Genomic DNA, 115343 nt, shown 5'->3' on the forward strand with positions numbered 1-115343 from the left:
GTGGCGAGGTCCTTCTTGGCCTGTTCCGACTGGATCTCACCGGTGCGCCGGACCGTTCATCCAGCTCTACTGGACGAACGGTCCGTTCACTCAGTGCGCGCGGTGGGCCAGGACGTCGGCGTGGCACTGCTCCGGGGCGCACCAGCAGCCCAGCGCGCGGCCGTTCAGCTCGCCCTCGTGCAGGCGCTGGAGCAGCTCCGGTTGCTCATCGAGCCACTGCTCGTAGTGCTGCACCATCGCCGCCCGGTCGTGCTTGGCCTCCTTGACGAACGGGCTGGCGAAGTCGGACGCCGGCCACGAGTGGCGCGGACCGGAATGGCCCACGTACGTCAGCAGGCCCTCCCGCTCCAGCCACGGCAGCAGGTGCCGGTGCGGCCCGCTCTTGCGGACGTTGACGACGGTGGCGCGGCCGTCGAGCAGCTGGCTCGCCCGCTCCCGCTCGTCATCGGTCCAGTTCGCCGCCTCCGACGGCAGCTGGGCCGGTTGCTCCGCCATCGCCGCTCACCCCCTGCGCACCGGGTTGCCGCGCGGTCCGCCGCTCACACGTCGGTGATGCGGAGCCCGGCGTGCGCCTTGTAGCGGCGGTTGATCGCGATGAGGTTCGCGGTCAGCGCCTCCACCTGGTGGGCGTTGCGCAACCGGCCGCCGAAGAGACCGCGCACCCCGGGGATCACGTCGGCGAGCCCGCGCACCACGTCGGTGGCCTCCCGGTCATCGCCGAGCACCAGCACGTCCAGGTCGACGTGGTCCACCGACAGGTCCGCCAGGGTCACCGCCGAGACGTGGTGGAACGCGGCGGTCACCCGCGAATCCGGCAGCAGCGCGGCGGCCTGCTGCGCGGCGCTGCCCTCCGGCACGTCCAGCGCGAACGGCCCCTGCTTGTCAAAGCCGAGCGGGTTCACGCAATCGACGACGATCTTGCCGGCGAGGGGTTCGCGCAACGCGGCCAAGGTGTCGGCGTGCGCGTCCCACGGCAGCGCGGCCAGCACGATGTCGGCGGCCGCGGCGCAGGCCGCGTTGTCGGCACCGTCGACGCGGCCGCCGGAGATCTCGGCGATCTCGCGCGCGGCGTCCTGGGCCCGCTCGGCCTTGCGCGAACCGATCACCACGTGCAGGCCCGCCGCGGCCCACCTGATCGCCAGCCCCCTGCCCTGGGCGCCGGTGCCCCCGAGCACACCGACGGTCATCTCGCGCACCTCAGCCACGACGGGCCTCCTCGTTGTCACCTTGCGACGCTGCCCTTCCACGATCCGCATCCGGCGGACCCGGCGCTAGACGGACCCGCTGTGCTCATGCCCACTGAACGAGTCCACCCTCTCGAACCCGATCTCACCCGTTCGCACTACCCCCGGGAAGTGGATCTAGGTGCGGCCGTCTCCTCCCCCAGTACCCGAGCAGCACCGGCCGCACGCGAAGGGATGGGGAGGACCGACCGATCAGGCGGTGGTGAAGGTGACCTCGCGCCGATGCGGATCGGCCTCGGTGAGGCGGACCCGGATGCGCTGGCCCTCGGTGAGGTCCTCGCCCGCGCAGCGCGCGATCACCGGCGGCTCGGGGATGAACACCTCGCCGTCGCCGGACCCGGTCCGCAGCACCGTCGCCGGGAACACCGACCCCACCCGGCCGGCCAGCGACCACGCCTGCGCCTGCGCGAGGCACGCCCGCTCCACCTGCGTCGCCACCCGGTCCGAGGAGCCCATCGCCGAGGGCAGCGCGGGCAGCGCCTCCCGCACCCACTCCGGCACCGGCGAACCCGAACTCACCGCCAGGCACACCTCCGCGCCGTAGCGGTCCACCAGTCGCCGCAGCGGCGCCGTCACGTGCGCGTAGGCCGCACCGATCCCCGCGTGCCGCGGTTTCGGCGGCGGCCCCGCGTCGAACGACGTGTACCCGGCGCCGCGCAGCAACCGCGTGGCCGCCACGTGCACCGCCAACGCCTCCGGCCGCACCGGGTCCAGCCCGGCCAGCGCCTCGGCGGGCGGCAGGTCCTCCGGCCACTCCACGCCCAGCCGGGCCGCGGACCGGCGCAGCGCCGCCACCGTCGGCGGCTCCGGATCGGGCACCGTGCGCAAGATCCCGACCCCGGCGTCCAGCATCATCTCCGCCGCGCACATGCCGGTGAGCAGGGAGATCTCCGCGTTCCACTCCTCCACGACCAGCCGCGGCCGCAACGCGACCCGCCAGCCGCCCGCGCCGTCCGACTCCACCTGCTGCTCCGGCAACCCCAGTTCGATGGCACCGCGCCGCACCGCCTGCTCGCGGCGCAACCGGCCCACCACCGGCAGCAGCTCGATCGCCGGGTGCGCGACCCCGGCCCGCAGCGACCGCTGCACCGCCTCGTAGTCCAGCTGCGCGACCGACCGCACCCAGGCCCGCCGGACCTGCGCGGAGGTCGCCACCCCGTCGGCATCCAGGTCGATCGTCCACAGCACCGCCGCCCGCACCTGGTCGGGCAGCAGGCTCGCCGCGCCCTCCGATAACAGCGTCGGGTGCAGCGGCACGTTCCCGTCCGGCAGGTACAGCGTCTGGCCGCGGCGGCGCACCTCCGCGTCCAGCGCCCCGCCGGGGCGGACGAAGGCGGCCACGTCGGCGATCGCGTACTGCACGCGGAAACCGGTGCCGCGGCGGGCCAGCAGCACCGCTTGGTCCAGGTCCTTGGCGCCCACCGGATCCACCGTGACCAGCGGGAGCTCGGTGGCGTCGACCCGGTCGGCCTCGAACAGGGGTTGCGCGACGCTCTGCTCCACCTCGCCGAGCGCGGCGGTGGGGAACTCGGTGGGCAGGCCGAAATCGGTGCGGACGGCGGAGAAATCACATCCGTCGGCGGAACGGCGCGGCCGCGGGGTGCGGCCGGAACCGCGGTCGGGGGCTGCGTCGGCATCGGTACCACCACGTGGTGCCCGCGCCGCCGTCGCCATCGGAGTTCAGTCCCCCTCGGACCAGCGGCGATCGGCTTCGTCGGCGGCCTCGGTGCGCTCCTGCGCCAGCTCGAGCGCGTGCTCGGCGGCGGCACGGTCCGCGTACGGCCCCAGCCGGTCGGCGGCGCGGCATCCCGCGGCGGGCTCGACCTGCTGATGCTTCAGGCAGAAGTACCAACCATCTCGGGCCATGCGTCGAGCCTCGCACGCGGGACCGCTCCGTGTCACGCCTCCGGACGGCGCACCCGCCGCGCTCACCACGCAGGAGGCGGTGGAGCGCCCGGCGCGGGCGGCGGGCCGGGCGGCCGTCCGGGCGGCGGGCCGCCCGGGTGCTGCCGCGGCGGGATCGGGTCCAGGCAGGACACCAGGACCTGCCTGCTCTCGGGGTTCTCGATGCGGCGGCCGTCGCGCAGCCGGTACTCCAGCTCACCGCTGTCGCCGACCTCCACGGTGCAGCCGACCTCGGCGAGCTGGTCGTCGTCCAGGTCCACCAGCCGCTCGTACCGCGACGGCACCACCCGGTACACCGGCCATTGCAGGTGCCCGAAGGCCTGGTGGAACTCGGCGAGCAGGTGGCGCATGTGCTGCTGCCACGGCAGCGGCATCGATTCCGCCAGCGAGCGCGGCAGCACCGCGTACCCGGCGTCGACCCCGTGCCCCGCGCGGGAGAGGTAGTCGCCCAGCGGCGTGCTGGACGCCGGAGGTGCCGAACGCCTCGGAATGGGGTCTGGGGTGAACATGCTTCCTCCCGGAGTAGGACACACCGCGGGACTCGCACCGCTCGGCGGTGCTCGTCCCGCACGCGGCGGAGCGGGCCGCGGACCCGCGCGCCGCCGGAGCGGGCCGACGAACGGCCCGCGACCAAGATTGCCACAGCGGACCGCCACGATCAGCGGTCCGAACCATCCCGGAGATCGTGTCGCAGCGCGAGCGAACCGTCACCGCGCGTGCTGCTGACCCGGATGCTCCGGGGCCGCTACACCGGCTGCCGCACCGGGGTCTGGCCCGGTTGCCCGCCGGGTCCCGTCTCCGGGACCGCGGGCTGCTCGCCGCCCGGAGCGGGCTGGATCGTGGGCTGCGCGGCCGGAGCCGGTTCGTCCGCGGCCGGGCGCACCACCATCGGCAGCAGCTCCCCGCCGTCCCACAGCTCGGTGCGCTCCACCGACTCGCCCGGCTGCGGCGCGTGCAGCACCTGGTCGTCGCCCAGGTACAGCGCCACGTGGTGGATCGCCCCCGGTTCCCGGCCCGCGCCCCAGAACACGAGGTCACCGGGCTGGGCCTGGTTCAGCGGGATGTGCGCGCCGCCCTCCGCGTACTGCGAGCGGGAGTACTTCGGGATGGTCACCCCGGACTCCTTCCAGGCCATCTGCGTCAGCCCGGAGCAGTCGAACGAGTCCGGACCCGCCGCGCCCCACACGTACGGCTTGCCGACCTGCTGGTCGGCGAAGCTGATCGCCTTGGTGGCCAGCACCCCGGCCGCCGGCAGGTTCTCGCAGCCGCTGAACCCGGCCACGTTGCCCTCGACGCTGACCAGGTGCGCCGCCATCGGCTCCCACTCGTGGTAGCGCAGCGGGTAGGCGGAGCGCTCCACGCGCTGCGCCGCGGTGCCCGGCTGCAGCTGCTCCCAGCCCGGCACCTCCAGCAGCACGTCGTAGAACTTGTTGATCTGGTACTCGACGTTCGTGACCTGCGCGACGCTGCCCCAGCCCATCGACGGCCGCATCTGGAAGATGCCCAGCGAGTCCCGGTCGCCGTGGGTCAGGTTCGACAGGTTCGACTCGGTCTTGCCCGCCTGGATCGCGATCTGCCAGGCCCGCGGCGGCAGCTTCCGCTGCTGGCCGACCTTGATGATCTCCTTGGCGATCAGCACCGACTCCTGGTCGAGGCCGCCCGCGTCGCGCTCCCCGCGGCCCGCGCCGTCCCCGGACGGGCCGAGCCCCGAACTGCACTCCGACCAGCTCTGACCGCCCTGCATGCCGGAGAGCACGACCACGAACGCGCCCAGCCCGACCAGCCCGGCGAAGCCGGACAGCACCACGACGAGGACCAAGAACTTCCGCATGTCAGCTCACCTTGTTGTAGCCGGAAACGCGCCATCCCTGTTCGGTTCGCATCACGTCGACCTCGATGTCCCCGGCGTCGGTGGGCAGCCGGGCCGCGATCGAGTTCGCGGTGGAGCTCAACGACACCGCGGGCCCGGTGATCCGGGTCGACGGCACGTTCGCCGGATCCACCGAGGTCATCACCGTGATGAACTCGTCGGTCGTGTAGGGCCGCAGCGACTCCACCCACTTCCCGGCGGGCGTGCCCGGCGGGTGCGTCGCCCACTTGGCGCCCCACGCCTCCACCACGCGCAGCCCCGCCGGATCGGGCGGGACCGGCGCGGGCGGCGTGTTCGGCACCGAGATCCGCGGCGGCGCGGGCGTCGGGCTCGGGGGCGCCGGGGCGGCCTGCTGCTCGGTGCCGTCCGGCTGGTAGCGGTAGTTCCGCGCCAGCGGCGGCTCCGGCAGCATGAGCCCGACCGCGGTGGCGACGGCCGCCAGCACGATCACCGCGGTCACCAGGTGCTTGGGCGAGCGCAGCGGCCAGCCCCACAGCCTCCGGTAGACCGCGGCGCGTCCCCGATGCGTCCGGATCGGCATGGCCCGTACCCCTTCACCCGGCCGGTCGGGTTCGCGCCCGCCCGGCCCGCTGCAGCTGTCGAATCACCGGTCGCGGCCGATCATCAATCCCCATCGGCCACCTCCAAGCCCCGGGACGGCCGGTACACCACGTACACCGGCTTGCCCGCGACCACTTCCATGTCGGCGCGGCGCGGCGCGGTCGGCTCCGCCTGCGCCGGGATCGGGGAGCTGTCCGCGCGGGACGGCACCAGCACCGGCTCCTCCCGCCGGTCCCAGGAGGCGTCCGCGACGGGCGCGGTGTCCACGACGCGGCTCGGCCTGCCCTCCGGCAGCGCCGCCGCCGGGCCGCCGGGGCGCCGGGACTCGGCGGGACCGGACGCGGGCAGCGCGGGCGACACCGCGCCGCCACCGGTCGGGGAACCGCTGCCGGGCAGCGCCGCCCACGGGCCGCCCTGCCGGTCCAGCCGCTGCGCGGTCACGGACATCGTCTGGTGGTCGGCCTCCGGACGGGTCTGGCGCCTGCCGCGCTGCCCGGCCGGGTCCGGCGGCGGCGCGTCCGGATCGGACTCGCGCACCTGCTCCCAGAAGTCGCCGCTCGGATCGTCGGCGGGCCTGCGGCCGCGGAACCGGCCGAACACGCCGCGGGGCTGCGCCACGCCGCCGGAACCGCCGATCGAGAGCTGCACCATCTGCCCCATCCGGCGGACCGGTTTGCCGAGCATGATGAACACGATCGTCACCAGCCCGGCCAGCAGGATCTGCGTCAACACCGGGAAACCGCGCAGCGGGTTGAAGATCCACGCCAGCACCCAGGTGTGCAGCCCGGCCATCGCCGAGATCACCAGCACGTTCAACATCGCCGCGCCGCCCACGCGGCCCACGGCGCGCAGGATCTGGTGGTTCAGCAGCGCCACCAGGCCGATCAGCGGCCCGGCCAGGATCAGCACCCGCAGCAGGACCTGCGCCAGCAGGATCGCGGCCTTCGCCATCAGCTGGAACGAGGCGAACGAGAGGCTCTGCACCACCGACAGCATCGCCGCGCCGACGCGGCTGCCGTCCTTGCCCTGGAAGTAGCCGTAGGCGCTGGTCGAGCTGAGCTGCCCGGCGACGTTGGTGAACGCCGTCTCCTTCGGCGTCGACGGGCCCGCGTCCGCGCCGGCCGCCACTTCCTGCTTCGTCCACGCCTGGGCCCGCAGCAGCTCGCGGCCGTACCGCTCGGCCTGCGGGGTGTCCGGCGAGCCGAACTCGCCGCGCAGCCAGTTCCGGTAGATCACCTGGTGGTGCAGCACCGTCGGCAGCGTGTTCGCCTCGTCCACCCCGACCTGCTGGAGGAACCCGGCCTGCACCGCCGACGTGCCGGTGATCACCACTTCGTCCAGCGCGTGCGTGTAGATCATCGGGGTGAGGTAGGTGGCGGAGGCGAACCACAACCCGGCCAGCGCCCACATGGTGCGCTTGCCGATCGAAGCCAGGTCGCCCTGCCAGATGTAGCGGAACAGCAGCACCGCCAGCACGAGCGCCGCCACCCCGAACCACGGCGTGAACACGCTGTCGTACAGCGCGACCGTGCCGGTGGCGATCAGGTCGTCCAGCGGGCCCATCAGCTCGCCGTTGAGCAGCGCGTAGTGCAGCCCGTTGGTCGCGCCCACCAGGTTCTTCGAGATGTTGAACAGCTCGTTGCCCAGCCAGGTGTCGACCAGCGCGTTCGGGTTCATCACGCCCTGCGGGCCGCAGCCGAGCCCGTAGGTGTGCCACACCAGGCCCGCGTAGCCGACCTCGTCGTAGGCGGTGCCCGGCTGACCGGAGCCCAGCGGAGCCGGGTCGATCGCGCCGACCATGCCGGAACCGGGCCGCTCCGGGCTCGGCGGCTCCGAGCAGTCCAGGCTCTGCGCCGAGGCCGGGGCCCCGATCAGCGCCTGGATCGCCACGAGCGCGCCCACCAGCAGCACCGCCGAGCGGCGGCCGCGGGCGCGCTCCGCCGGGCGCCGCCGGGACAGCACTCGTTTCGCGGCCCACACCACCGCCACGATCACCGCCGCCATGATCGTGGGCGCGGCCAGCGCGCTCACCGCACTTCGTCTCCGCCTTGACCGGGCCGCTGCTGCGCGCGCTCGGTGCCGTCGATGCGTTCCTCGCCCGATCCGATGCCGACCGATTCGAGCTCGAACTCGTCGAAGCCCTCGATGTCGTCGGCGTAGTCGTCCTCGGGCACGTGCGGTGGCGACGGCAGCGGCGGGGTGTCCGAGTTCGCCGCGCTCTCCGCTCCGGGCAGCGCCCGCAGGTCCTGTTCGGACTCCGCGCTCGCCGGGGTGGTGTCCAGCGCCTCGCGCAGGTGCTCCAGGTGCGGGCCGCCGAAGTCGATGCGGATGCGCTCCACGCCGCCCGCGCCGTCGCCGAAGATGAACTGCCGCGGCGCTCGGTCCCGCTCGGTGCTGTTGCGCGCCGGGCCGGGCTTGCGGCCCAGCGCCGAGACGACCTGCTCGTAGCCGGCGCCCACCGGGACCTTCAGCAGCCGCAGCGCGTCCGACTGGGCCTGATCGTCGTCGAGCCTGCCGACGAACACCGAGTCCAGCAGCGACACGAAGCCCTGGATGCGCAGGAAGTCCGCCGGGATCTGGCTGGACAGCAGCACCCGGACGTTCCACTTCCGGGAGTCGCGGGCGAACCGGTTCATCAGCACCCGGCCCGTCGGCACCTCGGACAGGAAGAACGCCTCGTCGATCCAGACGCCCTTGCGCTCGTTCTTCGGCCGCTCGTAGACGGAGCGCTGGGTCAGCCACGCGGCCAGGTTCAGCATCTCCACGCCGAGCGCCTCGGCGTCGGTCCAGTGCTCGCGGCCGACGCCGTCCTTCGGCAGCGTCAGCCCGGCCATGGTGAGCACCGTCAGCCGGTCCTCGCGGGTCTCCGAGTACGGGTCGGCGTCGGCCTCGGGGATCAGCAGCGACATGCGCTCCCGGATCTCGTCGAGGAAGTCGGCGACGACCACCGCGTGCTCGTGGTGCTCGGAGGCGTCGCGGCGCAGCGCCTCGAACACCATGCCCGGGTGCGCGTCCGGGCGGCCGCCGACGGCGCGCACCGCGCGCAGCAGCACGATCCGGGTCTGCGGCAGCCGCGCCACCTCGTAGGGCAGCAGGCCGGTGAGCACGTCCAGCACCAGCCGGCGGCGGGTCGCGGCCGACAGGGCGCGTTCGCGCCGCCAGCTGCGCTCCGGGTCGTCCTCGTCGACGAAGTGCTCCAGCTGCGGCTCCGCCACCACCCGGTACGGGTTGAGGATGCCGGGCTGGGCGTTGAGCAGGTTGATCGGCCGCGCGTACGGCCGCAGCTCCGGCAGCTTGCACAGCTCCGCCAGCGGACCCGACGGGTCCAGCAACGTCCAGTGCGCCCCGGCCCGCAACGTCTTGTAGACGGTGCCGCCGCCGAGGAACGACTTGCCGCCACCGAGCCCGGCGACCATCGCGGTCAGGCCCGAGGCGTCGCGGACCTCCTGCGCCATCCACGGATCCCAGGCCACCGGGCGCCGCGTCGCGGTGCAGGTCTCGCCGAGCAGGACGCCGCGGCGGTCCCCGACCTCCGCGGTCGCCTGCGGCACCGAGGACGCCGCCCAGACCACCGAACCGCGCCGCATGTAGGCGCCGGAGGCCAGCTGCTCGCCGGGGATGAACTCGCGGGCCATCGCGTACTGCGCCTCGGGGTGCTCGATGGCGACCTTCGGCTTGTACAGGTCCAGGATCTGCTGGGCGAGCCGCAGCGCGTCCCGCTCCGTCGGCCCGGACACCGCCAGCCGCCACCACGAGCGGACCCGGGTGGCCAGCGCGGTGAAGCCGGTGCTCATCTCGTCGTCGATCTCCAGCACCCGGCCCGCCTGGCGGGACAGCGAGGTCGGCGGCTCCAGGCCGTGCTCCTCGGTGTAGTGCCGGACCTGCGAGCGCACCTTGTTCATCTGGCGCTGCAGCTCACCGCCCACGTCCTCCGGACGGCGGACGTAGATCCGCGCCGACCACTCCACGGGTGCGGGGAGCCGGTCGGAGTGCTGGATCCACGGGTCGTCGATCTCCGGGATCTGCAGGCCGTGCGTCTGCCCCACCGTCAGCACGGCGACGTGCCGGGTGATGCCCGCGTTGGAACCGGTGCGGCCGCGCACGGTGGCGGTCGGCGAGTACGGCTCCTGGTACATGTCGGCGGCGTCGGTGAACGACGCCAGGTCCTCCGGCTCCCACTCGGCGCCCGGCACCGCGGGCAGGTTCCGCGGCGCGGGCAGGCCCAGCGAGCAGGACCGGTGCATCAGCCAGGAGATCTCCTCCGCGGTCACCGGGCGGCCGTCCAGACCCGCGGAACCGATCACCTGGTCCAGGTGCTCGATCTCGCTGTCCAGCGCGACCAGCTCGGCGTCCACCGCTTCCGGGAACACCCGGCGCAGCAGCGGAGCGGCGCGCTCCACGGCGCGGTCCACCACGTTCCGGGTCTGCACCTGGACGCCGAGGTAGACCTCCTTCTCCGCCATCGAGCGGCCCATCAGCTGCTGCTGCTCGCCGACCATGTAGTCGTCGAAGCTCAGCGCACCGGGCACGTCCGGCAGGGCGCCGCGCGCGTTGTGCACGTGCGCCTCCGCCCACATCCGGATCGGGTACGGGCGGCTGGTGACGCGCAGGTGCATCCAGCGGCCCTGCAGCTCGGCGTACTGGCCCGCGATGGCGGCGATCAGGTCCTGGCGCTGCGAGTCGGAGCGGAACGACCAGCGCTGCGGGGACAGCCGGTACCAGGCGAACACGTCCTGGCCGGTGCGCAGCAGGTGCCCGTCGATGGACCGGGCGGCGATGGAGGGCGTGTAGCTCGGCAACGACTGCTCGTCGGGGAGCCTGCGGTCCTGCCGCTTCGCCTTGCCCCGCGCCCCGCTCCTGCCCTGCGGGGCGCGCTGGGGTGCGCCGGGCCCTGCGGCCTGGCGCTCACCGCCTCGACGGCGACCGAACACCGCGAACCTCCTTGCTACGCGCGCGCCCGCCTGCGGACCGGGTCCGTTCCGCGGACTTCCTGGGGCGGCGGACCTGCCGGTTAGCACCGCCGGTGGGCTGGGTTCCCTGCTGGCCCCGGCTGGTGCGCCGGGTCCGCCGGGTGGGGGCCGCCCGGCCTCGCCGGGTGGACTTCTTCGCTCGTCCGGACTGCTTCTGCTTGGGGCGTGGCCGCTCGGCGCGCACCTTGAGCCGGGCGGCGCCTGCCGCGCCGCCGCTGCCGGTGGTGCGTTCCCGCGGCGCGGTGAGCTCACGCAACCACATCACCATCACCGCTCCCAGCGGCCGTTCGTGGGTGATCCTGGAACACACGATCCGCGTAACCAGGATGGTGATGACGGCCGCCCAGCCGGTGGAGAACAGGCCGAAGCCGATGTTCATCCGGCGTTCGACCGCGAGCACCAGCAGGAACACGACGGTCCCCACGCCCCAGGCCACGTAGCGCGCCCGCCACGGGAACGTCGCCTTGGGCGGGCCGAGCCACACGGCGTCGACGCGGTAGACCTCGTCATCGGTGCGGATCCGCACGGCTGATCACCCGTTGGTGCTGAACAGGCCGGCGATGAACGTGCCGATGTCCACGCCCGCACCGGTGACCGCGAATCCGATCAGCGCCAGCGCCACGAACACGCCCATCACGCGGCGCATGACGCCGGCGTTGTCACCCTTGCCGCCACCGAGCCACAGCAGCAGCAGGGCGACCGCGAGCAGCAGGAGTGGCAGCAGGTTGTTCAGGATCCAGCCGCGGATGCCTTCGGTCCCGAGACCAGTCTGCTGCGCCAACGGGTCGAGCGCGGCGAGCACGTGCACGTGCGCCAACGTTTCCAGCGACATGGCGGTCATCTTGTTACCCCTGAGTGCGTGAAGGGTCGTCGGGCGGGTACGTCGGCCGGCCGGATCTTCCCGGCGGGACGGTACGAGTAGAACATGTCATGGTCACCAGCAGTAGTGGTCGATCGAGCACCACAGATGACGTCGGCACACCGGCTCAGTCACCGAATGGGCCGATCGGGCTCGACTCGGATGGAGCAGTGCGCGCGGTGGTGCGGGAAGCGAGCACGCGCCGGATCGGGAACCGCGGATCGTTCACCCTGTTGCGAGCCCCTTCCTCACGGACCGTGCACGAAACGGCCGGTCAGTGGAATTCGGCACACCCTGCTGCGGTGCACCGGAACCCGATCACCGGACATCGGTCGACGAGACCGTCGCCCGCCACCCGGACGTGATCTTGACTGCATCCAGCGTAGCGGCTCCACCGGTCACGGCCGCGATCAGGTCGGTCCACGGGCAGTGACCAGCGACCCGGTTCCGCGGCGCCGGAAATGCCCGGGTTCCCGCAGGCCGGGCGCCGTCGGGCCCGTACCCGCGATCGCTAGACTGGAACCGGTGGATGAGTCGGCCGGGCGGCCGCGTCGCGGGCAACCGCGTCGAGGAAAGTCCGGACTCCACAGGGCAGGGTGGTTGCTAACGGCAACCCGGGGAGACCCGCGGGACAGTGCCACAGAGAACAGACCGCCCGACCGGTTCGCCGGACGGGTAAGGGTGAAACGGTGGTGTAAGAGACCACCAGCGCCTCGGGTGACCGGGGCGGCTAGGTAAACCCCACCCGGAGCAAGGCCAAGAGGACGCCACGGCGTCTGCGCAGGTGATCGAGGGCTGCCCGCCCGAGCCTGCGGGTAGGCCGCTGGAGCCTGCCGGCGACGGCAGGCCGAGATGGATGGTCGCCGACCGGACGATCGCGAGATCGCCGGGAACAGGATCCGGCTTACAGGCCGACTCCTCCACCCCTTCTTCCCCGCCCGTGCGGGCTTCCCGTCCGGTGGAACCGGATTGACCGGATTCGCGGGCGTTGCTCTACTTCTCGCATGACCGGTGCCCGGCTGATCCGCCGCCGCTACGTGGACTTCGCCCGCGTCGGCACCGCGCGCTGTTCCGCCTGCTGAACGATCGCCGCCACGCCCGTTCCGGCCGGACTCCCGGCCGCACGCAGGAAGAACTCCCGATGCGCACCGTCGTCACCGTCGCCGCCAGCCCCCATTCCCGTTCGCGCGCAGCGGAACTGCACCGCGCCACCGCGGAGGTGCTGCGCGGCGCCGGGCTGCGGGTGCGGCGGCTGCCGCTGGAACTGCTGCCGGAATCGGCGCTGCTGGCCGGGCGTGCGGACGCCCCGGCGCTGCGCTGGTCGCGGCGGCTGCTGGACCGCGCGGACGGGATCGCGCTGATCACCCCGACCTACGAGGTGTCCGGGAGCCCGCTGCTGCGGGCCTGGCTGGACGTGATGCCGCCCGCGGGCGAGCGGCCGGTGCAGCCGGTGTGCCTCGGGTCCACGCAGGCCCAGTCGGGGGCCGCGGACTACGCGGTGCGGCGGCTGCTCACCGACCACGGGGCGCTGCGGGTGGCACCGGCGTGCTTCCTGTTCGACAAGTGGCTCGCGGGCACCGGCGACGGCTGGGACTGGGACGCCCGCGCCGCGAGCCGCCTCACCGGCGCCCTCACCGGCTTCGCCGCGGATCTCGCGACCGTCCCGGCCGCGGCCTGAGCCCGAGCGGTCCGGCCGCGGTCCGAGGTCAGGCGGTCCGAGGGCAGGCGGCCCGGCCGCGGTCTGCGGTGGGGCCCGGCCACCGGGCCGGGGCTCAGAGGTGTGAGATGTCGTTGACCAGGCGGACCGAGGCGTTGTCGTCCGGGTAGAACTCCACGATCGACAGCGAAGCCAGGTCCAGGTGCAGCCGGTAGTACAGCGACGGCCCCACGTCCAGCCCGAGCCGCAGCATCGCCTTGATCGGGGTGACGTGGCTGACCACCACGACGGTGCGCCCCGCGTAGCGGTCCAGGATCTCGTGGAGCACCACGCCGACCCGTTCGAAGACGGCTTCGAGGCTCTCCCCGCCGGGCGGTTCGACGGTGGAATCGCCCAGCCAGCTGCGGTGCAGCTCCGGGAACTCCGCGGCGGCCTCGGTGAAGGTGAGGCCCTCCCAGCCGCCGAAGTCGGTTTCGAGCAGCCCCTCGTGGAAGCTGAGCTCGGAACCGGTGGCGGCGACGACGGCCTCGGCGGTCTGCCGGGTGCGGCCGAGCGGGGACGCGAGCACCGGAGCCCCGGGGACGCCGTCCATGCCCGCGAGCCGGGCGGCGACGGCCTGCGCCTGCCGCTCCCCCAGCTCGGTCAGCGGCACGTCGCCGCGGCCCGAGTAGCGGCGGTCCACCGACATCGCGGTCTGGCCGTGCCGCACCAGCAGGATCTTGGTGGGCGAGCCGACGGCGCCGTTCCAGCCGGACGGGCGGGTGCGGTCCTGCGTGGTGGTGCCGGAGTCCTCGGCGGGCTGCCGGGTGGTGCCGGGTTCCTGGGTGGCACCGGATTGCTCGGTGGTGCCGGGCTCCTGGGTGGCACCGGGCTCCCCCGCGGCACCGGACTCCGCGTCGCCGCCCGCCTGTGGCGCGTCGGAGCCCCCGTCCGCGCGGTCGTCCATCGCCGCGTTCGCCAGCCGGTCCGCGTGCGCGTTCTCCGCCCGCGGGATCCAGTCGAAGGTGACCGAGGTGAACCCGGCGACGAGCCCCTTCGCCTCCTCGGCCAGGGCCCGCAGCGCTGCGTGCTTGATCTTCCACCGGCCGGAGAGCTGCTCGACGACCAGCTTCGAGTCCATCCGCACCGCGACGTCGTCGGCGCCGAGCTCGGCGGCGGCGCGCAGCCCGGCGAGCAGGCCCTGGTACTCGGCGACGTTGTTGGTGGCGACGCCGAGCCACTTCGACCGCTCGGCGAGCACCGACCCACCGGTGTCGCGCACCACCGCTCCGCTACCGGCGGGCCCCGGGTTGCCCCGGGAACCGCCGTCGGCTTCGACGACGACGCGCATCAGGAGTCCTTGGTGCGCACCAGGATGGCGCCGCACTCCTCGCAGCGGACCACGTCGTCGGCGGCGGTGTCGCGCAGCTCGGCGAGCTTGGAGCGGTCGAGCTCGATGCGGCAGGCCCCGCAGCGGTTGCCCTGCAGCGGCCCGACGCCGACGCCCTTGGACTCGCGGATCCGGTCGTAGAGGGCCAGCAGCGGTTCCGGCAGCGTCCCGGCCACGGACTGGCGCTCGACGGTGCGCTTGGCCTCGGCGGTGTCCAGGTCCGTCATCGCCTCGTCGCGGCGGTGCTGCACGTCGGCGAGGCGCTGCTCGGCCTCCTCGACCCCGGTGCGGGCGCGCGCCACGTCGGATTCGAGCGCTTCGCGCTGCTCCATGACCTCAAGGAGCTCGTCCTCCAGGTTGCCCTGGCGGCGGGCGAGGGTCTGCAGCTCGTGCTGGAGGTCCTCCAGCTGCTTGGCGCTGCCGCCGGACTCCATCAGCTTGCGGTCGCGGTCCTCGCGCTTGCGCACCTGGTCGACTTCGCCTTCGAGGCGCTTGGCGTCCCGGTCGATGTCTCCGAACGAGGTCTGCGCGGCCACCAGCGAGTCCCGCTGGGCTTGCAGTTCGCGTTCGCGCTGGCCGATCTCCTCGAGTTCGGGCAGCGTGCGGCGGCGGTGGTTGACGCGGTTGAGCTCGGCGTCCACCTCCGCCAAGTCGAGCAACCTGCGCTGCACGGCGGGGTCGGCTTTCACGCGGGAGTCCTCCCAGAGTCGGGGGCCGGACCGGCGGCGTGAGCGGTCCACGGGTCGGTCCGGCGTGTGGAGACGAGAACCTCGACAGTATCCGGTAGGGCCGCGCCGACGACGTCGGCAGCCTGCTGGCACCACGGCCACTCGCTCGCCCAGTGCGCCACGTCCACCAGGGCGGGCACCTGGGCGCCCGGCAGGCCGCCGCGCGCCAGGTGCTCCCCGGCGGGGTGATGCCGCAGGTCGGCGGTCACGTAGGCGTCGACCCCGGCGTCCTGGGCGGTGCCGAGCTGCGAGTCCCCGGCGCCGCCGCACACCGCGACGGTGCGGATCTCCCGGTCCGGGTCGCCCGCGCCGCGCACGCCCCACGCGGTGGTGGGCAGGTTCTCGGCGACGCGCCGCACGAAGCGGCTGAACGGTTCCGGTTCGGGCAGCGTGCCGATGCGGCCGAGCCCGGTCGCGGAGCCCGCGGCGTGCGGGGCGAGCGGGCCGGTGACGTGGAGGCCGATCGCCTCGGCCAGCGCGTCGGAGACGCCGATGGTGGCGGTGTCGGCGTTGGTGTGCGCGCAGTACAGCCCGATGCCCGCGCGGATCAGCCGGTGCACCAGCCGCCCCTTCGGGTCGTCGGCGGGAACCCCGTGCACGCCGCGCAGCAGCAGCGGGTGGTGCGAGACGAGCAGCTGCGCACCGAAGTCCACCGCCTCGTCCACAGTGGACTCGACGGGGTCGACGCAGAACAACACCCGCTGCACCACCGACTGCGGGTCCCCGCACACCAGCCCGACCGCGTCCCAGCTCTCGGCGAGCTCCGGCGGGTACGCGGCCTCCAACGACTCCACGACGTCCTGAATCCGCACGGTCATCCGAATCGCACCCCTTGGTTCGGTCTTCGCACTATCCGAGAAGTTCGCGCAGCGCCCGGACCAGCACCGCGTTGCGCGCCGCATCGCGCACCGCCACCCGCAGGTGGTCCGGCCCCAGACCGGGGAAGGTGTCGCCGCGCCGCACCGCGATGCCGCGCTCGCGCAACGCGGCGCGCACCTTCTCGCCATTGTGGACTTCCAGCAGCAGGAACGGCCCGCGGGCCGGTCCGGCGACCGCGACGCCCGGCACCTCGGCCAGGTCGGCGGCGAACCGGTCCCTGGTCTCGGCGATCTCCACGGCGGCGCGCTCGGCCTCCGCGACGGCCTGCGGGGCGCAGCAGGCGGTGATCGCCGCCAGCGCGAGGGTGCCCAGCGGCCAGTGCGGGCGCGGGGCGGCCAGCCGCGCCAGCAGCTCCGGTTCGCCCAGCGCGTACCCGGCGCGCAGGCCCGGCAGCGCCCACGTCTTGGTCAGGCTGCGCACCACCAGCACGCCCGGAACCCGGTGCGCCGCAAGGGATTCCGGTTCGCCCGGCACCGCATCGCAGAACGCCTCGTCGACCACGACCAGCCGGCCGGGGCGGGCCAGCGCCCGGATCGTCGCGGCCGGGTGCAGCACCGAGGTGGGGTTCGTCGGGTTGCCCAGCACCACCAGGTCCGCCTCCTCCGGCACCAGCGCCGGGTCCAGCCGGTGGTCCTCCAGCAGCACCCGCCGCACCGGCACGTCCGCGGCGCGCAGCGCGAACTCCGGTTCGGTGAACGACGGGTGCACCACCGCGGCCAGCGCCGGGCGCAGCCCGGGCAGCAGCGCGAAGAGCTCCGCGGCGCCCGACAACAGCAGCACCTCGGCCGGATCCCGGCGGTGCCGCTGCGCGACGGCGGTGCGGGCCGCGAGGTCGTCGGCGGCGGACGGGTAGCGGCCCAGGTCGTCCAGCGCGGCGGTCAGGTGCTCGCGCAGCCAGCGCGGCGGGCGTTCCAGCCGGACGTTCACCGCGAAGTCGAGCAATCCCGGTTCGGCGTCCACATCGCCGTGGTGGCGCAGCAGCGCCCGCTCGTCCCCGCTCGTCATCGGCAGCAGTCTAACGACCGGTAGATGATCACCGGCGCCGATTCCCGCGGTCGCCGCGGCGCCCCGTACGGTCGTTGGCCGGGCGGGTCGACGCCCGGTAGTCGCGCAAGGAGCCGCACGTGCACATCTCGTTCATCTGCACCGGGAACATCTGCCGATCGCCGATGGCGGCGGTGGTCTTCCGCGAGCACGCCCGCCGCGCGGGCCTCGAAGACCAGGTCGAGGTCAGCAGCGCCGGAACCGGGCCGTGGCACGTCGGCGAGGGCGCCGACCCGCGGACGCTCAAGGTCCTCGCCGACCACGGCTACCCCACCGAGCACGTCGCCGCGCAGCTCGGCGACGAGCACCTGGACGCCGACCTGCTGCTCGCGATGGACGCCGGGCACCTGCGCGTGCTGCGGGACTCGCTGGACGATCCGGAGCGGGCCCGGCTGCTGCGCTCCTTCGACCCGGCCGCCGCCGACGGCGCCGAAGTGCCCGACCCGTACTTCGGCGGCGACCGCGGCTTCGAGGACGTGCTCGCCATGATCGAGGCCGCGATGCCCGAGCTGCTCGACTGGACCCGCGAGAACGCCTGATCCGGTCGTCGGAGTTGCGCGGCGGGTCCGGCACCGCTCCCGTAGCGGTGGCGGAGCGGTCCCGCAGCCGGGGAACACGGCTGACTGCCCGTCGCTGAAACCTGCCCGGCGGGCCGGTTTCCTGTCAGCGGCGAAGCCGCTGAGCAGAAACCACGCACGCAGCAGGACCACCCGCGGGTTCTCAGCGGCTTCCTCGCGAGGACAGCGATCTCTCCTGTGGCGGAGCCACCGGTGAAATCGATCCCGCAGCGAGGAAGCCGCTGAGGTTCCGCCACCCGAGCACTACGCAACACGAGTTCGAAGGGCAGGTCCCATGGGCGAGATCGAGGATGTGGTGTTCCGCTGCACCGGTGCCGAGGCGGTGTCGGTGCGGGCGCTCGGCGGCGGGGACGCGGGCGACGCGCGATCGGTCCGGCTCGCCGACGGCCGCGAGGTGTTCGTGAAGACCAACCCGGACGGGATGCCGGGAGCGGTCGCCGCGGAGGCCGCCTCGCTGGCGTGGCTCGCCGAACCCGGGATGGTGCCGGTGCCCGCCGTGCTCGGCAGCACCGAGCGGCACCTGGTCACCGAGCACCTCGGCTCCGGATCTCCGACGGCCGCCGCCGCGGAGGAGCTCGGCCGCGGCCTGGCCGGGCTGCACGCCGCCGGCGCCGCCGCACACGGCGCCCCGCCGCCCGGCGGACCCGCCGACGCCTGGATCGGGCTCGCGCCGATGCGCGACGAGCCGCGTCCGGACTGGCCCGAGTTCTACGCCGACCTGCGGGTGCGTCCGTACCTGCGCGGTGCCGTGGACGCCGGGCTGCTCGGCGGCGAGGCGGCCGCGCTGGTCGACCGCGTCTGCGAGCGGCTGCCCGGGCTGGAGGGCGCCGACGAGCCGCCGTCACGGCTGCACGGCGATCTGTGGGCGGGCAACGTGCACTGGGACGGGCACCGCGCCTGGCTGATCGACCCGGCCGGGCACGGCGGGCACCGGGAGACCGACCTGGCGATGCTGGCGCTGTTCGGCTGCCCGCACCTGGAGCGGGTGCTGGCCGCCTACCAGGAGGTGCGGCCGCTGGCCGAGGGCTGGCGGGAGCGGGTGGGCGTGCACCAGCTGTTCCCGCTGCTGGTGCACGCGGTGCTCTTCGGCGGCGGCTACGCGCGGCAGGCGGTCGCCGCGGCCCGCGCCGCCCTCTCCTGATCGGCACCCGGGGACGGCTCCCGCCCCGGCGCGTTGACCTGGTGTGCCGTGGCGCACTGTGACGGGGGCGGGCGGCACGCGCCCGGCCGCGCGGCCTACCGTGGTGGGGTGCGCCTGAAGTTCCTGCTCCGCCCCGGCTGGATCGGGTTGATCCTGCTGGTCGTGCTGTTCGCGACGTTGTGCTTCACGCTCCTCGCGCCCTGGCAGTTCGGCCGCGACGACGAGACCCAGGCGCGCAACGCGGCCATCACCCACTCGTTCACGGCCGATCCGGAACCGCTGGACGAGGTGCTGCCGGGCGGCGCCGCGCCCGGGCCGGACACCGAGTGGACCAAGATCACCGCCACCGGCTCGTACCTGCCGGAGGCGGAGACGCTGGCCTGGCTGCGGTCCGTGCAGGGCGAGCCCGCGATCGAGGTGCTCACCCCGTTCCGCACCACCACCGGCGAGACGCTGCTGGTCGACCGCGGCTTCCTGCGCCCGGTCGGCACCGACGCGCCGGACTACGACCCGGCGCCCACCGGGCAGGTCACGATCACCGCGCGGGTCCGGATGGACGAGCGGGACCAGGAGCACCGGCCGCTGTTCGACCGGCAGGGGCACCGCTGGACCTACTCGGTGGACTCGCACGTCGTCGGCGCGGGCACCGGGGTGGCGCTGCGCCCCGGCTACTTCGCGCTGGTGGAGGACCAGCCGGGGACGCTGGGCGCGCTGCCGCTGCCGCAGCTGTCGGCGGGCCCGTACTTCTCGTACGCGCTGCAGTGGATCTCGTTCGGTGTGATGGCGCTGGCCGCCATCGGCTACCTGATCTACGCGGAGCTGCGGCCGCCCGAGGACGCCGCCGTGGGCGGGGCGCGGAAGCCGCGGAAGATGTCCGTCGCCGAGGCCGTCGCCGAGGACGAGCGCCGCGAACGCGAGCGGGCCGGCACCGGCGAGTGATCAGCCGCGGCGGACGCCGAACGCGACGACCGCGACCGCGGCCAGCGCGCCGGTGACCGAGCCGATCACCCGGGACAGCTCCACGCTGCGCCGCACGTCGCCCGCGTCGGCGGTGCGGCCCTCCCCCATGATCGGCCGCTGCTCGGTGGTGTGGCCGTAGACGGTGCGCCCGCCGAGGCGGATCTGCAGCGCGCCCGCGAACGCGGCCTCGATCTGCCCGGCGTTCGGGCTCGGGTGCGCGGAGGCGTCCCGCCGCCAGGTGCGCCAGGCCCCACCGGCGGAACCGCCGACGACGGGCGCGCACAGCGCGGTCAGCACCGCGGCCAGCCGCGCGGGCCCCAGGTTCAGCGCGTCGTCCAGCCGCGCCGAGGCCCAGCCGAACCGCAGGTAGTGCGGGCTGCGGTGGCCCACCATCGCGTCCAGGGTGTTCGCCGCGCGGTAGCCGAGCAGGCCGGGAACCCCGAAGACCGCGCCCCACACCAGCGGGGCGACCACGGCGTCGGAGGTGTTCTCCGCGAGCGATTCGACGGTCGCCCTGGCGAGGCCCTGCTCGTCGAGGTGCGCCGCTTCCCGCCCGCACAGGTGCGCGAGGCGCCCGCGGGCGCCGTCCAGGTCACCGGCGTCGAGCAGCCTGCCCATCGCGGTGCCCTCGTCGGCCAGCGAGGCGCCGCCGAGCACCGCCCAGGTCGCCAGCGCCGTCACCGCGGCTTCCGCGGCCGGGCCGCCGCGGCGCGCGGCGCGGTCGGCGAGCACGCCCAGCGCGGCGGTCCCGCCGACGAGCAGGCCGCTGTAGAGCACGCCCGCGGCGCGCTCGTCGCGGTGCAGCACCCGCTCCGCGGTCTGCGCGAGGCGACCGAACCCGGCGACGGGATGACCCCGCCGTGGGTCACCGAGTGCAGCGTCCGCCGCGACTCCGAGTAGCAATCCGACCGCTCGTCCCGCTCTCACCGCCGAGTCTCCCCCTTCGTTCCCCCGACCGGCGCTTCGTCCGCCCGCCCGGGCAGCACAGAACGCTACAGCCGATGCGGGCCGCCGCGGCGGGCGGCACGCACGCAGGGTGAGCGGTTCACCGGGCTCTTGACCGGGAGTACCGGTGCCACGGGTTATCGTGGCCGACCGTGACGGCCCCGGATCACGAAGCTGACGTGCTGCGCGCGGGGGTGGCGGGCACCGAAGCCGAGTCCCCCGCCCCCGCGCAGGCACCGGACGACGTTCGGGCGGACCAGCAGCGGTTGCGGCTGTTCGCCTACCTGAGCGCGCGCGAGCACCGCACCTACCTGGCGATCATGCGGTTGTTCACCTCGACGCTGCTCGCCGACCTGTCGATCGGCGAGGTGACCGCCGCGCTGGCCGCCGCCGAGCGCGAGGGCCGCATCGACCCCGGCGAGTCCGATGTGGACACCGTGGTGGAGCGGCTCAAGCAGCTGCGCAGCTGGGGGAACCTGGTGCTGGGCCGCCGGGAGACGATCGCGGCCAGCATCGCCGAGTTCCAGCACGGCAGCGTCCGCTACCAGGTCAGCAAGCTCGCCGTCCGGGTGCAGCGGGACATCGACGCGCTACTGCGCGTCCCCGAAGGCGCCCGCGAGGTGTCCCGCGAACTGCTGCCCGCCATCGAGCGCGGCCTCGGCGAGATCGGCTCGGCGCTGTCCGCCGCGCTCACCGCCGAGCACCGCGAACCCGGTTCGAAGCGCGCCCGGCAGACCAGGGAACGGCTCGCCGAGCACGTCACCACCGTGTTCCTGCAGCACGCCGAGCTCGCCGCCACCGTCCGCGACTTCTACGCCTACCTCGGCGAGATCGTCACCCGCCACCACCTGGCGCCGGACGAGATCTCCGGGTTCCGCAACCTGCTGGTCGAGTACATCCAGATGGTCGTGGAGGACGTGCTGCGGCACACCGAGACCATCGCGGGCTCGCTGGCCGGGCTGGCCGGGCCGCGCACCGAGCTGCTGCGGCTGCTGGGACCGGCCGACCAGCTGGGCACCGACGTGGAGCGGGCGCGCGGGCGGACCGCCGCGGACTGGCAGGAGCTCACCGACTGGTTCGTGGACGCCCCCGGCAGGCCCAGCCAGGTCGCGGCGCTGCGCGAGGCGACGGCGCGCGCCATCGGCTCGCTGCTGGCGAGCGTGAAGCGGGCGACCTCCGGCGGCGGGCTGCTGCCGGGGCGTCGCGGGGAGCTGCTGAAGCTGGCCCGCTGGTTCGACGAGGCCGAACCGCACGAGGCGCACCGGCTGTACGCGGCCGCGTTCGGGCTGCACTCGGCACGGCACCTGCTGCCCGCGCCGGACTACGACAGCGACAACCACGACGTGCCGTGGCGGGACGGCCCGGTGCAGGACGTGGTGGTGAGCGTGCGCAGCCGCGGTGATCGCGGGGCGCGCGGCCGCACCTCGCGGGTGCTGGACGATCCGATGACCGAGGAGACGCTGCTCGCCGAAGCCCGCGCGGAGGACGCGCGGCGCGGCCGGGCCGTGGCCGAACTCGCCGCCGCGGGCGGGTCGCTCGCCGAGACCCGGCTGTCCGGGGAGGCGCTGGACGTGCTGTGCGAGCTGCTGACGCTGGCGATGGCGCAGCGCGACAGCGCCGACGACCCGGGCACCGCCCTCGACCCGGTGCACCGGCTCCGGGTCACGGTGCGGCCCGAACCGGGCACGCACACCCGCATCCGCAGCAGCGCGGGCGCGCTGACCCTCAACGACGCGGTGCTCGACGTGCACGGCGACGGCGCGATCCCGGCGGAGGCGACCCGATGACGGCGGCGACGAAGACCTTCGACGAGCTGTCGTCCATCGACGCCTCGAACGTGGTGCGCTGCGCGCGGGCGCTGCTGCGCCGCCCGCTGCTGCGGGAGGGCACGCCGGACGGCGACCTGCTGCCGATGATCTACCGGCAGCGGGCGGCGCTGCACGAGGTGTTCTCGGCGCTGCTGGGCTACCGGCTGGTGGTGGAGCGCCGGTTCGCGCGGCTGTACAAGTCCGGGCCGGGCGCGGACGCCACCCGCGGCGAGCCCTCGCTGACGCCGCGCGGCTACGCCTACCTGGCGCTGACGCTGGCCACCCTCACCGGCATCGGGCGGCAGGTGCTGCTGTCCCGGCTGGTCACCGACGTGCGCGGCGCCGCGGTGGAGGCGGGCGTGCCGGTGGTGGACGATCCGGCGGACCGGCGGGCGCTGACCGCGGCGCTGCGGCACCTGGTGGCGCTCGGCGTGATCAGCGAGACCGAGGGCACCGTCACCGCCACCGACTCCACCGCCGAAGCGCTGATCACCATCGACACCGACCTGCTCGGCCAGCTGCCCGCGGGCCCGATCGGTGCCGCGGACGGCCCGGACGAGCTGGTGGCGGCCGCGGCGCAGGCCGGGCCGCGCAGCGTCGAGCACGTGGTGCGGCGGCGGCTGGTGGAGGACCCGGTGGTGCTCTACGCCGACCTGCCCGCCGAGCAGCGCGAGTGGCTGCTGAAGAACTTCGGCGTGGAATCCCGCCTGCTGGAGCGGTTCTTCGGCCTGGTCACCGAGGTCCGCTCCGAGGGCGTCGTGGTCAGCGACCCGGAGGACTACCTGACCGACACGCCGTTCCCCGGTACCGGCACGGTGGCCCGGGTGGCGCTGCTGGCGCTGCCGCGGCTGCTGGAGCTCGGCGAGCCCCGCGAGTCCGACGGCAGGCACCCGGTGACCGAGGAGCAGCTCGCCGAGGTGTGCGCGGAGCTGGTCGAGTCCTACCCGGCCGCGTGGTCCCGGCAGGCCACCGAGGAACCGGCGGAGCTGGTCCGCTCGGTCGCCGACCTGCTGCGCCGCCTCGGGGTGCTGCGCGGCGAGGCCGCTGACGGCACCGCCACCACCGGGGAGGATCATGGCGGGCTCACCTGGTGGCTGAGCCCGGCCGCACACCGGTGGCTGCCGGAGCCCGACGCGACGCCCGCGCCCGGCCGGGAACCGGAACCCCCGCCGGCCCCGGAACCGCCGGGCCTGTCCCTGTTCGACGACCTGGAAGAGGACGGTGCACGGTGAGCCCCGACGACGCGACCGCAGCGGTGGACGCCACCGCCCCCCACCCGGGTGACGCGACGCTCTCCGCGGGTCCGGTGCACCGCTGGCGGCTGCACCGCGGCGGCATCGTGAACATCTGGCAGTACGCCGAGCACACCTTCGACCTCTCCGGCGGGCGGGCGATCTTCCAGGGCACCAACGGTTCCGGGAAGTCCCGGACGCTGGAGCTGCTGCTGCCGCTGTGCCTGGACGGGGATCTGCGGCAGCTGGGTTCGAAGGGCTTCGACACGGTCAGCATCCGGCGGCTGATGCTGGACGAGTACCCGGGCGGGCCGAACCGGATCGGCTACGCGTGGGTGGAGCTGCGCCGCGAGTCCCCCGACGGCGGCGAGGAATTCCTCACCTGCGGGGTCGGGGTGAAGGCGTCGAAGACCTCGCAGGCGGTCAGCGACTCGTGGCGGTTCGTCACTTCGCGGCGGGTGGGGATCAACCTGCACCTGGTGGGCCCGGAGCGGGTGCCGCTGGGGCCCGCGCAGCTGCGGGACCTGCTGGGCGCGGACTGCGTGCTCGACGACCAGGGCTTCCGCGCGAAGGTCGCGGCGCAGGTCTACGGGGTGCCCGCGGCGCGCTACGGCGACCTGCTGCACCTGCAGCGCACGCTGCGGAACCCGGACGTGGGCCTGAAGGTGCTGGAGGGGCAGCTGGAGCAGATCCTCTCCGACGCGCTGCCGCCGCTGGAACCGGCGCTGATCGAGCGGCTGGCGAGCTCGTTCGACGACCTGGAGTCGATCCGGGAGAACATCGTCCGGCTGACCGGCGCGGACAAGGCGCTGGGCGCGTTCCTGTCGACCTACTCGGGTTACGCGCTGGGGGCGCTGCGGGAGCGGGCCGAGTCGATGCGCTCGGCGCAGGACCGGCTGGCGGTGCTGCGCAAGGAGCTCGCCAAGCTGGACCGGCAGGTCACCGCGCACCGCGAGGAGCGGGACACCGCGCAGCGCACCGTCGCCGAACTGGAGCAGCGCGAGGGCACGCTGGAGTCGAGCATCGAGGCGCTGCGCTCGCACCCGGCGTACGCGGAGCTGCAGAACCTGCGGGACCGCGAACGCGTCGTGGAGGGCGCGCGATCGGCGGCCGTGGCGGCGCTGGAGACCGCGGCCCGGCACCGCGCGCAGGAGGAGCGGTCGGCGGAGTCGGTGCTGGGCACGCTGCGCAGGCTGGTGGGCGACGCGGAATCCGCGGAGCAGGCGGCGCAGCGCGCGAACCGGCAGCTGGCCGCGGCGGGCCTGGACGGGAACCTGGTGCCGCGCCCGCCGGAGGTGCCGAAGGCGGAGCCGGTCAGCGTCCCGGAACGGGTGCGGGCCGCGCCGGAACCGGATGCGGAACTGCTGGAGGTGGACCGGCGCAGCGCCCCCGAAGTGGACACCGACGACCTGGCGCGCCGGTTCCGCACCGTCGCCGACCGGGCCGCGCAGGCGAGCGCGGAGGCGCAGCGCCGCGGCGCGTGGACGTTGACGCTGCACCAGCAGGCGGTGGAGCTGGACCGGCAGCGCGAGCAGGTCGGCAAGCTGCAGCAGCAGGCGCGGCAGGCGCAGCTGATCGCCACCGAGTCCGTGGGCAGGCGCAACCAGGCGCAGCAGCGGTTGCAGGAGGCCGCTGCGGAGTGGCGGCAGCGGGCGCAGCGCTGGGGTTCCGAGCACCCGGAGTCCATCGTGGACGATCCGGTGCCGGAGCCGCCCGCGGCCGAGCGGCTGCTGGCGGACCGGTCCGCGGCGCGCGCCGCGCAGGAACGCGCGCGGCAGTGGGCGCGGCCGCGGCTCCAGGAGGCGCGGCAGCGGATCTCCGCGGTGGAGCAGGAGCTCGGCGAGGTGCGCGCCCAGGTCCGCACCGGTGAGCAGGAGCTCACCGAGCTGCGGTCCGGCGTCGAGCGCACCCCGGCCCGCCCGGACTGGGCGACCGCGGAGCGCACCGAGCAGGACGGGCGCGCGTTCTACCGGCTGGTGGACTTCCAGCCGTCCCTGGACGACGCGCAGCGGGCCGGGCTGGAGGCCGCGCTGCAGGCGAGCGGGCTGCTCAACGCGTGGGTGTCCGCGCAGGGCACCGTCGCCGGTTTCGAGGACGTGCTGGCGGCGCCGGGCGAGGCGGGGTCGGCGGGGACGCTGGCGGAGTTGCTGGTGCCCGCGCCGGAGCCGGGCTGCCCGGTGCCCGCGGAGCACGTCGCCGCCCTGCTCGCCTCAGTGTCCACAGTGGGCTCCCAGGGCCTGTCGGTGGACACCGCGGGCCGCTGGCGCGCCGGCGTGCTCGCCGGGACGTGGCACAAGGACTCCGCCGAGTACGTGGGCGCGGGTGCCCGCGAGGAGTCCCGCGCCCGGCGCATCGCCGAGCTGGAGGAGCAGCTCGCCGCGCTGCGCGAGCAGATCGGCGACGTGGAGAAGCGGCACCGCGAGGCCACCGAGCACGGCGATGCGCTCGAACGGCACCTCGAGTCCTTCCCCGACGACGCCGACCTGGTGACCGCGCACGCCCAGGTCGCCACCGCCACCGACGCCGCCGAGGACGCCGACCGGCACGCCAAGCAGGCCCGCGGCGAGCTCGACGAGACCGACCAGCGCTGGCAGGCGACCCGCGCCGAACTGGTGCGCGCCGCGGGCGAAGCGGACCTGCCGCCGGAGACGCAGGCGCTGGAGCAGGCCAACCGGGCCGCGACCGACGCCCGCAACGCCATCGACGCGCTGCACGAGGTGCTCGAAACGCGGTGCCTGGCGACGCTGGCCGACCTGCGCGACATCGCGCTGCACCACGACGCCGCGGTCGCCGACCGGATGGAAGCCGAAGCGCAGGCCGAACAGCGCTGCACCGCGCACACCGAGCAGGCCGCCGGGCTCACCGAGCTCAACGACGCCGTCGGCGGGCAGGCGCAGGAGATCTCCGGGAAGGTCGGCGAACTGGAGCGGGAACGCGCCCGGCTGCGCGAGGACCTGCCCGCCGCGCGCGAACGGATCAGCACCGCCCGCGAGCAGGTGGTGCGGCTGGAGACCCAGCAGGAGACCAAGCACGCCCAGCTCGCCGGTCGCGAATCCGACGCCGAGACCGCGTCCACCGCGTTCACCGCCGCGCTGCGGGTGCCCGGCGTATGGGCCGCGGCCGAAGTGGTGCCCGCCGAGGCCGACGGAGATGCCGAGGCCGCCAGGGACCCCGAGGCCGCCAGGGACGTGGCCCCGCCCGAGGACCCGGCCGAGGCCGCGGAGCTGCTCGCCGCCGCGGGCGACCGCAAGACCGCGGGCGAAACGGCCGTGCTCAACCGGTTCCAGGCGTTGCAGCAGTCGCTCAGCGGCGGCTACGACATCGCCGCGGGCGACCAGCAGGGCCTGCTCACCGTCACCGTCACCGGCGAAGAAGGCCCGCAGCCGGTCGCCGACGCCGCCCGCCGCGTCGCCGAACGCCTCGCCGAGCAGCGCGGATTCCTCAACGAGCGCTACCGGTCGATCTTCGCCGACTACCTGATCCGCGACCTCGCCGAACGGCTCCGCGGCCAGGTGACGGTGGCCGAAGACCTGTGCAAGCGGATGAACGAGGTCCTCGACGGCGCCCGCTCCAGCCAGGGCGTGCACGTCCAGCTGGAGTGGGAACCGGCGCCGTCGCTGGGCGACGACATCAAGCAGGCCGTCGACCTGGTGCGCACCCCGTTCGCCGACCGCAGCGACGACCAGGACTCGTTGCTGCGCAAGGTGTTCACCGACCTCATCGAGGCCGAGCGGGACAGCGCCTCCGGCGGCTACGCGGAGATCCTGTCCCGGGCGCTGGACTACCGCTCCTGGTTCGCGTTCACCGTGCGCGTCCGCGACACCGGCCCCGAGGGCAAACCGCGGGTGCGCCGGCTGCGGCAGCTGTCCTCCGGCGAGACGCGGCTGATCTCCTACGTGACGCTGTTCGCCGCGGCCGCCGCGTTCTACGACGCGGTGAGCGTGTCCTCCGGCGGGCGCGGACCGCTGCGGCTGGTGCTGCTGGACGAGGCGTTCGAGCGGCTCGACGACCCGACGATCGCGCGGATGCTCGGGCTGCTGGTGGACCTGGACATGGACTGGCTGATCACCTGGCCCAGCGGGTGGGGCGTGTCACCGAAGATCCCCAAGATGCACATCTACGACGTGCTGCGGCCGCGCAGCGGGCACGGCATCGCCTGCACCCACACCACGTGGGACGGCCGGGACATGGAGCGCACCGATGGCTGAGGTGTCCGCGCAGGTCCGCGAGCAGGTCCGCGCCGAATGGGGCGGCGAGGTGCTGCGCGAGTTCTGGGCGCAGGCCCGGGAGGCGCTGGAATCGGCGAAGCGGCCGGACCGGTTCTCCGTGGCGTTGCCCGACGAGACGACCCGCGCCGCGGTCAGCGAGATCTACGGCCGGGAGCTGTACCTCGGGCACTCCCGGATCATGGTGGCGAAGCTGGACCAGGTGCTGCGCGCCGATGGCCGCTTCGGGCTCGGGCTCGCGCAGGTGCTGGAAGTGCTGCACGGCGAACCCGTCGACACCGCCGGAACCGGTGCGCCGCAACGGGAATCCACCGCGGTCGTGCAGGCCCGCACGGCGCTCGCCGAGCACGGCCTGGGCCGCGCCCCGTGGGCGGAGGCGTGGGTGCGCTGGCTGCACCGGTACGGCCGCGTCGCCGACGCCGAACTGCCGCGCATCGCCGGGCGGGCCGGTGCGGTGCTGTCCGCGCTCACCCTCGTCCCGGGCGCGACCCCGGCGTCGTGGGTGTCGCGCGCCGACCTCGCCGCGCCCGACGAGCCGAGCGAGCTCGACGACGGCGGGACGCTGAGCCGCATCGTGCTGCGCGCCGCCGCGCTCGCCCACCACGTCGAACCGCCCGGCGGCGAACGGGACCGGCGGTCGCTGTGGGAGCGCTGCGGGGTGACCCTCGACGACGTGGCGGGCACGGTGCTGAGCTGGGCGCTGCCGCTGCGCGGCGAGGACGCCTGGTCCCGCTCGATCACCGGCCGCACCGAGCTCGGCCTGCCCACCCACCTCACGCACCGCGACCTGGCCGCCGCCCCCGACCGGCTCGTCGAACCCGGCGCGGTGGTGGCCGTCTGCGAACGGCCGCGGCTGGTGGAAGCCGCCGTGCGCGCCGACGTGCGGCACCCGCTGGTCTGCCTCGCGGGAACCCCGTCGACCGTGGGGCTCGCGCTGCTGGACCGGTTGCGGGCCGACGGCGCGCTGCTGCACCTGCACGGGGACTTCGACTGGCCCGGCATCGCCGTCGCCCGTTCGCTGTGGGCCGAGCGCGACATCGGCCTGTGGCGGATGTCGGCGGCCGACTACCGGGACGCGGTGGACCGGGCCGCGCGGGAACGGCTGGACCTGCCGAACCTCGTCGGCAGCCCCGTCGACACGCCCTGGGACCCGCAGCTCGCCGAACTCATGTCGACCGCTTCCCGCGCGGTGGAAGAGGAAGCGGTGCTGCCGCAACTCCTGGACGACCTCCGCACCGGGACGCTCTCCTGATCGGTCGTCCTCCTGCTGTTGCGGAGTGCGGCGGGTGGCGGAGCCGCACCGCCCGCCGTCGAACCTGTCCGGCCGGTCATGGCTCTTTCCTGCCGCTGAGCTGACGACCACCTGATCAACCGGCACCGCGGCGGGTTCTCAGCGGTTCCCTCGCGAGGACGGCTTTTTCCCTCGTCGCGGAGCCACTCGGGAAGAAGATCCCGCAGCGAGAATCCCGCTGAGGTTCCGCCACCCCGCTCCCGAGAAACGGGAGCGGAGGAATCTCACGTGGGTTCGATGAGGGTCCGGTGGTGGGCGACGACCTTCCGGAAGGCTCGGACGTAGCCCTCGGCGAGGGCCGGGTCGTCGTGCGGGACCGTGACGGTGAGGGTGTTGCGGTGCCTGCGCTCGGCCCGCGGGTACTGCCCGGCGCGGTAGCGCGGCCAGCCCTCCGGCAGGTGCGGGAACAGCCGGTTCGGGGCGTCGAACAGCGGATGCTCGTTCAACGGCCGCGGCGCCCGCGGATGGTCCACCTCCAGGCAGCCCTCGGCGCGCAGCGCGGCGACCAGCGCATCCACCGGCAGCCCGCCCAGCTCCTCCGGCCGGTGCACCAGCGCCAGCGCGTACCAGGCGGGCGCCACCCGCGCGGGCACCTCCGGCACGCCGATCCCGGGCAGCCCGCGCAACTCGGCGATCATGTGCGCGGCCAGCTGCCGCCGTCCGCCGAGCCTGCGGTCCAGCTCGTCCAGCTGCCCCAGCGCCAGCGCCGCCGCCAACGGGTGGATCCGGTGCGCCGCCCCGGACCCCGTCACCACGTAGCGGCGCAGCGGGTGGTCGATCGGGATCTCGCCCCGGCACCGGCCGCCGTCCTGGCCGTGCAGCAGCACCCGGTAGTGCAGGTCGTCGTCATCGGTGAGCACGAACCCGCCCTCACCCGCCGACAGCGGCTTCGACCCGCCCATGCTGAACGCCGCCACGTCCCCGAACGTCCCCACCCGACGCCCGCCCACCGCGGCGCCGTGCGCGTGCGACCCGTCCTCCACCAGCCGCAGGCCGCGCCGGTCCGCGATCTCCGCGAGCGCCTCGACCCGGGCGGGCACCCCCCACAGGTGGGTGGCCACGATCGCCTTGGTGAACGGCGTGATCGCCGCCTCCACCTGCAACGGATCGATGTTGCCCAGTTCGTCGCAGTCCACCAGCACCGGCTTGACCCGCAGGTGGAACAGCGGCGTCGCGGTCGGGTGCGCCGTGTAGGCCGGCACGATCACCTCGTCGCCCTCCGCCAGCCCCAGCGCGGAGTACGCGGCGTGCAGCGCGGCCGTCCCGGACGACGTCACCATCGCGTGCCGCACGCCGAAGAACTCCGCCAGCTTCCCCTCCAGCTCGGCGATGATCCCGGTGCGGCCGGGCAACGACACCGCGCTGTAGAGCTGCGCGGTGACCGCGACCGCGGTGTTGATGTCCACCGGCGGCCAGGAGATCTGCGGGCTCGCGGTCCGCACCACCGGCGGGCCGCCGTGGATCGCCAGGGGACTGCTCACGTGATCAGATCCTTCGGGTCCGCGCCGCGGGAACGGGGCCGGAAGGCGCGAGATTGTTGTGCGTGCGAAGACTTCTGGGGACATTTTTCGCTCAGCTACCCGCCATCTGTGTGAAACGTGCCGTCACCGTCGGAGAACCTCGACTCAAGGGGACCGCACGCCCCGGGTGTGTGCGTAGGCTGAGCGCTCGCTCACGGTGAGCTCACGCACACGCACGCCGGACACGATGGGGATGGTGACCATGACCGGCCAGGCGAAAGCGGACCTGGACACCGCAGCCGAACAAGACGCGTTCGTCGCCGAATTCCGGCGCTGGCGCGACGTTCGCGGCCTGTCCAGATCCGCGCTGGCCCGGGAGATGGGCTACAGCCGGTCGTACGTGTCGAAGGTCGAGAGCGGCGGCGAGCACGCCTCCCGCGAGTTCGCGCAAGCCGCCGACGGCGCGCTCAACGCGGGCGGCTCGCTGCGGCGCGCGTGGCGCGAGCAGAACGCGGTTCCCGCGCCGCGCAAACCCAGCCCGCCCCAGCACGCCGCCCCGGCCATCGAACCCGCGGGCGGGCTGGTGGTCGAGCACGATCACGCGGAACTGTTCTACGTCAACGGTTCCTACCGCGCCACCATGCGGCGACATCTGGTCAACAACGGCACCGAACCGATCACCCGCTACCTGATCAGGATCTCCGTCGACCGGTTCCCCGGTGACCCGGAACGCTCCAACCGCCTCTACCGGGACAACCCGCTCACCTGGGAGGAGATCGACCTCGAAGCCTGGCACGGGGAGAAGCGCCAGGAACCGATGCGGTGGAGCGTGCAGCACGACCGGGACGCGTTCAAGGAGGTGTGGCTGCTGTTCGCCAACGACTCCGGCCGATTCCCCTTGTACCCCGGGGAAAGCGCGTGGATCGAGTACACCTACACCGTCAGCGACGACAAGTGGGGGCACTGGTTCCGGCGCGCCGTGCGGCTGCCCACCACCCGGTTATCGGTGACGCTGAACTTCCCGACCGAGCTCGATCCCGCGGTGTGGGGCCTGCACACCTCGATGACCGCGGAATCCATGCCGTTCCACACCGCCATCGACACCCGGCACGAGCACGACCGCACCATCTACGCGTGGTCCACCGAAGATCCGCCGCTGCACGCGCGGTACCGGCTGGAATGGCACTTCCGCAACGACTCCCCCACCGCGCCGTCCGGGCCGCCCACGCCCAGCGAGACCATGACCGCGCTCGGCATCGTGCAGGACGGCGACCCGATGCTGCGCCGCTCCGCCCGGCCGTTCACGCTGCCCGTCGAGGCCGAGGACGCCCGGCGGGTGATCAACGAGCTGCACTCGGCGACGCAGCGCATCTCCAAGGCGCACACCTTCGGCAAGGGCATGGGGATCGCGGCGCCGCAGATCGGCATCGAGCGGGCCGCGGCCATCGTGCGCCCGCCCGGCAGCGACGACCTGATCACCCTGCTCAACCCGCGCATCATCGAATCCAGCGAGCAGGGCGACGAGCAGTACGAGGGATGCCTCAGCTTCTTCGACGTCCGCTGCCTGGTCCCGCGGCCGGCCGTGGTGCACGTGGAACACCAGGACATCACCGGCGAACGCCGCATCACGATCTTCGAGCGCGGCGTGGCGCGGCTGGTGGCGCACGAGGTCGACCACCTCTACGGGGTGCTGTGCAGCGACCACCTGCCACCGGACGTGGCGCCCATTCCCGTGGAGCAGTACCGCGGCACCGGCTCGAACTGGCACTACCCGGAAGGCTGATTCCGCCTTCTGCTGCTTGCTGAGCGGGTGGCGGAACCTCAGCGGCCTCCTCGCTGCGGGATCTTTTTCACCGGTGGCTCCGCCACAGGGGAAAAAGCTGTCCTCGCGAGGAGGCCGCTGAGAACCCGCGGGTGGTCCCGTTGCTCGGGTGGTCGCTGCTCAGCGGCTTCGCCGCTGACAGGAGAAAGATGCCGGGGTCGGTGATCGGCTTCGCGGTGTTCACGTAACGTTGCGTAATCGATTCTTGAGCGCGGAAGAAGCTCTCGAACGGGGGAGGGCGCGCGGGTTCTCAAGATCGACGCACGTTCGCGCACGTTCTTTCGGGTAGTGTGCGGCCGCGGTGCTTGGACGGTCCCACCTGGTGCGGGACCATCAGGACAAGGCTCGCGGCACCGGTCCACCCACCCTCCTGGACCGGACAAGCCCACCCGGAGCCGACGGAGGCGGCCATGTTCACCTTTCCCGCAGAACCAGCGGAACTGTTCACCGAGCGTGCACGGCACTTCCGGAGCTGGGGCGTGCCGCCGGTGGTCATCGCCCGGGTCCGGGACCGCGTCGACGACATGTGGGGGCACGGCCGCACCGGCTGGGTCCCCGTGTGGGCGGAGGAGGCCCGGCGCGCCGAAGCGGACCGGGACTGGGCGCGCGCCGCCGCCTGCTGGGGCGCCGCCCGGTTCCCCTGCCTCGCCACCGCCGACCGGCGGGAGGCCTACGGGCGCCAGCTGGACTGCTTCCGGCACGCCACCGCCGACCTGCCCGTCGCGTTCCGCCGCTACCGGCTCGACGTGCCGTACCGGCAGCAGACCACCCGCGTCACCGCGCACGTCTACCGGCGGCACCGCGGCGTCAGCGACCAGCTGCTGCTGCTCTGCGGCGGCGTCGACACCTGGAAGGTCGAACTGCACCGGATGGCGCTGCGCATCTCGCTGGTCAGCGGGCTCACCGTCGCCGCCGTCGACATGCCCGGCACCGGCGAGTCCCGGGTGCCGCTGGCCGCCGACGCCGACCTGCTGCTCGCGGGCACCGCGCGGCAGCTCGCCGGCCGCACCCGGTGTGCGAAGACCGCGGTGCTGGGGCTCGGCTTCGGCGGGCACTGGGCGGCGAAGCTCGCGCTCACCGGCAGGGTGGACGCGGCCATCGACCTCGGCGGACCGATCGGCGCCTGCGGGTCCGCGATCGACGTGCTCGGGCTGCCGCACGGCATGGCCGGGGCGATCGGCAACGCGCTGCACCTGGCCGAGCTGCCCGGGCGGGCCGAGGCCGACCGGTTCTCGCTGGAGTTCTCGCTGCGCCGGCAAGGGCTGCTGAGCACCCGGTCCGCCGCGCCGCTGCTCGCGATCAACGGCACCGGCGACCCGTACGTGCCGCTGCGGGACACCATCGCCCTCGCCGACCGGCCGGAGGCGGAGGTGTGGCTGGTGCCCGGCACCGGGCACTGCGCGCGGGAACGGCTCCCCCGGGTGCTGCCACCCGCCGTCGGCTGGCTGCTCGCCGAGCTGTCGCCGCGCTCGGTGCGCAGGCAGCTCGCGGCGCGGGCGCTGCGCACCTCGCTCGGCGACGTCGTCACCGGACCCGCGCACGTCACCGGCGCGGACGGGCACGTCGAGACCATCAGCGCCCGCACCCGCCGCCCGCACCGCGCGACCGGCCCCGGCGCCGCCTGAGCCGCCGTCCGGGCCGCGGGCGAACGGCTGCTCCGCCCGGTGCGGACGTCCTGTCGGCGCTCTCCCGGGCACTCGTCGATCGGAGAGCCGGGCGGGCGTTCGACGTCGCGCGGAAGGCGAGTCGGGGGTCGAGCGGCGATCGCGCGGCGGCGCGAAGTGGGACGAGCGGCGGACGGGCCGCTCGTGGCCCGCGCCCGAGCCGACGCACCGCGGCCGCGCGACGCCGGCGCCGCGGGCTCACGCCGTGGCGGGCTCCGGATCCGGATCGCGGGTGAGCGCCTCGGCGATCTCCTCCGCCGCGGGCGGAGCATCCCGGTACCAGGCGCCGATCGCCACGAACAGCAGCAACGACACGAGCACCGGGGAGACCACCGTGATCGCCTCGGACAGCCCCAGCACGTACTTCGCGAGCGCGAAGGTGAGCAGTCCGCCCGCCCAGGAGATCAGCGCGGCGGTGGGCCCGACGTGCCGGAACGGCCGCAGCATCCCCAGCATCATCGGGATCGAGATCGGCCCGATCAGCGCGCCCACCCAGGCGACGATGATGCCCAGCACGCCGCCGAGGTTCTCCGCGTTCAGCGCCAGCACCACGCTGAGGAACACGAACACCACCGTGAGCACCCGGCCCGCCCGCAGGAACTGCTCGTCGGTGAACTCCCCGGCACGGCGCCACACCCGCGGCAGCACGTCGCGGGTCATCACCGCCGAGATCGCGGTGGCGTCGGACGCGGCCATCGCCATCGTGTGCGAGAAGACGCCGACCAGCACCAGCCCCAGCAGCCCCGCGGGCAGGAACCGCAAGGCCATCTCGGCGTAGACGTCCTCGGAGTTCTCCACCCGCACCAGCAGCGGTGCCGCGAACATCGGCAACATCAGCACGACGGGCCACACCAGGTAGAGCGCGCTGGACAGCAGCGCCGTGCGCCGCGCCGCCGCCGAGGTGGGAGTGGCGATGTAGCGCTGCGCCAGGTTCCACATGCCGCCGTTGTACTCGAAGGTCTTCACCAGCACGTACACCAGCAGGAAGTACGCGGGATAGCTGCTCGTCGTCGGCGCGGTGTGCCCGTCGGGTAACGCGGACCAGAAGTTCGCGTAGTTGAACCCCCGGTCCGCCAAGGCGATGCCGACCGCACCGATCATCGCGAACGCCGCGACTCCCTGGATCACGAACTGCCCCAGCTCGGTGAGCGCGTCGGCCCACAACCCGCCCGCGGTGCAGTACACCAGCGTCACCGCCGCGGTGATCACGATGCCCCAGCCGAGCGGGATGCCGACGAACTTGTTGAGCAGCAACGCGATCGCCGACCACTTGGCCGCCACGTCGAACACCTTCAGCAGCGAACCGCTCCACGCCAGCACCTGCTGGGTGGGCACGTTGAACCGCCGGGCGAGGTACTCCAGCGGGGAGGCGATGCGGTAGTGCGTGCGCAGCCGGTTCCACTTGGGGGCGAACAGGAAGGCCCCGATCCCGGTGGCGACGGCCAGCGGGAACATGAACACGACGTAGGACACGATGCCCTGGTCGTAGGCGACTCCGGCGTAGGCGACGAACACGACGGCGCTGTAGCCGGACATGTGGTGCGAGATCCCGGCCAGCCACCACGGCATCCGGCCGCCCGCCGTGAAGAAGTCCGCGGTGTCGGCGACCTGGCGATGCGCCCAGACACCGATCGCCAGCATGATCAGCAGATAGCCTGCGATGATCACCCAGTCCAACGGGTGCATGTGGTGTCCCTTCCCTGGCCGGAGGAATCCGGCTCTCACGTCGTTGTGGGGGTTCGCCGCCGGCGCGGCTCTCGGGCGGTGCGGAGTGCGTTCAAGCTAGGGAGGTGGGACATCCGCGGCAATCAGTTGCCACTACTTGCCACGGGGTCGCGGGCGACGGTCCGCCGGCGCGCACGCCGCTAGGGCTCGTCGCCTGCATTGCTCGGGACCTCGGTGTCGATCGCCGCGATCAGCTCGTCGTCCGAGACCAGGTCCGCGTCGAGGGCCGCGAGCACCGCGCGGGCGCCGGAACGCGCGGCCGGTACGAGGTCCGCGGACCTCGGATCGCGGACGTCGCCGCCTCGGAGGTGGGCGATCCACGCGGCGAGCACCACCACCGCGGCCTCCGGCAGCCGACCGGCGCCGCGTTCGCGGTGCAGCACCGGCAGCACGCGCGCCGGGATCTTCTGCGAACCGTCCACCGCGATCTGCCGCAACCGGTGCTCGACGCCCGGTGCCGCGAAGCGCCGCCGCAGCGCGGCCCGGTACTCGTCGAGTTCCGCGGCGGGCAGCGGCAGGTGCCGCGCGGCGGTGTCCCACCACGACTCGGCCAGCCCGGCGAGCACCGGATCGTCCATCGCCTCCCGCACCGTGCCCCGGCCGCGCCCGAGCCCGGCGTAGGCGAGCAGGCTGTGCGCGCCGTTGAGCAGCCACAACTTCCGCCGCTGGTAGTCGTCGACGGAGTCGACCAGCCGCGCGCCCGCCCGCTCCCAGCGCGGCCGCCCGCCGGGGAAGTCGCCCGCCAGCAGCCATTCCGCGTACGGCTCGGTCACCACCGGCACCGCGTCGCGCACCCCGCTCAGCTCGTGCACGGCCCGCACGTCGGCGGGTGTGGTGGCGGGCGTGATCCGGTCGACCACGGTGCTCACGACCGACACCCCGGCTTCCAGCCACGCCGTGAACGCCGCGTCGCCACCCGCCGCCGCCTCCCGCAGCACCGAACGCAGCACCGCACCGTTGTCCGGCACGTTGTCGCAGGGCACCAGGGTGATCGGTGCGGCGGACGCGCGGAACCGCGCCCGCAATCCCGCCACCAGCCGGGAGATCGCGGAGTCCCGCCCCGGCGGTGGCACCCGGTAGGCCGCCTCCGTCACGGTGAGCGTCACCACCGCCACCTCGGGCGCGGTGAGGTCGGCGAGCCACTGCTCCGCCTCCGCTCCCGCGTGCGCGCGGCTGATCGAGCCGACGGTGCGCACCGGATCGTCCGCACCACGCACCAGCAGCGAGTACATCCCGCCCTGCGCGGTGAGCTCCGCGGGCAGCGCGGTGCTGCGGAACGTGTAGGCGGCGATGCCCCACTCCGGATCGGCGGCGGTGCAGACGGCCTGGTGCGCCCGGTGGAAACCGCCGAGTCCCAGGTGCACGGCGCGGACGGGGGCGGGCTCGGCATCCCGGCTCAGTCGCATGATCACAACCGGAAGGCGGTTCGGGGCTGGCGGTCGTTGAGGTCGCGCAGGACCTGCGCGGCGTCGTCCTCGCCGAGCACGTGCTCCGCGACGAGCGAGGCCAGGTGCCCGGCGTCCACCCGGCGCGCGGTGTCGTGCCGGGCGGGGATGGAGCAGAAACCCCGGGTGTCGTCGATGAATCCGGCGGTGCGGTGGAAACCGGCCGTCTCGGTGACGGCGTCCCGGAACCGCCGCATCGCGCGCGGCGCGTCCAGGAACCACCACGGCGCGCCCAGGTACACCGACGGGTAGAACCCGGCGATCGGCGCGAGCTCGCGGGAGAACACCGTCTCGTCCAGCGTGCACAGCACGGTCCGGAACCGCGGATCGGTGCCGAACCGCCGCAGCATCGGGCGCAGCGACTCGGTGAACTCGGCGCGGGTGGGGATGTCGTGGCCGGTGTCGGGGCCGTAGCGCGCGAAGGTCTCCGGGTGGTGGTTGCGCAGGCTGCCGGTGTGCAGCGCCAGCACCAGGCCGTCCTCGCTGGACATCCGGGCCATCTCGCCGAGCAGCTGGCGCGACAGCAGCGCCGCGTCGCCGCGGCCGGCGCGCACCTCGCCGAACAGCCGGGAGGCCTCGTGCTCCGGCAGGAACTCCATGCGCGGGTCCGGAGCTCCGTGGTCGGTCGCGGTGGCGCCGTGCGCGCGGAAGAACTCGCGCCGCGCCTCCAGCGCCCGGACCAGGCCGCGGTAGTCGCCGGTGTCGATGCCGCTGACCTCGGCCAGCCGGTCCAGCGCAGCGGGCCAGTCCGGGCGGGTCGCGTCGAGGTAGCGGTCCGGGCGGAACGTCGGCACCACCCGGCCCTGCCAGCTCGGGTCCTCGGCGAGCGCGCGGTGGTGGCGCAGGTCGTCGGCCGGATCGTCGGTGGTGGCCAGCACCTCGATCCCGAAGGAGCGGTACAGCGCGCGCGGCCGCAGCTCGGGTCGGGCCAGTCGTTCGGTGAGCTCGTCGAACAGCGCGTCGGCGGTCTCCGCCGCGGGCTGGACCGCCACGCCCAGCACGTCGTGCAGCTCCGCTTCCAGCCACTGCCGGGACGCGGTGCCGAGGAACAGGTGCCAGTGCGAGCAGAACACCCGCCACACCTCGCGCGGTGGCGCCGGTTCCGCCGGACCGCCGGGAAGCCCGCACTCGTGCAGCGGGACGCCATGGGCGTGCAGCAGCCGCGTCACGTAGTGATCGGGCGTGACCAGCAGCGCCGCCGGATCGGCGAACGGCCGGTCCGCCGCGAGCAGCTCGGGATCGACGTGCCCGTGCGGGCTGATCAGCGGCAGGTCGCGGACGTGCTCGTAGAGGCGCCGGGCGATGGGCCGTTGCACCGGATCGCTCGGCAGCAGCCGATCAGGGTGCGGCGCGAGCGGAATCGCCGCCGATGAAGTGGAACCACTGGCCATGCCCGCAGAATCGGCCGCGGGTCGCGCCCCGGACAACTAGTTGCCATCGGTTGCCGGGCCGGTGGACCCGCGGACCACGAGGTGCGCGTCGAACGTCCTGGACCGGGTGCCGCCGCCGGTCAGCTCGGCGTGCACCGCGTCGACCGCGCAACCGCCGACCTGCTCGGCGGGCCCCGCGATGGTGGTCAACCCGGGCACCACCAGGTCGGCGCCGAAGATGTCGTCGCACCCGACGACGCTGCGGTCCTCCGGCAACCGCAGCCCCATGGCCTGCAGGCGTTGCATCGCACCGATGGCGACGAGGTCGTTGTAGGCGATGGCCGCGGTGGCCCCGTCCAGGACGAACGCCTCCGCCGCGTCCCGGCCGCCCTCCCTGGTCGGCGGGTGCGGCCCGAGGAACGACGACCGCAGGCCCAGGGATGCGGCTTCGGCGTGCACCGCGCCCCAGCGCTGCCCGTTGATCCACGAATTGCGCGGACCGGACAGGTAGGCGATGCGCCGGTGCCCGAACGCGGCGAGGTGGCGGACCGCGGTGCGCATCCCGGCCGCGGTGTCCACCACCAGGCTCGGCAGGCCCTCGATCACGCGGTTCACCATCACCAGCGGCCGGTGCCGCGCCAACTGCCGCACGGAGTCGTCGGCGAGCCGGGAGGTGGCGAGGATCCCGCCGGTCGAATTCGCCAGCAGGTGCCGCAGGTTCCCGGCCTCCACCTGCGGCGACTCGTCGCTGTCGGTGAGCGCCAGCGCGTAGTGCCGCTCGATGGCGCGGGACTGCGCGGCCTTGATCAACCCGGCGTAGCAGGGGTTGGCGATGTCCGTGACGACCAGCATCAACGTGCGGGACCGACCGGGCGCTTCGGCCCTGGCCAGCGGGCGCGGCTCGTACCCGATCTCCGCCGCCGCGACCCGGACCAGGGTGCGGGTCGTGGCGCTGACCCGCGACGGATTGCTGAACGCGCGGGACACGGTGGACGCGGCGACGCCGCAGCGCCGCGCGACGTCGTAGATCGTCGGTCTGCGCTCGGCCACGGGCGCCACCTCCTGCTCGGCTCCGGTCAATCGACCACGCCGACCGCCGCGGTGACAACAGGTGGCAACTCGTCGCCGCCGACGTCCCGGGCGTTCCTGGTGCCGGGCTCCGCGAGCCGCCGCGGCTCCTCCCGGCCCGTTGTTGGACGAACGGGCCGTGCACCCGGCCGGTCCAGCGGAGGTGCCGCGCACTCGGCGGACCGGGGACCGTCAGGATGGGGAGGCAACCCGTTACAGGACCGGAGAGTTCTCGTTGTACGGGGACGACGCTCGGGAGGTTCGCGTGACCTGGATGATCTACGGTGCGACCGGCTACACGGGGCGGCTCATCGCGGAGCGCGCCGTCGACCGGGGGCAGCGCCCGGTGCTGGCCGGGCGGGACCCGGCGAAGGTGGCGCGCGTCGCCACGCCCCTCGGCCTGCCCTACCGCGTCTTCGACCTGCGTGACGAGCAGGCCACCACGGCCGCGCTCGCCGACGTCGACCTGGTGGCGCACTGCGCGGGCCCGTTCTCGGCGACCTCCGCGCCGATGGTGTCGGCGTGCCTGGCGACCGGTACGCACTACGTGGACATCACCGGCGAGATCGACGTGTTCGAGTCGGTGGCCGCACGGCACGAGGACGCGGCGCGGGCCGGCGTGGTGCTGCTGCCCGGTTCCGGGTTCGACGTGGTGCCCACCGACTGCCTGGCCGCGCTCGTCGCCGCCGAGCTGCCCACCGCCACCAGCTTGGACCTGGCGTTCCAGGCCAGCGGCGGGATCAGCGGCGGCACGCTCAAGAGCGCGCTGGAGGGCGCCGCGCTCGGCGGCCGCGCCCGCATCGACGGCGAGCTGCGCACCGTCCCGATGGGCTGGCGGCACCGGGAAGTGCCGTTCCCGTCCGGCCGGCACACCGCGTCCTCGCTGCCGTGGGGCGACGTGAGCACCGCGTTCCGCAGCACCGGCATCCCGAACATCACCACCTTCACCCGGCTGCCCGGCCTGCACCGGCTCGGGCCGCGGGCCACCGCGCTCGGCCGAGCCGTGCTGGGCAGGCCCGTCGCGCAGCGCCTCGGCAAGGCCGCGATCGGCGCGCTCGTGCACGGCCCCGGCACCGCGCAGCGGGCGCGGAACTGGGTGGAGGTGTACGCCGAGGCCACCGACGACGCGGGGCGTTCCGCCTCGGCCGCGCTGATCGGACCGGACACCTACGAGTTCACCGTCGACTCGGTCCTGCGCACCGTCGCCGCGCTCCTCGCGGGCGGTGTCCGCCCCGGCGCGCACACCCCGTCCACCGCCTTCGGCCCCGACTTCGTCCGCCGCCTGCACGGAGTCCGGGTCATCGAACCCGTCCGCTGACCCGCCGAACGCGAACGGACCGCCCGTCCGGGGATGGGCGGGCGGTCCGTTCGAAGCCGAGCGGTCAGAGCAGGCCGAAGGTGGACTCGACGACCATCCACACCCCGAAGACGGCGAACAGGGCGGCCGCGCCGTAGCGGATGAAGCGCTCCGGCAGGTGCTTGCCGAGCAGCAGTCCGACTCCGATGGCGAGCGCGTCGGCCAGCACCATCCCGATCGTCGAGCCGATCCAGGTGCCCAGCCAGTCGTGCTGCGAGGCGAGGGTGACGGTCGCCAGCATCGTCTTGTCCCCGAGCTCGGCGAGGAAGAACGCGAGGGTCACCGCGATCACCGCGGAGCGGGCGGTGCGGCCCGCCTTGCTCTTCTCCGCCTCGGTGAGGTGGTCGCCGCGCAACGTCCAGGCGGCGAAGCCGAGGAACGCGATTCCGGCGACGAGCCCGATCCACTCGGTGGGCAGCAAGGCGCCCATGCCGAATCCGAGCGCGACCGATGCGGCGTGCACGACGGTGGTGGCGATGGTGATTCCGAGCAACACCTGCCAGGCGCGGAATCGGGTCGCGAACGTCATGGCCATCAACTGGGACTTGTCCCCCAGTTCGGCGATGAAGATGGCCGCGGAACTGATGGCGAAACTGGCGAACACGGCGGTTGCACCTCTCTCGGGGGCTGGGATCAGGCACGTCACGGCCTCGACCCGATGTGCTTTCGGATCGAAGGTCTCGCCCGCCTGCGCTTCGAGAGGCTCCACGACCGGGCGCGTCGTCGCGCCAGCATGTCGATCGCGAATTGAGGGCTACTCCCCTTCCGCACAACAGATTACCCAGTGCTCCGGAACAATCAACACATCACCGGTAAATCGAACACGCGAATTCGAACGGGCCATACGGCTTAAAATTCATTTCGGGGTGCCGAAAACCATTCCGGTGGTGTGCCGGAAAGGGTCAGCGCACCGGGCCCAGTTCGGTCGGCACCGGCCGGGACACCAGCAGTCCCACCGCGGAGACCGCGTTCACCTCCAGCGCGCCCGGCTCGTCGGTGCCCGGTTCCGGGCGCCACCGGGCGGTCTGCACCAAGCCCGGTTCGGCGAGCTCGTAGCCGTTGAGCACGCCGCGGACGTCGTCGGCGCCGCGCCAGCACGGCAGGCCGCCGAGCCGGGCGGCGACCTCGCCGACGCGCTCGATCTGCTCACGGGTCGCGCTGACCGCGGACAGGTGCGAGACGACGAGCGCGCTGCCCACCGAACAGGCGTCCCGGTAGGCCGCGATCACGCCGGACAGCTCGTCGTCGTCGGTGATGAACGGCAGCGCCGCGATCGCCAGCACCGCCACCGGCCGGGTGAAGTCGAGCAGGCCGGTGACGCCGGGCGCGGTGAGCACGCTGGCCGGTTCGCACAGGTCGGCCTCGGTGACCGACACCCCGCGCACCCCGGCGAACTGCGCATCGGCCAGCCGCACCGTGAACGGGTCGGCGTCGACGTAGGCGATGCGGGCGTCCGGGTCGACGCGCTGCGCGGTGCCGTGCACGTCGCCGACGGTGGACAGCCCGGTGCCGAGGTCCAGGAACTGGTCGATGCCGCTCGCGGCGAGGTGGCGCACCGCGCGGACGAGGAACCCGTGCTGGGAGCGGACGTGCGCGGCGAGGTTCGGCAGCGCGGATTCGAGGTCCTCGGCGAACTCGCGATCCAGCTCGAAGTGCCCGGTGCCGCCCAGCAGGTAGTCGCACACGCGCGCCATCGAAGGCCGGTGCGGTCGCCCCAATCCCGCCAGCCGTCGTAGCCCGTCCGCGTCGGAACGCGTGCCCATCGCCCACCCCCAGGTTCGCGAATTCCCCCAGCCTAGATCGTCGAGGCGTGCCTCGACAGCGGATCGGCGCACGTGGGCCGGGTCACCACGCGCCGGTGGAACAATCCGCGTCCGGGACGGCGTTGCAGCACCCGGTGCTCCCCCGCTCTTCTCCTCGGGCGGGGGAGATCACGGCACCAGGTGGTCGGAGTCCCGCGCGTCGGTGATGGCCATGTGCCCGGGCGCGTGCCCGATCGCCAGCGGCGGCGCGGACCGCATCACCGCCGCCTGCGGCGTCACCCCGCAGGCCCAGAACACGGGCAGCTCGCCCGGCCGCACCTCCACCGGGTCCCCGAAGTCCGGCGCGGCCAAGTCCCGCACCCCGAGTTCGGCGGGCGAACCGACGTGCACCGGGGCGCCGTGCACCGCCGGGTAGCGGGACGTCACCCGGACCGCGGTGGCGACCAGCTCGGCGGGGATCGGCCGCATCGACACCACCAGCGGCCCGGACAGCTCCCCGGCCGGGCGGCATTCGCGGTTCGTCCGGTACATCGGCACGTTGCGCCCCTGCTCCAGGTGCCGGACGGGAACCCCGGCCTCCAGCAGCGCGGCCTCGAAGGTGAAGCTGCAGCCGATCAGGAACGACACCAGGTCGTCCCGCCACAGCCCGGTGACCTCGCCGAGCTCCTCGACGAGCACCCCGTCCCGGTACACCCGGTAGGCGGGCAGGTCGGTGCGCAGGTCGCCGTCGAAGATCGACGCGGCGGTCTCGCCCGGCTCGGTGACGTCCAGCACCGGGCAGGACCGCGGGTTGCGCTGGGCGAACAGCAGGAAGTCGTAGGCCTGCGCCCGGGGCAGCACCAGCAGGTTCGCCTGCGTCCAGCCCGCGGAGCAGCCCGCGGTGGGGGTGCGCAGCCCGGCGCGGAACTCGGCCCTGGCCTGGCTCGGGGTCAGCTCGGCTGGTCGCATCGAGGTCACCTCTCGGTTCGGCGGAATCGGATGCGCTGCCCGGGGCGGGCCTGGGCGGCGCGGTCCACGTCGGCGGCGCGCAGCACCGCGATCACCGGGTACCCGCCGGTCACCGGGTGGTCGGCGAGGAACAGCGTGGGGCGCCCGGACGGCGGCACCTGCAGCGAGCCGAGCGCCATGCCCTCGCTGGGCAGCTCCTCGTCCCGGCTCCGGGTCAGCTCGGGGCCGTCGAGGCGCATGCCGACCCGGTCGATCTCGGCGCTGACCTCGAACGGCGCGCCGAACAGGGCGTCGACGGCGCGGTCGGTGAACCAGTCCGCGCGCGGTCCCGGCACGGCGGCGAGCACGAGTTCGCCGTCGCGGGTGCGCACCGGGGCCTGGTCGACCACCGGGAACTCCCGCGGGGCGGGCCCGATCGGCAACCGGGTGCCCGCGGCCAGCGGTGGCGGCCCGAGCCCGGAGAGCACGTCGGTGGCGCGGGACCCGAGCACCGGTTCGACGGCGATGCCGCCGCGCACCGCCAGGTAGCCGCGCAGCCCGCGCACCGGGGTTCCCAGCCGCAGCTGGGCGCCCGCGCGGACCCGCAGCACGGTGTTCACCGGCTCGGCCCGGCCGTCGACGGTGATCGGGCCGTCGGCGCCGGTGACCGCGACGGTCACGTCCCGGTCGGGCCGCAGCACGAGCCCGCCGAACGTGGTCTCGACGGCGGCCGCGCCTTCGGGGTTGCCGACGAGCCGGTTCGCCAGCCGCAGCGAGCCCCGGTCCGCGGCGCCGGAGACGCCGACCCCGATGCCCGCGTGGCCGGGGCGGCCCAGGTCCTGCACGGTCGCCAGCGGCCCCGGGGCGACGACCTCGATCACGAGACCTCCTCGAACCGGACGCGCACGCCGGGCCGCAGCAGCGCGGGCGGTTCCCGGTCGGCCCGCCAGATCTCCAGGTCGGTGCGCCCGATGAGCTGCCAGCCACCGGGCGATTCCCGCGGGTAGACGCCGCTGAACTCCCCGGCGAGGCCGACCGCGCCCGCGGGCACCCTGGTGCGCGATTCGCCGCGCCGCGGGACGGCGAGCTTCCCGGAACCGCCGGTGAGGTAGCCGAACCCGGGGGCGAACCCGCCGAAGGCGACGGTCCACGTGGTGCCGGTGTGCTCGCGCACCACCTCGCGCTCGGTGAGGCCGGTCAGCTCGGCGACGGCGGCGAGGTCGGCGCCGTCGTAGACCACCGGCACCCGCAGCAGCCCGCCTTCGGCGCCGCCGTGCTCGCCGGGCCGGGCGTCGCGGACGGCGCGTTCGACGGCATCCGGGTCGGCCCGCTCCGGGTCGAGCGCCAGCAGCAGCGTGCGGGCGGCCGGCACCAGGTCCACCACGCCGGGCGGGGTGTCGGCGCGCAGCGCGGCGTGCAGCGCCTGCACCGCGGGCAGGTCGTCCAGCTCCACCAGCAGCCCGGAGTCGGCGCAGCGCAGCACCCGCGGTCCGCTCATCGCGCACCGCCGGCGGCGAACGGGGCGAGCGCGACGCCGTCGGCCCGCAGCCGGTCCCGCACGGTCTCGGCGATGGCGACCGCGCCGGGGCTGTCGCCGTGCACGCAGATCGAGTCGGCGGCCACCGTGATCTCGCCGCCGTCGACCGCCTCGATCGGTTCGCCGCGGGCGATGCGCAGGCAGCGGGCCGCGATCAGCTCCGGATCGTGCAGCACCGCGCCCGGTTCGCGGCGGGACACCAGCGTCGCCTCGGGCGTGTAAGCGCGGTCGGCGAACGCCTCCCGGTAGGTGGTCAGCCCGGCCTCGGCGGCGAGGGACAGCCAGCTCGACCCGGGCAGCCCGAGCACCGCGAGCCGCGGGTCGTAGGCGGTGACGGCCTCGACGACGGCCGCCGCCTGCTCCTCGTTCCGCACGATGGCGTTGTACAGCGCGCCGTGCGGTTTCACGTACCGCACCGAGGTCCCTTCGACGCGGGCGAGGCCGTCGAGGGCGGCCAGCTGGTACAGCACCTCGTCGGTGAGCTCCCGCGGCGGCACGTCGATGAACCGGCGGCCGAACCCGGCGAGGTCCCGGTAGCCGACCTGGGCGCCCACCGACACGGCCCCGGCCGCGGCCCGCGCGCAGGCGCGGCGGATCACCCCCGGATCGCCCGCGTGGAACCCGCAGGCCACGTTCGCGCTGGTCACCACGCCGAGCAGCGCGTCGTCGTCACCGAGCTCCCAGCGGCCGAAACCTTCGGCGAGGTCCGAGTTCAGGTCGATGCGCATGTCCCCTCCATCCCGGTCGGTCACTGCCACAGCTGCCCCATGGCGCTGAGCGAGTTCACCCCGAAGTACAACGACAGCAGCCACGCCAGCACGCCGATCACCAGCAGCCACCGCGGATACCGGTAGCCGCCGAGCAGGTCGCTCCGCCGCGCCGCGACCCACAGCAGCACGCCGAACCCGACCGGCAGGATCAGCCCGTTGAGCGCGCCCGCCAGCACCAGCAGCGTCGTCGGCGCCTGGTCCAGCAGCAGGAACACGACGGTGGACAGCGCGATGAACCCCACCACCAGCCAGCTGCGCGCCCGCTGCAGCGCCGGGGAGAAGGTCACCACGAACGACACCGAGGTGTAGGCGGCACCGACGACGGAGGTGATCGCCGCCGCCCACATGATCAGCCCGAACAGCCGGAGCCCGATCTCCCCGGCCGCGTGCTGGAACGCCTCGGCGGTCGGGTTGCCGGAGCCGAGCGTGGCGCCCGCGGCGACCACGCCGAGCACGGCCAGGAACAGCACCGCCCGCATCACCCCGGTGACCAGCAGCGACAGCACCGACCCGCGGCTGACCTCGACGATCCGCTCCGGCCCGGTGACGCCGGCGTCGACGAGCCGGTGCGCGCCCGCGTAGGTGATGTAGCCGCCGACGGTGCCGCCGATGAGGGTGGTGACGGCGAGGAAGTCGACCCGGTCCGGCAGCATCGCCTGCTTCAGCGCCTCGCCGACCGGCGGACTGGACACGACGGCGACGTAGCAGGTCAGCCCGATCATGAGCACGCCGAGCACGACCACGATCCGGTCCATCGCGACCCCGGCGCGCTTGCTGAGGAAGATCCCGATGGCCAGCAGCGCGGACAGCCCGCCGCCGAGCTTCGCGTCCATCCCGACCATGGCGTCCAGGCCGAGCGCGGTGCCGGAGACGTTGGCGATGTTGAACACCAGCCCGCCGAACACGACCAGCGCGGCGATCACGTAGCCCAGCCCGGGCAGCACCGCGTTGCCGAGGTCCTGGGCGCGCATCCCGGAGACGCCGATGATGCGCCACACGTTCAGCTGCACCGCGATGTCGATGAGCACGGACAGCACGATCACGAAGGCGAACGCGGCGCCGAGCCGCACGGTGAAGTCGGTGGTCTGGGTGATGAATCCGGGGCCGATGGCGCTGGTGGCCATCAGGAAGACCGCCCCGATCAGCGCGCCGCGGTGGGCGCCGGTCTTGGTGGTGGTGCCGCTCATGCAGTGTCCTCCCGGCCTCCGGCCTGCCGCGCGCGGTGCGCTGCGCTGGGGTTTCCCCGCCGGCCGGGTCGCCGACCGCGCGGTGCCGCAACGATAGGGGCCGTTCGGCGAGGGATCAATAGTGCGTTCCTACATTCCTCATGTTCAACGTTCGATCGTTCAACAATCCGGCGTATCGTGGCGTCGGATCGTCGGACGTGCCCGCGCGGCACCGCGGATAGACTGCGGTCTCCGATCAACCCCGGGAGAGGCATGACCAGCGCGCAGTGGGTCGACCGGCTGGCAGCGGACCGGTCCCTGCTCGAACGGACCAGCACCGTCGAGCGGGTCACCGACCTGCTGCGGCAACGCATCATCCAGGGCGAACTACCGCCCGGCACCCAGCTCTCCGAGGTCAGCGCGAAGGACGCGCTCGGCGTCTCGCGCAACACGCTGCGTGAGGCGTTCCGGCTGCTCGGGCACGAACGGCTCCTGGTGCACGAGATGCACAAGGGCGTGTCCGTGCGCAAACCGAGCAGCGCCGACGTCGCCGACCTGTACCGGCTGCGCCGCATCATCGAGGTCGGCGCGGTGCGCCACGCCGCCACCACCAAGCGCGAACTCGTCACCGCGGTGGCCCGCGCGGTGCGCGCCGGCGAGCAGGCCGCCGCCGACGGCGACTGGAGCGAGGTCGGCACCGCCAACATGCGGTTCCACGAGGCGCTCGTCGGGCTCGCCGACAGCCCCCGGATCAACGACGCGATGGCCGGGCTGCTCGCCGAACTGCGCCTCGCGTTCCACGTGATGTCCACCGACGAGCGCGGCGGCCTCGACCCGGAGCGCACCCGCGGCTTCTACGAGAGCTACGTGGAGCGCAACCGCGCCATCGCCGACCAGGTCGCCGACGGCGAGCTCGACGCCGCGGCCACCGCGCTGGAGACCTACCTGGCCGACGCCGAGGCCCAGCTGCTCACCGCCTACGCGGAACGCACCTGACCCGCCTCAGTCGATGAGCCTGCGGCGCATCGCCGTGTAGGCCAGCGACCACATCAGCGCCGCGAACAGCAACAACGCGCCCACGTGCAGCAGGTCGACGCCCGGCCGCAGGCCGAACGAGGCGTCTCGGACCAGCTCCACGCAGTGGTACAGCGGGTTGAACGCGGCCACCGTCCCCGCCCAGCCCGGCAACTGGTCGATCGGGAAGAACGTGCCCGCCACCAGGAACAACGGCGTGATCACCGCGCTCACGATGTAGTTGAACGAGTCGATCGACGGCACCACCGCCGAGCACCAGATGCCGAACAGCGCGAACCCCAGCCCGGTGATCAGCCCGATCAGCGGCACCAGCAGCATGCCCGGCGCCGGATCGAGCCCGAACACCATCGCCACCAGCAGCGGCGCGCACCCGTACACCCCGGACTTGGTGGCGATCCACAGCGCCTCGGCGGCGACGAGCTCGTGCACGTCGATCGGCGCGGCCAGCATCGCGTCGTAGGAGTGCTGGAACTTGCGCCGCACGAACGTGGTGAACATCCCGGCGAACGCGCTGGTGAACAGCACCGAGGTGGCCACCACCCCGGTGCCCAGGAACTCGATGTACGGCAGCCCGCGGATGGTGGCGATCAGCGAGCCCAGCCCGAAGCCGAACGCCAGCAGGTAGATCGTCGGCTCCACGACCGAGGAGAACGTGCTGGACAGCCAGTACCGGCGGTACAGCGTCAGCTCCCGCCGCCACACCCCGGCGAACGCGGCCGATTCGAAGGTGCGCAGCCGCTGCGGTGCGGTCGTCATTCCACGATCTCCCCGGTCAGCGAGACGAACACGTCCTCCAGGTTGCTCACCCGGGGATGCCCGGTGCCGAGCCGCGCCGCCACCGGCTCCGGCATCAGCTCGGCGCGCAGCACCGACACGGCGGGCCCGGTGCGGCGGGTGGGCAGGCCGGCCTCGCGGGTGATCGCCTCCACCTCGGCGAGCCTGGCCGGCGGGCCGTAGTACTCGACGACGTCCTGCCCCGCGTGTTCGAGGCGCAGTTCGTCCGGGGTGCCGGTGGCGATGACGCGGCCCTCGGACATCACCGCCACGTCGTCGGCGAGCCGCTCGGCCTCCTCGATGTAGTGCGTCGACATGAGCACGGTGACGCCGTCGGAGCGCAGCGCGTCGATCAGCGCCCACAGCTCCTGGCGCACCTGCGGGTCCAGGCCCACGGTCGGCTCGTCGAGCAGCACCAGCCGCGGCGAGTGCACCAGACCGCGCGCGATGAGCAGCCTGCGGCGCATGCCGCCGGAGAGCTCATCGGTCTTGGTGTCGGCGCGCTTGCGCAGCTGCGCCAGGTCCAGCGCCCGCAGCACCGCGGCCGACCGCTCGGCCCGCGGCACCCGGTACAGGTGCGCGAAGACCTCCAGGTTCTGCCGGGCGGTGAGCTCCTCGTCGAGGTTGTCCAGCTGCGGCACCACGCCCATCGCGGTGCGCGCCCGCTTCGACTCGCGCGGCACCCGGAAGCCGAGCACCTCGATCTCCCCGGCATCCGCCCTGCTCTGCGCGGTGATCAGGCGCATCGTGGTGGACTTGCCCGCGCCGTTCGGCCCGAGCAGGCCCAGGCAGGTCCCGGCGGTCACGGTGAGGTCCAAGCCGTCGACCGCGGTGATCTCGCCGTAGCGCTTGACCACGCCGCGCAGCGCCAGCGCGGATGACGTCCTCGTCGCGACATGCTGCCGTGCGGTCATGCGCGTTCCCCCAGGTGGCCGGTGGACTCCGCCAACCATACCGACGCGGCAGGCCCGATCGTCGCAATCGCGACAAGCGGCGAGGTCCGTCCGGGAGGCGGCGGCTCGTGCTCCGACGGGGCCGCCGCGCCTCCGGGGCCGTCAGCCGAGCCCGGCGAACAGGTCCTCTTCCGCGCCGTGCGGGCCGGCGCCGGGGCCGCGCTCACCGCGGACCAGCAGGAAGTGCTCGATGGCGAACTCGGGGCGGCGCACGATCTGGCTGAAGAAGCCGTCGTCGTCGATGTTCACCTGGCTGCGGTAGTGGCGCAGCGCGGCGAGCTTCGCCCCGTGCTGCGCGGTGCCGTCGAGGATGGCGGTGATCTCCGCGTCGGGCATCGTGTTCGGCTTGAAGTCGAGGATGCCCTCCTCCCGCACGCGTTCCGCGAACGAGTCCGGCAGCACCGTCCAGTACACCTTCGGCACCTGCCAGGCCGCGCCGAGCTCGGGCGCGAACTCCGGGTCGGCGGCCGGGTCGAGCGCGTTCATCAGCGCCCGGTGCGCGGCGATGTGGTCGGGGTGGCCGTAGCCGCCGAAGTCGTCGTAGGTGATCGCGACGTGCGGGCGCTCGGCGCGCAGCAGCGCCACCATCTGCCGGGTGACCTCCACCGGGTCGGCGGCGGCGAACACCCCGTCCTCGTGGTTGCTGTCGAGCCCGGCCATGCCGCTGTCGCGCCAGCGGCCCGGGCCGCCGAGCCAGTGGTGCCGGATGTCGCCGAGCTCGGGGAGCGCGGCCGCGATCTCGCCGCGACGGTGTTCGCCGAGTGCGTCCGGGGCGCCCCGCAGGTGGGCGAGGTCGTCGGCGACGACCTCGCCGAGTTCTCCGCTGGTGCAGGTCACCAGGGTCACGGTGGTGCCGTCGGCCGCGTAGCGGGCCATGGTGGCGCCGGTGGCGGTGGCTTCGTCGTCGGGGTGGGCGTGGACCAGTAGCAAGCGGCGGTCGCTCATGCTTTCGAGAGTAGCCAAACCCTCCGACGAGGCGGCGGGGTCGTCCCCGGACTCAAGATCAACTGCGTGGGGGTGGGGCGAACGGACCGTTCGTCCCGTCCGGTTGGCCGAACGGTCCGCTCACGCCTGCCGAGCACGAGCGACACCAGCCTGCGGTAAGCCTGCCCGGCCATCTCGTCCACCAGCACGGTGCCCAACCGGCCCGAGAACCCGTTGGCGACCCGCGCCGCGGACCGTTCGACCCGCGGGTCGGCGCGAGTGGACCGCCCGTCACACCCGGTCCGACAGCACCACCCACACCGGCCCCGCCGCGAACGGGAGCGGTTCGCCGGACGCCGTCGTGTACGTGGTGCCGACGTCCGGGGTGGGTCGGGACCAACGCGCGTCGAAGGCCTTCCCGTCGCGCAGCACCACGGCCCGGCCGGAGCCGACCGTCGCCGCCTGGGGCGAGGCGCTGCCCACGACGTCCTTCATCCCCGAGTCCCGCACGTCGACCTGCTGCAGCACGACGGTGCCCGCGCCGAGCCGCCCGCTGTCGGCCGCCACCGCGGGCGAGCCGTCCATCGAGACCAGCCAGCGCCGCTGCTCCGGCGACCAGGTGAACCCGGTGGACGCCGCCCGGTAGTCGACCTGCGCGGAGCCGCGCGGCACCCCGCCCGCCGGGGCGGGGCCGAACACCAACGGCGCCTTCGGCGACCAGCCGGCACCCGCGGGCAACTCGCCGGGGCGGGCGTAGAGGTTGTGCGGCACCGGTTTGTCGGTGCCGCGGAAGAACGCGCCGGGCGCCTGCTCCGGCTGGACCGCTTCGAGGGGCGCCGCGTCCAGCGCGGGCAGCAGTTCCGGGGCCGCGCCGGAGAACGCCAGCGTCGGCCTGCCGTACTGGGCGAGCAGTTCCAGATCGGTCTCGCGAGCGCTGCGCACCGGCCCGACCACCGGCGGGCGCTGCTTCCCGAAGACGGCGACGAGCCTGCTCAGACCGCCTTCGACCGGTTCGACGTAGACCACGTCCGCGGAGCCGATACCGGTCGGCGGCCGCGCCTCCGGCGCGTTGTCGATCTTCACCGCGAGCACCGGGTCGTCGCTGCCGGGAGCGCCTTCGACGGGTGCCGAATCGGCGGCGGGCGGGGCCGCGCCCTGCGGGGTGTCCGGTGCGCGCTGCGTCCGCGCGGGCTGGCAGGCGAGACCGCCCGCCAGCACGGTCACCAGCACCGCGAGCAGCACCACTGCCCGCCCGAGAACTCCGCGGTTGCGCACCATCGCCCACCCCTCACTCGAACACCCAGAGTGCCCCTCTTTCGGGTGACGAGCAAGGCCCGCAAGCCCCTGACCAGGTGTTGTTCATGAAAGCACCGCAGCCGACGGTCACGATCAGTACACCGTTCCGACCAGTAGGCACCCCACTTCCACCGGCGGCCGCCAGCACCGGCGGAGCCGAGTGAACGGACCGTCCGTCCGATCCAGCTGGACGAACGGTCCGTTCACCCCACCCGAACGTTCGTGCGCGACCGGACTTGGTGGCGTGAGCGGCCCTTCGGTCTGATCCAGTTGAACGAACGGTCCGTTCACTCGAGCCGGACGTTCGTGCACGACCGGACTTGGTGGGAGTGAACGGACCGTTCGAACGGACGGGACGAACGGTCCGCTCACTACCCCGAACACGAGTGAACGGACCGTCCGTCCAGCGAGAGAGGACGAACGGTCCGTTCACCGCGCGGGGAACGCCCCGGGGCTCAGCCGCCCAGCAGCTTGTCCGGGGTGATCGGCAGGTCGCGGACCCGGATCCCGGTGGCGTGGTGCACCGCGTTGGCGATGGCGGCGGGCGATCCGACGATCCCGATCTCGCCGACACCGCGGCTGCCCATCGGGTTCGAGTGCGGGTCGTGCTCGTCGAGCCAGCTCACCTCGATGTCGGCGACGTCGGCGTGCGCGGCGACGTGGTACTGCGCGAAGTCGTGGTTGATGACGTGCCCGAACTGCGGGTCGAGCATGCTGTGCTCGAACAGCGCCGCGGAGATGCCCATGGTGATGCCGCCGAGCAGCTGCGAGCGCACGAGCCGCGGGTTCACGACCCGGCCCACCGAGAACACGCCGAGCATCCGCGGCACCCGCACCTCACCGGTGTCGGCGTCGACGCGGACTTCGGCGAAGTGCGCGCCGAACGAGTGGATGGCGTACCGGTCCTCATCGGGGTTCTCGGGCATGGCGCCGTCGGCTTCGTCGCCCTCGGCGGGGTCGTGGCCGAACTTCTCCCGGAACCGCCGGGCGGTCTCGACGACGGTCGTCCCCCAGGAGGTGAGCCCGGAGGAGCCGCCTTCGACGCTGGCGGCGGGAAGTTCGGTGTCCCCTATGGACAAGTCCACTTCGGACACTGGACGGTCGAGCGCGTCGGCGGCGATCTGGGTGAGCGCGGTCCGGGTGCCGGTGCCGATGTCGGCGGCACCGATGCGCACCTCGTAGCGGCCGGCGCGGTACCGGATGGTGGCGGTGGAGCCGGGCATCGTGTAGCCGGGGTAGGTGGCGCTCGCGACTCCGGTTCCGACCAGCCAGTTCCCGTCCCGCCGGGACCGCGGTGCGGGGTCGCGCCCGGCCCAGCCGAACCGTTCGGCGCCTTCCCGCAGGCATTCGGCGAGGTGCCGAGCGGAGTACGGCCGCCCGGTGGCGGGGTCGGCGGTGGGTTCGTTGCGGCAGCGCAGGTCGATCGGGTCGATCCCGCAGGCCGCGGCGAGCTCGTCCATCGCGGACTCGGTGGCGAACATGCCGGGGGCTTCGCCGGGTGCGCGCATCCAGAACGGGACGGGCACGTCGAGCGCTGCGAGCCGGTGCGTGGTGCGGCGGTGCGGCGCGGCGTAGACGGTGCGGGTGCCGACGGCGGTCTGCTCGGCGAACTCCTGCACGGTGGAGGTCTGCTCGACGACGTCGTGCGTGACGAGCTCCAGCGCGCCGTCCCGGTCGGCGCCGAGCCGGACGTGCTGGATGGTGGGGGTGCGGTAGCCGACGAGCGCGAACATCTGCTGCCGGGTCAGCGCGAGCTTCACCGGCCGCCCGCCCGCGACCTGCGCGGCGAGCGCGGCGAGCGCGTTGTGCGCGTGCGCGGTGCCCTTCGACCCGAAACCGCCGCCGACGTGCGGGGCGATCACCCGGATCCGCTCGGGGTCGAGCCCGAGCACCGGGGCGAGCCGCGACCGCATCTGGTGCACGCCCTGCGTGGAGTCGTGCAGGGTGAGCACGCCGCCGCGCCAGGTCGCGATGGTGGCGTGCGGTTCCATCGGGTTGTTGTGCTCCATCGGCGTCGTGTAGATCGCGTCCACCACGACTTCCGGATCAACCGCGTCCGGATCCCCGTCGAGCGTGTCGGCGGGGAACGACGGGTTCACCACGTCCGGCGCGTAGAGCACGTCGTCGGCGGCGCGCAGCACCACGTGGTGCGGTTCCCGCCGGTAGTCCACCCGCACCAGGTCCGCGGCCTGCCGCGCGATCTCGGGCGTTTCGGCGAGCACGGCGCCGATGAGCTGCCCGCGGAACGCGATCTCCGGGGATTGCAGCACCCAGAGCTCGGCGTCCGAACCGGTCGCCAGCCGGGGCGCGTTCTCGTGGGTGAGCACGGCCGCGACGCCGTCGAGGTCTTCGGCGGCGTGCACGTCGATGTCCTCGATCCGGCCGCGCGCGATCGTCGCCTGCACCGGGTGCACGTACAGCGGATCGGGAACCGGATGTTCGAACGCGTAGCGCGCGGTGCCGTCGACCTTGGCCGGGCCGTCCAGCCGTGCCAGCGGGGCGCCGATCGCCCGGGGTCGCAGCAGGTCCGTCATCACGCCTCCCCCGCCAGGTCCCGCAGCACCGCCACGAGCGTCGCACGCGCCATCGGCACCTTGTACGCGTTGCCCGCGAGCGGTTCCGCCGCGGCCAGCTCGGCGTCCGCGGCCGCGCGGAACGCCTGCTCCTCCGCAGGCGCCCCGCGCAACGACTCCTCGGCTCGGGTGGCGCGCCACGGCTTGGGCGCGACCCCGCCGAGCGCGATCCGCGCACCCCGCACCCGCCCGTCCGCCACGTCCAGCTCGGCGGCCACCGACACCAGCGCGAACGCGTACGACGCCCGCTCCCGCACCTTCCGGTAGACCGAGCGCGGCGCGCTGCCCGGCAGGTCCACCGCGGTGATCAGCTCGCCGTGCCGCAGCACCGAATCGCGCTGCGGCTCGGCGCCCGGCAACCGGTGGAACTCGACGACCGGGACCACGCGTTCGCCGTCCGGGCCGTGCACCCGCACCTCGGCGTCCAAGGCCGCCATCGCCACCGCCATGTCGGACGGGTGCGCGGCCACGCACTCCGGGGAGCCGCCGAAGATCGCCGCATCCCGGTGGAACCCGCCGATCGCCGAGCACCCCGACCCCGGATCCCGCTTGTTGCACGGCGTCGTCACGTCCTGGAAGTACGGGCACCGGGTGCGCTGCAGCAGGTTCCCGCCGGTCGTGGCGGCGTTGCGCAGCTGCCCCGAAGCTCCCGCCAGCAGCGCCTGCGCCAGCGCCGGGAACCGGGAGCGCACCAGCGGATGCGCGGCGAGATCGCTGTTGCGCACCCCCGCACCCACTCGCAGCCCGCCGTCCGGGAGCTCCCGCACCTCGTCCAGCGGCAACCGCGAGACGTCCACCAGCAGCTCCGGCGCAGTCACCCCCAGCTTCAGGTGGTCGACGAGGTTCGTGCCGCCCGCGAGGAACACCGCACCCGGGTTCCGCGCCACGGTCGCCACCGCGCCCGCCGCGTCGTCCGGGCGCACGTAGTCGAACGGGTTCATCGCGATCCCTCCTGCCGGGCCGCGTCGCGGATCGCGGCGACGATGTTCACGTACGCGCCGCAGCGGCACAGGTTCCCGCTCATCCGCTCCCGGATCTCCGCGTCGTCGAGCTCCTCGAACCCGGCGGCGACGTCCGCGGTCGCGTGGCTGGGCCTGCCGTCGGCGGCCTCCGCGAGCATCCCCACCGCCGAGCACACCTGCCCCGGCGTGCAGTAGCCGCACTGGAACGCGTCGTGCTCCAGGAACGCCCGCGCGACCGGGTGCACGTCCTGTTCCGCCGGCGGCCGGCCCGGCGCCGCCACGACCCCGGCGGCACCCGCGCCACCCGGCCCGGCCACGACCTCCCACGTCGGTTCGCCGTCCACCGACCGGGCGTCACCTCCACGATCGGGACCGGCGGCTCCGCCGGTGTCGGGCACCGCAGCGACCTCCGGGGTCCCGAGCCCGGCGGCGGTGGTGATCTCCGCACCGTCGACCGCGACCGCCAGCAGCAGGCACGTCAGCACCCGCCGCCCGTCCACCAGCGCCGTGCACGCCCCGCACTGCCCGTGATCGCACCCCTTCTTCACCGAGACCACCCCCAGGTGCTCCCGCAACCCGTCCAGCACGGTCACCCGGGGCTCCACCTCGAGCCCGCACCGCACGCCGTCCACCGACCAACCGATCTCCATCCCCGGCCCCCTCCCCGAAAGAGCTCCCCCGCCAGGGTGAGGGGAGCTGCGGCCGTCCGCTCGCCGCAGAGCGCCGAGCAAGCGAGATTCACGAAGCAGCCCCAACCAGCCAACACGCCGCGCTAGCTTGTACCCCGTGCTTGAAGATCCTTCCTTGTTCGCTCCTGCAGCGAGTGCCGAAACCGCATCCGACGCGTGCCAGGCAGACGACCAGGCGCTGCACGAGGTGACGAGCTGGTTCCGCCGCCAGCCCCGCTTCGAATCCCGGTTCGGTTCGATCTTCCGGCAGTCCTTCGACGAAGTGCTCGACGGACAGCGGACCGGGCGGTACGACATCGACGGCGTCTCGAAAACGGAGAAGACCTACCTCGGTACGAAGGTGGAGATCATCACCCGGTCGACGTTCGGCTTGCCCCAAGGCGCGCAGATGGACTACTCCGTCGAAGGCCACGAGGTCGATGCGAAGTTCTCGCTGACCTCGCAGTGGCAAATTCCCGGTGAGGCCATGGGCCACCTGTGCCTGCTCATGTCGGCGAAGGAGCGCGAGCAGACCTTCGAAGCCGGTCTCCTGCGCATCACCGAGGCCGTGCTCAACAAGGGCCGCAACCAGGACAAGAAGGCGACCATCAGCAGCGCGGCGAAGCAGAACATCACCTGGCTCTGCCGAGATGCTCCCCTGCCGCCGAACATCCTCCTCCTGATGCAGGGGGAGGAGGCCGAGCAGATCATGGCGCAGACCTCAGGCCAACGGCGAATCAACCAGCTGCTCCGCGTCGAGCAAGGACGCGTGATCGATCGCAACACGGCGCTCACGGTTGCGAAGCAGGCCGACGGGCTGAAGCGCTGCCGCGACGCGCGCAGTGCCCTCAAGGACGAAGGCATCGTGGTGCTCGGCCACCAGCAGGACTCCCGCCGCATCGCTAGCGAGCTCGGAATCCCGCCGCTGCAGAAGGGGACCTTCATGTCCGTTCGCCTAGTGCCCGTTCCCGTCGACACGGCAGACCGGAAGGTCACCACGATCGACGGAGGCTGCTACGCGATCGCGACGAAAGGCGAGCCGGCGCACCCGGTTCCCGAGATCCAGAACTGATCCCGGCGAATCAGCAGCCGGCGCAGGCAGCCCTAGCCGCGCCGGCAACATCAGTGCAACGCTCTCCTCATGACGGCGCCGGCATCAGCGGTGAACCCCGCGTCTTGCAACTCGATCGCGAGCCGGAGCACCTGCTGGTCCGGCCCTCCCCGTCCGCACAGGTGCAAGAGGGTGTCGGCGAGGACGTCTTCGCGTCGGCGCCGGAAGACCTCCAGGCAAGCAACAACACCCTTAGAGTCCAGGTGCCGCGGCAGCTCGCCGAGCAACGCCAGCACATCTTCGTCCTTGCCCGCAGTGCGGGCCGCGATGACCTCGTCGGCATGCCGTCCAACCGCAGTGGCGATCTCACTCCGCTGCCGGTCCCCGGCCGACGAGGTGACCGGCACGCCCAACCGCACCCCGGCCGGTGTCCCGAAGCGGACGTCGACGTGGAAGCTGCGGCATTCCCGCTCCTTGCCTTGCAGCTCGCGAACCTGCTCCTCGCACCTCGCGCAGCGCATGCATGTGGCTTCGGCCGCCCGGTCGAAGAGCTGGCGGAGCTCCGCGGATGTGATACCGACGCCGTCGCCGCCCACCTCGGCATGCGCTATCCCGTACAAGCACTTCACAAGCTTCCAAGGGGGGAAAATCCTGCCGTTGAACACCCTCGACAACATGGGGACATTGGCGGGGAACTCATCCTCCATCCGTTTCACCGTCGCGCCGAGCGTGGCGCCACCCGCGCAGCGGTGCAAGCGTTTCAGCTGGTGCACGAGCTGCCGCCACTGAGGTGATATCTCCGGCGCGATGTGACGACCGATATCTCCAGCCTTTGGCATATTCCATTTCTCATTTCTCGCGAGGAAGGCTTTTGAGCTCAACTGGTGGCGATCTTGCCACTTTGCAGCAACATCATCTTCTTTTTGGATTTTTTCACCTCGCTGGTGTAGACATGGTCTCCCGCGGCACCGCCGCCAAGTCCCGGCGAACACCCGGAAATGCCGGTGCAATCGCGTTCATCAGAGGGGGAACATCGAAGTGCATCGTCCATCGTGGAGGGATCGAACCCTCGGCAGCATGGTCCGGGCTGCCCTGTGGCTCGAGTCGGAAGTGGGAGAGGGAGAAATCTTCAGCAAGCGGGAGCTGCGAGAAGCGTTTCCGGAGACCGCGCAGATCGACCGCCGGGTGCGCGACCTCCGGGACCACGGCTGGCGGATCGACACGAATCGGGAAGATCCGTCGCTGCGCCAGGAAGAACAGCGCTATGCCAAGCGGGGCGACGAGGTCTGGTTGCCCCGCCGGGGCAGGACCGCAGCGAAAGCGCACCTGACCACGGCCCAGCGGTCCAAGGTGCTGGCCGACGACGACCACCTGTGCCGGTCGTGCGGTGTCGCTGCGGGCGACTCCTACGAAGACGGCGTGCTGAGCGCCCAGCTCGACATCACCCGCCGCCGCGTCAGCAATCTCGACGGGAGGGTGGAGGTGCAGCTGATCACCGAGTGCAACCGCTGCCGCGTTGGCGGCCGGGGCACTCAGGCCGACCTCGCGAAGATCATCCACGCGCTGTCGTTGCTGGGCCCGCTGGAACGTCAGATCTTCGCCCGGTGGATCAGAGATGGCGCCAGGGATTTCAACGGGATCGAGAAGCTGTGGGGCCGATATCGCGCCCTGCCGGCCGAAGCCCGCTCAACGGTCGAAAGCGCGGTCAGCGGGCCCGGCAACAGCGACGGGAAGCGAGCACGGTGATGCACGACTACCCACCGCCGCGCAATGCGGACGAGATCAGCAGCCTGATCAAGCAACGGCTCGTGGAGTCCCGCGAATCGGGCGGTGTGCACGAGACCGTCACCGTCGACTGGAACCAGCAGCCGCTGCACGTCGAGGTGCTCGAGCTCCCCCTCGCCCACCTCTACTTCAACCCCGCGACGCACCGCGTCCGCGCCCAGCGCAGCCACGACTCCGATCGCGACCGGGCACTGCACGACGATCCGTACGGCGAGCGGAGCCAGGAGTACTTGAAGTTCCTGCTCCAAGCCGACCCCGCCAACCCCGATCTGCGCGACCCGGACTTCGACCACCTCAAGGAGAGCCTCGAGGAGTTCGGCCAGAACGATCCGGGGCTGGTCACGCACCACGGGATCGTGGTGAACGGCAACACCCGGGCTGCAGCGCTGCGCGAAATCGGCGCGCGGTCGATGCGCGTCGGAATTCTCCCGGAGTCGTTCACCTGGGCCGACATCAACGCGATCGAGCTTTCGCTGCAGCTCCGCAAGGATCACCGCCGGGATTACTCCTACATCAACAGGCTGCTCGCGATGGATGAGCAGGCTCGGCTCGGCCGCCCTCCCGGCGCCATCGCCAAGGATTTCCGCATCAAGATCACCACTCTCGGACAGGAACGGTGGATTCTCGGCGTCATCCGGGAGCTGATCGAACGCAGCAGGACCGCAGAAGGCGTGGAACTTCAGCTCATCGACTTCGAAAATCACCAGGAGAAGCTCAAAGAACTGCACCGGGGGTACGAGAAGCAGCGATCCGCCGACCCGGACCTCGCGGACATCTACAAGGAGACCCGTTTGGCCTCCATCATGCTGGGATTCGCCAAGACCGACGTCCGCCACATCGAAGACGGCAATTTTCCGGACACGTACCTCGCCGATTCCCTCCCCGGAGAATTGGCGGCCGCCGCTGAAGCCGCGGACGCGGTGATGGTGCCGGGGCTGGGCGTGGCGATGCCCGGCCCGTCGGCTGCGGTTTCCGCCGCCCGGAGCCTCAACGATCGGATCCTCCGGGCGAAAGCGACGGCCAGCGCGGTTTCTGCCCGTGTGAGCGAACAGAAGAAGCAGGTCGCTCAAGATACGGTCGACCAGCTGAAGGAATCGTTCGACGCAGCGCTGGATCGCGCCGGCCGCGACGGTCGCGTGCGCAAGCGCAAGCAGCTCGCTCCGACTCGGCTGTTGGACGCAGCCGCGGACATCGACCAGTGCGTCGTGGACCTGGTGCAAGCGCGAGCAACAGGAGCACTGGACGAAGACGCCTTCGACGACGCCGTGCTGAAGCTGCAGGACAGCCTGCGCAAACTCGCCCGCCAGGCGGGCCGTGGCATCTCCGACCCGGGGGCGGGCGTCTCCTGGTTGCTCGAAGCGGCGACCGCTCGGGGCAGCGCATGAGCGGCGTTCCAGAAACGGTTTCCCTGCGGCTCGGTTTCGACGACACCCGCACCAAGGTCCTCCTCGAAACCACCGAGGAACACCGGGGCGACCTGGCCGAGCTCTCCTCGCGGTTCCGCGGTGCTTCCCAGGTCGGACCGCACATCGCATCCGTCGAACTGGAAGACCTGCTCCTGCAACTAGGAGTGCTCTCGACCTGGCCGCGTCCGGACGGAGTCGAGTGGGCCGCGGACTTGGGGGACATGGTCCGGAGCAACCTCGAAGACTCCGCGACGGTGCGGGCGCGGCTCGAAGATCCGGCCGCAGCCGACGCCGTCACGGCCGCTGATGTGCCGGACCTCCTCGGCCCCAGCTGGGTCGGTCGGCTAACGGAGTTCCAGCGGAGGGACATCGCCAAGCTGCTGGCACTCCAGCACGGTGCGAACTTCAGCGTGCCCGGTGCCGGGAAAACCCGCGTCGCGCTCGGCGTCTACACGGCGGAGAAAGCCCAGGGGCGAGTACGCCGTCTGCTGGTCATCTGTCCGAAATCGGCGTACGAGTCGTGGCAGTTCGAAACGGGGGAATGCTTTCGCCCCCCGCTGCGCACGCACGTCTTCGAACGCTCGCTGGACCAGTGGGCCGAGGTCCTGATCATCAACTACGAGCGCTTGGAACGTTCGCTGAGCGCCCTCGCCAGCTGGCTCAAGTCCGCTCCCGCGATGGTCGTGCTGGACGAGGCCCACCGGATGAAGCTCGGCAGCCGCGGGGCCTACGGCCTGGCTTGCCTGACGCTCGGCCCGCTCGCCCGCCGCCGCTTGATCCTCACCGGCACGCCGGCGCCCAACGGGGCGAAGGACTTGGAGAACCTGATGGGGTTCGTGTGGCCCGGGCACGGGCACCGCGCGGTGTCGGCGGCGGTGTCCGGCGGGGACCTGGACCACGCGAGCCGGGTGCTGCGGCCGCTGTTCACCCGCACCACCAAGCCCGAACTCGGCTTGCCGCGGATGGAACCCGCCGTGCGGTACGTGGACCTGCCCCCGCTGCACGCTGAGATCTACCGCGCGTTGCACGGCGGGGTGGCCAGGGACACTTCGCACGAGGACCTGAGCTCGCTCGGCAGAACCGCGTTGCGCCTGCTGATGGCGGCGACGAGCCCCGCGCTGCTGCTGGAGGGGGCTACCAGGTACGAGCCGCTGGCCTACCGCCTGCCCCCGCTCGACGTTCCCCAGGGCGATTCGCTGTACGACCTGCTGCGCAAGCTGCCGGACTACGAGATGTCCCCGAAGCACAAGGAAGCTGCCAGCATCGTCTCGGCCAATGCAGCGGCCGGGCGGAAAACACTGGTGTGGACGACGTTCGTGCGCAGCTTGATGACGCTCGAGCAGCTGCTCTCGGGGTTCAGCCCGGCGGTGGTGCACGGCGGAACGCCGGACAGGGACGAACAGCTCCGGCGCTTCCGCGAAGATCCGGATTGCCGAGTGCTCATCTCGAATCCGGCCACCCTCGGCGAAGGGATCAGCCTGCACCAGGTCTGCCACGACGCCGTGTACGTGGACCGCGATTTCATGGCCGGACGCTTCATGCAGAGCATCGACCGGATCCACCGGCTGGGGCTCGCACCAGATGCGGATCCGCGGGTCACCGTTCTCGCTGCGCGCGGCACCGTCGACGAGGTGGTGCACGTGCGCTTGGACCAGAAGCTGGAGTTCATGAGCAAGGTCCTCGACGATCCGGCGGTGCGCCAGCTCTCCGATCTCCAGGAAGAGCCTTCGGTGGCCGGCGGGCTGGACCCGAGCGACGTGGCAGCCCTGCTCCGCCACCTGGGCAGTCCCTGACCGAGCACGGCGAGCACCGGGCCGTTCGCGGTCCGGCGCTCGCCGTCGTGCGCACTCCTGGCCTGCCGACGTCGGTAGAAGCTGGAGCCGTCCGCACCGCTGGCTGCCCGCGAATCACCGGATGGTGGGGTGCGGACGTGCGGGACGACGTCAGCCCGTGCGACTAGTATCGCTACCATGTTCGATAGCCGCGATCGCAAGCTCGAACGCGGTTGCCAGCTGTTCGTGCTCCCAGATGCGCAGGACTTCCCAGCCAGCACGTTCCAAGGCAGCCGTGACCGTCCGGTCCCGCTCCACGTTCCGCGCGAGCTTGGGCGCCCAGTACCACTCGTTCGACGTGGGCTGCCTGCCATGCTCAGGACAGGCGTGCCAGAAGCAACCGTCCACGAAGATCGCTACTTTGCGCGCGGTGAAGACGATGTCCGGTCTGACCCGGATCCCGTCATCGAGCGACAACCGGTAGTCCTTCCGGTACCGGTACCCGAGGCGGTGGAGGGAACTGCGCAGCGCGAGCTCGGGCTTGGTGTCGCGCCGCTGGTTCGCCCGCATGTTGCGGGAGCGCCCTTCGCTCGCCGGCGCCGGATACGCGCCTCTCGCGTGGGCTGCCTCACGCGCCCTCTCCCGATCGTTCGCAGGCATGACCACCACACCAGTAAAGCCGTCCAACAGGGCCAAGCGGCCATGGGGCAAGATACCCGCTTAGCCCGTCGCGTCGCGCACACCCAGAAGGAGGAGACACCGTGAACGACAGCTTCACCGCGGTGGAGATCTGCGCAGGCGCAGGCGGCCAGGTCCTCGGTCTCCACGAGGCCGGTTTCACGCACAAGCTCGCGGTCGAGCTCGACAGCAACGCCTGCGCCACGCTTCGCCACAACGGTCTCACCCCGGTCGCAGAAGGCGATGCGGCCGACAGCTCGGTGTGGAATCCGCAGGATTACGAGGGCGTGACACTGCTGGCCGGAGGGGTCCCGTGTCCTCCCTTCACGATCGCTGGCAAGCAGCTCGGAGCGGTCGACGAGCGAGACCTGTTCGCGTGGGCGGTCGAACAGGTGCCCGTGATCAAGCCGCGAGCACTCCTCCTGGAGAACGTCCGGGGCCTGAGCATGCCCCGGTTCGCCGGCTACCGGCAGCGCATCCTGGACAAGCTGACCGAGTACGGCTACGTCGGTGACTGGCAGCTCCTGCAGGCTTCGGACTTCTCCGTGCCGCAGCTGCGCCCGAGGTTCGTGCTGGTAGCGATGAAGCTCGAGGACGCGGAGTACTTCCACTGGCCGGACCCCGCCGATTTCGATCCTGCACCCACCGTCGGCCAGGCTCTTTTCGAGCTCATGGGCGACTGGAAGGGCGCGGACGACTGGAAGGGGCACGCCGACAAGATCGCTCCTACCATTGTTGGCGGCTCCAAGAAGCACGGTGGCGCAGACCTCGGGCCGACGCGGGCGAAGCGCGCGTGGGCGCAGATGCACGTGGACGCGATGGGGCTCGCTGATGCACCCCCCGCCCAGGATGCCGAGTTCGCCGTCGGCCCGAAGCTCACGTGCGACATGGTGGAGGTGCTGCAAGGGTTCGCCGGCCGTTACGAGTACTCGTTCACCGGCAGGAAGACCTCCCGCTACCGGCAGATCGGCAACGCTTTCCCGCCACCGGTCGCGCACGCGGTGGGCAGCGCCATCATCGATGCCTTCCACCGGCGAGGACCGCGACGGCCCGTCGTCGTCGGTGAGCACGACCCGATCTACAAGGCGCTCTTCAACGCCGACGATTTCCTCTCCGCGTCGAAGCTGACCAAGATCGCCGGGGTCGAGATGCACACCGCGGACCTGGAGCGCCACATCAGCATGCTCAGCAAGGACTTCACCGTCGAAACCGTCACACACGGCCAAACGACGAAGTACAAGCTGAGCGGTTTCAACGGGTTCACCGGCCAGGAATCCCACCTCCGGCACGAAGCCTTCCTGAAGAACCGCGCCAAGATCAGTTGATCTGGGGCTCGGCGGCGAGCAACAGCTCGCCGCCGACCCTCGCGCCACTCCGGTCAGCCAGCACCACTCCTGGTTTGCGGAGTTTCCAGGCATTTCCGCGGGGGTCGCAGCAGTTGTTGCTTTGCTCGGTGGAGTTCGTGCAGGCACCTTCGGCACCTCTTGGATGAGGTCGAGGGTGCCGAGTCGTTCCTGCCGGAGGGCTGTGACACCGAAGCGCGCGGCGACCGGGTCATCATCGGCAGCGTCGACGGCTTCTCCCGGTCGCAGCCCTCGAACCCACGCACGGCGCCTTCGGCGAGGAACAGCAGCAGCTGGGTGCGCCAGCTGTCCCGACTGGGCCGGTCGAACATCGCTTCCGCGAGCCAGCCGCCGCCCCGCCGGTCCGGTACCGGTGTCGGCTCAGGTGGCTCAGGCTCGTAGGTGTCCATTTAGGACAGTTCTGGCACGGCCCGGTCGGTGGCGACGCCGAAGCCGGTAGCCGCAGCGTGAATCCGGCCCTGGCCCCCGGGCAACGCTCATCGCGGCCAGCACTGCCTGCCGTTGCCGTTGCCGCGTCCGCAGGGCCGGGCAGCGCGGGACGTTCGTGCTGCCGCAGCGGCGCAGGATCGGACAGGTGCGGTTCCAGCAGCAGGCCACGCAGCGAAGGTGACCCGTCGAGCAGGCCGGGAAGGCCGTCGCCAGTCGGTTCGTCAACTCGGACTGCTGCTGCACCTGCGCGGCGGCGCGGCGGCGCGGCGCACCGTTTCGGTGGTGGTGCGGGCAAGCCGCTTCGGGCTGCTGCGCTGGAAGGCGGCGGGGACTGAAGCCCAGGGAGCGCAACGATCCCGAGGAGCCCGCTGCGGCGGCGACCAGCCCGTCCCCGGAGGTGCGGCGCCTTCTGCAGCTCCAGCTGCAGGCGGGTCTGCCGGTTGAACTTCTCCATCGAGCCACGCACCTGTTCCCGCGCGGCTTCGTTTCGCTCTTCGCATGCGGCTCAGCCGTCGTCCGGACCGGACCACCGCTCTCCTGCCGTCGAGTTCGTTCCCGGCCGCCCACCGGGGCGCGCCAGACCTCAGCTCGACGGCCACCCTGGTGAGACCGTTCCAGCGGAACATCACGGGCGCGTCTTCCATCCGAAGTGGACGTACGTCAGGCCGCGTCCGCGGCGAGTTCGGTGCGGGCGGCGACGCGGAGTTCTCGGCGCTCGCTTTCGCTGAGCCCGCCCCAGATCCCGGACAGGTCCGCGTTGCCCAGCGCGTAGCGCAGGCAGTCCTCGCGCACTTCGCAGGACGCGCAGATGCGCTTGGCCATCTTCCCGGACTGCCCCTTCTCCGGGAAGAACGCGTCCGGGTCGGACTGGGCGCATAGCGCCGACTGGTACCAGTCGGCCGCACCGGCCGGGGCGGTGATCGCATCGACGATCTTGATCATTCGTACCTCTCTTTCGGGCGAAGTCACGGGTGGGAATTGCTCGATGTTCAGCGGCCGGGACCGGCCAGGTCGCGCACGCACGTTTCGCAGCGGGACCACTCGTCGAGCTTGCTGCCGAATGCGGGAACGGTCACGCATCCGCACAAGGCCACTCGCCCGTCCACTCCGCCAATGCGGACTTGGCGGGCATCGGCGGGCACGTGGTGCAGCATCTTCTGCAGAAGACCAGGCCACCAGCGCACGGCGTCGTTCATATTCACTTCTTTCCAAAGGTCGATCCCGGCAGCGGAGCGAGTCGGCGCGGGATCAGCGGAAGATCGGGCGCGCCGCGGATTCGCGGGGCGGGAATCACCTCGCGGACGCGGCGGAAAAGGGGCGCCGGTGCGGTGCTCGGCGAGCAGCCGCACTACGGCGCAGTGCGGTGGAACGGACATGCAGCGCGACGGCGTCGTCGCAGCTCAGCAAGCCCCTCGAGGCTCACGGCCACCCGAATCGGCACCACCCGGGGAGGGCGGTGGGCACGGGGATTCGACCGGTCTCCACCGCGGGCGGACCGGGACCTGGTGTCGGCCCAGCAACTCTTCTCCTGTTCGGCAGGTCGTGCGCTGGGACCGGGCGGAGCCCCGAACTACCCGGTCCAGCTGAAAGGGAACTCACGTGCCGGTGCGACGACTCGACACGGAGCGAAATGAATTCCGAGACACCCGGCCAGCGGCCGGACGAACCACCGCACGGCACTGCCCCTACGGCGAAACCGCCGCTGCGCAACGCGATGGACACCGGAACGCGGTGCTATGTCACGCGATCCGATGCCCGCCACTTTAACCACAACATTCGATGTTGTCCAGCAACCCATTTCGAACGCATCACGGCGCAATACCGAGTCCACTGTGAATCCGAAGTGGACGGGCGGTGACCGGGGAGCTCAACCACGCCACGCCTCCCTGCCGTGCATCACCAGCGCGTAGACCACCAGCACGTCCACCACGATCGCCACCATCGACCACAGCGGGGATGCGGCGAACAGCACGACGTTCGCCAGCACGCTCACCACCGCCAGCACGACCGCGACCACCCGCGCCCAGAGCCTGCCGCCGAACAGGCCCAGCCCCACCGCGGTCAGCACCACGCCCAGCAGCAGGAAGCCGAGACCGACGCCGTAGAGGTCGACGGGCACCCACCGGCCGTCGGCCGCGACCCGCGCGCCGACCGGCCGGGCCAGCACGAACAAGCCGTTGACGATGTGCACGACTCCCGTCAGCACCAGCAGGAAAGCCGCGAAGTACACCCAGCCGACCCAGGCGGTGGGCCGCTGCCGGGGATGAGGAACGAGCGTGGCCATCACGACCTCCGGTGCGGGATCTCCGATCACCACGCTGCCCCGCCGGGAACCGCCCGCACAGAGCCGAAAGCCCTGACCCGAATTCTTGCCGGTGTCACCGGTTCGGCGGTACCGTGAGCCGCCTCGGCCACGGTCGGGCGTCCGGTGCGGGCTTCTCCCTCGGCGGGCGCGACCGGTTCGGCACCTCCCGCGCAGTGCCGCGAAACGGAGATCTGGTGAACGCACTCCCTCCCCTGCCCGGCACCGGTTTCCACCGCACCGGAACCCAGGTGGAGACCGAACGGCTGCTGGGCGCGCTGGCCGCCGACATGCGCGAGTACGCCATCTTCGCCCTCGACGCGCAGGGCCGGGTGACCACCTGGAACCGCGGTGCCCAGCTGATCAAGCAGTACACCAGCGCGGAGATCATCGGGCGGCACTTCTCCACGTTCTACCCGGCGGAGTACGTCAACTCCGGCTATCCAGAGTGGGAGCTCGAACAGGCCGCCGCGCACGGCTTCTTCATCGACCGCGGCTGGCGGCTGCGCAAGGACGGCTCCGCGTTCTGGGCGCACGTGGTGATCACCGCGCAGCGCACCACCGACGGCACCCTCGACGGGTTCATCAAGGTGACCCGCGACGAATCGGAGGCGGTCGCGCAGCGGGAGCGCTCGGACCGCCGGTTCACCGACCTGTTCCAGCTGGCGCCGACCGGGATCGCGCTGCTCGACGAGCGGGACCGCATCCTCGACGCCAACGGCGCGCTGTGCGAACTGCTCGGGTACCGCCCGCACGGCCTGCTGGCCGGCGAGCTGATGCACCCGCTGGACGGGGTGGCCGGGCTGGTGCCGCGCGCGGTGCCACCGGGCCGCGAGCCCGCGCCCGACTCGGTGGCGCAGCGGAGGCTCGCGCAGGTGGGCGGGCAACCGATGTGGTGCGAGGTGCGGTGCGCGGCCTCGGTCGACCAGGACGGGAACCGGTTCTGGCTGGCGGTGTTCCAAGACCTCACCGAGCAGGTGCGGCGCACCGAGGCCTTGCACTTCCAGGCGACCCACGACCAGCCGACCGGGCTGCTGAACCGGCGGGGCGTCAACGAGCTGCTCGCGCCGATGCTGTCGGGCGATGCCGCGGACCGGGTCGGGGTGCTGTTCTGCGACCTGGACAACTTCACCCGGTTCAACGATTCGCTGGGACACGACGCCGGGGACGAGCTGATGGCACTGCTGGCGCGGCGGCTGGTCGACGAGCTGCCGGAGTCGTGCACGCCCGCGCGGCTCTACGGCGACGAGTTCCTCATCATCTGCTCGGACCTGCCCGGCTGCGGCGGCCTCGAGGCGCTGCACCGCACGGTCGGGGACATCCTGTGCGCGACGACCCCGCTGCGCGGCAGGCTGCTCAGCGTCACGGCCACCTTCGGCGCGGCGACCGCGCAGGCCGGCGTCACCCCGGCGGAGCTCATCCGATGGGCGGACGCGTCGATGCTGCAGGCGAAGCGGCGCGGGCACGGCCGCAGCGCGCCCGCGAGCGCACCCGCCCAGCTCGCCCTGGAGGAGGACCTGCGGGACGCCCTCGCGCACGACGGCCTGGAGCTGCACTTCCAGCCGGTGTTCCGCCGCGACGGCTCCATCACGCTCGCCGAGGCGCTGGTGCGCTGGCCGCACCCGCAGCGCGGCCTGCTGCGCCCGGACACGATCCTGCCGGTCGCCACTCAGGGCGGCATGCTCGCCGACCTGGACCGCTGGGTGCTGCGGGCGGCGCTGCGCGAGGCGACGGGCTGGCGGCGGATCGGTGGCCGCGCGCCGGGCGTCGCGATCAACCTCTCCGGGCTCTCACCCGAGGACGACGGCTTCCACGAGGAGATCAGCGCCGAGATCGCCGCCAGCGGCATCGAACCGGGCCGGGTCGTGCTGGAGATGGTCGAGACGGTGCTGGTGGAGCTGCCCGCCCGCCCCCGGGGCGTGATGAGCGGGCTCGCGCGCGACGGGGTGCGGTTCGCGATGGACGACTTCGGCACCGGCTACTCGTCGCTGGCGCGGCTCAAGGACCTGCCCACCCAGATCGTGAAGCTGGACCGCCGGTTCGTCTCCGGGATGGGCACCGATCCGGTGGACCTCGGCATCGTCCGCGCGGTCATCGAGCTGGCGCACGCGATGGGCCGGATGTGCATCGCCGAGGGCGTGGAGAACACCACCCAGCACGACCTGCTCGACCACTTGGGCGTGGACGCCTACCAGGGTTTCCTGTTCGCCCACCCGACCCCGGCCGCCGACCTGCGCGCGCTGCTGGCCGGGAACTCCTGACCCGGTACGGCGAAGGGCCGCACCGGTGCCCCGGTGCGGCCCTTCGCGGTGGTGCGGCGGGCGTCAGGCGCGCTGCGGTTCCTTGAGGCCGGAGCCGATCCCGGTGAGGGAGCGGACCTCCATCTCGGCCTGCTTGACCGGGTCCTGGTCCTTCTTCCCGAACAGGGTGCCGAGGAAGCCCGCCAGGAAGCCCAGCGGGATCGACACGATGCCCGGGTTGGTGAGCGGGAACAGGTCGAAGTCGGCGCTGGGGAACATCGCCGAGGGCCGACCCGACACCGCGGGCGAGAACGCGATGAGCAGGATGCACGAGATCAGGCCGGTGTACATCGACCACAGCGTCCCGGTGGTGTTGAAGCGCCGCCAGAACAGCGAGTACAGCATCGTCGGCAGGTTCGCCGATGCGGCCAGCGCCAGCGCCAGCGACACCATGAACGCCGCGTTCTGCCCGATGGCCGCGATGCCGCCGACGGTGGACAGGACGCCGACGACGAGCGCGGTGATGCGGGCGACCCGGATCTCGGAGACGGTGTCGGCCTTGCCGCGCTTGATGATGTTCGCGTACACGTCGTGCGCGAACGAGGCGGACGCGGTGAGGGTGAGGCCCGCGACGACCGCGAGGATCGTGGCGAACGCGATCGCGGCGACCACGCCCAGCAGCCAGGAGCCGCCGATGCGGTGGGCCAGCAGCAGCGCCGCCGAGTTCTCCCCGCCGGGTGCGTTGGTGATGGCCTCCGAGCCGACCAGCGCGGTGGCGCCGAAGCCGAGCAGCAGCGTCGCCAGGTAGAACACGATCATCGTCCAGGTGATCCAGACGACCGAGCGGCGCGCTTCGCGGGCGCTGGGCACCGTGTAGAACCGCATCATGATGTGCGGCAGGCAGGAGATGCCGAGCACGATCGCCATCGCCAGCGAGATGAAGTCGATCCGCGACAGCGAGGTCTGCCCGTACTGCGCGCCGGGTTCCAGCAGTGCCTGCCCGAGCGGGCTGTTCGCCGCCGCCTGCTCCAGCAGCCCGGAGAAGTCGTAGGAGAACCGGCCGATGAGGAACACGGCCATCAGCGACACGCAGATCAGCAGCAGGGTCGCCTTGATGATCTGCACCCAGGTGGTGCCCTTCATGCCGCCGACCAGCACGTAGAAGATCATGATCAGGCCGACGGCCACGACGACCATGGCCTGGCCGAACTTGCTCTGCACGTCCAGCAGCAGCGCGACGAGACCACCGGCGCTCGCCATCTGGGCGACCATGTAGAAGAACGAGATGACCAGCGTCGTGTTCGCGGCGGCCGCGCGGACGGGCCGCTGCCGCATCCGGTAGCCGATCACGTCGCCCATGGTGAACCGGCCGGTGTTGCGCACCAGTTCGGCGATGAGCATCAGTTCGATCAGCCATGCCACGAGGAATCCGACGGAGTACAGGAATCCGTCGTACCCGTGCACGGCGATGGCCCCGGCGACGCCGAGGAACGAGGCGGCGGAGAGCCAGTCGCCGGCCAGCGCGACGCCGTTCTGCGCGCCGGTGAGGGCGCCGCCCGCCACGTAGTAGTCGGAGGCGGTCGTGTTCCGGTTCGACACCCGGTACACGATGAACAGCGTCAGCAGGACGAATCCGGCGAAGACGCTGACGGTGGTGGTGGGGTCGCCGACGGCGGCCGCGAGGGTGGTGGTCGTCATCAGCGGTCGGCCCCTTCCTGCTCGCGCAGCCGGTCCACCAGCGGGTCGATGCGCTTGCGCACGTAGCGCCCGTACAGCACGGTGACGATCGCGGTGGTGACGAACTGGAGCAGCCCCAGCACGATCCCCATGTTCACGTAGCCGTACACCTGCCGGCTCATGAACTCCTCGGCGTAGGCGCCGAGCGCGACGTAGGTGAAGTACCAAGCGAGGACGAGCAGCGTCACCGGGAACACGAACCATCGGAATCGACGCCGGATGGCGACGAAATCGTCGCTTTCCTGAATTGCGGCGAAATCGGTTTCACCCGAGTTCACCGGGCGCCGGAGGCTGTGTTTCGAGATGTTGCCGAATCTAGGTTCGGCGTACTGACCGTCCAGCCGGTCTCGGCTTCGGTTCTCCGACGTTCGGGGCATGCTGTGGGTCCTTCGGGCTTGCTCGCGCGTCAAGGAATCCGGAGTGTATCCCCTCCATGCGCTAGAAACACGCGCGGGCACTATCCGAACTTCCAGCTACATCAGCGCAAATAATTGGTCTCGATACGGTCACAGCATTGGTCACGAGACCAGCACAATACGCTACCCGGCGTAATCGGAACTGGGGCGTTTTGTTATTGGACCGCACGTTTCGTCCGACTTCCCCGGCCGCTTTCCCGTGCGTAGCAAGGCCCTTGAAGCACGCCGGGGTTGATCACTTCGAGTGATCGACGGTCGAGCCCTCCGACCACGTCGCCGTGATTGTTCGCCAATTTCCCGTTTGACCAGGCAGGTAGCATCTCGAATTCGTGCGCCCCTCACGTGCCGGGGCGCGTTTCCGGTACCAGATGCCGGAACCCCTTGTGCCAAGGAGGTTTACTTGTGACAGTGCGTGACGGATTCTCGGTCGTTGCGCCACCGACCTGGAACCGTTGGTTAGTCCCGCCCGCCGCGCTGGCCATCCATCTTTCCATCGGGCAGGCCTACGCGTGGAGCGTTTTCAAAAGCCCGCTGGAATCGAGCCTCCAGATTTCCGGGACCGGTAGCGCGCTCCCGTTCCAGGTGGCGATCTTCTTCCTCGGGCTGTCGGCGGCGTTCGGCGGCAAGTTCGTGGAGTCCCGCGGCCCGCGCTGGGCCATGCTGGTCTCCACGATCTCCTTCGCCTCGGGCTTCCTCATCTCCGCCCTGGGCATGTACCTCGGGCAGTACTGGCTCGTCGTCGTCGGGTACGGCGTGGTCGGTGGCATCGGCCTCGGGATCGGGTACATCGCCCCGGTGTCGACGCTGATGAAGTGGTTCCCGGACCGCCCCGGTCTGGCCACGGGCATCGCGATCATGGGCTTCGGCGGCGGCGCGATCATCGCCTCGCCGTGGTCGACCGCGATGCTCGACGCCTTCGGCAAGACCACCAGCGGCATCGGCAGCACGTTCCTGGTGCACGGCATCGTCTACGCCGTGTTCATGACCCTCGGCATCCTGCTCGTCCGGGTTCCCCCGCCGGGCTGGACTCCGCCGGGCTGGACCCCCTCCGCGGTGGCCAAGAGCATCAACCCCATCAAGGTCTCGGCCAACAACGCGCTCCGCACGCCGCAGTTCTGGCTGCTGTGGATCGTGCTGTGCCTGAACGTGACCGCGGGCATCGGGATCCTGCAGAAGGCCTCCCCGATGATCCAGGACTTCTTCTCCGGGACCAGCACTCCGGTGGCCGTCGCCGCGGCGACCGGGTTCGTGTCCCTGCTGTCCCTGGCCAACATGGGTGGTCGCTTCGCCTGGTCGGCGCTGTCCGACCGGACCGGGCGCAAGAACATCTACCGGGTCTACCTCGGGGTGGGTGCGCTCGCGTACCTGCTGCTGCTGTTCGCGGGAGACAGCAGCGTCGCCTTGTTCGTCGTGGCGGCCATGCTGATCATGTCGTTCTACGGGGCGGGCTTCGCCACGATCCCCGCCTACCTGAAGGACCTGTTCGGCACCTTCGAGGTCGGGGCCATCCACGGCAGGCTGCTCACCGCCTGGTCGGTGGCGGGCGTGCTCGGGCCGGCCATCGTGGACGCGCTCGCCGACTCCGGCGAGGCCGCGGGCAAGTCCGGTGCGGACCTGTACACGGTGTCGTTCTACCTGATGACCGGTGCGCTGGTGATCGGGTTCGTGGCCAACGAGCTGATCCGCCCGGTGCACTCCCGGTTCCACGAGCCGGACGCGTCCGGTTCCCGTGACGCCGAGGAGAAGAGCGGCGCGGACGACTCCGCGGCGAAGAAGGCCGACGAGGACGAGGACGCCGCCACGGCATCCAGCACCTCCGGCGAGCAGAGCAGCTGAGGGACGAGAGAGATGACCGAGCAGAAGACCGCGCCCGCGAGCGGGAGCACCCGCGTCCTCCTCGCCGTGTCCTGGCTGTGGGTGGGCATCCCGTTCGCCATCGGCGTCTACGAGCTCGTGATCAAGGCGGCGCAGCTGTTCTCGTGAGCGGCGCCGTCCGGTGATCGACCGGGCGAAACGAACTGAGGCCGACCATCCAGCTGGATGGTCGGCCTCAGTTCTGTGATCACCCCCGGAACGCGGGGAGTTCCCCGGCCCGGGTCACGCCGCTCGCGCGGCGAAGATCAGATCAGACCACGCGCACGGACTCGGCCTGCGGGCCCTTCGGGCCCTGGGTGACCTCGAAGGAGACCGTCTGGTTCTCCTCGAGGGTGCGGAAGCCGCCGGCGTCGATGGCCGAGTAGTGGACGAAGACGTCGGGTCCACCCTCGGACGGCTCGATGAAGCCGAAGCCCTTCTCCGAGTTGAACCACTTCACGGTGCCCTGTGCCATGTTCTTGCTCCATCCTGGTAGCTGGTCGGTTCCGGTGCCAGGTCCGGCACCGGGGTCGCGGATCTCAGACGGCGACTACTCCAGCTACTCCCAAGACAGCAGCTCGCCCGCATCAGCACTCCTGCGAGCGTGCACAAAACACGAACCCAGAAACAACGACCGCTGCCAAGCTTACACGCCGCCGCGCCGGGGTCGACCCCGCAACGGCCCCACCTGCACCGGTCGCCCGTCCGGTGGTCGCCTCTGCTGCGGATTCAGCTCGCGGCGAACCCCCGATCGTGGCGGAGAACACGCCGCGACGAGCGGCACCGGGCGGGAGGGACGGGCCCGCGGACGGGAGGCGCTCGCCCGCGGGCGAGCCTGCGGACGGGAGGCGCGGGCGGCCTGGATCCGGGCACCGGGCGACCTTCGGCGACCGGACGGGAGGCGCGGGCGAGCGGGCGGCCACCGCTCGCCGTCGACGCGGCCCGTGATTCCACTGTGGACCCAGGCGTGCCGGGGGCGGCGCGATCACCTCGCTAGGATCGCCACGTGCCGCGACCGGCGCGGACGACCGGACCGCGGAGCGCCCGGCGCGGAAGGAGCCCCGATGCGCAACCCGCCGAGCGCACCGACCGGCAGCGCACATCGACCGCTGAACCCGCTGAACCCGCTGGTCGCCGCCGGGTGCGGACTGGTGTCGCTGGCCCTGTTCCTGTCGATCCCGCTGGCCGGAGCCGCGGACCCGACCCTCGGTGACCTGCCCGCGCCCGGCGAGGGCCGGTGGTGGCTGCTGGGCGCGGTGCTGCTGGTGCAGGCGGTCGCGCTGACGTGGGCGAACCGCCGCCCCGAGGTGGTGCTGCCGCTGGTCGCCGGGGTACCGCTGGTGCTCGCCTGGTTCGGCCCGAACGCGGCGTTCAGCACCACCGCGGTCGCGCTGATCGCGGCGGTGTACCTCGCGGTGGTGGCCCGGACGCGGTGGCCGCGGATCGTGCTGCCCGGCGCGTGGCTGCTGGAGGCGGTCGCCCAGGCGTGCAACGAGGTGCGCGACGAGGCGCTGGCCCTGCCCGCGGCGCTGCTGGCGGGTGCGGCGCAGGCGCTGGTCGTCGTCGGGCTGCCGGTGCTGGCCGGTTCGGTGATCGCGGCGCAGCGGGACGCCCGGGAGGCCCGCGAGCAGGAGGCGCGGGCGCTGCGGCGCGAGCAGGGCGCGCTGCTGGAAGCCGCGGTGTCGCAGCAGCGGGCCGCGCTGTCCCGGGAGCTGCACGACATCGCCGCGCACCACCTGTCCGGGATCGCGCTGATGGCCGCGGTGATCGACCGCCGGATCGACTCGGACCCGGACGCCGCGCGGCAGGCCGCCCGCGAGATCCGGGAGCAGAGCACCGCGGTCCTCGACGACCTGCGCCGGCTCGTCGGCCTGCTGCGCGAAGGCCACGGCGCCGACGCCCCGGTCGCCGCGCTGGACGCGGTGCCCGGACTCGTCGCCCAGCGCCGGGCCGCCGGTGCGGAGATCGACCTGGTGCTGCCCGGCTCCGGGTCCGGCGAGGTCGGCCCGCTCGCCCAGCTCGTCGCCTACCGGGCGGTGCAGGAGTCGCTGGCCAACGCGGCAGCGCACGCCCCGGGCGCCCGCTGCGCGGTGGAGATCGGCGCCCGGGGACCGGACCGGCTGGCGGTCGTCGTGCGCAACGGCGCCCCTGCCACCGCGGGCGCGGGGCCCGGCGGCGGGTTCGGGCTGCTCGGCATGGCCGAGCGGGCGCAGCTCGTCGGCGCCGACCTGGACTACGGCCCCACCTCCGGCGGCGGCTGGGAAGTGCGCCTGCTGCTCCCCCGCGAAGACCCGACCCCCGCGGCGCTCGCGCCACCGATCCCGGAGGCACCCGCGTGATCCGCGTCCTCATCGCCGACGACCAGCACCTCACCCGCTCCGGGTTGTCCGCGCTGCTGGGCGGCGAACCCGGCATCGAGGTCGTCGGCCTGGCCCGCGACGGCACCGAAGCGCTGTCGATGGCCCGCGAGCTGGCGCCCGACGTCGCCTGCCTGGACATCCGGATGCCCGGGCTCAACGGCATCGAAGTGGCCCGCGCGCTGTGCGCGGCGGACGCCGACCCGCAGGTCGCGGTGCTGGTGCTGACCACCTTCGACCTGGACGACTACGTGTTCGGCGCCTTGGAAGCAGGCGCCGCCGGATTCCTGCTCAAGGACGCGGACCCGGACGCGATCGTCGCCGCGGTCCACCAGGTCGCCGCCGGCCGGGGCACCATCGACCAGACGCTGACCCGGCGGATCCTGCGCGAATTCGTGCACCGCCGCCGCCTCCAACCGGTCACCGCGCAGCGGGCCGGGGACCTGCTGACCCCGCGGGAGCACGAGATCCTGCTGCTGCTCGCGCAGGGCATGTCGAACGAGGACATCGCCCGCGCCCTCGTGGTCGAGGTGTCGACCGTGAAGTCGCACCTGGCGCGGATGCTGCCGAAGCTCGGCGTGCAATCCCGGTTGCAGGCCGTGGTGTGGGCCTACCAGAACCGCGTGGTCGCGGTTCCCGAGCCGGGTTCCTGACCGGCCCAGTCACCGCTCATCCCCGGTAGCCGAGCCGTCCTCTGGTTCCGACCAGCACGAGCAGGCAGGTGACGACCGCACCGGAGGCCATCGCGGTCATCGCCAGGTCCGGGTCGATCGTCGGGAACATCTCCGACCACATGATCGTGGCGAAGTTGTTCACGCTCACGTGCAGCAGCATCGCCAGCGGCAGGCTCTCCCCCGTGCGGTTGAACACCCAGGTCATGACGACGTTGAACGCGATGCAGAAGACGGCGAACGCCACCGGCAGGCTCCAGTGCGCGTGCGGCCAGCGGCCCCATTCGGTGAGGAACAGCGGCAGGTGCCACACCGCCCACAGCGGGCCGAGCACCATCGAACCGGCCAGCGGACCGAACCGGCGCTGCAACCGGGGCAGCGCGAAGTCCCGCCAGCCCGGTTCCTCCGCCAGCCCCGTCGTGATCATCTGGATGAGCAGCCCGGGGACGTAGGCGGCGAGCGCCAGCATCGACGGCGCGTGCACCTCCCCGCCGGAGAAGGCGTACCCGGCGGCCAGCATCGTCACCGGCACGCCCAGCAGCGTGATCGCGTACCAGTGCCAGCGCACCCGCCAGCGCCACATCCGGCCGATCCACCGGCGCAGCCCGGCGCGCCCGTCGGCGACGGCCGTCACCAGCAGCGCGGAGGCGATCGGGCCGAGGTAGGCGCCGGGCAGCACGCCGAGCAGCTGGCTGGTGCCGAGCACCTCGGGGAAGCGGAAGTCCCACACCCCGACCCCGTTGCGGGACAGGATGTAGGGCACCCAGGCCAGCCAGCTCAACGCGTTGGCGAGCAGGAAGAAGCTCAGCATCGGACGGCGGCGGATCAGCCCGCGCAGTCCCCTGATCGGTTCCGCGGTCTCCCCCGCGGTGATCTCTGTCGTGGTCACGTCCCCGACTCAACCAGCGGGCCCCACCTCCGCTCGAGCCTCGAAGGATCGAACCCCGCCGCCTCCACCCAAAGTTGCAAGCGGCGCGCGAGTCCGCTGCGGACGCGTTTCGGGCCACCTCCTTCCCGCCGGGGTGCACAGGTCCAGCGGGCCTGGCACCACCCCGGACGCGTGGCCGACCGCGGTGCCGGACTCCTCGGGCCGGTCCACGGAGTACCGGTGCTCGCCGCGCACGCCCGCTCCGACCGGCACGCGGTGGACGAGCACCGACCGGACTCCGCCACGAGGGATGTCCCGAAATCGGCGCCCGTGCGGTTCGGCGCACCGCGCGGCCGGGGACGATCGCGAGCGGGACCTGATCACGCGACCCCGGAACGGAGCGTCATGCGACGAGAGCTCTCCCGCAGGCGGCTGGGCCTGCTGCTGGCCGCGGCCGGCACCGGTCTGGCCGGATGCGGCCTCCGCGAACCCGGCGCCGGACCCGAACCCGTCGATGCGGCCGCAGCCGACCGCGCCGCACGGCCCGGCCTGCCGGACGGCGCGCTGGGCGCGAACTTCAACGGCGCCCCGGACGTCGTCACCTTCCCCGAGCTGCGGGCCATCGACGCGAGCTGGCTGCGCGGCTTCCACGTGGTGGACGCCGCCGACCGCGCCGATCCCGCGCAGCGGCCCGAGATCCGGCTGCTGCTCGACGCCTCGGACCGCGGCTACGGCACCGCGATGTCGCTGAAGTTCCAGAACTCCGGGCGCCCGCTGCCCCGCCCCGGCACGCCGGAGCTGGCCGCCGACCTCGCCCGGCTCGACGCGGTGCTGTCCACCGTGCTGGACCGGATCGACCTGCTGTGCATCGGCAACGAACCGTTCCTGGAGACCCGGAAAGCCGACCGCGGCAGCAGGCTCAACGAGTACTACGAGGCGCTGGCCCGGCACGTCATCGACCGCAGGCGGCGGGACTTCGGCGCGGACTGCCGCACCCGGCTGTTCCTGGGGGCGCTGAACCACCTGGACCGGCCGGGCGGGCAGACCGCCGCCACGGCCCGCTGGCTCGACTTCGCCCGGCGCACCCCGGAGCTGGAGGGCGTGGACATCCACCCGCACGTGGACGATCCGGCGGGCTGCGGCACCTACCTCGACTACGTGCTGCCGAAGCTGCGCCCGGACCAGCGCATCCTGGTCACCGAGTTCTCACTGGTGCTGTTCTGGAAGTCGAAGCTCCGCGAACCGGTGGCGGCCGAGTACGCCCGGCGCTACGGGCTACCCGGAGGCACCCGGGTGTGGCAGGCGGTGCAGGCGGCGATCGACTCCCCGGTGCCGCAGCGGCAGTGGGACGACCTGTGCGCGACGAGCCGCTGGTACGCGGCGCACGACCACTTCCTGCAGGCGCAGGTGGAGCGGTTCCGCGCGACCGGTCGGCTGGCGCTGGCCACCTACGGCGTCGCGCAGGACACCCCGATGGTGCAGGACTTCGGGCCGGACAAGACGCCGTGGCTGTTCAACAGCATCTTCGCGTCGAAGACCGTGCAGCCGGCCCCGGACGGGCTGCCGGGCCGCGGCCACGGCTGGTTCGAGCAGTTCCGGGCCCTGCAGCGGGAGCAGGACCGCAGGCCGGTCCGCTAGCGGGCCGGGCTCGTCGGCCTGAACCCGCAGGTCGACGAGCTCGCGGTTGCCGGGCCGTCCGATCTGCTGTACATGTACCTACATGTATAAACAGGTCTCGCCGGGGAAGCGGCAGCAGATCGTCGACACCCTCGCGCAGCGCATCCGCGACGGGCACTACCGGCTCGGCGAGAAGCTGGACGGCGAACTGCGCCTCGCCGAGGAGTTCGAGGTCTCCCGCGGGACCGTCCGGCAGGCGCTCAACGAGCTCCAGCACCTGCGGCTCATCGCCACCGAGAGCGGGCGCGGCTCCTTCGTCATCTTCAACGGGCACCAGCTCAGCCAGGACCGCGGCTGGGCCCAATCCCTCGCCGACAGCGGCAGCGAGATCACCGTCGCCGTCCTCGGCCTCGAACGCGTGGAGCGCGCCGACGTGCCGCTGCTGCCGCCCGAGGTCCGGCTCGAACGGGGCATCGCGATCCGCCGCGTCCGCATCCTGCGCTCCGCCGACGGCGTCGAACCGATCTCCTTCGAGTGCTCCACCGTGCCCGCCGAAGGCACCCTCGGACAGCTGCCGGAGACCGGGCTGGTGAAGGGCTCGATCTCGCAGACCCTCGCCCAGGCCGGATACCTGCTGACCCGCGGCACGCAGCGCGCCGACGTGCACTGGCTGGACGAGCGGGAAGCCGGGATCCTGCACCGCGAGACGGGCAGCGCGTTCCTGCGCACCGCCCGCACCTCGTTCACCGACGACGGCCGGTTCGCCGAGCACGTCGTCTCGCTGCTCGACCCGCGGTACTTCACCCTCGCGCTGAACTTCGGCGACCAGCGATGAGCGCGGGCCCCGACTTCGACCGCGCGCACGGCGCCCTGCTCGGGCTCGCCATCGGCGACGCCCTCGGCATGCCCACCCAATCCATGCCGCGCGACCTGGTCCGCGCCCGGTACGGCCGGATCGAGGACTTCACCGACGGCGCGGCCGACCAGCCGATCGCGCCCGGGATGCCCGCGGGCTCCGTCACCGACGACACCGACCAGGCGATGATCGTCGCCCGGCTGGTCGCCGACGGCGGCGGCAGCATCGACCCGCACGCCTTCGCCAAGGAACTGATCGCCTGGGAGCAGGTGATGGTGGCGCGCGGCTCGCTGGACCTGCTCGGGCCGTCCACCAACGCCGCCCTGGCGAAGTTGCAGGCGGGCTCCCCCATCGAGGAGACCGGCCGCTACGGGACCACGAACGGCGCCGCGATGCGCATCGCGCCGGTCGGCATCGCGCACGTGCCCGGCGAGGGCCTGCTCGACGCGGTCGTCGAGGCCAGCCGCGTCACGCACAACACCGGGCTCGGCATCTCCGCGGCCGCCGCGATCGCCGCCGCCGTGTCCGCGGGCGTCGGCGGCGCGGACGTCGGCGATGCGCTCGCGGCCGCCACCACCGCGGCCCGCGACGGCGAGTCGCGCGGGCACTGGGTAGCCGGCGGTTCGATCCCCGCCCGGCTGGAGGCCTTCCGCGCGCAGGCGCGGCGGCTCGGCACCGCGGAGTTCGAGACCTTCCTCTACGAAGTGGTCGGCACCTCGGTGCAGTCGCAGGAGTCGGTCGTCGCGGCCCTCCTGCTCGTCGAACGCGGCGCCGACGCGCCGTTCGAAGCGCTGTGCACCGCGGCCTCCCTCGGCGGCGACACCGACACCGTCGCCGCCATGGCCGGAGCCGTGCTGGGCGCCGTGCACGGCACCGCCGCGTTCCCCGAAGCGGCGGTCCACCGGGTCCTGGCGGTCAACGCCCTGGAACCGGCACCACTCGCGCGGCGGCTCCTCGCCGTGCGGCGATCGTCAACGGAGATGATGAGGTGACCCCTGTGTCCGAGACCGGATCCCCGGCGGCGAGCGCGCCGGAAGCACCCCCGGCCGGCGCGCTCGGTGCGGTGGAGCAGCGCGGCATCGAGCCGGTGCCCGCCGCCGAGCGCACCGGGAATCCGCTGCAGCTGTTCTGGGTGTGGTTCGCCGCGAACATCTCCGTGGTCGGCATGCCCCTCGGCGTCAGCCTCGTCGCCCTCGGCCTGTCCGCGTGGCAGGCGGTGCTCGTCGCGTTCCTCGGCTCGTTCGGATCCTTCGCCGTCGTCGGCCTGATCTCCGTCGCCGGACGTCGCGGCGGCGCGCCGAGCCTCACCCTGTCCCGCGCCCTCTTCGGCACTCGCGGCAACGCGGGGCCGACCGCGGTCGCGCTGATCTCGCGGCTCGGCTGGGAGACGGTGAACACCGCCACGGCCGCGCTCGCCATCGTCACCATCGTCTCGCTGCTCACGGGCACCGGCGGGGACGCGAAGTCCGCGCCGATCGTCGCCGTCGTCGGGGTGGCGCTGTTCGTCGGGTTCACCGTCGCCGTCTCCGGGATGGGCCACGCCGCGATCCTCGTCGTGCAGAAGTGGTCCACCTGGATCTTCGGGGCCGCGAACCTGGTCATCCTCGGATTCCTGGTCGTCAACATCGAGTGGGCGGAGGTCGGCCGCGCCCCCGGCGGGGATCTCGCCGCGGTGCTGACCGGGATCGGGACCATCGTCGCGGGCACCGGCATCGGCTGGGCGAACTCGGGGGCGGACATGGCCCGCTACCAGGCGTCGACGGTGCGGGCGGTGCCGCTGGTGATGTCCGCGTCCGCGGGGGCGGGCATCCCGCTGGTCGTCATGATCGGCATGGGATCGGTGCTCGGCTCGTCCGATCCGGCGATCGCCACGTCCGCGAACCCGCTGGACGCGATCCGCGACACGCTGCCGCTGCCGGTCGCCGTGGGCTACATGCTGATCTCGTTCGTCGGGCTGCTGCTGTCGAACCACCTGTCGGTGTACTCGGCGGGGCTGACCACGCTCACCCTCGGGCTGCGGGTGAAGCGGGTGTACGCGGTGATCGTGGACGTGGTGGTCACGACGGTCGCCTCGCTGCTGTTCCTGCTGGTCGCGGACGGTTTCTACGGGCCGTTCACCACGTTCATCTCGTTGCTGGCCGTGCCGATCTCGGCGTGGGTGGGGATCTTCCTGGTCGACATGCTGCGGCGCCGCGAGTACGACCCGGTGGCGCTGATGGACCTGACGTCGCGCAGCGCCTACCACTACCGCGGCGGGGTGCGGTGGGTCGCGTTCGGCCCGTGGCTGGCCGCCATCGTCTTCGCCGCGCTGTTCATGCAGGTCACGCCGGGCGACGTGCCGTGGTACACCGGGCCGCTGCACGACAGCTGGATCGGTGTGAACGGCATGGCATGGCTGGCCGCGGCCGTCGTCGGCGGGCTGCTGTACGCCGTGTTCGGCCTGCGCTCCGCGGCGGGTCCGCGGTGAGCGGGCGCGTCATCCACACCGGGCAGGGCGTCGTGGACCTGGTGCTGCGGGTGCCCGCGGTGCCCGCGCCGGGCGGCGACGTGTTCGCCTCCGGGCACGAGTTCCTCGCGGGCGGCGGGGTGAACGTCATGCTCGCCGCCGCGCGCGACGGGGCCCGCGTCGTGTACGCGGGCGGGCACGGGACCGGGCCGTTCGGAGACGTGGTGCGGGCGGCGCTCGGCGCCGAGGGCGTGGAGCTCACCGCACCGGCCGATCCGCACCGGGACACCGGGTTCAGCATCGCGCTCGTCGACGACGGCGCGGAGCGGACGTTCGCCTCCACCGCCGGAGCGGAGTCCGAAGTGGACGCCGAGCAGCTGCGCCGCACCGGACCTGGCGACGAGGACGTCGTGTACGCGTCCGGCTATTCCCTCGTGCACGACGCCAACCGCGCCGCGTTGCTGGAGTGGTTGCCGACCGCCCCGGGCCGCGTCGTCGTCGATCCCGCCCCCGTGATCGACGACGCCGACCTCGACGCGGTGCGCGTGCTGCTGGACCGCGCCGACGTGTGGACCACGAACGAGCGCGAAGCGCGCATCCTGTTGCGGCGCTTGGGATTCGAGCCACCCGACGATCCGGCGGCGGTCGCTGCCGCGCTCGCCACCGGCATCGGCCGCACGGTGGTGCTGCGCGCCGGACCGCGCGGGGCACTGCTCACGCGGCCCGGTGGCGACGGGCTGTGGTGCCCCTCCCCCGCGGTCGACGCGGTGGACACCAACGGCGCGGGCGACGCGCACGCCGGGGTGATGTGCGCGCGGCTGGCCGCCGGTGCCGACCTCGAATCCGCGGTCCGGCGGGCGGGCATCGCGGCCGCGCTCGCGGTCACCCGCTCCGGCCCCGCCACCGCGCCCACCGCCGCGGAGGTCGACGCGGTGGTCCGCACCGGTCGGGTCCGGTAGCAGGCCGCCGCGTCGTCGTGCAGTACCGCGTCGTCGTGCGGAAGTCCGGGACGTCGCGCGGTGGTCCCGGGCGTCGCGGCGGCCCGCGGCGTCCTGCGGCAGTTCGGGGCGGCCACCGCGGCGACTCCTGGATCGGTGTCCGCGAACGGCCACCGGGGCGGTGCGGCCGGAGCGGGCGCAGGCCTCAGCAGCCGAGGCGGGTCGCGAGCTCGGCGGCGGAGGTCGCGGCGATGTCGCAGGTGACGTCGGCGGCGCGGTCCGCTTCGCGGTGCGGCCCCTTCTCCCCCGGGCGTTCCAGGAACGCGGTGCGCAGCCCGGCGGCGCGCGCCCCGTCGACGTCCCAGCGGTGCGCGGCGACCAGCAGCAGCCGGTGCGGTTCGACGTCCAACAGCCGAGCGGTGGTCAGGTACGCGGCCGGGGACGGCTTGTAGCTGCGGGCGAGTTCGGCGGAGGTGATCGCGTCGACGGTCAGCTCGGCGGCCTTGAGCAGGTCGGTCAGCAACCGGAACCCGCCGTTGGACAGCGCCACCACCACGTAGCGGGTGCGCAGCCGGGCGAGCAGGTCCGCGCTGTCCGGCCAGGCGGGCAGCCGGTGCCAGGCGCGCACCAGCCGCGCCCGGTCGGCCTCGCCCACCGCCTCGGCGATCCCGCGCTCGGCGAGCAGCTCGTCCAGCGATTCGCGGTGCAGCGCGTCCAGGGTGGCCCACTCCCGTTCACCGCGGTCGACGCGCGCCATCGCGGGCAGGTAGCGGTCCCGCCAGGAATCGGCGAACCCCGCCGGGTCGAGCGCCACACCGCGATCCGCGAAGACGGCGCCGACCTGCTCGGTGATGCCGGTGCGCCAATCCACCACGGTGCCGAAGATGTCGAACGCCACCACCTGCACGTCGTCGAGCATGCCGCCTCCTCGCCGGTCGTCGCGGATTCGCCGACCTACCAGTCACACCACGTTCCGGAGCTCGGCGCAAGCGGCGAACGACTTCTGGTTGTGGCGGCGGAGACCCGGGGCGTCCGCGCCCCGGCGTGCTCCTGAAGTGGGCCGGGGTGCCGAAGCCGTCCTTCCCGGCGGCCGCGGCGGCCGAGTGCGGTTCGAGAAGAATGCGAGCACCTTCTTTTCACCCTTCCCGCTCTCCTTTTCACCCTGAAGACGCATCAAGTCACATATTTCCGTGCCGCACATCACATTTCGGCCGGCTGCGCCCCGGACAGGCGTTCTGGCACGATCGACCCAGCAAGCATTTCTGGGGCTCACACGGGGGATGACGTGATGCGGCGGAAATCCGGGATGCCTCGACGAGGCATTCCGCTCCGCATTCGCACCCTCACTTCGCGCTGAACGGGAAGCGCCCTTCCGCCGACGGCGAAAGCGCCATTCCCCGCACCTCCCGACATCTTTCTCCATCGAATCCGCTTCATCCGTGGGGGGTAAGATCGACATGCCGGTTCTCGGCTCACTCTTCCGCGCTTCCGAAGGCGCACCAGGAACAGCGGAACACTTCCTCGACTTCGCCCGTACCGCCGGGGCGGAGGACTTCCCGTGCGTGTTCGCCCCGCAGGCGTTCCGCAGGGACGAATTGCTCTTCGGCCACGGCGACGTCCGCGGCCCGCACGCGGTCGTCCACCTGATGGACCTCGCCGTCGACGCCATCGCGGCGAACCCGGACCAGGTGGTGGTCCTGTGGCTCGACGGCATCGAATCGGACTCGTTGGACGAGGACTGCGCGACCGCGCGGGAACTGCTGCTGACCCTGCTCCGGGAGGGCGGCGCGTGGCCGTCCGACGCGCCCACCGATCCGAAGGATCCGAACTGGAACTTCTGGTATCGCGGTATCGACTTCTTCATCAACATCAGCACCCGGCACCACGTTCGCCGGCGCAGCAGGAATCTCGGAAAGTGCTTCACCTTGGTGGTGCAATCCCGGGCCAGCTTCGACCGGCTGCCGCGACGCGCCGCGGCGGCGCGAACCACCATCCGGGAGCGGCTGGTCGAATATGATGGCGTTCCGCCTTCTCCCCACCTCGGCACTCACGGCGAGGCTCCGGAACTGCCGCAATTCTCCCTGGGCGACACCAATACCTGCCCCTACCTCCCGATGACCGGCGAAGACCTCGACAACGAGCAGGAGCGGAACGAGCCGACATGACCGCGAAAATTCGGGAACGGCCGGATGCCGATCGCCGCGGCGTGAGCAGAGCACTGGGGCTGGTGGTCATCGGTTCGGTGGGGATCCAGACCTCCTCGGCCGTGGCGTCCGGCCTGTTCGACCCGATCGGCCCCATGGCGGTGAGCTCGCTGCGCATGAGCATCGCCGCGGTCCTGCTCTGCCTCGTGTTCCGCCCGCGGCTCCGCGGCCGGAGCAGGAGCGAGTGGGCGGGCGTCCTCGGGTACGGCATCGCGATGGCGGCGATGAACATCTGCCTCTACTCCGCGATCGACCGGATTCCGCTCGGCATCGCGGTCACCCTCGAGTTCCTCGGCCCGTGCGCGGTGGCGCTGTTCACCTCCCGGCGCGTCCGGGAAGGGCTGTGCGCGCTGGCCGCGCTGGCGGGCGTCGTCCTGATCTCCGGCCCTGGCGGGTACTTCAACGCCGCGGGCTTCGCGTTCGGGCTGGGTGCCGCGTTCTTCTTCGCCCTCTACACGCTGGCGGCGGAGCGGGTCGGCAAGTCCGACGAGGGCCTCTCCGGGCTCGCCTTGTCGACGGTCGTCGCCGCGGTCGTGTCGCTGCCCTTCGGGGTGGGCGCCGCGGCTTCGGTCACCGGGCACCAGTGGCTGGTGCTCGCGATCTCGGCGGTGATCGGAGTGGCCATTCCCTACGCCGTCGACACCGTGGCCGCGCGGGTGTCCTCGGCCCGCGTGATCGGAACCCTGTTCAGCATGGACCCGGTCGTGGGCTCGTTGATCGGCCTCCTGCTGCTGCACCAGGCGATCGGCACCGCGGCCCTGCTCGGCATCGCGCTCGTCGTGGTGTCCGGCGCTTCGATCGTCTGGATGTCGGAACCCGCGGAACCGGACGCGGCGGCCGCCGCGGGCTGACGGCGCCGAGCCTCCTCGGCGGCACGTTCACGGCGATGCCGTCCTCGCGCCGACCTGTCGCGGAGCTACCGGTCGCGGGTGCCGCGGTGGAGTTCCTCGACGAACTGGACAGCGGGAGCGGTGGGGTTCTCCGCGGTGGCGACGGCGATGCTGCGGGTCAGCGTCGGGGTGCACGGCACGTGCCGCACCCCGGGCGGGCAGGGCGTCCGCGCGATGCGCGGGATGAGCGCGACGGCGAGGCCCGCGGCGACGGCGGACAACTGCGTCGCGTAGTCGGTCGCGCAGTAAGGCACGTCGGCGTCGAGGGAGTGCGCGCGCAGCGTCTGCACCAGCGCTTCGTGCGCTTCGGTGCCCGGTGGCGAGCTGGCCCACCGCTGCCCGCGCAGTTCGCCGAGGTGCACGGTGGACCGCTGCGCCAGCGGGTGGCCGTCCGGCACGGCGAGCTGGACGTCCTCGGCGAGCAGTTCGGTGAGCGCGACGCCGGGCGGCATCCGGGCGGGCAGGCTCGTCCAGCTCTCCAGCACCACGGCGTCCAACCGACCGGCCCGCAGCGCGGGGATCAGTTCGATGACCTCGCCGTCGCGCACGCTCGGGCTCACCCGCGGGTGCTGTTCGGTGAGCGCGCGCAGCGCGTCGTGCACGAAGGAGCGCAGCGCGCTGGGCACGGCACCGATGCGCAGCGGCCCGATGAGCTGCTCGTGGAAGTCGGCGAGGTCGCGCTCCACGTCCTGGACCGCGGTCGAGACGGTGCGCGCGGCGGCGGCGAGCACGTGCCCGGCGGCGGTGAGCCGGATGCCGCGCCCGTCCGGCTCCACCAGCCTGCAGTCGATCTCCCGCTCCAGCTTGCGCACGTGCTGCGACACCGCGGGCCGCGTGAGGTGCAGCGCTTCCGCGGCGGCGGTGATCGACACGTGTTCGGCGACCGCGGCGAACACCCGCAGCCGTTCCCAGCTCATCACGTCAGCGAGGCTAACGCGTCGGGGTAAGAACTGGTCAATGGTGTTTCTCGGTCGCGACTGCGACCGTGGAAGTCATGGTCCTCGATCGCATGGCGCCCTCCCCTGCCCGCACCCGCACCGCCCGGCCGGTCCCCGCACCGGTGCTGCTGGTCGTGGCGGGGGCGGGGTGCCTGTCCGGGTCGGCGCTGTTCGTGAAGCTCGCCGAGGTCGGGGCGGGCACCGCGGCGTTCCTGCGCTGCGCGATCGCGCTCGTGGCGCTGGTGCCGCTGGCCGTGCGCGAGCACCGCGGGCACGGCCCGCTGGACCCCGCGTTGCAGCGCTGGGCGGTGGCCTCGGGCGTCCTGCTCGGGCTGGACTACGTGCTGTGGACGCAGAGCATCCTCGACGTGGGCGCGGGAATCGCGACCGTGCTGAACAACGTGCAGGTCATCGCGTTCCCGCTGCTGGCGCTGGTGTTCGGCGGCACGCCGATCGCGCGGCGCTTCCTGCTCGCCTGCCCGGTGCTGATCGCCGGGATCGCGCTGACCAGCGGCCTGCTCGCGCCGGGCGCGCAGTCGGCGCACCAGGGGCGCGGGGTGCTGCTGGGCGTGGCGTCCGGGGTCGCCTACGCCGGATACCTGCACCTCAACCGGCTCTCGGGGCATCGCAGCCCGCGGCACGTGGTGGCGCCGGTGTGCCTGGCGACGGCGGCCGCCGCGGTGGTGACGGGTGGCGTCGGCGCGGTCACCACCGGGATCTCGGTGGACCTGCCCGCGCCGTCCTGGCTGTGGCTCGTGCTGCTGGCGCTGGTGGGCCAGGTCGCCGCGTGGCTGCTGCTGGCGGCGGGCGGGCGCGGGCTCGCGCCGGGCACGTCGGCGTCGTTGCTGCTGCTGCAGCCGGTGCTGGCGGTCGGGCTGGGTGTGCTGGTGCTGCACGAGTCCCCGACCGCGGTGCAGCTGGCCGGGTGCGCGGCCGTGGTCGTCGCCGTGTGGTTCGCGAACCGGCCGGGTCGATCCACATAGGACTTCCGGCGGCGCACGGCCCGGACATCCGCTGCGGGCGACCGGACTCGTCGCACGACGGGTGGTGCTCGCGCGTCCCGGCCGGTGGACGGACGGCGGCAGGCACCGCGCTCGCACCGGAAGCGCAACGGCGCCTCGCCGGAATCCGATTCCGCTGCGGTGTCGGGGAATTCTTCCTGCGAACCTGTCGTTACCGGTTCGGATCAGCGCAGCGGCAACGAGAGGACGCCTGGGATGACGACGTGCCGGATCGAGAACCGCGAAGTCCAGCGGCCGCACGACACGACGATCCGGTACGCGGTCACCGGCCCAGCCGACGGACCCGTCCTGGTGCTGCTGCACGGCTGGGGCTGCGACCGCACCGACTTCGACGGGGTGATCGGCTTCCTCCCCGGGCACCACCGGGTCCTCGCGATCGATCTCGCCGAGCACGGCGAATCCCGATCCGCGCGGGAGACCTTCACGATCGCGGAGTTCGCCCGCGACGTCGCCGCCGTGCTCGCCGCCGAAGCGGTGGAGAGCTGCATCGTCGCCGGGCACTCGATGGGCGGCGCGGTGGCCGTCGAGACCGCCCGGCAGCTGCCCGACGTCGTCTCGCGCGTGATCGCGCTGGACGCGCTGCACTACCTGTCGCTGTTCCCCGCGCAGGACGAGCAGCGGATCGACGCGGTGGTGCGGGCGTTCGGCTCGGACTTCACCGCGGCCACGCGGGCGATGGTCGCGGGCGGGTCTCCCGAGGGCACCGATCCGGCGGTGCAGGACGGCTACGTCCGGCGGATGTCGGCCGTGCGCAGGCCCGCCGGCCTGCACGCGATCGAAGGCCTGGTGCGCTGGGACATGGATGCCGCGCTGCGCGAAGTCCGGCAGCCGATCACGGTGTTCGCGGTCCGCGAGATCCTCGCGCCGGAGGCCGTCGAGCGCTACGGCGACCGCCTCCGCATCGTGCCCGTCGACCTGGGCAGCCACCACTTCCACGTCGAATCACCGGAGGCCACGGCCGCCCTGCTCGCCGACGGGTGACCTGGCGGGGACGGGTGGTGCGGCAGGGACGGATGATCCGGCGGGACGTGCGACCGAGCGGGGACGGGTGACCCGGCGGGGCCGGGCGCTCGGCCTGCCGGACGCGTCCACCCTGCTCCGCCGGTCTCCACCCCGGCCCTGACGGCACGCCGCAGAGCGCGGAAGGCCTGGCGGTGCGGCCGACCTGGGCGGCGACGCGCTCCTGGCCGGATCCGGTGCGGCACTCCCGGCTGCGCGGTTCGGGAGCACCGGCGCGGAACCCGGGCCGCGGGACCGACGACGCGTCGACGCCGCGGCCGGAGATCCGTTCCGCTGCGGTCAGCGACGAAGGCCGGGCCCGGCCGCCCGCCCGTCGTCGCCCGATGACCCCGGCGCCAGCACGCCCTGCACCGCGTTCCCGACCAGTTCGACCAGGGTCTCCCGGTCCGCTCCGGTGAGCGCGGGCACGCCGACGATGCCGCGCCCCACCACGAGCCCGACCAGCATCGAGGCCGCGATGCCCGCCCGGAGCTCCGCGTCGTCGATGGCGCGGGACGCGGTGGCCGCGACGATCAGCCGTTCCTGGAGGAATTCGCGCAGCTGCTCGTTGGCCCGGTCGTCGACGATGGCCGCCCGGAGCATGGCCATGAGCGGCTCCGAGCTGCGCGCGTCCTCCTCCCACACCGCCAGGAACGCCCGGACCACCCGTTCGCCGAGGCCGTCCTCGGTTCCCTCGAAGGCGATGCTGAAGCGCTCCAGGGCGTCCGGCGGGACGGACATCACCGCCGCGAACAGCCCGCTCTTCGATCGGAAGAACTGCATCACCAGCGACGCGTCGACCCCGGCGTCGGCCGCCACCCGCCGGATCGTCGTCGCGGCGAAGCCGTCGGCCGCGAACCGGGCGCGGGCCGCGTCGAGGATCGCCTGCCGGGTCGTGTTCGCCCCCGGCCGACGTCCGCGGCGCGCCGTGGTGGCGGGATTCGGGTGCTCGGTCATGTCGGCAAGGTACCGCCCGAATCCTGATATCAACATGTGTTGAGTTCTTGGCCGGGCGAACCTACGCTCGCGGCAGGGCCGGAACCCGCCCCGCGGACGACGAGACGTGAGGAGCCCACCATGAGCGACGATCCGAAGATCTTCATGCCGTCGCACCCCCTGCCGGGTGACAGGAGCGGCGTCCTCAGCGACTTCGACCCCGGCACCCGCACCCTGCCCGCCGGTTTCCGGATCGCGCCGCCCTTCCGCCCGCTGCCGGTCGAGGTCGTGCTGGAGAAGGACGTCGCGGTCGTGTTGCGCGACGGCGTGACGATCTACGTCGACGTGCTCCGCCCCGCGGGCGCGGAACCGGTGCCGGTGATCGTGGCGTGGAGCCCGTACGGCAAGGGCCAGGGCACCTCCGCCAGCGTGCAGGGCGTGTTCGGCATGGTCGGGCTGGACGACGGGATCGTGTCCGGCCTGGAGAAGTTCGAAGGCCCCGACCCGGCGTACTGGTGCGCGCAGGGCTACGCGATCTGCAACCCGGACATCCGGGGCGTCGTCGACGGCGAAGGGGACAGCGTCCTGTGGGACCGCCAGGAGGGCAGGGACTGCTACGACCTGATCGAGTGGCTGGCCGTCCAGGAGTGGTGCACCGGCAAGGTCGGGATGAGCGGCACCTCGTACCTCGCGGTGTCGCAGTGGTTCACCGCGGCCGAGCAGCCTCCGCACCTGGCGGCGATCAACCCGTGGGAAGGCGTGAGCGACGTCTACCGCGATCTGGTGCTGCGCGGCGGCATGCCCGACACCGGATTCGCCCGGCAGCTGCGGGACAACAGCTTCTTCGGCCGGAACCGGAAGGAGGACGTCCTCGCCGAGGCCGAGCACCACCCGCTCGTGGACGAGCTGTGGGAGGACAAGATCCCGCGCTTCGACCGGATCACCACGCCGGCCTACGTCGTGGCGAGCTACTCGAACACGCTGCACACCGCGGGCACGTTCCGGGCCTGGCGCCGGATGGCCTCGGACGACAAGTGGCTGCGCATCCACAACTCCCAGGAATGGCCCGACTACTACGACGAGGACAACCGGGAGGACCTGCGCCGGTTCTTCGACCACTTCCTCAAAGGCGCGGACAACGGGTGGGAGCGGACGCCGCGCGTGCGCTACGCCGTGCTCGACCTCGAAGGCGGGGACCAGGTGAACCTCCCCGCGGAGCAGTTCCCGCCGGCGGACGTGGTGTCCACGAAGTACTACCTCGACGGCCGCACGCGCGCGCTGTCCACGGAGGCGCCGGCGAGCGAGTCCGCGGTGGAGTACGACGCGGAGTCGAACCCCGGATCGGTCTCCTTCCTGGTCCGCTTCGACGCGGAGACCACGCTGGTCGGCTACCCCAAGGCGCGGCTGCGGGTCGAGGCGAAGGGCTCCGACGACATGGACCTGTTCGTGCTCGTCCAGAAGCTCGACGCCCAGGGCACGCCGCTGCAGAACTTCACGGTGCCCAACCAGGGCGCGCAGGTGCACGACGTCACCGAGCACGGCGCCTCGATCCTGCGGTACAAGGGATCCGACGGGCGCCTGCGCGTGTCGATGCGCCACCTCGACGAGGCGCTGTCGACCGACGCGGTGCCCGCGCACAGCTTCGACCGCGTCGAGAAGCTCGCCCCCGGCGAGGCCGTCGACGTCGAGATCGACCTGCTCCCGATCGGCCTCGCGTTCCACCCCGGCGAGCAGCTCCGCTTCATCATCAGCGGCCGCAACCTGCTGGGGACGATGATGCCCGGCATCCGCGAGTACGTCCCCGCCAACACCGGACGGCACGTCGTGCACACCGGCGGCGAACACGCCTCCTACCTGCAACTGCCCGTCCAGGCGCGGTAGCACCCGGGACCCCGCACGACGGCAGGCGGCGCACCGGTGCGGGTGCCGCGAAGACCGAGACCGCCGGGGCCGTCCGGCCCACCGGTCCGAGAGGACGACGCATGCGCACGACCACCAGCACCGGCGTCCGGCTGCTCCGATCGACCGACCCCGTCGAGCACCTGACGGCGGCCCGCACGCCCGCCGGGGTCCGGGTGGCCGGGCGGAAGGTCGTCTGACGCCACCGCGACGCGATCGGCCCGCGCACCGGAGCCCCACCGGCCGAACCCGAGACCCGCGGCCGCCGTGCCGCAGCACCGGAAGGAACAGCCGCATGGCACGAGTCCACATCGGACAGGGAGTCCTCGCGGGTTCCGAGCACGACGGCATCTTCCGATTCCTCGGCATCCCCTACGCGGCGCCTCCGGTCGGCGAGCTGCGGTGGGCACCACCGACGCCGCCCGAGCCCTGGGGCGGCGTCCGCGACGCCACCGCCTTCGGCCCGCCCGCCGTGCAGATCGCCGACACCGGAATCGACTTCGGGGCCCCGCAGAACGAGGACTGCCTGCACCTCAACGTCTGGACCTCCAGCCTGGACCCGGCGGCCCACCAGCCGGTCATGGTCTGGATCCACGGCGGCGGTTTCCTCGGCGGTTCCTCGTCCATGCCGGAGTACTCCGGCGCCGACTTGGCGCGCCGCGGCGTCACCGTCGTGTCGTTCAACTACCGGCTCGGCGGGTTCGGCTTCCTCAGCCACCCCGAGATCGGCGCCAACGCCGCGGTGCTCGACTGGGTCGCCGCGTTGGCGTGGGTCGCGGCCGACATCAGCGCGTTCGGCGGCGATCCGGGCAACGTGACGGTCTTCGGCCAGTCCGCCGGTGCCGCCGCGGCCCGAACGCTGCTGTCGACCCCGGCGGCCCGCGGCCTGTTCCACCGGGCCATCGTGCAGAGCGCCGGTTTCGAGGACTACGCGGTTCCCCCGTCGCCCTCCTACGACCGGATCACCGAGGCGAGCGAGCAGCTGTTCGACCGGTTGGGCACCCGGGACGTCGGCGAGCTGCGCAGCCTGCCCGCGCGGCAGGTGCGCGAGGCGTCGTTCGCGCTGGCCGGAACGCCGCCTGCCGGGCAGCTGCACACGCCCGCCGACCTCGTCTGGTACCCCACGGCCGACGGCTCGGTCGTCCCGGACGACCGCCCCTGCGACGTACCCGTCCTGTTCGGGTGGACGCAGCACGAAGCGCGGTTCTTCCACCGGCCCGCGGGTCAGTACGCCCGCCCCGATCTCGACCCGGCCGAGATCTACACCCCGGAGACGCTCGGCACCATGGCCCGCGCTCTGGCCGGTTCCCGCGCGGACGAGGTCCTGGCCCGCTTCGCCGCGAACGGACGTGCGCCCTACGACGCGCTCGCCGAGCTCACCACCGCCGCCATCTGGGCGGAACCGGCGTGGGAGACCTACCGGCGCTTCGCGGGGCTCGGCCGCGAGGCGTACGCGTACCACTTCACCCGCGTCGCGCCGGGCGCCCGCCGCTCGGGACTGCTCGCCGCGCACATGGCCGAGCTCGCCTACCTCTTCGGCCTGCCGACCGGCGGAACCGAGTACGACGAGGTCGACGTCGACGTGTCCGACGCCGTGCAGCACGCCTGGACCGAGTTCGCCCGCACCGGCGTCCCGCGGCACCGGGACGGCACGGCGTGGCCGAGCTGCGACGCGGCGGCGCCCCGCCACACCGTCATCGGCGACGAAGCGCGCAGCGCACCGGTCGACATCGGCCCGATCGCCGCGGAGATCAACTCGGTGCGGCGGCCGAACCGCGCTCGGTAGGCACCGGGTCCGGAGCCTGCCGATCTCCCGCCCTGGTCGGCGGATCCGCCCGACGGCGGCCCGACGGGACGATCAACGACGCGCTGTTCGAGGTCATCGGCGGGGCTCTGGTCATCGGCGCAGATCCCGGTCATCGCCGCAGGCCCCGGTCATCGGCGCAGATCCTCCCCACCGATCACCGCAGCCCCGTGCGCCCCGGCCGGGGGACGACCACACTACGATCTCGTGCCCGCGGCGCCGGACCACCGGTTTCCGACGGCGCACCCGGGCACGTCCTGACGCACCGCGAAGGAGCACTCCCCATGTCCTCCCCCTTGTTCCGCAACGACGCCGAGCGTCCCGCCGAGTTCGGCCGGATCTACCCGCTGGACCCGGAGTGGCTCGCGAAGGCCCCCGCGGAGGAGGTGCTGTTCCCCGAACTGCCGATCGTCGACCCGCACCACCACCTGTGGGACCTGCCCGGATACCGCTACCTGCTCGACGAGTTCACCGCGGACACCTCGTCCGGGCACCACGTCGTCGGCACCGTCTTCGCCGAATGCCTCGCCGGTTACCGCCCGGACGGCCCGGAGTCGCTGCGCCCGGTCGGTGAGACCGAGTTCGCCACCGCCCTGGCCGACGAAGCGGCGTCCGACGACGCCCGACCCGACGTGGCGGCCGGCGTCATCGGCTTCGCCGACCTCCGGCTCGGCGACGCCGTCGAGGAAGTCCTGCAGGAGCACGTGCGGGCGGGGCGCGGGCGGTTCAAGGGCATCCGGTTCGCGACGAGCTGGGACGACGACCCGGTCATCGAGAACAGCCACACCGGCAGCGCCCCGCACCTGCTCGCGGATCCTGTGGTGCGCAAGGGAATGGCGAAGCTGCGCGACCTCGGGCTCAGCCTCGACACCTGGGTCTTCTTCCCCCAGCTCGACGACGTGGCCGCGGCGGCCGACGCGGTGCCCGACCTGTCCTTCGTCCTCGACCACTGCGGCGGCCCCCTCGGGTACGGGCGCTACGCCGGGCGCACCGACGAGGACTTCGCCACCTGGCGCCGCGGGGTGCGCGCGGTCGCCGAACGCCCCAACACCACCTGCAAGCTGGGGGGTCTCGTCGCCCGCCTCGCCGCGTTCGACTACCGCACCGCCGAACGGCCCCCGTCCTCGGTCGAACTCGCCGAGCTCTGGCGCCCGTGGATCGAAACCTGCATCGACGCGTTCGGCCCCGACCGGTGCATGTTCGAGAGCAACTACCCCGTGGACGCGGTCGGCGTCCCCTACCGGACGCTGTGGAACACCTTCAAGCGCATCACCGAGCCGATGACGGACTCCGAGCGCACCGACCTCTTCGCGGGCACCGCCCGCCGCGTGTACGACCTCTGACCACCGGGGCGGGACGCCCGGCGGTCCCGCCCGTCCCCGTTCACCGAGCCGGAGCGAGCGCAGGCGGATCCGACGGCGCCGGAGGCCTCCCCGCACCTCGACGCGCGGAAGGGGACGTGCGGGAAACCGCTCCGGTGAACGGGATCGAACCAAGTCCACAGCGGACGCCCGTTCGACACCGGCGGCGGCTCGCCGGGCAGGCCGATGGAGGGCCTGCCCGGAGCGCTCCCGCCGGTGGGACGGCCGTACCGCCGTCCCCCGACCTAGTCGGACCCGGGCTCCCCCTCCGGGTCCCGCGGTCCCCGGCCGGTCGGCATCGATCACGGGGCGCCGGTCACCACCCCCGCTACTCGATGCCGAAGTCGTGGGTGACGTCCACGCCGCCGTTGCCGAACGAGCCCCCGACGGCCCACGGCGTGGTGTGGGCGTGGCCCTGGCCGTCGAGCTGGAGCGAGTACTTGCCCTTGGCGGTGATGCCGTCGAACCGGTAGTGCCCGTTCTCGTCGGTGACCGCGGTCCCGCCCTCGGGGAAGCTGACCGCGCCGAAGTTCACCTCGAACCCGGCGGCGCCGGCTTCCCCCTCCTGCTGCACGCCGTCACCGTTGGCGTCGAAGAACACGGTCCCGGACAGCGAGCTGGTCGGTTCCTCGGCGTAGGCGGGAACGCCGACGGCCGCCAGCAACAGCGGTGCCGCGATGGCACCGGCCACAACACTTCGCACAACGTCCTCCTGCACGAGGGACGGCGACCCGCGCCGTCGTTCTCATGGCCGCGCACCGCGACCGGATGTCATTCCTAGGACGTCCCCGCCGCCGAGCGGTTGCCCGCGATCACGATCTTCGTGCCGCGGTCGCGCGTCGCGTGTCGCGGCGACGGCACGGGTCGCGGCTCGCGCGTGGCCGCGGAGACCGCCCGCGATGATCCCGCCGGATCGAGTGCGGTGCGGTCTCGACCGGCCACCCGAGAAGGCCGAGGCGGGCGCAGTCGGCACCGGAGGCGAACACGCACAACGTCGTGACGGCGTGCCGTCACCTGCGCAACGCGACTCGAGCGATCACCGGCTCGCCGCTTGTTCGACCAGGGCGACGGCCGCGCGCGGGTCGTCGACTTCGACCACCAGGCGGGCGAAGCGCTCGTCGTCGGTCAATTCCACGACCACGGCCTTCTGCGCGTCGCGCACGGCCCAGAAGACCTTCTCGCCGTTCTGGTGGAAGGTGCCCGCCGTGATCAGCCCCGGCACGTGCGTGCCCGGCGCCCGGATCCCCTTGGGCTCGCCCAGAATGCCCGGGTCCATCGTGGCGCCCCGCACGTGCGCCAGTGGAATGGTCAGCTTGCTCTTGTGCGCCCACAGCTTGTCCAGTCCTGTCATCTCCACGACCAGGTCCTGGCCCTGCACGCTGATTACCGCCACGTCAGATCTCCTTCGCTATGACCGGTCGCCGGCGCAGCCAACGCCCCAGCAGCGCCTCGGTGGCACGTGGATCACCCGTCGCCTCGTCCAGCTCCGCGAAGATCGACGACACCAGGTCGGCGACCTCAGGATCGTCGGGCGCCCGATCGACCGCGGCCACCAGCAGCAGGTCCCACTCCGGCACGTGATCGGGCCGAGCCGCCCGGCCCAGGTGCGGGCGGACCTCGTGCTCGACGTGGTGGCGCAACGCGGCCAGGTACAAGCCGCGCTTGCTGCCGAACACGCCGTAGAGGCTGTTGCGGTGCACCCCGAGCCCGGTGACCAGGTCATCGACGGAGACCCCGTCGTAGGCGCGGCGAGCGAACAGATCCGCCGCCGCCGCCACGACCTCGTCCACGTCGAAAGACCGCCGCCGTCCCATGCAGCGACCGTAGCTTTTTCGGGAACGTTCAGTCAAGAACGATCGGTCATGAAAACCGCGCACGCCGGTCCAGCCCTGGATCAGCCCGATGCCGTGGTCGTCGAGCGGAGCCGCCCCTCCAGCTCCGCGTTGCGCAGCCCGAGGACCTGGAACCCACCCATCAGCACCCCGAGCAGCACTTCGAGGCCACAAAGGACACGTGAGGAAGGCGGCAGGGAGCGCGCCCGGGAGCGGCAGCCCCCACGTTGAACTCAAGGATGAGAACGGGCAGCGGATCGACCCGCAAGGCAACCCCGTGACCAGGAAGAGCCTCGGCGACCACACACCGATCGAATGGGACTGGTGATCATGGACCATTCAGAGACCCCCCGGGTTGGCCACCCACTACCTCGAAGACGGCTTCGTCCGGGTGCGGCTGCCGCGACCTTGTCGCTTACGCCCGGTCGCGGCGGTGGCCTGCCGGGACCGGTGAGCGCCAGCGAGTCGCACGCCAGGCAGACCACCGGCCGCTTGGCTCGGCTCGCATACAGCGACAGGCGACCCCGCAGGGCCGCCCTTGTTCGAACAGGCGGACCGCGACCGTAGGGATCTATGCAGGCGGGCGCGCTTCCGCCAAGATCGCGCCGGCTCGACCTCCAGTCTGATGACCAGAACGACGAGTGCCCACCTGGGGAACCGTGCGGGGCAGGTCGGAGATGGCCGCGCACTGGCCGGCCACCTGATCCGGCAGGTGCCACCGGTTCTGATCACCTCGAGGGACCGCGCGCACCTGCCACCCGGCCAGCGCGGGGGAACACGGCGAGGGGAAGATCTGAGCAATGCAGTGGCTCGGCCGCCGTCGCGGAGCCGAGCGCGGCGAGCTCGAGATCGAGAACAGGTTGGAACATGACGCAGCCGGACCAGACGACGGACGGCAGCTCACGCGCTGGGCAACTGCGCGTGCTGGTCGTAGAGGACGATCACACGGTGGCCCAGGTGATCTCCGACTACCTGCAGCGGGCCGACTACAGCCCGGTGGTCGTCTCGGACGGCGTGGTCGGCCTGGAACTGGCCCACCAGATGGCACCTGATCTCGTGATCCTCGACGTGATGCTCCCCGGCTTGAACGGCATCCAGGTCTTGCAGCAGCTGCGCACTCGCAGTCAGGTTCCGGTGATCATGCTCACCTCGCTGGGCGCCGAGGACGACCGGCTGCGCGGACTGGGGGCCGGCGCCGACGACTACCTGACCAAACCGTTCAGCCCGCGCGAGCTGGTGATGCGGGTGCAGGCCGTGCTGCGCCGGACCACCACGATGCCGCTCAACCCGGCCAACTCGGTGGTGCGGGTGGGCGACCTGGAGGTGGACCGGGCCGCGCGCGTGGTCAGCAAGGCCGGGCGGAAGCTGACGATGACGAACAAGGAGTTCGAGCTCCTGGTCTTCCTGCTTGACAACCCAGGCCGGGTGTTCCGCCGGGACGAACTGCTGCGCGAGGTGTGGTCCTACGACTTCGGAGATGCCTCCACGGTCACGGTGCACGTGCGGCGGTTGCGGGCCAAGACCGAGGACGATCCCGCGCGCCCCACAGCGCTCGTGACCGTGTGGGGTGTCGGATACCGATTCGATCCACCGGGCGGGTCCGGAGCACCCCGGTGAACCCGGTGGTGATCGCGCTGATCGCGATCTGCGAATCGGTCGGGATCGGCCTGATCGGCGCGGTGGTGCTGCGCGTGCTCCGGCGGCACTCCGTCGAGGTGTCCCTGGTCGCCGTCGTCGTGATCACCGTGTGCGCGCTGAACGCGAGCACGTTCACCATCGTGCTGGTGGCGCAGACGGATCAGCTGCCCGCATCGACGAACCTGGCGGCGAACCTCGTGTCCGGCATTGTCTCCATCGGGATCGGATTGGTGCTCGGCCGCTCGGTCGTGCGGGGGAGTCGGCAGCTGACCGACGCCGCGCGCGCGTTCGGCCAGAACCAGCGGTTCCAGCTGGCCGATGACCCACCGACCGCGGAGCTGGCCGAGCTGGCCCGGGAATTGCGCGTGACCAGCGCCAAGCTCGCGGAGTCCCGCAACCGCGAACAGGCCGTGGAGGCGTCCCGGCGGCAGCTGGTCGCGTGGATCTCGCACGACCTGCGCAGCCCGCTGGCCCGCTTGCGGGCGATGACCGAGTCCCTCGAGGACGGCGTCGCCGACGACGTGCCGGGCTACTGCCGCAAGATCCGCGGCGATGCCGATCGGCTGACCGGCATGGTCGACGACCTCTTCGAGCTCTCCCAGCTCCAGGCCGGAACCTTGCGCTTGACGCTGCGGGAGGTGGCGCTCGACGACCTGCTCAGCGATGTGGTGGCCGGACTCGACGTGCTGGCCGACCAGCGCTCGATCCGGCTGCGGCCGAACCGCGTCGAGCCGGTGACCGCCGCGGTGGACGAACGGACGATGACCCGGGTGTTCAACAACCTGCTGATGAACGCGATGCAGTACGGGCCGGCGAACACGACGGTGTCGATCGACGTGCTGGCCGAGCACGGCTGGGCGATGGTCTGGATCTCCGACCAGTGTGGCGGGATCCCGCCGGAGAACCTGAGCTCGGTGTTCGACGTGGGCTGGCGAGGCCGGCAACGCGCACCCGGCGCCGAGCGGGGCGGCGGGCTCGGGCTGTCCATCGCGCAGGGGGTCGTGCGGGCTCACGGAGGCAACGTGTCGGTGCGCAACGTACCGGGCGGATGCCGTTTCGAGGTCCGGTTGCCGCTGCGCGCAGGCTGAGCCGCTCGACTCGGCGACACCGAGAAACCCGCGAAAGGAGGCATTCCGCCGGGCATCCCGGTCACCGAACATTTCACGGACACCTCGCGCGACGGTTGAAAACTTCCTGAACTGCCGCGCGGCGAACAGCATCGAATGGGCTCCTCGAAACCACCCGTCGTGCATTCTTCGCGAATCACGAACAACGGTTCCTGCGAATTCGGCCGGCCGATCGCGACCCGGCCACCTCCGCGATCCGGTTCGTCCCGGCCGCCTCCCCGAACGACGTCCACCGTGGACGTTCACACCCCTCGCCGGACGCACGAACGTAACCATGCCGCTGCGGCATTCTTCGTGCACCGCCCCGATTCGGCCCCGACCCGCAGCTCCGGCCGCAGGCCCGAACCCGGGACCAGCGCGTCCGCATCCGAGGTGGACCACGAGGTGCGCCCCCTACCCCGCGAAACCCGACCGCACCGGCGAGTACACCAGAAGGAGCAACGTAGTTCCTACTCACGCGGCAGCCCGCGCGAAGAGGCGTCAACCGTGCGTAATGCCCGGTCCGAACAGTGGTAAATTCGAATCTGAATGGACCAATAGCGCGTCGTGGAGGTGTCCAGTGCCGCTGTTCTCGGTCAACGATCAGTCCAGGCATTCTCCGAGTGGACGCGATTCCGCAGAGACCGCCGGGTGGGTCGGGGCCGACGATGCTCCGACCACCCCCCTGCCCAGGATTCGCTCCCGGGGCGGTGATCGGAAGCGCTTGGCGGTCGTCTGCCTCCTCGGAGCCGCACTGCTCGCGACGCCGATCGTGCTGGTCGGCTTGTTCGTGCCGAACGCGGTGAACTTGGACGACCTGAGCCTCCCCGGCTCACCGGTCGCACCGCTCGAGGAACGCACGCCGGCCGACGAGTTCCAGCCCGGCTACGGGAGGGAACCCGCCGCGCGGGCGATCCTGGACGGCAAGTGGCGATTGACCCACCTCGCCAGGAGCAAGCAGGGCACCGTGGCGCGAACCCACCAGCTCACGCCCGCGCAGGACGACATGGCCGGGTGGACCGACCTCGGCGGGAACGCCGCCGGGAATCCGGTGGCCGTGCTCGACTCGCACAAGCGGATGGCGGCGTTCGTGGTCGGCACCGACGGCTCGCTGTCGTACAACCCGCAGGTGGAAGCGGACGCCCCGGAGCCGGGCACGTGGCAGGACCTCGGTGGTGCGCAGCTGATCGGCACGCCCGCGGCGGCGCAGGACGCCACGGGAAGGCTGCACGTGTTCGCGCGGTCCGCCGCGGGAGGGCTCTGGGAGACCCACGAGAGCCGGGCGGGCGAGGGCGGTTGGACCGGACTTCGGGAGATCCCCGGGCCTCCGATTCAAGACGATCCGGCCGTGCACATCGACTCCCAGCACACGTTGAAGGTCTTCGCGCTGGGCAGCGACGGAGTGGTGCGGACGCACTCGCAGGCCGTCCTCGGTGGGGACGAGTGGGATCCGGCGCAGGAGGTGCCCGGCATCGCGGCCATCTCACCGGCAGTGATCGTCGACGAGTTCGGCAAGATGCACTTGTTCGCGCAAGGCATCAACGGCGAGATCCTGCAGAGCACCGAACGCGACGCGGTGACCAATGTCTGGAGCGGGTGGCGGACCTGGCGGCAGTGGCGCACCGAACCCGGCACGTTCGCCGATCGGCCGATGGTCGCCATGGGCGCCACGGGGATTCTGGTGGTGTTCACCCGGGACGCGAACGGAGCGGTCTACGAGAGCTGGCAGGCCGAGTCGCAACGTTCCAGGTGGTTCACCTGGCAGCCCCACGAAGGCGATGTCGCCGAGCTGACCGCCGCGGTGAAGGACTCCGCCGGGAAGATGGTCGTGTACGCGATCGCCAGGGACGGAACCCTGACGCGCACCCGCCAGGACAGCCCCTCGAGCGGGCCGTGGCACGAGTGGGCCACGGACCTCGGCGGCGAGCTCAACATCACCACGACCAGCTGAGCCTCCGCATGCACCACGCCGTCGGCGTTTCCCGGCAGGTCGTCGAGGTCGGCCCGACGGCTCCGGCCGCGCTTTCGCCGTGGAACGAGTGGAGATTTCGCCGCCTGCCCACGCGGTCGCGGCGTGCCGTTGCGCCCGTGCACCTCGGAACCCCGTGACGTCGGCACCGGCATCAGCCGGTGCGCACGGGCTGCTCCTGTTCACCGGCCCCACGTCCGGCCTCGGACGCGAACGCGTCCTCGATCGCCGCCGCCTCGATCCGCATCGACGCCGGAGCACCCGGATTCAGCAGCACGTCGAGTCCTGCCTCCGGCAGCCCGCCGGCCAGTTCGTCGACGGTCACCTCCACCCACCGCGCGTCCGGTACGCGGCGCTGGTGCGCCGGGGACGTGGCCACCAGGACGGAGAGCGCGTCGTCCGGGGACTTGGTCACCACCGCCTTGCCCTCCGCATCGACCGCCAGCCCCAGCACCACCTGCGACAGCCGCTCCAGCACCTCGGCGCCGTCGACGCGGTCCTCGACCGCCAGTTGCAGAGCGGCGTCGACCGGATCGGTCGGCAGGCCCGGCCGGGACGGTTCGTAGCTCGGATTGGCCCGGAACAGGGCCGTCTCACCGTCGCCCTCGACGAACCAGCCACCGACGACGGCCGCGGCGGGCGGCGGCTCCTCCTGGTCCTCCCAGGCGGGGTCGAGCAGGAAGAACCAGCGGTCGCCCTCCCCGAACTCGGCGCGCCGGGCGGCGTCGGCCAGCGCATCCTCCCAGACCTGGTCGTCGGTCCTGGCCTGGTCGTTCACTTCGGTCTCCTAGTACTCGATCCGCACCCGCTACTGGAAGCGCACGACGTGCAGTCCCAGCGGCTCCTGGTCGAAGGCGGGCAGACCCTCCCCGGCCAGCGAGTCCACCAGCCGCACCCCGCCGTCCCGCTGCGTCGCGACCAGCAGGTTGCCCACCGTTTCGCGCTCACGGGTGTCCTTGCGACGCACCCACACCAGCGCCCTGGCGCCCTCCGGCGCCTCCGACAGCTCGGAGAGCACGTCGCCCCAGCGCTGGTGCTCGGAAGTGCTCAGCGGTTCGCCGAGCTCGCGCACCGTGGGCTCGTACCACGCCGCGTTGGCGGGCAGCGGCGGTTCGGGCAGGTCCTCGTTGCCTTCGTCCCACTGCGCCAGGTAGGCCCACGGATCGTTGTTGGGCAGTCCGAACGGGACAGCGCCTTGCTCCTTGGGCACCACCAGCGCGGCGTCGAGCATCTGGTCCCGCCAATCACCCGACTCCAGGAATCGCGGTGTGGTGCAGGCGAACAACCAGCCCCGCTCGGTCTCGTCGGCGGCGCCCGGATCGACCAGCACCGCATCGTCGCCGTAGGCGTGGTCCAGCCAGCTCTCGGCCTTGCCGATCGCGGATTCCAGGTCGTCGGCGACACCCGCCCACGGCAGCGTGAGAACTTCGGCCGCCCCTGGCAGGGGGCGGTGAAAGCGGGCCACCTCGATCTGCGCGACCTCGTCGTCGTCCAGGCCGGCCAGCGTGCCGCGCTGGCCATCGAGGACGACCACGTGATCCTCGTCGTGGAAGGCGTACAGCAGGTGCCCGGTGATCTCGACCCCGCCGAGCTGCCTGCGCAGCCACATCACGCCCCGGGTGCCCGGCCCACCCTCCAGGATCATCGAGGTGGCGTCCTGCCAGGTCGAGCAGGTGCTCAGCTCGGCGTCCGGGAAGTGCGCGGCCAGCATCCGGCCCCACCAGCCCGGTGCTTCGTCCATCGGTTCCCACGGCAGGGCCGAGGCGGGCAGGCGGTCCACCGCCGCGTCGGTGGCGATCAGGCAGCCCCGCGCGTTGCTCCGCCAGCGCCACGCCCCCGCGGCGGCGGAGCCGTTGATCTCCTCGTCCAGCGGATCGGCGTTGGCCACCGGAAAGGGCTCCCCGCCGTCCTTGGGCACGGCGATGGTGGCGGCCAGCAACGGCTCGCTGGAACCGGCCGCGTAATCGCAGCCGAACAGCGCGGTCCGCTCGCCGTCGCGCAGCGGCTCGTCACTGGTGAGGGTGACCAGTCCGCCGTACGTGCGCTCCAGCCACTCGGCGCCCCGGCGGGCAAAATCGTCGTTCATAGTCACCTCGGTCGTTCGTGCGAACCTTCGCGGCCAGGGAAGTCCTCGTCATCGTGGGCTTGGCGGCGCGACCGGTCTCGGACGGCGGCGGACGCAGCGGGGAACCCCCCACGGACGGCCCGCGCACCTTTTCCCCGGAATCCCCCGATGGAAGCACCGCACGGGCACTCACCACCGGTCCTACTGCGAATCGAAATCGGAGTCGTCCGGCACGTTGTCGGCGTAGTCGAGCAGGCTCTCGGCTTCTCGCGGGCTGAGGCCGTACTGCTCGGCGAGCTCTCCCGGCGTCAAAGTCTCGAACTCGTTTCGCGCGTTGCGCGCGTGTTCGAGCGCCGCGGTGCGGACCTGCTGCTCGCCGAGGCCGAATTGTGCGGCCGCCGTTCTGTAGTTGAAGCCACCCCGGTCCATCTGGTCGCGCACGAGCCGGTCGATGAGGACGATCGTCTCGTAAGCGGGCAGACCGTACTTTCGGCGCACGTCATCAACGGTGTACCGGGCACCGCCGCGCATCGCCTCCAGCGCGTCGTCGAACACGACGGCTTGGAGGTCCTGGTCGGCATCGGCCGCGCTGAGGAAATACCGACTTCGCAGTTCGAACGCGGTGCGCCACGTGCCGCGATCCAGCGCCGCCCGCACATCGGCTCGTGCGGCGACGCGCCGGACGTGCGATTCCCATGCGTGGTCCCTTCCGAACATCTCGGCCACATCGTTCCTAGGCGTTCGGAAGGCCACCGCGACGTCGGCCAGGAACTCGCCGGCGGCGGCGTCGACCTGTTCCGCGGCCCAGGACCGGCTCCTGCCGTACTTCTCGGCCAGCGCCGCGTCGCCGATCGGCCGCACGCGATCCGCCGCCTCGCGCACGTCGAGCCGGGCGAGCGCAGCACGATGACGGTCCAGCGCTTCCTCTCCGAGACCGTAGTGCTGGGCGAACGCGGCGACGGCATTCGACCGACCCGCGGCATGCGCATCGTCGAACACGGCAGCGGCGATCGCCCGCTCCGCCACATCGCGGCCGATGCCACGTCTCCGGGCGAGCGCCTCGACAGTGTACGGAACGCGTCCGTCGCGCACCGCCGCACGAGCGTCATCGCGCGCGGCACGCGAGATCCGATCTTCACCCCACCGGACGACCATGCCGTAGCGCTGGGCCAGCTTCTCCCCGGTATACGGCGAGGGACCGGCCAAGTTCGGCACGAGGTCAGCCTCCGCCGCGCGGTTGAGGCGGTCTCGAAGCCAGTCGCGGCCCACGGACATCACGTTGGCCAGGTCGCGCAGCGAAGCGGCGGTGTACGTCCGTCGATCGTCCGTCCTAGTACCAGCGCCGCGCAGGACGTGGAGGACCGCCTCCTCCATCCGTTCGTTGACCCATTCCTCCGTCTGGCCGGTTTCGTCGGACAGTTCCCCCTGGATCCACGTCCAATCTCGGCCCCCGCGGATCGGGTACATCGCCGCGAACGCGGCTCGCGTCCGCGCCAGGTGCTCGGCCTCCGCCTCGTCGATCCCGTACTGCCGGGCCGCGACGTCGACTGAGAACGTCGCGCCCTCATCGAGGAGCTGTGCGACACCGATCCAGAACAGTCCTTCTTCCCGGCTGAGGCCGAGGGGTCCGGTCAACTCGTCCAGAGTGCGAGGAAAGGCCAAGTCGCGCAGCTGCTGTTCCCAGGTGGCGACCTGGACGGTCTCGTTCGTGTTCACGATCCGGTCGCCCGCCGCGCGAACGTCGGCGAGAGCACCCTCGACGAGATGGTGCTCGGCCACCGCGACGCTGACGCCGTAGCGCTCGGCCAAGGCGGCGGTTTCGACCCGGTCACCGCCGGCGTCGGCACGCATCGCGGCACCGATCTGGTTGAAGGCCCACCTGGAATCCTTGCCGAACCTCTCGCCCAGTTCGCTCGCCGAGTAGGGCAGGTGTTCGTCCGCCGCCGCACGGGCGAGCAGGCGCGCCGCCGAGTTGATCTGCTGCTCGACGCTTTCGACGGCCAGTCCGAAGCGACGGCCGAGATCCGTCGCGCGGATCTCGTGCACGAGATCGTCGGAGTCGCTGCCGGAATCATCGGTGTCGAGCTCGCGCTCGTAATCGACGCCGCCGTCGCGGTGATCGGCGTTGATGAGCCGTCTGCGGTGCAGGTCGCCGAACGGAGTGCGCAGCGCGAAGGTTCTGGTCGCGGCCCGCACCGCGCTCATCTGTTCCGCGCGGCTCAATCCGAACTTGTGGTGCACCGGGCGGGAGCGCGACAGCGTTTCGCGGATCAAGGCTGCGGTGATCTGCTCCGCGGCCCAGTCCTCGCTCCTCGCGTAGCGCTCGGCCAGTCGCGCCGCCGTGTACGGGACGGTGCTCCGGGTGGCAGCGATCACGTGGTCCTGGGCGGCGTCATCGACCCGGTCGCTCGCCGTTTCCGGACGCAGGTCGAACTTGGCGGTCACTTGATCCACCGCCTCCGGTCCGAACGGTCGACCGCTGTCGACGTACCGCAGGACCAGTGCGACGGCGGCGTTCTTCTTGGTTTGCTCCCACGCGAACGCGTCGCTGATCCGCCGACCGGCCCACCGGTCGTCCATGCCGTACTTGGCGGCCAGTGCTTCGGTGTCGTACTGCTCACCACGGCCGGACGCCTCCATCACGTCGACGTGGGCGACCTGATCGATCTGGTCGAACGCCCACGCCCGTGGTTTGCCGAAGCGCTCCGCCAACTCCTCCGCGGGACGCGGCCGCCCCGCCGCCACGGCGGCGCGCACCTCCGCACGTGCCCGCCGGGCGGCGGCGGACACGGTGCCGAGACCGTCCGCCAGCGGCCGGGAAACCCGGGTGAACGGCCAAGGCTGCACGAGTCCCGACGTGTCGCGGGCGTCCTCGATCCGCTCGAACGCCCAGCGGCGGCTCATGCCGTAGCGGGCGGCCAGCTCGGCGACGGTGTGCGAGCCGCCGCCATCGATGGCCTCCCGCGCGTCCGCGAGCGCGGCGAAACCGATCAGCTCGTGCGCGCGGGTCGAGGAGAAGCCGTACTTCGAAGCGAGCGCGGCCGGGGTGTGCGGGCCGTCGTCGCGGGCGGCCGCACGCGCGTCGAGCGCTCCCGCGATGGCGATGAGCGTGTTCGCGGGGAGCGAGTGACCGGCGAACCTGGCGGCCAGGTCGTCGGGGTCGTACGGGCGGCCGAGGTCCGCGGCGGCCCGCAGCTCGGCGACCACTGCGGCTTCGAGCAGTGCGGTGTTCTGCCTTTCAGTCGCTCCGAACCGTTCGTGCAGCGACCCGGCGTCGCGCAGCGGGGATTCCGCGCTCGCCGCCCGTAACTCGGCTCCGAACTCGGCGGCGGCGACGCGGAACACCACGTCCCGCGCCCACTCACCGTTCCTGCCGTACTTCTCCGCCAGCACGGCCGGGCTCAGCGGCCGACCGGCGCGAACGGCGGCGAGCGCGTCCACGTGCGCGACGGAGCCGATCTGCTCGAGCGCCCGCTGCCTGCTCATCCCGAAGCGCTCGGCCAGGTGGCCGGCGCTGACCGGGTCGCCGCCCTGCGCCGCCGCGCGGATCTCCTGCGGCGCCGCGGTTGCGGGATCAACGGGAGTGAAGTCATGCGCCGACAGCACCGCCTGCCCGGCCGGTGCCCCGACCAGCAGCTCCGGATCCAGCCTCGGGTGCTGCTGCGGCCCGGTGAAGTCGCCATTGATCGGCAGCATTCCCACCACGTTCTCCGGGTTGACATCAGGCACCGTCGCGCGGTCACCGTCCACGAACATGACCACGCCGTCCGTCGACATCATCCCGGCAACGACGTGCAACATGCCCTTGGAACCGCGCAGGAAGACCGGTGTGATCCCCCGAAAACGGCGGATGTAGGGGACCACCTCGTCGAACGAGGCCGAAACCGTCTCCGGTGGGTGATCGTTGAGCCGTTGCAAATCGCCGATGCGGTCCTGCGCGATCTTGGTATCCCTGTACAGCGCGGTGAGCACTCGCTGCGACTCGCTACTCGGCATCTCCTCCAGTTCGCGCAGCCGCTCATCCGTCAAGTCATAGCCGCTCTCGGCCCGGTCCTGAACGTGCGCTCGCAAGGCATTGATGCGCTCTCCCGCGGAGCGGTTGCGGGCACTGCGCTGTTCGCGGGGGTTGCCCTCGTAGATCGCTGCCTCGTACTCCGCGAGGGACCGCTGCACGAGCGACTCCAGAACCTGCCGCTGCAGACACCCGACGGTCATCGGACCCTCCGCGTCCATGTGCACCGTCACACCACCCACCAGCGTCAGCATCGTCGCGATCAACGACGGGCCGCAGCTGTTCTTGCGCCGGCCGCCCGGATTGATACCGAGCAGCTGCGGGTAGTTCAGGCTGATGAATCTGTCAGCATCCCGGTTTGCGAAGCTCGCCGCCGTGAGCACGGAGTTCACCAGCTTCCCAGGCCGAGAGAGCGCCCGGCCGTCCGGGCGAACCGGCTCGCCGTTGTCCGGCAGCTCGGAATAGTGCGGAGGTAACCCCAACGCCGCGTGAACAGGCGACATGGACGGCGCGGACCCGGCCGGGTTCCCGTTCCCGGACGAGCCCCGGACGGCGCTGTCCAGCAACGTGGCCAACGACCTCCGGGACCCGGACCACGAGAAGCTTCCGCCCACCGAGCCCGGCGCACCGGCCGAGGTCGGCTCGCCCAGTCCCGACCTCCTCAGCAATCGCCGGAACCGCTCCTGACGGCCCGGCCGTGAACCGCCCTCACCAACACGCGCGCCACCGCCGGCTCCGGAATTCCGCTGCATCCCGATCAGCAGGTTCGGATCCAACGCGGGACCCGGCAACGGCTTCGCACCCGATCGCGGGAACGGCACGTATCCGACCACGTCGTCCGGATTCGGCTCGGCCGTCGAGCCGCGCTGCGGATCCGGGAACACCGCGGCGCCGGTCGCATCGCGCTCGGCCAGCACCACGTGCAGCATGCCCGGCATCGGGCTCCGCACCAGCATCGCGCCCGACGCGGCCTCTGCCTGACTCTCGACGTGCTCGACCACCTGCGCGTGGGACGCCGCCACGGGTGGCACGCCGAGGCGCTCCTGCAGCGCCCCCACCGACCACGCATGGCTCGGCCCCGCGGTCACCGTCGCACCGGTGGCTCTCGACTCCCACGCCGCCAGCACCGAAGGCACGCAGTTCTCCGTGTACCCGGCCTCGCCACGCGCGTACCTCGCCGCGTTCACCCCCGCGTAGAGCGGGAAACGCCGGGCGAAGGACGCCGTGTTCGCCGCCGCCGCCACGTCGAAGGTAGGCGGATCACCCGGACTCGAGCTGTACTCCGGCGGTGCGACCTGCGCCGGAAGCGACGGCACGCTGCGGCCGCGCAACCGCGCGAGGACGTCCCGGCCCAGTGCTCGCACGCCGCCGCCGTCGCGCGCCGCGCCGGGCGCCTCCAGCACATCCACCAGCGCACGCCTGCCCGCTCCGGACGGAGCCCCGACCTGGTGGTACGGGGCCAGCCGCATTCCCGAGTACAGCTCCGAATGCGGGCGAAGCAGGCCCAGGTGCCCGACGACGTTGTCCGGGCGCGCCGACGCCATCAGCCCGGTGTGCGGGTCGAGGAAGTAGAACGCGTTCCCGCCGTCCTCGCTCGGTTTCTTCATGAGCAACACGGGATGCAGCGTCCCGCTGCTCCCTCGGAGGTAGACGGCGCGCGGCACCGACTCCGGGTCCTCCCGCATGCTGTGCAGCACCTGGTCGTAGGTGGCTCGCACCGAATGCGGCGGCACGCCGCGGATGATCCTGGTCGCGAACGTGAGGTGCTGCCGCGCCTCGCGGATCCGCTCCAGCTCCGCGGCCATCGATCCGTCCGCCTGGGTCGAGTCCTGGGACGACTCGCCCCGGTCGAGCAAGGCGTCTTCGGCGGTTTCCGCGTGTTCGAGCGCGACGCGGACGCGTTCCCTGGACAGCGGCGAGTTCCGCAGCGTCTCGCGCCGGGCGGGATCGCCCTCGAAGATGACGGCCTCCGCCGCCTGGATGAGGTTCGGCAACAGGAGTTGGCCGTGCAGCAGATCGAATTCCTCGACGGAGAGCAAGTCCCCCGAGGGCGCCGGCACGGATGTACCGAAATCCGCCGTCAGCGCACCGGCGAGCACCGACCACGCTCCATTGCGCCGGTGCCCGGAGACACGCCGCGCGTAAGGGAGCGCGTTGACTCCCAGGAATTCCGGGAAGTGGCGCGCCACGAACGCGGCGTTCGCGGCCTCGCTGGCGAAGTGATCAGCCGCGACGACCGAATCCGCGGCCACCGGACGCCACGAGACCTCGGCGTCCGGGAGGCGCACCGACGACTCGGACTCGGGCGCGGAGTCGGGCGCGGAGTCGGCGTAGGAGGGCAGCACGCCCAGTTCGCCACGAGCGAGGTACGCGCCGTCGACGAGACCCACCTCGTCGCTCAGCCGGTGCAGCAGCCGCGCGAGCCGCGCTTGACCGTACGTCGAACGGCCGAGGGCCGGAGCGAGTGGTCCGGCACTCGCCGGGGCCGGGCGTGATGATGCCTGCGAGCTCGCACCCGCACTTCCCCGCACCCGTGCGAACGCCGCCCGGAATCCGCTCAGCCGCGATCCGCTGCCGCCGCGCGAGCTGCTCTCGCCGTCGCGGGCACCGCCGTCCTGGCCCGGGCGGGAACCGCTGCCTTCGCCCACGGGGTACTTCAGCATCCCGATCAGCCGGGACGAGTGCAGCGGCGCACCCGCCATCGACTTCGCACCCGTGCCCGGCAACGGCACGTAGCCGGCGACATCGTCCGGGGCGGGTTCGACCATCACCCCGCGCTGGACATCCGCGAACAGCGCCCTGCCGTCAGCGCCACGCTCGCCCAGCACCGCGTGCAACTTCCCCGCCGGACCGTTGAGCAGCACCACCCCCAGAGCTCCCGGACGCTGAGCCGCCACGTGCTCGGCCACGCGCTTCTCGGTCGCCGCAACCGGCCACGCGCCCACCTTCGCCGCGAACTCCCGCACCGGGATCGGCGCAGCCGGCGACGCGGTGACCAGCTCGCCCTGAACACGCGTCGCCCACGCCGCCAGCACCGCCTGGTGGCAGTTCGTCCGATGACCAGGCGCACCACCCGCGTACCGCGCCGCGTTCACGCCCAGGAACTCCGGGTAGCGAGCCCGGAACTCCGGGTCGCCTACTTCGGGCGCCCGGTCCCGCGAACCGGGCTCGGAGTCCGAATCGGAATCGTCCGAATCGGAGTCCCCGTCCAGCAACGGGCGCTCCCGGTGAGCCGGTACCGGCTCCGGCTCGGACTCCCGTGCGGCCGGACCAGGCGCCGAGCGGCCCGCGGACTCTTCGGCCCGGTTCTGCGGCTGGGCGGGGAAGAGCCGGGCGTAAGCCTCGCGCACGGACCGCGGCGTGGCGAACAACGACTCCAGATCAGCGCGTTCGCGCCGCGAATCCGGGCCGTACGCGAAGAGCCGGCCACGGGACGTGGTGACCGGTTCGCCGCGGCGGCCGGTCGCGAAGTCCCCGGCGTCGCGCTCCGCCTGGTGCAACTGGTGCAGTTCCACGAACAGCCGCCGCACGTCGCGCACCGCGTCATCCGGGAGCCCGCCCTCGAATCCGGCCGGGTCGCGGCCGGTCAGCCGCAACGCCGTGCGCGCGACGAAGGCGAACACCGCGTCCGCACCGGCCTTGCCCGCGTGGAACCGGCCGAACGGGTCGGACGCCACCAGCATCCGAGCCGCCTCCAGAGCACCCTCCGCGAAAACATCGCCGTAGCTCCCGGCGAGTTCGGCCGCCACCGCGTTGCCCGGGACCACGTCGAGCCGCCGCTGCTGCTCCGCGGCTTCGTTCTGGACGAGTTCCTGCTCGTCGTCGTGGTCCGGAGGTGTGCCGTCGGCGAAGTTCTCCAGGGGTGGGAACTCGTCCGCGTACTGCTCGTAGCGGGCGGCCTGCTGCCGTTGGGCGCTGTCGGAGGCGAGGCCGCGGAACAGGATCGCCTTGACCACCGCGTCCACCGGGATCACCCGCTCGGAGTCCGACTCGTCGCGCGCCAGTTCTTGGTACCGCGCCAAGGCGTGCCGCACCCGCTCCCGGTGGGCGTTCGGGTCCTCGCCGCCGAAGTGCGGCCCGTCCCGGTGCAGGAACTCCGGGAGGTGCTCGCCGACCGTCGCGACGAGCCGATCCGGGCTCACCTGGTCGCGCCATTGCGCGGTGATCGCCGCACCGGCCGCCCGCTGCCGAGCCCGCTCCTGCGGCAGTTCCTCACGCTGGGCGGCGAACTCGTTGTCCGCGCCCTTGCCGGTGATGCCCAGATCACCCAGCATCCGGCCGTGGTCCTCCGCCAGGGCCACCACGATCGCGGCCTGATCGGCCCACGGCCGCACCGTGCGCTGCATGAAGTCGTCCAGTTCGCACGGACGCTTCGACTCGGTCCCGTGGTGCTCGGCGCAGTCGTCCAACCGGGTTTCACCGAACCCGTGCTCGTCGAGGAAGTCCCGCAATTCCTCGGCCCGCCGGTCCAGCGGTAACTCGGGGTCACCCGCGCGCAGCTCGGACGCCGCCTTCCGCTGCGACGGCGACACGAGTTCCAGCCAGGTCGAGTAGTGCTGCCGCAGGCCCCGCGCGATGCGGCGGGACTGCCAGAGGGAACCGGCCTCCAGCTCGTCCAAGGTCGGCCAGGCCCGCCAGTTCGGGTTGAGCTCCCGGTCCGTGCGCGGCACGCCGAGCCGGTCCCGCAGACCGTCCACGTGCTCGACCGAACCCGCCCAGTCCCCGCGCAGCAGCCCTTCCTGCCCGAGTCCCGAGGTGTAGGTGACCATCGAGCCCGGCACCAGCGCACCCGCGAAATCGGGCAGCGACTCCGGCGCGACGGTGAACAGGTTCGGCCCCGCCTTCGGCCACACGTTCACCGTCCGCCCGTCGTGCTGGTGCGGGAACTCCTCCCGCGCCTCGGCCTCCCGGCTGAGCTCGCGCACGAACTTCAGCGGCGCCAGGTACGACCGGATCACCGGCGGGTTCGCCGAACGCCACGGCTGCATCTCCGCCAGCACGTCCTCCGCCGCCGCCAGCAACTGCACCGCCGAGAGCGGACGACCCGCGATCACGGACAACGGCCGCCCCACCTGCGAGGACAACACCTGGATCCGCCCGCTCACCGGGTCCTGCTGCACGTCGCCCAGCGAGGCCGCGGTCGGCTCGTCGCTGAGCACGTCCCGCTGCGGCAGCTGCGGCGCCGAGACGACCGTGTACAGCCGCACGTGCGGCTCGCCGTCCACGTCCTCCACCTCGAACTCGCCGCGATGCACCACCGGCGGAAGCGGGCGGTCACCGCCCGGCTCCGGGCCGGAGAGCAGCCCCGGCCGGCTCGGGCCGGGATAGGACACTCCGGGCCGTCCCAGCGCGGAGCCAGGTGCCTGTTCCCGCGACATCACCGGCGCCGACGAGGACGGGTGCGTGGAGGCCGAGCGTGCGCGGTAGGCCGGGTTGGGGACGTACTCGATCCGGCCGTCGTCGTAGCGCAGCTCGACACCGCGGATGTACTCCGGCCGGATGCCACCGGGGAAGTCCACTTCCTGCTGCTTGGGAATGGCGTACCGGTTCATCGACGCCACCAGGTCGATCCCGCCCGGGGCATCGATCTCGAACACCTGGACGCGGTCGCTCTCGCGGTGGTTCACCTTGTACTCGTCGCTCCACCGGCTGTCGCCCCACGCGGCCGCGAAGTCCTTGTCCCTGCTGAGCGAGACGAAGGACGTGCGCAGGTCGAACGTCGTCTGATGCGCGTTCAGCGAGGGCGGCAGCGCCGACGCGTCCCACGGCACCAACCCGGACCGGAAGACGGCCTCGTAATCCCGGTCGTCCTCCCGGTAGAGCGGCTCGTCGTCCGTGCGCCACAGGATCCCGCCGGGCGCCGCGGACATGTCGAGCAAGCGCAGCTCGGACGGATCCACCGGCCGCAACGCCGCGTCGAACGCGTTGGACGGCCGGATCGCCGACACCCGGCGCTTGGGCGAGTCGTACTCGGTCAGCAGCCCAGCGAAGTCCAGGTCCGTCTCCATGACGTCGGCCATCTTCGCGAGCAGCTTCTCCAACGGAGAGGTCACCTGCTCGAACTCCGACTCGTAGGCGTGCTCCAGGTTCAGCAGCCCGTGGTAGAGCTGCGCCAGCGACTCGAACCGCTCGCGGTCGATCGGCTGCCCGGAAACGGCCTCCGCGCGCCAGTCGTGCAGCTCGGTGAACAGGCGCCGGAAACCGCGCTGGATGCGCCGGTGCACTCCCCGGTGTTCGGTGCCGGCGCCGATGTCGCCGAGCGTGTCCCCCATCAGGTCGAGCCGCGACTTCGCCCGCTCCGCATGATCCTCCACGTCGGCGATCAGCCGCTTGAGACTCCGCGTCGTGGGTCGGCCTACCTGTTCCGGCCCATAGCTGATCTTCCGGGTCGGGCGTGTGCCGTTGCGCCCCAGCTCGAGTTCCCGCTTCAGCGTTTCGACGCGGTTCTCCAACACGTAGGGCTCACGGCGGGGCCGACCGGCGGCGTGCTCGGCATTCCACTGCGTGAACAGCTTCTCGCCGCGGTCGATCAGCTGCTGCCATTCTGGCTCGCCGCCCCGGCGATCCCGGCCGTCCGCACCGCGCCAGACGTGGGTGCTGTCCGGTTCCCGGATCGCGAGGTAGTCGTTGACCTCGGTGAGCAGCTGCTGGAGGCGGCGCTGTTTGAACCGGGTGACGGGGTCGTCGTCCGGGCTCGGCTCGGGAGCGTGCTGGCCGGTGGGCTCGTGGTCCGGGCCCCGGTAGGGCGTCGGGGACGCCAGCGCACCCGAGATCACCCGGTCGAGCCGGCTCAGCTGCCGCGACGGGACGTGTGGCGCCACCGTCAGATCCTGGGCGTCGATGCCGCCCATCACGTTGGTCCCGGTGTTGTGCGCGTGCCGCGTGACACCGCCCCAGTCGGCCATGTGCCGGGCCACCAGTTGCTTGTGGTTCCGGATGTGCTGGAGCAGGTCTGCGGGCAGTCGCCGCTCGCTCTTGTGCTCGTCCGGGAAACCGAAGCGGTGCAGCAGCTCGTGGCCGTAGATCAACGGGGACTTGCCGACCGGCAGGCGGCCATCGTCCGCCCGCGATCCCGGTCCGGTGATGTCCATCCTGCGATGCGCCGAGTCGGCATCGGAACGCTCGACCCGCACCAGCAGGCGCTCACCGGTCAGCTCACCACCCGCCGGGAACAACAACCCCTGACTGTTGACCAGGTAGTTCATCCCGAACACCGTCGACCGCCACACCGCATCGACCTCCTCAGCGGTGACGCCCTCGGCCGGGGCCAGGTCCAGCCGCAGCGTGCCTTCCACGACCGGCAGGCCGCCGACCTCGAACCGGCGCACGTCGAAGTACGCGCGCGGCCCACCACG

91 protein-coding genes and 1 other RNA gene (1 of these 92 running past the window's edge) are annotated in these 115343 nt (G+C 72.4%); 38 read left to right on the forward strand and 54 right to left on the reverse strand.

What is annotated here, in order from left to right:
* Window positions 1–90: 90 nt before the first annotated feature.
* From ABZ805_RS03200 to ABZ805_RS03250, 11 genes are all read right to left on the reverse strand, one after another.
* The gene (locus ABZ805_RS03200; RefSeq protein ID WP_358433528.1) at window positions 91–495 is read right to left on the reverse strand and encodes a DUF4326 domain-containing protein; all 405 of its coding nucleotides are present in this window, start codon (window positions 493–495) and stop codon (window positions 91–93) included.
* A gap of 44 nt (window positions 496–539) precedes the next feature.
* Entirely contained in the window at window positions 540–1205 is a 666-nt protein-coding gene (gene npdG, locus ABZ805_RS03205) for an NADPH-dependent F420 reductase (RefSeq protein WP_358433531.1), read from the reverse strand.
* 231 nt (window positions 1206–1436) lie between these two features.
* Window positions 1437–2918 carry an RNB domain-containing ribonuclease gene (locus tag ABZ805_RS03210; protein ID WP_358433533.1) on the reverse strand — a complete coding sequence of 494 codons (1482 nt, stop codon included), beginning with the start codon at window positions 2916–2918 and terminating at the stop codon, window positions 1437–1439.
* Between the two features lie 6 nt (window positions 2919–2924).
* Complete coding sequence (locus ABZ805_RS03215; RefSeq protein ID WP_358433535.1) at window positions 2925–3110, reverse strand: hypothetical protein; 186 nt, start codon at window positions 3108–3110, stop codon at window positions 2925–2927.
* A 62-nt stretch (window positions 3111–3172) separates the two neighbouring features.
* Complete coding sequence (locus tag ABZ805_RS03220) at window positions 3173–3658, reverse strand: hypothetical protein (RefSeq protein ID WP_358433538.1); 486 nt, start codon at window positions 3656–3658, stop codon at window positions 3173–3175.
* 236 nt (window positions 3659–3894) lie between these two features.
* Complete coding sequence (locus ABZ805_RS03225; protein WP_358433541.1) at window positions 3895–4980, reverse strand: C40 family peptidase; 1086 nt, start codon at window positions 4978–4980, stop codon at window positions 3895–3897.
* Between the two features lies 1 nt (window position 4981).
* Complete coding sequence (locus ABZ805_RS03230) at window positions 4982–5560, reverse strand: hypothetical protein (RefSeq protein ID WP_358433544.1); 579 nt, start codon at window positions 5558–5560, stop codon at window positions 4982–4984.
* Between the two features lie 83 nt (window positions 5561–5643).
* The gene (locus ABZ805_RS03235) at window positions 5644–7611 is read right to left on the reverse strand and encodes a hypothetical protein (RefSeq protein WP_358433547.1); all 1968 of its coding nucleotides are present in this window, start codon (window positions 7609–7611) and stop codon (window positions 5644–5646) included.
* Window positions 7608–10511, reverse strand: coding sequence for an ATP-binding protein (locus ABZ805_RS03240; RefSeq protein WP_358433550.1), 2904 nt, complete (start codon window positions 10509–10511; stop codon window positions 7608–7610). The genes ABZ805_RS03235 and ABZ805_RS03240 overlap by 4 nt, the downstream gene beginning before the upstream one ends.
* Window positions 10486–11076: a hypothetical protein gene (locus ABZ805_RS03245; RefSeq protein ID WP_358433553.1), complete on the reverse strand. Its 591-nt coding sequence runs from the start codon at window positions 11074–11076 to the stop codon at window positions 10486–10488. Before ABZ805_RS03245 ends, ABZ805_RS03240 begins: the two co-directional genes overlap by 26 nt.
* A gap of 6 nt (window positions 11077–11082) precedes the next feature.
* On the reverse strand, window positions 11083–11391 hold the full coding sequence (locus tag ABZ805_RS03250) for a hypothetical protein (protein WP_224956162.1): 309 nt from the start codon (window positions 11389–11391) through the stop codon (window positions 11083–11085).
* A 548-nt stretch (window positions 11392–11939) separates the two neighbouring features.
* Between ABZ805_RS03250 and rnpB the strand changes: the two genes are divergently transcribed.
* Window positions 11940–12332: RNase P RNA component class A (gene rnpB / locus ABZ805_RS03255), an RNA gene on the forward strand.
* A gap of 218 nt (window positions 12333–12550) precedes the next feature.
* On the forward strand, window positions 12551–13087 hold the full coding sequence (locus ABZ805_RS03260) for an NAD(P)H-dependent oxidoreductase (RefSeq protein WP_358433556.1): 537 nt from the start codon (window positions 12551–12553) through the stop codon (window positions 13085–13087).
* A gap of 94 nt (window positions 13088–13181) precedes the next feature.
* Here ABZ805_RS03260 and ABZ805_RS03265 read toward each other — a convergent pair whose 3' ends face one another.
* From ABZ805_RS03265 to cobC, 4 genes are read right to left on the reverse strand one after another with little or no spacing between them, the layout of a single operon-like run.
* Complete coding sequence (locus ABZ805_RS03265; protein WP_358433559.1) at window positions 13182–14396, reverse strand: bifunctional RNase H/acid phosphatase; 1215 nt, start codon at window positions 14394–14396, stop codon at window positions 13182–13184.
* Window positions 14396–15124 carry a C4-type zinc ribbon domain-containing protein gene (locus tag ABZ805_RS03270; RefSeq protein ID WP_358433562.1) on the reverse strand — a complete coding sequence of 243 codons (729 nt, stop codon included), beginning with the start codon at window positions 15122–15124 and terminating at the stop codon, window positions 14396–14398. Before ABZ805_RS03270 ends, ABZ805_RS03265 begins: the two co-directional genes overlap by 1 nt.
* A complete protein-coding gene (locus ABZ805_RS03275; protein ID WP_358433565.1) occupies window positions 15121–15981 on the reverse strand; it encodes a Nif3-like dinuclear metal center hexameric protein in 861 nt (286 codons plus the stop codon). Before ABZ805_RS03275 ends, ABZ805_RS03270 begins: the two co-directional genes overlap by 4 nt.
* 31 nt (window positions 15982–16012) lie before the next feature.
* Complete coding sequence (cobC, locus tag ABZ805_RS03280; protein WP_358433568.1) at window positions 16013–17047, reverse strand: Rv2231c family pyridoxal phosphate-dependent protein CobC; 1035 nt, start codon at window positions 17045–17047, stop codon at window positions 16013–16015.
* 119 nt (window positions 17048–17166) lie between these two features.
* On the opposite strand from cobC, the gene ABZ805_RS03285 reads away from it, so the two are divergent.
* From ABZ805_RS03285 to ABZ805_RS03295, 3 genes are all read left to right on the forward strand, one after another.
* Window positions 17167–17625, forward strand: a complete 459-nt coding sequence (locus ABZ805_RS03285) for a low molecular weight protein-tyrosine-phosphatase (RefSeq protein WP_358433571.1) — start codon at window positions 17167–17169, stop codon at window positions 17623–17625.
* Between the two features lie 313 nt (window positions 17626–17938).
* Window positions 17939–18805, forward strand: a complete 867-nt coding sequence (locus ABZ805_RS03290) for a fructosamine kinase family protein (protein ID WP_358433574.1) — start codon at window positions 17939–17941, stop codon at window positions 18803–18805.
* A gap of 108 nt (window positions 18806–18913) precedes the next feature.
* Window positions 18914–19744, forward strand: coding sequence for an SURF1 family cytochrome oxidase biogenesis protein (locus ABZ805_RS03295; protein ID WP_358433577.1), 831 nt, complete (start codon window positions 18914–18916; stop codon window positions 19742–19744).
* Here ABZ805_RS03295 and ABZ805_RS03300 read toward each other — a convergent pair whose 3' ends face one another.
* A complete protein-coding gene (locus ABZ805_RS03300; RefSeq protein ID WP_358433580.1) occupies window positions 19745–20692 on the reverse strand; it encodes a cobalamin biosynthesis protein in 948 nt (315 codons plus the stop codon).
* A gap of 170 nt (window positions 20693–20862) precedes the next feature.
* On the opposite strand from ABZ805_RS03300, the gene ABZ805_RS03305 reads away from it, so the two are divergent.
* Genes ABZ805_RS03305 through ABZ805_RS03320 form a run of 4 tightly spaced genes read left to right on the forward strand, consistent with a single transcriptional unit; the run spans window position 20863 to window position 29228 of the window.
* Window positions 20863–22497 carry a TIGR02677 family protein gene (locus ABZ805_RS03305; protein WP_358433583.1) on the forward strand — a complete coding sequence of 545 codons (1635 nt, stop codon included), beginning with the start codon at window positions 20863–20865 and terminating at the stop codon, window positions 22495–22497.
* A complete protein-coding gene (locus ABZ805_RS03310; RefSeq protein ID WP_358433586.1) occupies window positions 22494–23750 on the forward strand; it encodes a TIGR02678 family protein in 1257 nt (418 codons plus the stop codon). Before ABZ805_RS03305 ends, ABZ805_RS03310 begins: the two co-directional genes overlap by 4 nt.
* A complete protein-coding gene (locus tag ABZ805_RS03315; RefSeq protein WP_358433589.1) occupies window positions 23747–27958 on the forward strand; it encodes a TIGR02680 family protein in 4212 nt (1403 codons plus the stop codon). The genes ABZ805_RS03310 and ABZ805_RS03315 overlap by 4 nt, the downstream gene beginning before the upstream one ends.
* Entirely contained in the window at window positions 27951–29228 is a 1278-nt protein-coding gene (locus tag ABZ805_RS03320) for a DUF2399 domain-containing protein (protein ID WP_358433592.1), read from the forward strand. Before ABZ805_RS03315 ends, ABZ805_RS03320 begins: the two co-directional genes overlap by 8 nt.
* A 263-nt stretch (window positions 29229–29491) precedes the next feature.
* Here the strand turns inward: ABZ805_RS03320 and ABZ805_RS03325 are convergent, their stop codons facing one another.
* Window positions 29492–30748, reverse strand: coding sequence for an aminotransferase class I/II-fold pyridoxal phosphate-dependent enzyme (locus ABZ805_RS03325; protein ID WP_358433595.1), 1257 nt, complete (start codon window positions 30746–30748; stop codon window positions 29492–29494).
* 241 nt (window positions 30749–30989) lie between these two features.
* Here ABZ805_RS03325 and ABZ805_RS03330 point away from each other — a divergent pair, with 241 nt between their 5' ends.
* On the forward strand, window positions 30990–32510 hold the full coding sequence (locus ABZ805_RS03330) for a peptide deformylase (protein ID WP_358433597.1): 1521 nt from the start codon (window positions 30990–30992) through the stop codon (window positions 32508–32510).
* Between the two features lie 449 nt (window positions 32511–32959).
* Window positions 32960–34174, forward strand: a complete 1215-nt coding sequence (locus ABZ805_RS03335) for an alpha/beta hydrolase (RefSeq protein ID WP_358433599.1) — start codon at window positions 32960–32962, stop codon at window positions 34172–34174.
* Window positions 34175–34411: 237 nt separating this feature from the next.
* Here ABZ805_RS03335 and ABZ805_RS03340 read toward each other — a convergent pair whose 3' ends face one another.
* From ABZ805_RS03340 to ABZ805_RS03355, 4 genes are all read right to left on the reverse strand, one after another.
* Window positions 34412–35899, reverse strand: coding sequence for a sodium:solute symporter family protein (locus tag ABZ805_RS03340; RefSeq protein ID WP_358433602.1), 1488 nt, complete (start codon window positions 35897–35899; stop codon window positions 34412–34414).
* A 179-nt stretch (window positions 35900–36078) separates the two neighbouring features.
* On the reverse strand, window positions 36079–37344 hold the full coding sequence (locus ABZ805_RS03345) for a mannitol dehydrogenase family protein (protein ID WP_358433605.1): 1266 nt from the start codon (window positions 37342–37344) through the stop codon (window positions 36079–36081).
* A gap of 2 nt (window positions 37345–37346) precedes the next feature.
* Window positions 37347–38774, reverse strand: coding sequence for a glucuronate isomerase (gene uxaC / locus ABZ805_RS03350; protein WP_358433608.1), 1428 nt, complete (start codon window positions 38772–38774; stop codon window positions 37347–37349).
* A gap of 36 nt (window positions 38775–38810) precedes the next feature.
* Entirely contained in the window at window positions 38811–39803 is a 993-nt protein-coding gene (locus ABZ805_RS03355) for a LacI family DNA-binding transcriptional regulator (protein WP_358433611.1), read from the reverse strand.
* A 292-nt stretch (window positions 39804–40095) separates the two neighbouring features.
* On the opposite strand from ABZ805_RS03355, the gene ABZ805_RS03360 reads away from it, so the two are divergent.
* Window positions 40096–41139 (forward strand): saccharopine dehydrogenase NADP-binding domain-containing protein, encoded by a 1044-nt coding sequence (locus tag ABZ805_RS03360; RefSeq protein WP_358433865.1) that lies wholly within the window; start codon window positions 40096–40098, stop codon window positions 41137–41139.
* A gap of 64 nt (window positions 41140–41203) precedes the next feature.
* Here ABZ805_RS03360 and ABZ805_RS03365 read toward each other — a convergent pair whose 3' ends face one another.
* From ABZ805_RS03365 to ABZ805_RS03395, 7 genes are all read right to left on the reverse strand, one after another.
* On the reverse strand, window positions 41204–41782 hold the full coding sequence (locus tag ABZ805_RS03365) for a TMEM165/GDT1 family protein (protein WP_358433613.1): 579 nt from the start codon (window positions 41780–41782) through the stop codon (window positions 41204–41206).
* A 298-nt stretch (window positions 41783–42080) separates the two neighbouring features.
* Window positions 42081–42872: an SAM-dependent methyltransferase gene (locus tag ABZ805_RS03370; RefSeq protein WP_358433615.1), complete on the reverse strand. Its 792-nt coding sequence runs from the start codon at window positions 42870–42872 to the stop codon at window positions 42081–42083.
* Window positions 42873–43109: 237 nt separating this feature from the next.
* Window positions 43110–43874, reverse strand: a complete 765-nt coding sequence (locus ABZ805_RS03375; RefSeq protein ID WP_358433868.1) for a putative hydro-lyase — start codon at window positions 43872–43874, stop codon at window positions 43110–43112.
* 20 nt (window positions 43875–43894) lie between these two features.
* Entirely contained in the window at window positions 43895–44749 is an 855-nt protein-coding gene (locus tag ABZ805_RS03380; RefSeq protein WP_358433618.1) for a biotin-dependent carboxyltransferase family protein, read from the reverse strand.
* The gene (locus ABZ805_RS03385; protein WP_358433621.1) at window positions 44746–45366 is read right to left on the reverse strand and encodes an allophanate hydrolase subunit 1; all 621 of its coding nucleotides are present in this window, start codon (window positions 45364–45366) and stop codon (window positions 44746–44748) included. Before ABZ805_RS03385 ends, ABZ805_RS03380 begins: the two co-directional genes overlap by 4 nt.
* On the reverse strand, window positions 45363–46133 hold the full coding sequence (locus tag ABZ805_RS03390) for a 5-oxoprolinase subunit PxpA (RefSeq protein ID WP_358433623.1): 771 nt from the start codon (window positions 46131–46133) through the stop codon (window positions 45363–45365). Before ABZ805_RS03390 ends, ABZ805_RS03385 begins: the two co-directional genes overlap by 4 nt.
* Window positions 46134–46153: 20 nt before the next feature.
* Window positions 46154–47362 (reverse strand): NRAMP family divalent metal transporter, encoded by a 1209-nt coding sequence (locus tag ABZ805_RS03395; RefSeq protein ID WP_358433626.1) that lies wholly within the window; start codon window positions 47360–47362, stop codon window positions 46154–46156.
* 252 nt (window positions 47363–47614) lie between these two features.
* Between ABZ805_RS03395 and ABZ805_RS03400 the strand changes: the two genes are divergently transcribed.
* Window positions 47615–48337 (forward strand): GntR family transcriptional regulator, encoded by a 723-nt coding sequence (locus tag ABZ805_RS03400; protein ID WP_358433629.1) that lies wholly within the window; start codon window positions 47615–47617, stop codon window positions 48335–48337.
* Between the two features lie 6 nt (window positions 48338–48343).
* On the opposite strand, the gene ABZ805_RS03405 is transcribed toward ABZ805_RS03400, so the two are convergent.
* The 7 genes from ABZ805_RS03405 to ABZ805_RS03435 all read right to left on the reverse strand — a co-directional run bounded on the left by ABZ805_RS03405 (window position 48344) and on the right by ABZ805_RS03435 (window position 56508).
* Window positions 48344–49132: an ABC transporter permease gene (locus ABZ805_RS03405; protein WP_358433632.1), complete on the reverse strand. Its 789-nt coding sequence runs from the start codon at window positions 49130–49132 to the stop codon at window positions 48344–48346.
* Window positions 49129–50064: an ABC transporter ATP-binding protein gene (locus tag ABZ805_RS03410; RefSeq protein WP_358433635.1), complete on the reverse strand. Its 936-nt coding sequence runs from the start codon at window positions 50062–50064 to the stop codon at window positions 49129–49131. Before ABZ805_RS03410 ends, ABZ805_RS03405 begins: the two co-directional genes overlap by 4 nt.
* A gap of 141 nt (window positions 50065–50205) precedes the next feature.
* Window positions 50206–51048, reverse strand: coding sequence for an N-acetyl-1-D-myo-inositol-2-amino-2-deoxy-alpha-D-glucopyranoside deacetylase (gene mshB, locus ABZ805_RS03415; protein WP_358433638.1), 843 nt, complete (start codon window positions 51046–51048; stop codon window positions 50206–50208).
* Window positions 51049–51318: 270 nt separating this feature from the next.
* Window positions 51319–52305 (reverse strand): DUF3048 domain-containing protein, encoded by a 987-nt coding sequence (locus ABZ805_RS03420; protein WP_358433641.1) that lies wholly within the window; start codon window positions 52303–52305, stop codon window positions 51319–51321.
* A 473-nt stretch (window positions 52306–52778) separates the two neighbouring features.
* Window positions 52779–54857 carry a xanthine dehydrogenase family protein molybdopterin-binding subunit gene (locus ABZ805_RS03425; RefSeq protein ID WP_358433644.1) on the reverse strand — a complete coding sequence of 693 codons (2079 nt, stop codon included), beginning with the start codon at window positions 54855–54857 and terminating at the stop codon, window positions 52779–52781.
* Complete coding sequence (locus ABZ805_RS03430) at window positions 54857–55837, reverse strand: xanthine dehydrogenase family protein subunit M (protein WP_358433647.1); 981 nt, start codon at window positions 55835–55837, stop codon at window positions 54857–54859. The genes ABZ805_RS03425 and ABZ805_RS03430 overlap by 1 nt, the downstream gene beginning before the upstream one ends.
* Window positions 55834–56508: a 2Fe-2S iron-sulfur cluster-binding protein gene (locus ABZ805_RS03435; RefSeq protein WP_358433650.1), complete on the reverse strand. Its 675-nt coding sequence runs from the start codon at window positions 56506–56508 to the stop codon at window positions 55834–55836. The genes ABZ805_RS03430 and ABZ805_RS03435 overlap by 4 nt, the downstream gene beginning before the upstream one ends.
* Before the next feature lie 136 nt (window positions 56509–56644).
* Between ABZ805_RS03435 and ABZ805_RS03440 the strand changes: the two genes are divergently transcribed.
* The gene (locus ABZ805_RS03440) at window positions 56645–57598 is read left to right on the forward strand and encodes a NaeI family type II restriction endonuclease (RefSeq protein WP_358433653.1); all 954 of its coding nucleotides are present in this window, start codon (window positions 56645–56647) and stop codon (window positions 57596–57598) included.
* Window positions 57599–57648: 50 nt separating this feature from the next.
* Here the strand turns inward: ABZ805_RS03440 and ABZ805_RS03445 are convergent, their stop codons facing one another.
* Together ABZ805_RS03445 and ABZ805_RS03450 are read right to left on the reverse strand one after the other, a co-directional pair.
* Complete coding sequence (locus ABZ805_RS03445; protein WP_358433655.1) at window positions 57649–58284, reverse strand: hypothetical protein; 636 nt, start codon at window positions 58282–58284, stop codon at window positions 57649–57651.
* A 170-nt stretch (window positions 58285–58454) separates the two neighbouring features.
* Window positions 58455–58628 carry a hypothetical protein gene (locus tag ABZ805_RS03450; RefSeq protein WP_358433658.1) on the reverse strand — a complete coding sequence of 58 codons (174 nt, stop codon included), beginning with the start codon at window positions 58626–58628 and terminating at the stop codon, window positions 58455–58457.
* Between the two features lie 26 nt (window positions 58629–58654).
* Between ABZ805_RS03450 and ABZ805_RS03455 the strand changes: the two genes are divergently transcribed.
* Genes ABZ805_RS03455 through ABZ805_RS03465 form a run of 3 tightly spaced genes read left to right on the forward strand, consistent with a single transcriptional unit; the run spans window position 58655 to window position 62561 of the window.
* Window positions 58655–59323 (forward strand): hypothetical protein, encoded by a 669-nt coding sequence (locus ABZ805_RS03455; RefSeq protein ID WP_358433660.1) that lies wholly within the window; start codon window positions 58655–58657, stop codon window positions 59321–59323.
* The gene (locus tag ABZ805_RS03460) at window positions 59320–60747 is read left to right on the forward strand and encodes a transcriptional regulator (protein ID WP_358433662.1); all 1428 of its coding nucleotides are present in this window, start codon (window positions 59320–59322) and stop codon (window positions 60745–60747) included. Before ABZ805_RS03455 ends, ABZ805_RS03460 begins: the two co-directional genes overlap by 4 nt.
* Entirely contained in the window at window positions 60744–62561 is a 1818-nt protein-coding gene (locus tag ABZ805_RS03465; protein ID WP_358433665.1) for a DEAD/DEAH box helicase, read from the forward strand. Before ABZ805_RS03460 ends, ABZ805_RS03465 begins: the two co-directional genes overlap by 4 nt.
* A 150-nt stretch (window positions 62562–62711) precedes the next feature.
* On the opposite strand, the gene ABZ805_RS03470 is transcribed toward ABZ805_RS03465, so the two are convergent.
* Window positions 62712–63236 carry a very short patch repair endonuclease gene (locus ABZ805_RS03470; protein WP_358433668.1) on the reverse strand — a complete coding sequence of 175 codons (525 nt, stop codon included), beginning with the start codon at window positions 63234–63236 and terminating at the stop codon, window positions 62712–62714.
* 65 nt (window positions 63237–63301) lie between these two features.
* Here ABZ805_RS03470 and dcm point away from each other — a divergent pair, with 65 nt between their 5' ends.
* A complete protein-coding gene (gene dcm / locus ABZ805_RS03475; RefSeq protein WP_358433670.1) occupies window positions 63302–64543 on the forward strand; it encodes a DNA (cytosine-5-)-methyltransferase in 1242 nt (413 codons plus the stop codon).
* A gap of 1128 nt (window positions 64544–65671) precedes the next feature.
* On the opposite strand, the gene ABZ805_RS03480 is transcribed toward dcm, so the two are convergent.
* The 3 genes from ABZ805_RS03480 to ABZ805_RS03490 all read right to left on the reverse strand — a co-directional run bounded on the left by ABZ805_RS03480 (window position 65672) and on the right by ABZ805_RS03490 (window position 67295).
* Window positions 65672–65953 carry a WhiB family transcriptional regulator gene (locus ABZ805_RS03480; protein ID WP_358433672.1) on the reverse strand — a complete coding sequence of 94 codons (282 nt, stop codon included), beginning with the start codon at window positions 65951–65953 and terminating at the stop codon, window positions 65672–65674.
* 47 nt (window positions 65954–66000) lie between these two features.
* On the reverse strand, window positions 66001–66207 hold the full coding sequence (locus ABZ805_RS03485) for a hypothetical protein (RefSeq protein WP_358433674.1): 207 nt from the start codon (window positions 66205–66207) through the stop codon (window positions 66001–66003).
* A 671-nt stretch (window positions 66208–66878) separates the two neighbouring features.
* Entirely contained in the window at window positions 66879–67295 is a 417-nt protein-coding gene (locus tag ABZ805_RS03490; protein WP_358433677.1) for a hypothetical protein, read from the reverse strand.
* 215 nt (window positions 67296–67510) lie between these two features.
* On the opposite strand from ABZ805_RS03490, the gene ABZ805_RS03495 reads away from it, so the two are divergent.
* Complete coding sequence (locus tag ABZ805_RS03495) at window positions 67511–69574, forward strand: EAL domain-containing protein (protein ID WP_358433680.1); 2064 nt, start codon at window positions 67511–67513, stop codon at window positions 69572–69574.
* Window positions 69575–69637: 63 nt separating this feature from the next.
* Here the strand turns inward: ABZ805_RS03495 and ABZ805_RS03500 are convergent, their stop codons facing one another.
* Entirely contained in the window at window positions 69638–71251 is a 1614-nt protein-coding gene (locus ABZ805_RS03500; protein WP_358433683.1) for a cation acetate symporter, read from the reverse strand.
* Entirely contained in the window at window positions 71251–71667 is a 417-nt protein-coding gene (locus tag ABZ805_RS03505) for a DUF485 domain-containing protein (RefSeq protein ID WP_358433686.1), read from the reverse strand. Before ABZ805_RS03505 ends, ABZ805_RS03500 begins: the two co-directional genes overlap by 1 nt.
* A gap of 441 nt (window positions 71668–72108) precedes the next feature.
* Between ABZ805_RS03505 and ABZ805_RS03510 the strand changes: the two genes are divergently transcribed.
* The gene (locus ABZ805_RS03510; RefSeq protein WP_358433689.1) at window positions 72109–73542 is read left to right on the forward strand and encodes an OFA family MFS transporter; all 1434 of its coding nucleotides are present in this window, start codon (window positions 72109–72111) and stop codon (window positions 73540–73542) included.
* Window positions 73543–73554: 12 nt separating this feature from the next.
* A complete protein-coding gene (locus ABZ805_RS03515) occupies window positions 73555–73689 on the forward strand; it encodes a hypothetical protein (protein WP_358433692.1) in 135 nt (44 codons plus the stop codon).
* A 142-nt stretch (window positions 73690–73831) separates the two neighbouring features.
* On the opposite strand, the gene ABZ805_RS03520 is transcribed toward ABZ805_RS03515, so the two are convergent.
* On the reverse strand, window positions 73832–74035 hold the full coding sequence (locus tag ABZ805_RS03520) for a cold-shock protein (protein WP_358433695.1): 204 nt from the start codon (window positions 74033–74035) through the stop codon (window positions 73832–73834).
* A gap of 589 nt (window positions 74036–74624) precedes the next feature.
* Between ABZ805_RS03520 and ABZ805_RS03525 the strand changes: the two genes are divergently transcribed.
* Together ABZ805_RS03525 and ABZ805_RS03530 are read left to right on the forward strand one after the other, a co-directional pair.
* Entirely contained in the window at window positions 74625–75899 is a 1275-nt protein-coding gene (locus tag ABZ805_RS03525; RefSeq protein ID WP_358433698.1) for a histidine kinase, read from the forward strand.
* Window positions 75896–76570, forward strand: a complete 675-nt coding sequence (locus ABZ805_RS03530) for a response regulator transcription factor (RefSeq protein ID WP_358433701.1) — start codon at window positions 75896–75898, stop codon at window positions 76568–76570. Before ABZ805_RS03525 ends, ABZ805_RS03530 begins: the two co-directional genes overlap by 4 nt.
* Before the next feature lie 16 nt (window positions 76571–76586).
* On the opposite strand, the gene ABZ805_RS03535 is transcribed toward ABZ805_RS03530, so the two are convergent.
* Window positions 76587–77477: a CPBP family intramembrane glutamic endopeptidase gene (locus tag ABZ805_RS03535; protein ID WP_358433704.1), complete on the reverse strand. Its 891-nt coding sequence runs from the start codon at window positions 77475–77477 to the stop codon at window positions 76587–76589.
* Window positions 77478–77861: 384 nt separating this feature from the next.
* Between ABZ805_RS03535 and ABZ805_RS03540 the strand changes: the two genes are divergently transcribed.
* From ABZ805_RS03540 to ABZ805_RS03560, 5 genes are all read left to right on the forward strand, one after another.
* The gene (locus tag ABZ805_RS03540; protein ID WP_358433707.1) at window positions 77862–79094 is read left to right on the forward strand and encodes a hypothetical protein; all 1233 of its coding nucleotides are present in this window, start codon (window positions 77862–77864) and stop codon (window positions 79092–79094) included.
* 82 nt (window positions 79095–79176) lie between these two features.
* A complete protein-coding gene (locus ABZ805_RS03545) occupies window positions 79177–79908 on the forward strand; it encodes a GntR family transcriptional regulator (protein WP_358433710.1) in 732 nt (243 codons plus the stop codon).
* Window positions 79905–80921 carry an ADP-ribosylglycohydrolase family protein gene (locus ABZ805_RS03550; RefSeq protein WP_358433713.1) on the forward strand — a complete coding sequence of 339 codons (1017 nt, stop codon included), beginning with the start codon at window positions 79905–79907 and terminating at the stop codon, window positions 80919–80921. Before ABZ805_RS03545 ends, ABZ805_RS03550 begins: the two co-directional genes overlap by 4 nt.
* Window positions 80922–80926: 5 nt before the next feature.
* Entirely contained in the window at window positions 80927–82396 is a 1470-nt protein-coding gene (locus ABZ805_RS03555) for a cytosine permease (protein WP_358433716.1), read from the forward strand.
* Complete coding sequence (locus ABZ805_RS03560; RefSeq protein WP_358433719.1) at window positions 82393–83334, forward strand: PfkB family carbohydrate kinase; 942 nt, start codon at window positions 82393–82395, stop codon at window positions 83332–83334. The genes ABZ805_RS03555 and ABZ805_RS03560 overlap by 4 nt, the downstream gene beginning before the upstream one ends.
* A 184-nt stretch (window positions 83335–83518) precedes the next feature.
* Here the strand turns inward: ABZ805_RS03560 and ABZ805_RS03565 are convergent, their stop codons facing one another.
* The gene (locus ABZ805_RS03565) at window positions 83519–84232 is read right to left on the reverse strand and encodes a haloacid dehalogenase type II (RefSeq protein WP_358433722.1); all 714 of its coding nucleotides are present in this window, start codon (window positions 84230–84232) and stop codon (window positions 83519–83521) included.
* 520 nt (window positions 84233–84752) lie between these two features.
* Here ABZ805_RS03565 and ABZ805_RS03570 point away from each other — a divergent pair.
* Both ABZ805_RS03570 and ABZ805_RS03575 read left to right on the forward strand, forming a co-directional pair.
* Entirely contained in the window at window positions 84753–85478 is a 726-nt protein-coding gene (locus ABZ805_RS03570; protein ID WP_358433725.1) for a YqcI/YcgG family protein, read from the forward strand.
* A 41-nt stretch (window positions 85479–85519) separates the two neighbouring features.
* Window positions 85520–86368 (forward strand): EamA family transporter, encoded by an 849-nt coding sequence (locus ABZ805_RS03575; RefSeq protein ID WP_358433728.1) that lies wholly within the window; start codon window positions 85520–85522, stop codon window positions 86366–86368.
* A gap of 65 nt (window positions 86369–86433) precedes the next feature.
* On the opposite strand, the gene ABZ805_RS03580 is transcribed toward ABZ805_RS03575, so the two are convergent.
* Window positions 86434–87324, reverse strand: coding sequence for a LysR family transcriptional regulator (locus tag ABZ805_RS03580; protein WP_358433871.1), 891 nt, complete (start codon window positions 87322–87324; stop codon window positions 86434–86436).
* A 77-nt stretch (window positions 87325–87401) separates the two neighbouring features.
* On the opposite strand from ABZ805_RS03580, the gene ABZ805_RS03585 reads away from it, so the two are divergent.
* Window positions 87402–88328 (forward strand): DMT family transporter, encoded by a 927-nt coding sequence (locus ABZ805_RS03585; RefSeq protein ID WP_358433731.1) that lies wholly within the window; start codon window positions 87402–87404, stop codon window positions 88326–88328.
* A 234-nt stretch (window positions 88329–88562) separates the two neighbouring features.
* On the forward strand, window positions 88563–89348 hold the full coding sequence (locus ABZ805_RS03590; RefSeq protein WP_358433734.1) for an alpha/beta hydrolase: 786 nt from the start codon (window positions 88563–88565) through the stop codon (window positions 89346–89348).
* Window positions 89349–89666: 318 nt separating this feature from the next.
* Here the strand turns inward: ABZ805_RS03590 and ABZ805_RS03595 are convergent, their stop codons facing one another.
* The gene (locus ABZ805_RS03595; RefSeq protein ID WP_358433737.1) at window positions 89667–90323 is read right to left on the reverse strand and encodes a TetR family transcriptional regulator; all 657 of its coding nucleotides are present in this window, start codon (window positions 90321–90323) and stop codon (window positions 89667–89669) included.
* A 120-nt stretch (window positions 90324–90443) separates the two neighbouring features.
* Here ABZ805_RS03595 and ABZ805_RS03600 point away from each other — a divergent pair, with 120 nt between their 5' ends.
* The 3 genes from ABZ805_RS03600 to ABZ805_RS03610 all read left to right on the forward strand — a co-directional run bounded on the left by ABZ805_RS03600 (window position 90444) and on the right by ABZ805_RS03610 (window position 95348).
* On the forward strand, window positions 90444–92183 hold the full coding sequence (locus tag ABZ805_RS03600) for a CocE/NonD family hydrolase (RefSeq protein ID WP_358433740.1): 1740 nt from the start codon (window positions 90444–90446) through the stop codon (window positions 92181–92183).
* A 313-nt stretch (window positions 92184–92496) separates the two neighbouring features.
* Window positions 92497–93987 (forward strand): carboxylesterase family protein, encoded by a 1491-nt coding sequence (locus ABZ805_RS03605; protein ID WP_358433743.1) that lies wholly within the window; start codon window positions 92497–92499, stop codon window positions 93985–93987.
* Between the two features lie 302 nt (window positions 93988–94289).
* On the forward strand, window positions 94290–95348 hold the full coding sequence (locus ABZ805_RS03610) for an amidohydrolase family protein (protein WP_358433745.1): 1059 nt from the start codon (window positions 94290–94292) through the stop codon (window positions 95346–95348).
* A gap of 346 nt (window positions 95349–95694) precedes the next feature.
* On the opposite strand, the gene ABZ805_RS03615 is transcribed toward ABZ805_RS03610, so the two are convergent.
* From ABZ805_RS03615 to ABZ805_RS03625, 3 genes are all read right to left on the reverse strand, one after another.
* Window positions 95695–96069, reverse strand: a complete 375-nt coding sequence (locus ABZ805_RS03615; protein WP_358433748.1) for an SdrD B-like domain-containing protein — start codon at window positions 96067–96069, stop codon at window positions 95695–95697.
* Between the two features lie 333 nt (window positions 96070–96402).
* Complete coding sequence (locus ABZ805_RS03620) at window positions 96403–96759, reverse strand: hypothetical protein (protein WP_358433751.1); 357 nt, start codon at window positions 96757–96759, stop codon at window positions 96403–96405.
* Window position 96760: 1 nt separating this feature from the next.
* The gene (locus ABZ805_RS03625) at window positions 96761–97180 is read right to left on the reverse strand and encodes a TetR family transcriptional regulator (RefSeq protein WP_358433754.1); all 420 of its coding nucleotides are present in this window, start codon (window positions 97178–97180) and stop codon (window positions 96761–96763) included.
* An 885-nt stretch (window positions 97181–98065) separates the two neighbouring features.
* Between ABZ805_RS03625 and ABZ805_RS03630 the strand changes: the two genes are divergently transcribed.
* From ABZ805_RS03630 to ABZ805_RS03640, 3 genes are all read left to right on the forward strand, one after another.
* Window positions 98066–98815, forward strand: coding sequence for a response regulator transcription factor (locus tag ABZ805_RS03630; RefSeq protein WP_358433757.1), 750 nt, complete (start codon window positions 98066–98068; stop codon window positions 98813–98815).
* Window positions 98812–99924, forward strand: a complete 1113-nt coding sequence (locus tag ABZ805_RS03635) for a HAMP domain-containing sensor histidine kinase (RefSeq protein WP_358433760.1) — start codon at window positions 98812–98814, stop codon at window positions 99922–99924. Before ABZ805_RS03630 ends, ABZ805_RS03635 begins: the two co-directional genes overlap by 4 nt.
* Before the next feature lie 742 nt (window positions 99925–100666).
* Window positions 100667–101893: a hypothetical protein gene (locus ABZ805_RS03640; protein ID WP_358433762.1), complete on the forward strand. Its 1227-nt coding sequence runs from the start codon at window positions 100667–100669 to the stop codon at window positions 101891–101893.
* 172 nt (window positions 101894–102065) lie between these two features.
* On the opposite strand, the gene ABZ805_RS03645 is transcribed toward ABZ805_RS03640, so the two are convergent.
* The 3 genes from ABZ805_RS03645 to ABZ805_RS03655 all read right to left on the reverse strand — a co-directional run.
* Window positions 102066–102689 carry a type VII secretion system-associated protein gene (locus tag ABZ805_RS03645; protein WP_358433765.1) on the reverse strand — a complete coding sequence of 208 codons (624 nt, stop codon included), beginning with the start codon at window positions 102687–102689 and terminating at the stop codon, window positions 102066–102068.
* Between the two features lie 30 nt (window positions 102690–102719).
* Window positions 102720–103997 (reverse strand): YrhB domain-containing protein, encoded by a 1278-nt coding sequence (locus ABZ805_RS03650; RefSeq protein WP_358433768.1) that lies wholly within the window; start codon window positions 103995–103997, stop codon window positions 102720–102722.
* 180 nt (window positions 103998–104177) lie between these two features.
* Window positions 104178–115343, reverse strand: the 3' portion of a protein-coding gene (locus ABZ805_RS03655; protein ID WP_358433874.1) for a DnaJ domain-containing protein. Its footprint extends 8580 nt past the window's final position; 11166 of the gene's 19746 nt are visible here — the last part of the coding sequence; the start codon falls outside the window, past its right edge — the gene reads right to left on this strand; the stop codon is at window positions 104178–104180.

Source organism: Saccharopolyspora sp. NPDC047091 (assembly GCF_040643635.1).
GTDB lineage: Bacteria > Actinomycetota > Actinomycetes > Mycobacteriales > Pseudonocardiaceae > Saccharopolyspora_C.

Excerpts from the sequence above, each read along its gene's own strand:
- ABZ805_RS03200 (WP_358433528.1), bottom strand. The coding sequence starts at position 495 with ATGGCGGAGCAACCGGCCCAGCTGCCGTCGGAGGCGGCGAACTGGACC.
- ABZ805_RS03210 (WP_358433533.1), bottom strand. The coding sequence starts at position 2,918 with ATGGCGACGGCGGCGCGGGCACCACGTGGTGGTACCGATGCCGACGCA.
- ABZ805_RS03215 (WP_358433535.1), bottom strand. The coding sequence starts at position 3,110 with ATGGCCCGAGATGGTTGGTACTTCTGCCTGAAGCATCAGCAGGTCGAG.
- ABZ805_RS03220 (WP_358433538.1), bottom strand. The coding sequence starts at position 3,658 with ATGTTCACCCCAGACCCCATTCCGAGGCGTTCGGCACCTCCGGCGTCC.
- ABZ805_RS03225 (WP_358433541.1), bottom strand. The coding sequence starts at position 4,980 with ATGCGGAAGTTCTTGGTCCTCGTCGTGGTGCTGTCCGGCTTCGCCGGG.
- ABZ805_RS03230 (WP_358433544.1), bottom strand. The coding sequence starts at position 5,560 with ATGCCGATCCGGACGCATCGGGGACGCGCCGCGGTCTACCGGAGGCTG.
- ABZ805_RS03250 (WP_224956162.1), bottom strand. The coding sequence starts at position 11,391 with ATGACCGCCATGTCGCTGGAAACGTTGGCGCACGTGCACGTGCTCGCC.
- ABZ805_RS03260 (WP_358433556.1), top strand. The coding sequence starts at position 12,551 with ATGCGCACCGTCGTCACCGTCGCCGCCAGCCCCCATTCCCGTTCGCGC.
- ABZ805_RS03265 (WP_358433559.1), bottom strand. The coding sequence starts at position 14,396 with ATGCGCGTCGTCGTCGAAGCCGACGGCGGTTCCCGGGGCAACCCGGGG.
- ABZ805_RS03275 (WP_358433565.1), bottom strand. The coding sequence starts at position 15,981 with ATGACCGTGCGGATTCAGGACGTCGTGGAGTCGTTGGAGGCCGCGTAC.
- cobC (WP_358433568.1), bottom strand. The coding sequence starts at position 17,047 with ATGACGAGCGGGGACGAGCGGGCGCTGCTGCGCCACCACGGCGATGTG.
- ABZ805_RS03290 (WP_358433574.1), top strand. The coding sequence starts at position 17,939 with ATGGGCGAGATCGAGGATGTGGTGTTCCGCTGCACCGGTGCCGAGGCG.
- ABZ805_RS03310 (WP_358433586.1), top strand. The coding sequence starts at position 22,494 with ATGACGGCGGCGACGAAGACCTTCGACGAGCTGTCGTCCATCGACGCC.
- ABZ805_RS03320 (WP_358433592.1), top strand. The coding sequence starts at position 27,951 with ATGGCTGAGGTGTCCGCGCAGGTCCGCGAGCAGGTCCGCGCCGAATGG.
- ABZ805_RS03330 (WP_358433597.1), top strand. The coding sequence starts at position 30,990 with ATGACCGGCCAGGCGAAAGCGGACCTGGACACCGCAGCCGAACAAGAC.
- ABZ805_RS03335 (WP_358433599.1), top strand. The coding sequence starts at position 32,960 with ATGTTCACCTTTCCCGCAGAACCAGCGGAACTGTTCACCGAGCGTGCA.
- ABZ805_RS03340 (WP_358433602.1), bottom strand. The coding sequence starts at position 35,899 with ATGCACCCGTTGGACTGGGTGATCATCGCAGGCTATCTGCTGATCATG.
- ABZ805_RS03345 (WP_358433605.1), bottom strand. The coding sequence starts at position 37,344 with ATGCGACTGAGCCGGGATGCCGAGCCCGCCCCCGTCCGCGCCGTGCAC.
- uxaC (WP_358433608.1), bottom strand. The coding sequence starts at position 38,774 with ATGGCCAGTGGTTCCACTTCATCGGCGGCGATTCCGCTCGCGCCGCAC.
- ABZ805_RS03360 (WP_358433865.1), top strand. The coding sequence starts at position 40,096 with ATGATCTACGGTGCGACCGGCTACACGGGGCGGCTCATCGCGGAGCGC.
- ABZ805_RS03370 (WP_358433615.1), bottom strand. The coding sequence starts at position 42,872 with ATGGCGCGCGTGTGCGACTACCTGCTGGGCGGCACCGGGCACTTCGAG.
- ABZ805_RS03385 (WP_358433621.1), bottom strand. The coding sequence starts at position 45,366 with ATGAGCGGACCGCGGGTGCTGCGCTGCGCCGACTCCGGGCTGCTGGTG.
- ABZ805_RS03390 (WP_358433623.1), bottom strand. The coding sequence starts at position 46,133 with ATGCGCATCGACCTGAACTCGGACCTCGCCGAAGGTTTCGGCCGCTGG.
- ABZ805_RS03395 (WP_358433626.1), bottom strand. The coding sequence starts at position 47,362 with ATGAGCGGCACCACCACCAAGACCGGCGCCCACCGCGGCGCGCTGATC.
- ABZ805_RS03400 (WP_358433629.1), top strand. The coding sequence starts at position 47,615 with ATGACCAGCGCGCAGTGGGTCGACCGGCTGGCAGCGGACCGGTCCCTG.
- ABZ805_RS03405 (WP_358433632.1), bottom strand. The coding sequence starts at position 49,132 with ATGACGACCGCACCGCAGCGGCTGCGCACCTTCGAATCGGCCGCGTTC.
- ABZ805_RS03410 (WP_358433635.1), bottom strand. The coding sequence starts at position 50,064 with ATGACCGCACGGCAGCATGTCGCGACGAGGACGTCATCCGCGCTGGCG.
- mshB (WP_358433638.1), bottom strand. The coding sequence starts at position 51,048 with ATGAGCGACCGCCGCTTGCTACTGGTCCACGCCCACCCCGACGACGAA.
- ABZ805_RS03420 (WP_358433641.1), bottom strand. The coding sequence starts at position 52,305 with ATGGTGCGCAACCGCGGAGTTCTCGGGCGGGCAGTGGTGCTGCTCGCG.
- ABZ805_RS03425 (WP_358433644.1), bottom strand. The coding sequence starts at position 54,857 with ATGACGGACCTGCTGCGACCCCGGGCGATCGGCGCCCCGCTGGCACGG.
- ABZ805_RS03430 (WP_358433647.1), bottom strand. The coding sequence starts at position 55,837 with ATGAACCCGTTCGACTACGTGCGCCCGGACGACGCGGCGGGCGCGGTG.
- ABZ805_RS03435 (WP_358433650.1), bottom strand. The coding sequence starts at position 56,508 with ATGGAGATCGGTTGGTCGGTGGACGGCGTGCGGTGCGGGCTCGAGGTG.
- ABZ805_RS03445 (WP_358433655.1), bottom strand. The coding sequence starts at position 58,284 with ATGGAGGATGAGTTCCCCGCCAATGTCCCCATGTTGTCGAGGGTGTTC.
- ABZ805_RS03450 (WP_358433658.1), bottom strand. The coding sequence starts at position 58,628 with ATGGACGATGCACTTCGATGTTCCCCCTCTGATGAACGCGATTGCACC.
- ABZ805_RS03455 (WP_358433660.1), top strand. The coding sequence starts at position 58,655 with ATGGTCCGGGCTGCCCTGTGGCTCGAGTCGGAAGTGGGAGAGGGAGAA.
- ABZ805_RS03465 (WP_358433665.1), top strand. The coding sequence starts at position 60,744 with ATGAGCGGCGTTCCAGAAACGGTTTCCCTGCGGCTCGGTTTCGACGAC.
- ABZ805_RS03480 (WP_358433672.1), bottom strand. The coding sequence starts at position 65,953 with ATGATCAAGATCGTCGATGCGATCACCGCCCCGGCCGGTGCGGCCGAC.
- ABZ805_RS03485 (WP_358433674.1), bottom strand. The coding sequence starts at position 66,207 with ATGAACGACGCCGTGCGCTGGTGGCCTGGTCTTCTGCAGAAGATGCTG.
- ABZ805_RS03490 (WP_358433677.1), bottom strand. The coding sequence starts at position 67,295 with ATGGCCACGCTCGTTCCTCATCCCCGGCAGCGGCCCACCGCCTGGGTC.
- ABZ805_RS03500 (WP_358433683.1), bottom strand. The coding sequence starts at position 71,251 with ATGACGACCACCACCCTCGCGGCCGCCGTCGGCGACCCCACCACCACC.
- ABZ805_RS03505 (WP_358433686.1), bottom strand. The coding sequence starts at position 71,667 with ATGCCCCGAACGTCGGAGAACCGAAGCCGAGACCGGCTGGACGGTCAG.
- ABZ805_RS03515 (WP_358433692.1), top strand. The coding sequence starts at position 73,555 with ATGACCGAGCAGAAGACCGCGCCCGCGAGCGGGAGCACCCGCGTCCTC.
- ABZ805_RS03520 (WP_358433695.1), bottom strand. The coding sequence starts at position 74,035 with ATGGCACAGGGCACCGTGAAGTGGTTCAACTCGGAGAAGGGCTTCGGC.
- ABZ805_RS03525 (WP_358433698.1), top strand. The coding sequence starts at position 74,625 with ATGCGCAACCCGCCGAGCGCACCGACCGGCAGCGCACATCGACCGCTG.
- ABZ805_RS03540 (WP_358433707.1), top strand. The coding sequence starts at position 77,862 with ATGCGACGAGAGCTCTCCCGCAGGCGGCTGGGCCTGCTGCTGGCCGCG.
- ABZ805_RS03545 (WP_358433710.1), top strand. The coding sequence starts at position 79,177 with ATGTATAAACAGGTCTCGCCGGGGAAGCGGCAGCAGATCGTCGACACC.
- ABZ805_RS03550 (WP_358433713.1), top strand. The coding sequence starts at position 79,905 with ATGAGCGCGGGCCCCGACTTCGACCGCGCGCACGGCGCCCTGCTCGGG.
- ABZ805_RS03565 (WP_358433722.1), bottom strand. The coding sequence starts at position 84,232 with ATGCTCGACGACGTGCAGGTGGTGGCGTTCGACATCTTCGGCACCGTG.
- ABZ805_RS03580 (WP_358433871.1), bottom strand. The coding sequence starts at position 87,324 with ATGAGCTGGGAACGGCTGCGGGTGTTCGCCGCGGTCGCCGAACACGTG.
- ABZ805_RS03585 (WP_358433731.1), top strand. The coding sequence starts at position 87,402 with ATGGTCCTCGATCGCATGGCGCCCTCCCCTGCCCGCACCCGCACCGCC.
- ABZ805_RS03590 (WP_358433734.1), top strand. The coding sequence starts at position 88,563 with ATGACGACGTGCCGGATCGAGAACCGCGAAGTCCAGCGGCCGCACGAC.
- ABZ805_RS03595 (WP_358433737.1), bottom strand. The coding sequence starts at position 90,323 with ATGACCGAGCACCCGAATCCCGCCACCACGGCGCGCCGCGGACGTCGG.
- ABZ805_RS03600 (WP_358433740.1), top strand. The coding sequence starts at position 90,444 with ATGAGCGACGATCCGAAGATCTTCATGCCGTCGCACCCCCTGCCGGGT.
- ABZ805_RS03605 (WP_358433743.1), top strand. The coding sequence starts at position 92,497 with ATGGCACGAGTCCACATCGGACAGGGAGTCCTCGCGGGTTCCGAGCAC.
- ABZ805_RS03610 (WP_358433745.1), top strand. The coding sequence starts at position 94,290 with ATGTCCTCCCCCTTGTTCCGCAACGACGCCGAGCGTCCCGCCGAGTTC.
- ABZ805_RS03625 (WP_358433754.1), bottom strand. The coding sequence starts at position 97,180 with ATGGGACGGCGGCGGTCTTTCGACGTGGACGAGGTCGTGGCGGCGGCG.
- ABZ805_RS03630 (WP_358433757.1), top strand. The coding sequence starts at position 98,066 with ATGACGCAGCCGGACCAGACGACGGACGGCAGCTCACGCGCTGGGCAA.
- ABZ805_RS03650 (WP_358433768.1), bottom strand. The coding sequence starts at position 103,997 with ATGAACGACGATTTTGCCCGCCGGGGCGCCGAGTGGCTGGAGCGCACG.